Origin of the sequence: Achromobacter marplatensis, assembly GCF_002209535.1 — a bacterium.
GTDB classification, from domain to species: Bacteria; Pseudomonadota; Gammaproteobacteria; order Burkholderiales; family Burkholderiaceae_B; genus Achromobacter; species Achromobacter marplatensis.
The window spans coordinates 680,645-795,987 of record NZ_NJIG01000001.1 but is presented as its reverse complement, the minus strand read 5'-3'; the positions used below and the strand labels follow the sequence as shown (position 1 = coordinate 795,987).

Below are 115,343 nucleotides of genomic sequence, written 5' to 3'. Positions count from 1 at the left end.
GCACGTCGCGCACGCTGCCGCCTTCGACGATGTCGCCCGCGTACATGACGATGACGTGGTCCGCGATGCGCGCGACCAGCCCCATATCGTGGGAAATGAACACCATGCCCAGCCCGAATTCCGTCTGGATGTCACGCAGCAGGTCCAGCAGTTCAGCCTGCACCGTCACGTCCAGCGCGGTGGTCGGTTCGTCGGCGATCAGCAGTTCGGGGCCGCACATCAGCGCCATGGCGATCATCACGCGCTGGCGCAGGCCGCCCGACAGTTCGAACGGGTACTGCTTCATGCGGTCTTGCGGGTTCGTGATGCCGACCCGGCGCAACAGGTATTCGGCGCGTTCGATGGCTTGCCGGCGGCTGACGGGCTTGTGACGGCGCAGCACGTCGACCAGTTGCGTGCCGATCGGGAACACCGGGTTCAGCGACGTCATGGGATCCTGGAAGATCATCGCGATGCGCGCGCCGCGTAGCGCCGCCAGCTGCCGCGGTTTCAGCGTGGACAGGTCCTGGCCGGCGAATTCCAGCTTCGCTACGCGGCGGCGCGCGGCCGCGGGCAGCAGGTCCAGCAGCGCCAAGGCGGTCAAGGATTTCCCGCAGCCCGATTCGCCGACTATGCACAGCGTCTTGCCGCGTTCCAGGCTGAAGTCCACCGCGCGCACAACGTGCTTGGTGTGGGTGGGGGTGTGGATGTCGATGTGCAGGCCCTGGACCTGCAGCAAGGGGGAGCCGGTCGGCGTCATGGCGTCAGCCCTTCTTCATTTGGATGGCGCGCAGCGTCTCGCCCGCGCGGTTCACGCACAGGACCAGCACGAACAGCACGATGCTGGGGATCACCACCAGGGAGGGCTGGAACAGCATGTTTTCCTTGCCCTCGGCGATCATCAGGCCCAGCGAGGGCATCGGCGCCGGCACGCCCAGGCCCAGGAACGACAGCGAGGCTTCCAGCGTGATCGCCATGGCGGCGTCCACCGTGCCGATGATGAGCAGGTTGCCGACCAGGTTGGGCAGGATGTCGCGCCAGATGATCTGCAGGTGCGTGCAGCCCTGCAGCCGCGACGCGGTGACGAATTCGGCATTGCGCAAACCCGCGGCCATGGTGCGCGCGACCAGCGCATAGCGTTCCCACAGCAGCAGCCCCAGCACCAGCACCACCACGGTCAGGGATGCGCCCACCACCGACACCACGGCCAGCGCCACCAGGATGATGGGCAACGCCAGGCGCGCGGTGATCAGGAACGACACGACGCGGTCGACGGCGCCGCCGAAGTAGCCGGCCACGACGCCCAGCGTCGTGCCGATCAGCCCGCCCATCAGCGCGACGGACAGGCCGATCAGCGCCGAGACGCGTACGCCGTACAGGGCGCGGGCCAAGACGTCGCGGCCCAGTTGGTCGGTGCCCAGGATGTGGTTCCAGTCGCCGCCTTCGCCCCAGACGGGTTCCTGCAGCCGGGCCAGCAGGTCTTGCGAGTACGGATCATGCGGGATCAGGTAGGGGCCGATCAGGCCGGCCAGCACCAGCAGCGCCAGCACGATCAGGCCGAAGCGGCGGCCGGCACGCGCCAGGCGGTCGCCGCGCGGCGCGGCGGGCAGGGAAGAAGACACGACGGTGCTCATGAGGCGGCTCGCACGCGGGGGTCCAGCCAACCGTTGATCAGGTCGGCGGCCAGGGTCAGGACGATGTAGATCAGCGCAAAGATCAGAATCAGCGCCTGCATCGTGGGGAAGTCACCGCGCAGGATGGACGTCCAGGCCAGCAGCCCGGCGCCATTGATGGCGAAGACGGTTTCGATGACGACCGAGCCGGCCAGCAAGGTGCCCATCTGGGCGGCTGCCAGCGACACCAGCGGCCGCAAGGCGTTGCGCAGCGCGTACTTCAGCACCACGCTGGGGCCGGCCAGGCCCATGGCGCGGGCGGTGCGGATGTAGTCGGTGGCCAGCACCGTCTCCATCTCGGATTTCATCAGGCGCAGCATCGCGGGCATGGCGAACAGCCCCAACGCGACGACGGGCATTACGTAGTGCTTCCAGGTGTCGAACCCCGAGGCCGGCAGCCATTGGTTGCGCACGCTGAAGACGATGATCAGCAGGAACGCCAGGCAGAACGGCGGCATGGCTTGCGCGCAGGCCGACAGCAGCATGGTGGCGCGGTCGGCGAGCGAGCCCTTGCGCAACCCCGCCAGCACGCCCAGCGGTATCGCCAGCAGCAGCGCGAACGCCATCGCGGCCAGGCCCAGCTTGGCGGTGGCCGGGAAGTGCTGGCCCAGCAATTCGGCCACCGGGCGGCTGAAGTACAGGCTGTCGCCGAAATCACCGCGCACGACCCCGGCAAGCCACCGGCCGTACTGCACCAGGATCGGGTCGGAAAAGCCGTGCTGTGCCGACAGGCGGGCGGCATCCGCCGCGCTGCCTTCACCGGCCAGGCGCGCTGCCGGATTGCCCGAGGCGAATACCAGCGAGAAGCTGATCAGCGACACGAACACCACCAGCAAGGCGGCGACCAGCAAGCGGCGAAACAGGAATGCAATCATGGGTCAACCTTTGTCACGGTGCGCCGGCGCACCGGCGCGTGCCGCCCCGCCGGGACGCCGAAGCGGCCCGGCCGGACAGGCAATAAGCGCGGGGCGCCGGCCGCCCGGATCAGTTCCAGGTGGCCTTGTAGAAACGCGGGAACTCGTCTCCGTCGACCGAGAAGTTCAAGTCCTTGGCCTGCACGGCGTTCAGCGAGTGGTTCCACAGCGGTACCCAGTACGCCTGGTCGGCGACGATCTTCTGCGCGGCCGCGTAGTTCTTGGCGCGCAGGTCGCGGTCTACCGACGTGTCGGCCGCTTCCAGATACTTGATCACCTCGGGGTTGCGGGCCTGGTCGTCCGGGCCGCCGCGGAAGAAATTGCTGGTGGACAGCGCCGCGTCCGCGATGCCGTACGAGCCCCAGTTGGACGACAGCATGGCGATCTTGCCGTCGCGCCAGTTGGTCATCGCGGTGCCGTACTGCTGTTCGACCAGGTTCAGCTTGATGCCGGCTTGCGCCATCTGGGCAGCGGCCGCGTCCAGGATGCTGCGCGGCGGCGCCGAGATCACCAGGTCCAGCGTGATGCCGTTGGGGTAGCCGGCGGACGCCAGCAGTTGCTTGGCGCGGGCCGGGTCGAACTTGTAGGCCTGCACGTCGGCGGCGCAACCGAACTGGGCCGGGTTGCAGGCCGCGTTGATGACCTTGGACGCGCCGCCCACCAGCGCTTTGCGGATCGCTTCGCGGTCGATGGCGTAGTTGATGGCCTGGCGCACTTCCTGCTTGGCCAGCGGCGACTTGCCGTCGTCAAAACGCGGGTTCAGCGAGATATAGCTGATGCGCATGATGCTGCTGCTCTTGACCGTGACGGTGGGCGTCTTCTCCATGCGGCGGGCCACGTCCGGCGGCACGCGCCAGATCCAGTCCAGGCCGCCGGACAGCAGTTCGGCGTACTGGGTGTTGGCGTCGGGCAGCACGCGCACCACCAGCTTTTTCACGGCAGGCTTGGGGCCGAAGTAGTCATCGTAGCGTTCGTACACGTAGCGGCTGCCGGGCTGGCTTTCGGTCAGGCGGTAGGGGCCGGTGCCGATGGGCTTGGCGCCCATGTCGGACTGGTTGGCCTCGTAATACTTGCGCGGATAGATCGGCAGGTTTTCCGACAGCATTTCCAGCGCCAGCGGGTAGGGCGTCTTCATCTTGATGCGCACCGTGTCCTCGCCGGCTTTTTCCGCCTTGGCGATCCACGCGACCTGGTTCTGGAAGCGGGCCTTGTAGGCGTCGGAAGACACCAGGTTCAGCGTGTACAGCACGTCGTCGATGGTCAGCAGCGATCCGTCGTGGAACTTCACGTCGCGGCGGATGGGGAGTTCGATGGTGGTGTCGTCGACGAACTTGTAGCCCGTGGCGATGGCCGGGCCGAATTCGCCCGTGTCCTGGTTCTTTTGCAGCAACCCCGAGAAGACCATGCGCGCCAGCGCCAGGCCGGGACGGTCCGATTCCTTGTAGGCATCCAGCGTGGCGGGCGCCGCGTCGAAGGCGATGTTGAGGGAGTTGTCAGCCTTGTTGGCCTGGGCGGCGTGGGCGCCTAGCGCCAATAGCGCCGCGCTCACTAGCTTCACGGTACGGGTCAGCTGCATGTTTTCACCTTGATATGTTTTAAGTATTTGACGTACGGGTCTTGCGGGTCTTGCAGGGACTGCGGAACTGCAGGGTCTTGCGGAATCGCGGGCAAGCCGCTCCCCTTGCCGCAGGCGGCGCTTTTCGCGCCGGCGGTGCATGCACGGTCGGTAAGGGGAGGGGCCTGGAGCGCCAGGCCGGGTGCTTAGCGGGTCATCAAATCATCGAATCCCAACGTTGCCGAAGTCTTCCCGCAGACGCGCCAGGATGCCGACCAGATGGTCGTGCATGGCGTGACGCGCGCGGATGGGATCGCGGTCGACAATGGCCGCGAGGATGCGTTCGTGTTCTTTCTGCGCTTCGCTCCACACCTTGGTGGTCACGAAGTGCTCTTCCAGCCGGTGGAACACCGGGCTGAGCGTGCTGAGGTGCCAGATGTGCGAGATGGCCGCGGCCAGGGCCGCGTTGCCGCAGGCCGCGCCGATGGCGCTGTGGAAGGCGCGGTCGTGCACGCTGGGCGACTCGGTCAGCGACATGCCTTCGTGCGCGACGCGGATCGCCGCGATCTGCGCGGGCGACGCCTTCTGCGCAGCCAACGCGGCGCATTCCGGTTCGATCAGCAGGCGCGTTTCCAGAAGGTCGAAGGGGCCGATGTCGGTGGCTTCGACGCTGTCTGCCGCGGGGGCCTGGGGCGCGTCCTGATAGTTGCCGTCTTCGCGCGGCGGGCACACGAACACGCCGGTGCCCACGCGCACATCCACATAACCTTCGATTTCCAGCGCAATCAGGGCCTCGCGCACCGACGCCCGGCTGACTTGCAGTTGCTCGGCCAGCTCGCGCTCGGCGGGCAATCTGCCGCCCGCAGGGAAATCGCCCGCCTTGATGCGCGCGGCGATCTGGTCGGCAATCATGCGGTAGAGGCGGGTCGAAGCTACGGCCTGAAGGGAAGTCATTGTGGCGTGGGATGGAGTGTTCGGGGGGTAGAGCGTAATAGGTCTGGGGCGCTCGTGTCTTGCGCGGGGTCGAAGGGATGCAGAAAACTTGTTCAGGTGCCTGATGGTCCAGTGGTCAGGCCACTGGACGAAATGTACCGGACGGAATTCCGCTTGGGAATCGGGAACCGCCCGTTTTTGCCGGATTTGAGGGAAAACCACTAGGCATTGGGCCAACCGCGCTCCCGCTTGGATGAGCGGGAGCGCGGGGCTAGGTGGGCGAGGCCGCTAAGGCCCGGCGGGCAGTTCGATGCGCACCTGACGCACCTGCCCATCGTCGCGCAAGCGGACCATGCCGTCCTCCTGATTGACGCCGTCCAGGGTGACCCGCAACGGCCCCGCCGCAGCCGCTACCCGCGTGGCAGTGACGGCATAGGTCGCGCCGCCGAAGCGGTATTGCAGCGTGAAGCCGTTCCAGTCCGGGGGCAGGCAGGGGCGGAAGCTGAGCGTGTCGCCGCGCAGGCGCATGCCCAGCACCGACTCCAGGATCAGCCGGTACATCAGCCCGGACGATCCCGTGTACCAGGTCCAGCCGCCGCGCCCCAACTGGCCGGGCGTGGTGTAGATGTCGGCAGCCATGACATAGGGTTCCACCTTGTAGGTAGCGGCGCCCGCCGGCGTATCGGCATGGTTGATGGGATTCAGCATGGGAAGCAGGCGGCCGATGCGCGCCTCGTCCCGCAGTTCGCAGAAGGCCATCGCCGTCCAGATGGCGGCGTGGGTGTATTGGCCGCCGTTTTCGCGCACCCCCGGCACGTAGCCGCGGATGTACCCGGGGTTCATCGGCGCCTTGTCGAAGGGGGGCGTCAGCAGGCGGATCAGGCCAAGCTCGTCGTCCACCAGCCGGTCGTCCACGGCTTGCATCGCCGAGCGCGCGCGGTCCGGGCTGGCCACGCCGGACAGGACAGCCCAGCTTTGCGAAATGGAATCGATCTGGCATTCGAGATTTTCAGCGGACCCGAGCGGGGCGCCGTCGTCGAAATAGGCCCGGCGATACCAGTTGCCGTCCCAACCGGCCTGTTCAAGATCCTTCGCCAATTGCCGCGCCGTCGATTCGCAGAACGCGGCGAACGGCAGGTCCGCCCGCGCGCGGGCCAGCGGGGCGAAGCGGTTCAGGGTGTCATGCAGGAAGAAGCCCAGCCAGACACTGACGCCGCGGCCGGCATCGCCCACCTTGTCCATGCCATCGTTCCAGTCGCACGACCCGATGCGCGGCAGCCCGTGCGCGCCCAAGGCGTTCAACGCATGCGTGAGGGCGCGCGTGCAGTGCACGTAGAGGCTGGCGGATTCCCGGGACGGGGTGGGGTGGTCGTAGTTGGACGATTCGCCGGGATTCAGAGGGCGCCCTTCGATGAAGCCCACGTTTTCTTCCAATACGCCCACATCGCCGGTGACGTCCACGTAGTGGCTGGTGGCGAACGGCAGCCACAGATAATCGTCGGAACAACGGGTGCGGACGCCCCGGTTGGAAGGCGGGTGCCACCAATGCAGCACGTCGCCTTGCACGAATTGCTGGGCCGCGCTGCGCAGCAGGTGGGCGCGCGTCAACTCGGGGCGCGCGATCGCCAGCGCCATCACGTCCTGCAATTGGTCCCGGAAGCCGTACGCGCCGCCCGATTGGTAATGGCCGCTGCGTGCCCACAGCCGGCAGGCCAGCGTCTGGTAGAGCAGCCAGCCGTTGGCAAGCGTATTCACGGTGGCGTCCGGTGTGTCGATACGCACGACGTCCAGCGTGTCGCGCCAGTATTGCCGGACGGCCTGCGCTTCGTGGGCGGCGGCCCCCGTTTCCCGATACCGGCGCACCAAGTGCCGGGCGTGATCGGCGCCCTCGGACGACGCGCCCAGCTGAAACAGGATCTGGGTGTCTTGCCCGTCGTCCAAGGTGGCGGGCACCTGGATTGCGGCGCAAGGGTCCAGCGCGGCGCCGCATCGGCCCGACAAGCGACTGCGGCGCAGCGCTTGCGGGTGGCGCAGCGTGCCGTTCCTGCCGATGAATTCCTTGCGGTCGCCCGTCATGGTGCGGGTGGTGCTGTTGGTGTCGAAATAGGCCACGTGCCCGGAATAGTCGGCATTGAAGCTGTTGCGGGCGAAGAGGGCGCCGGTGTCGGCGTCGATCTCGGTGGTGACGTGCATCGCGGATTTCGCGCGCAGGTCGCCCAGCAGCCATTCCACATACCCGGTGGCCGACAGGCGACGGCGGCGCCCGGACCGGTTGCGTAGCGTCAGAACATAGAACTTGACGGGCGATTCGTGGGCAACGTGGACGCGCAATTCGGATTCGATGCCATCCTCCACGTGTTCGAAGACCGTGTAGCCGAATCCGTGGCGGGTGACGTAGGCCGTTTCCCCCCCGGCCGGGTAAGGCGCGGCCGACCAGTAATGACCGCTGATCTCGTCGCGCAGATAGAAGGCTTCGCCGCAGGCGTCGGTGACGCCGTCGTTGTGCCAGGGCGTCAGGCGGAAATCATGGGCGTTGCCCGCCCAGCTATAGGCCTGCCCGCTTTCCGAGACCACGGTGCCGATCGCGGCATTGGCAATGACGTTGACCCACGGCGCGGGCGTGCGCTGGTCGCGTGTGGTGGTGATGACGTATTCCTCGCCGTCGGCCGTGAAGCCGCCCAAGCCGTTGGCGTGCAGCAGCGGCGCGGGCGCGGCAGCCGGCGGGACGTCGACCGAGGCCGGCAAGGGCGCGGCCGATATCACGAGCGGCGCGACACGGGTTTCCGGCAGCGCCAGGCGGTTGACCTGGTTGGCCAGTGTGCCCTGGGCGTCGCTGAGCGACACGCGAGAGACGGCCAGCAACAGCGTGCGGTCTTCTTCCGAGATCTGGTCGCCAGGACGCACGAAGATGCCGCCCGGGCGGTCGATGATGTGTGATTCCACTCCGGCAGAAATCAGCCCCATCATGCGGTCCTGCAGGGCCTGGCGGTAGGTGCCGGTGTCTTCGTTCCAGATCACCAGGTCCACGATGACGCCTTTTTGCCGCCAGTAGGCGTGGGCCTGCACCAATTGGCGCACCAATTCGAAATTGGCCGGGTCCTTGATGCGCAGCAGCACGATGGGCAGGTCGCCCGAGATGGCGTAGCCCCACAGGCCGGACTGCCCGCGGCGGTTCTTGACGAGCGTGGCCGCGTCGGCCCGCAGCGTGGGGTTCTGGTAGACGATGGCGTTGGCCAAGCGCGCGTACAACTGGGCGTCGGCTTCGGTCGCGTTCAACTGGCGCACCAGCACCTGCGCATGGGTCCAGGCCAACTCCAGGGCGCGATCCGCCAGATGGCGGTCCTGGTACTTGCTGATCAGGTTCATGCAGGCGCTGCGGCTGTCGCCCACGCCCTGCACCAGATCGACGACGGCGGTTTCCTCGGGTTCCAGCGTGATGGTGCAGCGGATGGCCGACACCGGGTCCAGCACGGAACCCTGGCTGCCCGACAGGGGGGCTGCCGAGTCCATCGCCAGCGGATTGGCCACGGAGCGGCCGCGCCCCAGGAATTGCGCCCGGTCCGTTTCATAAGACGCGCGCCCCGGGTCGCCGCCGTGGATGGCCAGCAGCTGGAACATCCACGGCGGATTGTCTTCCGGACTGCGGCCGCGCCGCGTGCTGAGGATGGCGCGTTCCGACGGCACGATCTCGGTCTGGATGAACAGGTTGCTGAAGGCCGGATGCAATTCGTCGGCCATGGCCGGGGCGATGACAACCTCGGCATAGCAGGTGATCTCGAGCGTGCGGCGTTCGCGCCCGCGGTTGGTCAGGCGGCAGCGCCGCAATTCGATATCGTCTTCGGGCGACACGACGATTTCCGTATGCGTGTCGATCTGATTGTCGGTGCGCCGGAACTCTGCGCGGCCTTCCGAGAAGATCACTTCGTAGTGGTCGGGACGCTGCAGGGTCGGCTGATAGGAGGTGGACCAGACGTGGCCGCTGTCTGTGTCGCGCAGATAGCAGAACGTGCCCCAGTTGTCGCAGGTGCCGTCTTCGCGCCAGCGCGTGACGGCCAGGTCCCGCCAGCGGCTGGAGCCCGCGCCGCTATTGGTGACCATCACGTGGTAGCGGCCGTTGGACAGCAATTGGACTTCGGGGATGGGCGTGTCGGCGGTGTCCAGCACGCGCACGGACACCTCGGCCTGGCCCGGCGGCGTGCTGCGGATCACCGACAGTTCGGTGGCCTTGGCGTAGGCGGCCGCGGCGCGCGGAACGCGTTCCTGAAGCAGCAGCATGGTGGCCTGGAACGAGGGATCGGCCTCGAAGCGGGCCTGCATCGTTCGGCCCAGCAAGACGCTGGCAAGCGACAGGAAGCCCATGCCCTGATGATGGGCCATGTAGGCGTACACGATCGTGCCGTTCTTGCCGGGCGGTTGACGGCGCGGCGTGTAGTCGATGGCCTCGTACAGACCATAGCGCCCGATCAACTGGTCTTTGGCCAGCCGCTGCAGGTTGCGGCAGGCCTCGTCGGGCGCCACCATCAGCGCCAGCATCGACGCGTACGGGGCTACCACCACGTCATCGGCCAGGCCGCGTTTCAGTCCCAACCCAGGCACGCCGAACGCGCGGTACTGGTAGTTCATGCCGACATCGAACAGGTTGTAGGCGCTTTCGGACATGCCCCACGGAATGCCCAGCTTGTCGCCGTAGTCGATCTGCGTGCGCACCGCCGACAGGCAGGTCTGGTCCAGCAGGGTCTGGGGGTAGGAGGGCATGACGAGGCGGGGCATCAGGTATTCGAACATGGACCCGCTCCAGGAGAGCAGCACCGGCCCGCCCGGGGAATTGCTCAATTGCCGGCCCAGCGCGAACCAGGTCTCTTGCGGCAATTGCCCCTGCGCGATCGCCACGAAGCTGCCCAGGCGCGCCTCGGAAGCCAGCAGGTCGTACAGGCCTTCGTCGCGTCGGCGTTCGGTCAGGTTGTAGCCGATGGCCAACAGGCGGCTGCCCTTGTCGTACAAGAAGCCGTATTCCGCCACCGCCATGTCGGCCAGCGTGTCGGCCAGTTTTTCCAGCGCGGCGCATCGTTGGGTGGCACGGTCCGCCGCCAGGACGATGGCAAGCTCGGTTTGCAGCAACCACGCACGTTCGTCCGGCGTCGTGCCGGGCTCGGAGAGGCGGGACCGCAATGCGGCCAGCACGCCGCCGCCTTGATCGGCTACCTGCTGCAGCGTGGGCATGGCCTGCAACGCCGGGATGTCTTGCCAGGGAGCGTCGGCGGGCCGTTCGGGCCAGGGCGCCAGCAGGGCCAGTTCATCGCGCGCCTCTTCGCATTGTCGCAACATGGCCTGGCAATGCCATAGCGGTTCAGAGTACGCGGGCGCCTCGAAGGCTTCCAGCAGTCCATAACCCAGTTGGCGGATGTGCTCCAGGCGCTGCCGGATTTGCGCCAGCGTCTTGGGCGCGGCGCGGCCGGCCGGTTCCTGCGCCGTCAGCAGCGCGGCGTCCAGCACGTCCAGCGCGGAGAAGGCGTTGGCCGGCAGGCTGTCTCGCAACACGGCCGCGGCGTCGGCCAGGCCCGCAAAGGTGCGCGGATGCAGGATCGGAGCCTGGGCCAGCGCCAGCAGCCCGGGACGCAGCGTCAGCAGGTGGCCGGCCAGGTTGCCGCTGTCTACGGTCGAGATGTACAGCGGGTGCAAGGGGGCCAGCGTGAGGGTGTCGTACCAGTTATAGAAATGGCCCAGGTAGCGCTCGAGCTTGCCCATGGTGCTTAAAGTGGCTTGCGTGCGTTCCATCAAACGGCCCGCCTGCAAGTAGCCGAAGTCATGCGCGGCCAGGTTCGACAGCAGGGCCAGCCCCAGATTGGTGGGCGAGGTGCGGTGCGCGGTCGTGGGCGCAGGCCGGTCCTGCACGTTGTCCGGGATCAGCCAGTTGTCTTCGGCCCCGCCGTGCCCATCGAAGAACGACCAGGTCTTGCGCGCCAGCAAGCGCAGGAACTGGTCCTGGCTGGGCGACAGCGCGGTTTTCGCGACGACGGGCGGCCGGCTCAGGCGCCAGGCAATTGCCGGCATCAAGGCCCACAAGGCCAGCACCGGGAACGCCGCGGGCCAGGCCGACGGGTTCCAGCGCAGGACGCAGGCGCCGATCGCCAGCGCCAGCAGCGGCGACCCCCATACAGATAGCAGCCACGGGCCCGAGCGGGCCGCGCCGTCGCGGTTGGTGACGCTGGAGGGCTTCCATTCCAGCAGGCGGCGGTGCGATATCGTCAGGCGGTACAGTGTGCGGCCAATGGCGTCCAGGTTGTAAAGCGCCTCGTGCGCCATGGCGCTGAACGCAAATGCGGCCCGGCTGAACTGCTTGAGCGTTGACGGGACCCAGCCCAGCAGATGCTGCCCCAGCAAGACATCGTCGCCCTTCCTGACGGCGCCCAGAGCGGAGGCGAACAGCGCGGGCAGGAACACGACCATCACCCCGGCCCCCGTCCACAGCCAGGGATACGGCAGCAAGGTCCAGCCCAGCGCCATCAACAGCACCAGGCTGGGCGACACGAGGCTGCGCCGCAGATTGTCCAGGATCTTGCAACGCGCCAGCCAGGCAAGAGGCGGTCCGCCCGCCGTGCCGGGTGGGCGCGGCGGGTGGCCGAACAGCCAGCCCAGCAGTTGCCAGTCGCCCCGGATCCAGCGATGGCGGCGGCTGACATCGGCCGAATAGCGGGCGGGGTGGCCTTCGAACAACTGCACATCGCTCAGCAGGCCGGAACGGGCGTAGCAACCCTCCAGCAGGTCGTGGCTCAGCACGCGGTTGTCCGGGAAGCAGTCCTTCAGCGCGGCCTCGAACGCGTCGACGTCATAAATGCCTTTGCCGACGAAGGACCCTTCCTTGAAAGTGTCCTGATAGACGTCCGACACGGTGTTGGTGTACGGGTCGATGCCGGCGTCGCCGCCATTTACCCGCGCATAGGCGGAGGCGGCCAGGTCAGCCAGGTTGACCGCCACGCGCGGTTGCAGGATGCCGTAGCCCCGCGTCACGCGACGCCGGACGGGATCGAACTGGGCCTGGTTCAGCGGATGCGCCATGGCGCCGATCAGCTTCCAGGCGCTTTCCCGGGGCAACTCGGTATCGGTGTCCAGCGTGATGACGTACTTCACGGCGGCCAGCGCGTCCAGGTCGCCGACCACGCAGGAGAACGCACCCGTGCCTTGGCCGCGCAGCAGGCCGTTCAGATCGGCCAGTTTGCCGCGCTTTCTTTCCTGACCCATCCAGACCTGTTCGTGGGCATTCCAGCGGCGAGGGCGGTGCAATAGGTAAAAGGGGCTTCGGCCCAAACGCCGGTATTTGTGGTTCAGCGCCTGGACATGCGTCTTGGCGCGTTCCAGCAGCAACGCGTCCGCGGGCAGATGTTCCGCGGCCGCGTCCGCAAAATCCGTCAGCAGGCAGAAGCTCAGGTTGTCGCCCGGGTTCGCCAGAAACCGGATCTCCAACGACTCGGCCAGCTGTTCGCCGTCGTCAGCGTCGATCAGCATGGACGGTACCGCCACCAGGCAGCGGGCAGCGTCCGGAATGCGTTTGGCGTAGTCCATCCGCGGCAGGCGCTGTGGGCGCACCAGCCAGGTCAGGGACCAGTTGATGACGGCAACCGACAAATGGCTGGTGCCGATCAGTGACAGCACCGCCAGGGCGGCCAGCGGCCACGGCTGGGCGCCCGCCGAATGGGCCACGAACACCAGCAGCGCGGACAAAGCGCCCGTCATCAGCACGATCGCCGCCGCATAGCCGGCCAGCGCCGCGCCCGGCGACAGGCGCGCCAACCGGTCCGTCACGCTCAGCCGGACCTTGCCCAGCTTGACCAGTTCCGGCAGGCCTTCATCAATCAGATAGAAGCCCACGTGCCGCCGGCGCGGATCGGCGGGGGCGTCGGCATGGGCGTCTGGCGCCGCCGTGCGCGCCAGGTCGATCGCCATGGTGGCCAATTCGATCTCGGAACGATCGGAGTTCCGGGCCAGGCGCTCCACCCGATGGCGGTAGCGGTCCCGGGTCGGGAAGTCCATGTCGGCGTAGACCCCGGCGGGGTCCTGGCGCAATGTCTGCTCCACCAGGATGATGGCTTCGACGAATTCGTTCCAGTTCGTCTTCGACAGCGCGCGCAGGCTGCCGATGCTGTTGCTGATGGAGACCTGGTCGGCCGCTTGCTGCTGGTTTTCGGCCACGACCATCTGCTCGATGGTCAGGTTGGATTGGGCCAGGCGCTGCTCGAACCAGGTCAACGGCAATGCCAGCGCCGGACCATGGCCTTGCAGGCGGCGGGCCAGTTCGGCCACGAAGGCGCCGTCTATGGGCGGATTCGAGCGCGCCATGTTGGCGATGACGAGGATCAGGCTGGTGGGGTCGTCCTGCGCGGCCTTGCGCATGGCGTCCGCCCAGGTGTCCGCCAAGCCCCGGTTCATGTTGGCGTAGGCCAGGCGGATCGCCACGCGCCGCAGGTTCTCGATCAGGGCCAGGCGCATCATGATGGGGATCGCCCAAAGCTCGCCCAGCTGCAGGGGTTCGACGCGCTGATAAGCGGCTACGAACGCGCTGATCCCGTCCGCGTCAATCCGCGCATCGCTGTGCGAAATCATCTCCAGCGCGATGTCGTACACCCGGGGAAGGCCCTGCGAGGGACCCGCGGCCAGCTTGGGCAGGCTGCGGCTATACCCCTTGGGCAAATGCCGCTTGGCCAGCCGGATCTGCTCTTCGATCAGGTAGAAGTTGTCCAGCAACCACTCGTCCGCCGGCGTGATCTGGCGACTTTGCTGCATGGATTCGATCAGCAGCGCACAGGCCTGGGCCAGCAGCGTCTGGTTCTCCGTCAGCCGGGGCAGCAGGTTGTCCTGCGCGCGAAAGGCGCCCAGCGCATGCACATGCGCCAGCGCCTGGCCGTGCGCTTCCATCTGCTGGGAATTGAACAGTTCGGCGCGCAACGGCGGCTCGCTTTCGGCGGAGGTAAGCGAGGGCTTGCTGCGCGCGAACAGGTCGATCCATTCGGGGGCGGCCTCCAGGGAAGGCCAGGCTATGGGTTTCATCAATACTCGGTCGGACGTGATCCATCGGGGCAAAGGCGTCGCCAGGGTGACGACCTCCCGCCTATAGAGTGACCAAGCGCGGTCGCCGGCTCTGTGCGCTACCGCACGGACGCGGGGCGCGGCCTATGCCATAAACGACCCGAGCCCGACCGCATTGCAATGCACCGTGCGGCATCCATGTGCGGGCCGACGGACGGGCGGGAGGGGGAAGTCGATGGACATGCAGGAATCGGGGCCAGAGGCCACACCGCTACCCACGCCCGCCTGGCAGGCGCTGGCGGACCATCGGCAAGCAATGCGCCCGGTGACCCTGCGGCAACTCTTCATGGAAGACCCGGTGCGCGGGGCGCGTCTGACGCTGGAGGCGGCTGGCTGGTATCTGGACTATTCCAAGAACCGGGTCACCCCTAGAACCGTGGAGCTTCTGGTGCGACTGGCCAAGGAATGCAGGCTGCCGGCCCGGATCGACGCCATGTTCCATGGCGACGCCATCAATGCCAGTGAAGGGCGGGCGGCGCTGCATGTCGCGTTGCGCATGCCTGCCGGGGAAGCCGTGCAGGTAGACGGCCGCGATGTCGGGCCGAACGTGCAGAAGACCTTGCACCGCATGGCGGCGCTGGCCATGCAGTTGCGCAGCGGCGCCTGCCTGGGCGGCACGGGCATGCCCATCCGGAATGTGATCAACCTGGGCATCGGCGGGTCGGCGATCGGCGTGGAAATGGCTTGCGCGGCGCTTGAACACTACGTCCAGCCCGGCCTGCTTGTGCGCTTTGTGTCGAACGTGGACGGTGCGGATTTCGCGCAGGCCACGCGAGGCCTGGATCCGCGCGAAACGCTGTTCATTGTCTGTTCAAAAAGCTGGCAGACCTCGGAAACCCGCCACAATGCGGCGTCGGCGCGCGTCTGGTGCATGCAAGCCCTGCAGGACGAAGACGCGTTGCAGGCGCATTTCGTGGCGGTCACGGGCAATCGCGAGGCCGCGATCCAATCCGGCATCGCGCGGGACCGCGTATTGGAGATCTGGGACTGGGTCAACGGACGCTATTCGCTGTGTTCGGCCATGGGCTTGGCGCTGATGGTGGCGGTGGGGCCGGAGGCTTTCGGCGAGATGCTGGCCGGCTGCCACGACATGGATACGCATTTCCGCAACGCGCCCCTGGAGCGGAACCTGCCGGTCATGCACGGGTTGATGGCCATCTGGAACAACAACTGCCTGGGCGCGCGCACCGCGGCCGTCCTGCCCTACGACCACCATTTGCGGCGTTTTCCGTCTTACGTGCAGCAGTTGATGATGGAAAGCAACGGCAAGTCCGTGACGCAGGACGGCAAGCCCGTGGCGGGGCACACCGGCCCCGTGTACTGGGGCGCTTGCGGCACGAACGGCCAGCATTCCTTTCACCAGTTGCTGCACCAGGGCAGCCAGATGGTGCCCTGCGATTTCATCGGATTCCTGGTGCCGCTTGCGGCTTCGCCCCGTCAGCACGAAGAATTGCTGGCCAACATGTTCGCGCAGGCCGAGGCCTTGGCGTTCGGCCAGGCGTTGGCCGATGACGGCGCCGCGGCCGCGCCTCACCGGCATGTCGAAGGCAACCGGCCCAGCAATACGCTGCTCTCCACCCGGCTGACGCCGCGGACGCTGGGTGCGCTGGTGGCGGTGTATGAACACAGCGCCTTTACGCAAGGGGCGGCGTGGAACATCGATTCCTTTGACCAGTGGGGCGTGGAACTCGGCAAGACGCTGGCGCTGCGCATCGTTCATGAATTGGATGCCGGCACGACGGGCATGCAAAACCATGACAGTTCCACGCGAGCCCTGATGCAGAAATACCTGGACGCCAGGATGGGAAAGACAAACCGGGGGACGGAGCAATAGTGCGCTACCCTGGAGGCACTCTGTTCGGTAGCGCACCAAGCGCCTGCCGATTACCCTCGCCGAGCGGGTAAGGCTTGTCGGAGCGCCTTCGGATTGCGCCCGCCCGACTCGCGGGCCTGCATTGGGCTTGTTGCAGGGAGCCGCCATGCCTGACTCACACGATCCCACCCAGAACCACCTGCTGGCGGCATTGCCCCCGGACGAGCAGGCCCGCCTGTTTCCGCTGCTTGAACGCGTGCCGATGCCGCTGGGCAAAGCGTTGTACGAACCGGGCGGCCGCATGCGGCACGTCTGCTTTCCGGTCGACTGCATCGTGTCGCTCCTGTGCGTCATGGAAGACGGCGCATCCACCGAAATCGCCGTAGTGGGAAACGAGGGCATCGTCGGCGTCTCGCTCTTCATGGGCGGAGAAACCACGCCCAGCCGCGCCATCGTGCAAAGCGCCGGCTCGGCCTTCCAGTTGAAGGGCCAGGCGCTGAAAGACGAATTCGACCGGGGCGGCGCCATGCAGCATCTGTTGCTGCGATACACCCAGGCGCTGCTGACGCAGATGGCGCAGACGGCCGTGTGCAACCGGCACCACTCGCTGGACCAGCAGCTTTGCCGCTGGCTGTTGCTGAGCCTGGACCGGCTGCGGTCCAACGAGATCGTGATGACGCAGGAACTGATCGCCAACATGCTTGGCGTGCGGCGCGAAGGGGTGACGGAGGCGGCCGGGCATTTGCAGACGGCGGGGCTCATCCGCTACCGGCGCGGCCACATCCAGGTAACCGATCGCGTCGGGCTCGAGGCGCGCGTGTGCGAGTGCTACACCGTGGTCCGTGATGAATACGCGCGTCTGCTCAGCCGGCGCACCGAGGCTGTACGCCCCTGAACGGGCGAACCGGAAACTGATCGTGCCTTCTGTCCAATCCGTGCATGAAGACGTGCCCAATCGCTTGCTTGACGCATTGCCCGGGCGCGAACGGGACCGGCTGCTCGGGCGCTTCGAAGCGGTCGAGCTAGTCTTTGGCCAATGCTTGCTGCAACCCGGCGGGCGCATGGGCGACGTCTATTTCCCGACGCACAGCTATATTTCGCTAATCCTGCCCTTGGCGCGCGGCCCGTCGCTGGAGGTGGGGTTGATCGGCAACGAAGGCATGTGGAGCGTCGACGTGCCGTTGGGCACGGATACCTCGCAACTACGTGCGGTGGTGCAGGGCGGCGGGGTCGCCTTGCGTATGCCGGCCGAGCGCTTCCGGCAGGAACTGGGCGCCAGCCAGGCGCTGCGACAGTTGATCAACGGTTACACGGTGGTTGTCCTGCAGCAGCTGGCGCAGGCGGCGGCCTGCATGCATTCCCATCTGGTCGAGGGCCGTCTGGCGCGGTGGCTGTTGATGACCCAGGACCGCGCCCACGCCGACCATTTCCACCTGACCCATGAGTACCTGGCCCACATGCTGGGCGTGCGCCGGGTGGGCGTGACCGTGGCGGCGTCGGCGCTGCAACAGCGCAAGCTGATCGCCTATCACCGCGGCGACATCGCCGTGCTGGACCGGCGCGGCCTGGAATCGGCCGCCTGCGAATGCTATGCGGCCGACCTGCTTAGCTACGCCAGGATCAATGGGCCGTCCAAGTAGACCGGGTGGTTTGACACCCGTCCGTTTCCCTTAAACTGGGCGTCTTTGCCAGCCGCCTGGAATGCTTCAATGAGATCGACCCGCGCCAACGCCCCGCTGCCTGTTTCCGAGCCGCGTCCGCCCCGGACCAAGCCCGCGGAGGTGCGGCTTGAGGAATTGATGGCGGCCGCCGAAAAGCTGTTCCTGGCCAACGGCGTGGAAGCCACCACTATCAGCAGCATCGTGGAAGAGGCGAACGTTGCAAAAGGCACGTTCTATCACTACTTCGCCGCCAAGACCGACATGTTGGCCGCGCTGGCCGAACGGTACACCCGCCAATACCTGGAGGTGCTGGAAGGGGCCGTGAACGCCTGTGCGGGCGACGATTGGGTCGGCAAGCTGCAAGCCTGGATCCATGCCAGCATCCAGACCTACGTGGATACCTACCGCACGCACGACATCGTTTATGGCAATCACCACCATCACGACCGCCAAAACCGCGACAAGAACGCCATTCTTGACCAGTTGCTGGGGATTCTGGAAGGAGGCAAGACCGCCGCGTTGTGGGCATTGCCGCAGCCCAGGATCACCGCCTTGCTGATCTATTCCGGCGTGCATGGCGTGGCCGACGACGCCATCGCGGCCAAGCTGAAGGATTGCACCGATTTCGCACGCAGTGTTTCGGACGACTGCCTGCGTATGTTGGGGGCGCCGGTTGCCGGGGCAGCGGCGGTCAAGCGGACAGCGAAAGCGCGTTGACCGGCGACGCGCCGCAAGACGGCTGCCGCCCGCGCACTTCCAGCACCGACGCGAACAGGCGCTGTGTATAAGGGTGCTGGGGCGCGTCGAACACTTGGGCCGTGTTGCCGGCTTCCACGACCTGGCCCTGCTGCAGCACGTACAGCCGGTCGACCATATGGCCGACGACGCCCAGGTTGTGGCTGATCAACAGCAAGGCCAGGCCCAGTTCCTGGCGCAATTCCTGCAGCAGGTTCAGGATCTGCGCCTGCACGGACACGTCCAGCGCGGAGGTGGGTTCGTCGCAGATCAGCAGTTGTGGCTGCACCGCCAGTGCGCGGGCGATGGCCACGCGTTGACGCTGGCCGCCGGACAGCGCGTGCGGATAAGCGCCGCGCGTGCGGGCGGGCAGGCCCACCTGGTCCAGCAAACGGGTGGTTTCGGCCGCGATATCCACGGTGTCGCCCCGACCGGCACGCAATCGCAGCGGCAGCGCCAGCAGGCGTTCGACGGTGTAGCTGGGGTTCAGCGACCCGTATGGGTCCTGGAACACCGGCTGCACGATCCGGGCGATGCGTTTGCGGGGCAAGCCGGTGACAGGATGGCCGGCCAACAGCACCGAGCCCGCGCTGGGCGTGTCCAAGCCCAGCAACAACCTGGCCAGCGTGCTTTTTCCGGAGCCCGATTCGCCCACGATGCCTACGGCTTCGCCCGCGTCGACATGCAGCGACACGGCGTCCAGCGCGGTGTGCATGGTCGGCGGGCGCCAGAATGCCGCGCGGTGGGTATAGCGGCGGGTGAGGGCGTCGGCCTGCACCAGGCGGACGACAGCGGGAACGCTCATGGGCGGGCCTCGAATGGCGCGTGGCAGCGCCGCAGGCGCTGGTCTTGGTAAGCCGTCAGGGCGGGCGGCGGTCCGGCGCAGACCTCGGCGGCATGGCGGCACCGGGGTGCGAAGACGCAGGCTTCTGGCGCCTGCGTCAGCGCGGGCACCACGCCGGGAATGATGGGCAGGCGCTGCGCGCCAGAGCGCTGGGCAACTTGCGGGATGCTGTCCAGCAGGCCTTGGGTGTACGGATGGCCGGGGGCCGCCAGCACCTGCGACGTGGCGCCCGATTCGACGATCTGGCCGGCATACATCACGGACACGTGGTCGGTGTAGTGGGACACCACGCCCAGGTCATGCGTGATCAGCAGCACGGCCAGCCCCATTTCGCGTTGCAGCGTCTTCAGCAGCTCCAGGATCTGCTTCTGGATCGTGACGTCCAGCGCCGTGGTGGGCTCGTCGGCCACGATCAGCTCGGGGCCGCACATCAAGGCCATCGCGATCAGGACGCGCTGGCGCATGCCGCCGGACAGCTCGTGCGGATACTGGCCCAGGCGGGCCTGGGGCTGCGAAATGCCGACGCGGTCCAGCAAATGCAGCGCGCGTTCGCGGGCGCCGCCGTCATGGCGGTGGCTGCGGTAGACGGTCATCAACTGCTGGCCGATGGTGAACGTGGGGTTGAGCGCCGTCATGGGTTCCTGGAACACCATGGCGATGCGGTCGCCGCGCAGCGCATTCATCCGCCGGTCCGGGGCCGCCAGCAGGTCTTCGCCGTCGAATGCCAGGCGGTCGGCCTGCACGCGCGCGCCGCGCGGCAGCAGGCGCAGCAGGCTCAACGCCGTCAGCGATTTGCCGCAGCCGCTTTCGCCGACCAGGCCCAGGGTGGCCCCCCGCTCGATGCGCAGATCGATCCCGCGCACGGCTTGCAGGGTGCCCGCGCGGGTCGGCAAGGTGATGTGCAGGTTGCGCACGTCGAGCACCGGGGCGGCAGGAGTCGGGGACCGCTGCATCATGCCTCCCGGCGGGTGCGCAGGCCGTCGCCCGTCAGGTTGATGCCCAGCACCAGCAAGAGCAGCGCGGCGCCGGGCAACGCGATCAGCCACGGGCTGAAGAACATGAAGGATTTGGCTTCGGACAGCATCAGGCCCCAGGACGGATAGGGGGCCGGCACGCCCAGGCCCAGGAAAGACAGCGCGGCTTCGACCAGGATGGCATGCGCCATTTCCACGGTGGCGATCACCAGCAGCGGGCCGCGGATGTTGGGCAGGATCTCGCGCACGAGGATATGCAGGTGCGAACAGCCCATTGCGCGCGCGGCGGTGACATAGTCGGCGTTGCGCAGTTGCATGGCCGCACTGCGCGCCACCACCGCGAAGTGGTCCCACAGGAGCAGGCCCAGCACCAGCACCACCGTCGTCAGCGAATTGCCGGTAACGGATACGATCGCCAGCGCCGCCAGCACGATGGGCATGCTGATCCGCGTATTGATGATGAAGCTGATGACCGCATCGGCCACGCCGCCGGCGTAGCCGGCGATGAGGCCCAATGTGATGCCGATGAAACCCGAGACGATCACCACTGCAAAACCGATGGCCAGCGAAATACGTGCGCCGTAGACGAGCCGCGCCAGATAATCCCGGCCCAATTGGTCCGTGCCCAGCCAGTGCGCAGGCAGTGTCTTGTCGTGCCAGAACGGCTGCGCCAGGCGCTGGCCCAGTGACTGGGTGAACGGGTCGTTCGTCAGCAGGGACGGTCCGAACAGGGCGATGAACGCCAGCGCGGCGATGATGGCGATGCCGCAGTAGAACCCCAGACGGCGCGGCATCACGAGGCCGCTCGCTTCAGGCGGGGATCCAGAAGGGTGTTCAGCACGTCGGACAGGAAGGTCAACACGATGTAGGTCAGGGAGATCATCAGGACGACCGCCTGGATGACCGGCATGTCGGCGCGGATCATGGATTGCCAGGCCAGATACCCGATGCCATGGATGGCGAAGATGGATTCGATGACGATGGACCCGCCCAGCATGAAGCCGAACTGCACGGCGCCCAGCGACACCACCGGCAGCAGCGCGTTGCGCAGGGCGCTCTTGAACAGGATGACGCGCCCCGGCAACCCCATGGCGCGCGCCGTGCGGATGTAATCGGATTCCAGCGCCTGCACCATGCCGCTGCGGGTCAGGCGGGTCAGCGCAGGCAGCGCGTACAGGCTGAGGGCGATGGTGGGCATGACGTAGTGCGCCAACGTGCCGCTGCCGGATATCGGCAGCCAGCGCAGCTTGACGCCGAAGAAGATGATCAGCAGCAGGGCGGCCCAGAAGCTGGGCATGGCTTGCACCACGGCGGTGACGAAGGACACGACCCGGTCGGTCCAGCCGCCGCGATGGGCCGCCGCCATCACACCGGCGGGCACCGCCACCGCCAGCGCCAGCAGGATCGCCGTCAACGCCAGCAAGGCGGTCACCCCGACCCGGTCGGCCAGCATGCGGGAGACGGGTTCGCCCGTCAACTGCGAGGTACCCAGGTCGCCCGCCACGAGGCGCCCCAGGTAGGCCGCATAGCGCTCGGGCAAGGGGCGGTCCAGCGCATAACGTACCCGCAGGGCCTGCAGGTCCGCTTCCGTAGGGCTGTCGCCCGCCAGCGCCAGGGCAGGGTCGACAGCCACGTTGGACAAGACGAAGCACAGCAGGGAGACGGTAAGCGCGACCATCACCGCCAGGCCGGCACGCCGCAACAGCAAAGAAAGCATGGCGGGTTACTTGGCCGACCAGCCCAGCTGATAAAAGCGCGGGATTCCGTCCGGCGACGGCTGATAAGCCAGGCGTTTGTCGGTAGCGTAGCCCACTACGATGGTGTGCATGGGCACGAAATAGGCGCGTTCGGCGGCCAGCTTGATGGCGCGGGAATATTCCGTGCGGCGCGTGGCTTCGTCGATGGCGTTGTCGGCGCGCTGCAGGATGTCGCGCAGTTCGGCGTCGTGAAAACCGTCCTGCGGGCTGAAGTTGAAGAACGCGGAAAGCGATGCCGAGGTGTCGAACATCGACGACGAGCCCCAATCGCCATACCAAAGGTCGAGCTTGCCTTCGCGCCATTTGCTGAAACTGGCGCGGGACTGCAGCATTTCCAGGTTGGCGTCGATGCCGACCGCTGCCAGATATGCCTTGACGGCTTCGGCGCGCGGGCGGTCGCGGAAGGACGACAGGCTGACCTTGAAGCCCTTGGGGTAGCCGGCCTGGGCCAGCAGCTCGCGCGCCTTCGCAGGGTTGTAGTCATAGACGGGGGCCGCGGCCTCGTCGCAGCCGAACTGCAGCGGGTGGCACAGCGTGGCCAGTTGCTTGCCTTCGCCGCCCAGCAGCGTGTCGACGATCTTTTTCCTGTCGATGGCGTGGTTGATGGCCTGGCGCACGCGGACGTCCTTAAGCGGACTGTTCTCGCCGCTGGCGCGACCGCGCGCATCCAGCAAGATGGTCGCGATGGTCAGCGTGGAGCCGAATTGCGCCTGCAGGGTCGGCACGGCCTGCAGTTGCGGGATCTGGTCCGCGGACAGGTTCCAAGTCCAGTCCACGCTGCCGCCGATGACCTCGGCAATGCGGGTCGCCTCGTCGGGAATGATGCGCACGGTGATGCGGTCCAGCTTGGCCGCGCCTTTGGCACCGCCGAAGTAGGACTTGTTTTTCTCCAGCACGTACTCGTTGCCGCGCGTGGCGCCCAGCTTGAAGGGGCCCGTGCCCACCGGCTGCTTGCCGAAGGCCTGCTGCCCGACCTTTTCGAAGTAGGCCTTGGGGAAGATCGCCAGCGAACCCGATACAAACTCCAGTGCGGCCGGGAAGGGCGCCTTGGAAATGATGCGAACCTGATGGTCGCCGACCTTTTCAACCGACGCGATCCAGTCCAGCCAGTTGGCCGAGCGGGCGCCGGATTCGGGGCGCGCGTAGTACTGGAGCGTAAAGACCACGTCGTCGGCGGTGAAGGGGTCGCCGTTGTGGAACGTCACGCCGGGGCGCAGATCGAACTCCCAGGTCTTGTCGTCGAGGCGGCGCCAGGCGGTGGCCAGCGAGGGCTCGTACTGCCCGGTGGCCAGATTGCGTTCGATCAGCGTGTCGTACAGCTGGCGCGAGGCCACGATGCCTTCGCGGGCCGTGCTCAGATAGGCGTCGAAGCTGGGCATCTCTTCCGTCAACGCGACCACCGCCGTGTTGTCTTGGGGGCCTGCATAAGCGGGGTGACCGAGGAGGATTGCCGCCGCGAACGCGCAACGAACTACCGACTTGTCAAACGGGAGCATGAGACCGACCAGTTGAGGTTTTTCAGGACGAGCGATGCTACAGGAGCAAGCGCGCGGGCTTTAGCTGCATTGGCTATGTGGATATGGCGAATCGATCCTCTGGCGCGCGGGGCTTTCTTGCCATAATCCGCGTCTTGTTTTTTGGCCGGCCGCGCCGTGACGCGGCGTGCGCCGCGGATAAAGGATTCAGCATGGCCGAAGTGGCAGGAACGTTGGAAGGGATCGTCGGCGACGCCGGCGTGCTGGAGCAGGTCGCCGCCGAGGCGAGCGTGTGGCGCCGCCAATTCCACGCCGCGCCCGAGCTGCGCTATGAAGAACACGCCACGTCGGCCTTCATCGCCGAGAAGCTGCGCGCGTTCGGCTTTGACCGCGTCGAGACGGGCATCGGCAAGACCGGCGTGGTCGGCGTGCTTGCCGGTCGGCGCGCGGGCCCTGGCCGCAACGTGGGCCTGCGTGCGGATATGGACGCCTTGCCGATTCACGAAGCCAACGACGTCGCCCACAAGTCGCGCCACACCGGCATCATGCACGCCTGCGGCCACGACGGCCATAGCGCCACCTTGCTGGCCGCGGCCCGCTATCTGTCGGTGGACCGCGACTTCGCGGGCACGGCGGTCTTCATCTTCCAGCCGGCCGAGGAAGGCGGTGCGGGCGGCAAGGCCATGATCGAGGACGGCCTGTTCGAGCGGTTTGACGTGGACGAAGTGTATGGCCTGCACAACATGCCCAATCTGGCGCTGGGCAAGTTTTCGACGACCGTTGGCCCGGTCACCTCCGCGTCCGATCGCTTCACGATCGATATCGAGGGCCGCGGCAGCCATGCCTCGCGCCCGCAAGAGGGCGTGGACACCGTCATCGTCGGCACCCAGATTGTCAATGCCTTGCAGACGATCGTGTCGCGCAACGTGCATCCGCATGAAAGCGCGGTCGTATCGATCACCATGTTCCATGCCGGCGAGACGGACAACGTCATTCCGCAAAAGGCCCAGTTGCGTGGCACGGTGCGCACCTTCAATCCGGACATCCAGGACATGGTCGAGGCCCGCATGAAGGACGTGGTGGCAGGCATTGCCGGCACCTTCGGCGCCACGGCGAAGCTCCATTACCTGCGGGACTATCCCGTTACGCTGAATCACCCGGAAAACACGGCGCACGCGGTACGCATTGCGCGTAGCCTGGTAGGCCCTGACCGCGTGGTGGACAACATGAAACCGGTAATGGGGGGCGAAGACTTCTCGTTTATGCTTCAGAAAAAGCCCGGCGCGTTCGTCTTTTTCGGAAACGGCCCGTCGTTCGGGCTGCACACGCCCCAGTACGACTTCAATGACAAAGCCATCAGCCACGGCGCCGCATTCTGGATCCGCCTGGTCCAGGACCGCACCGTTCTTTAAGCGGTGCCGGCCTTGACCCGCACCCGCCACCCTTCGCTGGCGCATTGGGGCGCGTTCACCGCCGTGGTCGAAGACGGCCGGGTGGTCGACTGCGAACCGTTCGGCGCCGACCGCGCGCCCTCTGCCATGCTGGGTTCGATCGCGGAGATGCTGCATTCCCCCTTGCGCATCCAGCGGCCCTCCGTGCGCAAGGGCTGGCTGGCGGGCAACCGCGACCGCGAAGGCGACGAGTACGTGGAAGTGTCCTGGGACCACGCGCTGGACCTGGTGGCGGGTGAACTCGCGCGGGTGCGCGAGCAATCGGGCCCGGCCGGCATCTTCGGCGGCTCTTACGGCTGGTCCTCCGCTGGGCGCGTGCACCATGCACGCAGCCTGATCCGCCGCTTCCTGTTCCAGGGCGGCGGCTGCGTGGATCAGGTGGGCAACTACAGCTGGGGCGCGGCGCAGTTTCTGTTGCCGCACGTGATCGGCACGACCAGCCCGGTCAGCGGCGACGTCACCGATTGGGAAAGCGTGCTGGAGCACACCCGCATCATCGTGGCGTTTGGCGGCATACCGGTAAAGAACAGCCAAGTCACCTCCGGCGGCGCCGGCCTGCACAACCTGCCGGGCTGGCTCGCGCGCGCGCAGGCCGCCGGCATCCGGCTGGTCGTGGTCAGCCCGACGCGCGCCGATATCCCGGAAGGCGTCGCCGCGGATTGGATTCCCGTGCGGCCCAATACCGACACGGCGTTGATGCTGGGCATGGCCCACACGCTGCTTTCCGAAAACCGGTACGACAGGGCATTCCTGGACACGCATTGCGTGGGGTTCGACCCCTGGGCCGCGTACTTGACGGGCGCCACCGACGGCCAGCCCAAGGACGCATGCTGGGCGGCCGGCATTACGGGCGTGCCCGCCGAGACCATTGCCGCGCTGGCGCGCAGCAGCGCGAACCAGCGCAGCCTGCTGACGGCGGCGTGGTCGCTGCAACGCGCGCAGCATGGCGAACAACCCTATTGGGCGGTGATCGGCCTGGCGGCGTTGGCCGGCCAGATCGGACTGCCGGGCGGCGGCTTCGCCTTTGGCCACGCGTCGCTCAACGGCATCGGCCAGCCGCGCCGGCAAGTGCCGGGGCCGGAAGTGCCGGTGCCCAGGAACCCCGCGCAATTGGCGATTCCGGTCGCGCGCATCACCGACATGCTGCTGGCGCCGGGCGCCGAATATGAATTCAACGGCGCGCGGCATCACTATCCGGATGTGAAGCTGATCTATTGGGCGGGCGGCAATCCGTTCCACCATCACCAGGACCAGAACCGGTTCCGGCAGGCCTGGCGCAAGCCCGAAACGGTGATCGTGCATGAATCCTGGTGGACGCCGTTGGCGCGCCGGGCAGACATCGTGCTGCCGGCCACGACGTCGCTGGAACGCTGCGACGTCGGCGGGTCGACGCGCGACCCCTATGTGTTCGCCATGCATCGGGCCGTGGCCCCGCACGGCGAGGCCCGCAACGACTTCGACATCTTTGCCGACCTGGCCCGGCGCGCGGGCTTTCACGAGGCGTTCACGGCAGGGCGCGACGAAATGGGCTGGTGCCGCCACGTGTATGAAGGCATGCGCGCGGGTTGCGCGGACAAGGGGGTGACGCTGCCGCCCTTCGATGAATTCTGGGCGCGCGGCCATGCCGAGCTGCCGCCGCCCGAATCGCAGTACGTGTTGTTCGAGGCGTTCCGGCGCGATCCCGCGGCGCATCCGTTGCGCACGCCTTCGGGCAAGATCGAACTGCATTCGCAGGTGGTGGCGGGCTTCGGCTACGCGGACTGCCCGGGGTACCCGGTGTGGCTGGCGCCGTCGGAGTGGCTGGGCGCCAGGGCGGCGGACCAATGGCCGCTGCACCTGCTGACGAACCAGCCGCGCCACCGGCTGCACAGCCAGCTGGACCCTGCGGCCTTGTCGCGCGCTGGCAAGATCCAGGGCTGCGAACCCATTGCGATGCATCCCGATGATGCGGCCGCGCGACAGATCCGGGATGGAGACCGCGTGCGCGTCTTCAACGGGCGCGGCGCCTGCCTGGCCGGCGTGAAGCTGGACACGGGGCTGATGCCCGGCGTGGTGGTGATGGCCACCGGCGCCTGGTCGGACCCGGACGGCGATCTGGACCGGCACGGCAACCCGAACACGCTGACCGCCGACATCGGCACGTCGCGGCTGGCGCAAGGGCCCAGCGCCCAGACGGCGCTGGTGCAGGTCGAGCGCGACCTGGAACCGGCCGTCGCGCACCGCGCCTGGGAAAGCCCGGCCATCTCGCCCGGCGGCTTATGACTTTTCACGGCAGTAAAGGCCGAGTCAACGATTTCCCGCACATATGATTAGAACGGCACGTTCTGATTTCTAGCGGCAAACTCCGGATTCCTTATTTACCGACTGCGACATGGTGCCCCCGATGCGCATGTCCCTTTGATCCGGAGTGCGCAATGAGCCTCAAACGCTATCTAGGCCTGGTCCTGTCTGCGTCCGTTTTCACCGCCGCCCATGCGGCGGACATCACCTTGGCGCTGGGTACCGAACCGTCCACGCTGGATCCGCAGACGGCGCAGGACGGCTCCGAGCGCGCCGTGTCGCGCAACATCTTCGAAACGCTGCTGACCCGCACGCCCAAGGGCGAGTTGGTGCCGCAGCTGGCCACCGCGCTGCCGCGCCAGACCGGCGCCGATACGTGGGAAGTGACGTTGCGCCCGAACCTCAAGTTCAGCGATGGCCAGGCGCTTGACGCCGCGGCGGTGGCCGCCAGCATCAACCGGATCGTCGACCCGAAGACCGCGTCGCGCCAGCGTCCGTTCTTCCTCGGCATCAAGCGCGCCGAGGCCGTGGATGCCGTAACGGTGCGCGTGCACACCAACGGCGCGGATCCGGCATTGCCCGCGCGCCTGTCGTGGCTGACCATCGTGTCGCCGTCGGCCGCGGCCGATGGCAGCCTGGGCCAGAAACCGGTGGGCAGCGGCCCCTACGTGCTGACGGAATGGGCCAAGGGCAACCGCATCGTGTTGTCGCGCAACCCGAACTATTGGAATCCGTCGGCGGTGGGCAACGTGGACCGCGCCACCTACCGGTTCGTGGCCGAGCCCGGCACGCGCCTGTCGGGCCTGCGGGCGGGCGACTTCGACTTCATCACCAACGTGCTGCCCGAGGACACCAAGCGGGTCGCCAAGGCCGTGACCTTGCAAGGCACCGACTTGCCCTTCGTGTCGCTCAATGCCTTGAAGGGCCTGACGCGCGACGTGCGCGTGCGCCAGGCGCTGAACTACGCCGTGGACAAGGAATCGCTGGCCAAGGACCTGTATGGCGGCTACGCGACCGTGTCGCACGGCCAGTTGCTGGCGCCGGGCTGGTTCGGTTACGACGCCAGCATCCAGCCGTATCCGTATGACCCCGCACGCGCCACCGAACTGCTGAAGGCCGCCGGCGTCTATGGCAAGACCATCGATCTGTACGCGCCGTCGGGCCGCTGGCTCAAGGACAAGGAACTGGCCGAGACCATCGCCGCCTACTGGGAGGCGGCAGGCCTGAAGGTCAACTTCCGCGTGCTGGCCTGGGCCGAGTATCTGGAGGCCATCAACAAGAACCGCGTGCCGACCGAAGCGCAGATCAGCAGCAGCCATTCGAACCAGTTGCTGGATGCCGACCGCACGCTTAGCGCCTATTACGCCGAGGGCGGCGTGGCGGCGGCCAATGACAATGCCGAATTGAAGGGCCTGATCGACGAGGCGCGCCAGGAGGCCGACCCCGTCAAGCGCCAGGCGCTGTATTCCAAGGCACTGAAGATTGGCCGCGACGAGGCCTATCTGGTGTTCCTGCTGGAAGGCGGCGAGATCTTCGGCTTGTCCAAGCGCATTGACTTTTCGCCGCGCGTCGATGGCCTGATTCCGGTGAAGGACATCCGTGTCATCGAGTAATTCTGCCGGGCGCGGCTTGCCGCGCTTTTTGCTGGGCCGCCTGGCGCAGGGCCTGCTGGTCGTGCTGGGCGTGACCACCATCGTGTTCATCGTGACGCGCCTGGTGGGCGACCCCGTCCAGGCGATGCTGCCGGTGGACGCCTCCGCCGCCGACCGCGCGGTGCTGGCGCGGGCGCTGGGCATGGACGGCCCCATCTGGTCGCAGTACCTGCACTACCTGCGCGATATCGCCTTGTTCGATTTCGGCAATTCCATCTGGCAGCAACGGCCCGCGATGGACATCGTGCTGGAGCGATTGCCCAGCACGCTGACGCTGTGCGCCGGCGCGCTGGGCTTGGCGATCTTGGCGGGGGTGCCGTTGGGGATCGTCGCCGCGCTGCGCCCGGGGCAGTGGGCCGACCGTATCTCGGTGGTGCTGAGCCTGGCTGGGCTGTCGCTGCCGCAGTTCTGGCTGGGCCTGCTGTTGATCCTGCTGTTTGCGGTGACGCTGAACTGGCTGCCGTCCTCGGGCGCCGAGGCGGCGGGCAGCGGCGTGCTGCCGATGCTGACGCTGGCGCTGCCGGCGCTTGGCCGCATCGCCATGATGCTGCGCTCGGCGCTGATCGACGAACTGAATTCGCTGTACGTGCGCACCGCCCGGGCCAAGGGCCTGCGGTCGGGCCGCATCGTGTTGGTGCATGCCTTGCGCAACGCCGCCGTGCCCACGGTGGCGCTGCTGGGCTGGGAGTTTGCCGGCATGCTGGCCGGGCACACCGTTGTGGTGGAAACCGTATTCGCCTGGCCCGGCCTGGGCCAGACTGCGGTCCAGGCCATCGAGCGCCAGGACCTGGTGCTGTTGCAGGCCGTCGTGTTCTTCATTGCATTCCTGATCGTGATCATCAATTTCTGTCTGGACATTCTGTACCGGCTGCTGGATCGGAGGATCGCGGTATGAGCGCGGTTCCCGCATGGATGGGTGACGCTGCCGAGGCGTCCCCGCCGGTCGCGCCGCGAGGCTGGCGCGCGCTGTCCGACCGGCAGCGTGGCTGGATACTGGCCTTGTCTTTACTGTTGCTGCTGGCGGCGGTGGCGGTCGTGCTGCCCTGGCTGGCGCCTTACGATCCGGCGGCGATCAAACTGTCCGCCCGGCTGCGCCCCCCGGTCTGGGAGGCGCGTGGCACCTGGAGCAACGTGCTGGGCACCGACAACCTGGGCCGCGATGTGCTCAGCCGCATCCTGCATGGGGCGCGGCTGTCGATCCTGATCGGCGCGGCGGTGGTGGCGGTTTCGGCCACGTTCGGCGTGCTGGTGGGACTGGTCGCGGGTTTTGCCGGCGGGCGGGTGGATGCGGCGCTGATGCGCTGGGTCGACGTGCACGTGGCGTTTCCCGGCCTGCTGCTGTCGCTGGTGATCCTGGTGATCCTGGGGCCGGGCCCTGGCACCGTGATCCTGGCGCTGGCCTTGAATGGCTGGATGGTCTACGCGCGGCAGATCCGCAGCGTGGTGCTATCGGTGCGCCAGCTGCCCTATATCGAAAGCGCCGAAATGGCGGGCGCGCGCGCCGGCCGCATCCTGCTGCGGCACATCCTGCCCAACCTGGCGGCGCCGCTGATCACGCTGATGGTGCTGGAGTTCGCCCGCGTGGTGCTGGCCGAGGCTGCCTTGTCGTTCCTGGGCGTGGGCGTGCAGCCGCCGGCGGTGTCGTGGGGGCTGGATGTGGCCAATGGCCGCAACTATCTGACCAGCGCCTGGTGGCTGGCGACGTTCCCCGGCCTGTCGATCGCCCTGACCGTGCTGATCGTCAATGTGGCGGCCAGCCGGCTGCGGCTGGCGCTGGATCCGCGCGAGCGCGAAAAGGACTTCGCGCGGCGCTTGATTGCGAAGGTGCGTCGATGAGCGAAACCCCATTGCTGAGCGTGCGCGGCCTGAGCGTCGAGTTCCTGACCCGCCATGGCAACGTGTCCGCCGTCGATTCGGTGTCGTTCGACCTGCGGGCAGGCGAAACCCTGGCCCTGGTGGGCGAAAGCGGCTCCGGCAAAAGCGCCTGTGCGCTGGCCCTGATGGGCCTGACCACGCTGCCCGGCCGGGTGGCGGGCGGCCAGGTGCTGTTCGACGGGCAAGACCTGCTGGCGGCGCCGCCTCGCGTGCTGGAAGACTTGCGCGGCAATCGCATCGCCATGGTGTTTCAGGACCCCATGAGCGCGCTGAACCCGCTATTGGCCATCGGCACGCAGATCGACGAGGTACTGGTGCGCCACACGGCGCTTGACCGCGCCCAGCGTCGTGCCCGCATCATTGAACTGCTGGGCCAGGTCGGCATCCCCAAGCCGGCCGAGCGCCTGGACCGCCTGCCGCACGAGTTCTCCGGCGGCCAGCGCCAACGCATCCTGATCGCCATGGCGCTGGCCTGCGACCCGCAGATCCTGATCGCCGACGAACCCACGACCGCGTTGGACGTGACCATCCAGGCGCAGATCCTGGACTTGCTGGCCGAGCTGAAGCAGCGCTTGGGCCTGGCGATGCTGCTGGTGACGCACGATCTGGGCGTGGTGGCCAAGGTGGCGGACCGCGTGGCGGTCATGTACGCCGGCCGGCTGGTCGAACTGGCCGATGCGGACGCGCTGTTCGCCGAACCCGCGCACCCTTATACCGCGGGCTTGCTGCGCGCCACCCCGCGCCTGACCGATACGCGCCACCGCATGATCGCGATCGACGGCGTGCCGCCCGACCTGCGGTTGCGCCGCAGCCATTGCGATTTCGCGCCGCGTTGCCCCGGCGCCGATGCGGCGTGCGCACAACGCCCCGCGTTGCGCGACATCGGCCATGGCCGCCTGGCGGCCTGCGTGCGGCCGTCTGCGCCCGTCTGGATGCAGGACCATGACTGATTCCTCCCCTCTGTTGCAGGCGCGCGACCTTCGCGTGCATTACCCCGTGCGTTCGGCGGGCTGGTTCGGCAAGCCGGTGCTGGCGCGCGCCGTGGACGGTGTGTCGCTGGAGGTGGCGCGGGGCGAAACGCTGGGCCTGGTCGGCGAGTCCGGCTCGGGCAAGACGACGCTGGGTCGCGCGGTGCTGCGCCGCACGCCGCTGACGGCCGGCTCCATCCATTTCAAGGGCGAAGACATCACGCACGCGGGCAAGTCCCAACTGCGCGAGCTGCGCCGCCATATGCAGCTGGTCTTCCAGGACCCGTCCACCAGCCTGAACCCGCGCCACACCGTGTTCGAGGCCATCGCCGAGCCCTTGATCGTGCATGGCTGGAATGCCGGCCGTGATGCCTTGCGCCGGCGGGTCGCCGAACTGATCGACCAGGTCGGCCTGCCGGCCGACGCGGCCGAGCGCTATCCGCACGCCTTTTCCGGCGGGCAGCGCCAGCGCGTGGGCATTGCGCGGGCGCTGGCGATCCGCCCGGACCTGATCGTGGCGGACGAGCCCGTGTCGGCGCTGGATGTCTCGGTACGCGCGCAGATCATCAACCTGTTCCAGGACCTGCAGCAAGAGCTGGGCTTGTCGTTCCTGCTGATCGCGCATGATCTGGCGGTGGTGCGGCACGTCTCGCATCGCATTGCCATCATGTATGCGGGGCAGGTGGTCGAGACCGGGTCCCGCGACGATATCTACGAGCGTCCGCTGCACCCCTATACGCGCGGCTTGCTGGCGGCGGTGCCGGAACCCGAACGCGGCGCGTCCCGCCGCCAGGTCTTTGCCGTGGCCCCGGGCGAGCCGCCCAGCCCGATGTCGCCGCCCTCGGGCTGCCGCTACCACCCGCGTTGCCCGCAGGGGGCCGACCGCTGCCGCATGGCCGCGCCGCCGCTGGAAACGCGCGCCGCCGGGCATGCGGTGGCCTGCTGGTTCGCCGCCCCCATTCCTGCTACACCTTGATTCGTATCCTGAATTCACCACCCCTTAATGGAGAGATCTTCATGTCTGTGCAAGCCCTAGCTCCTGTTGATGCCGCTGACGCCGCCGCCGTGCGCGCCTGGTTCAAGGAACTGTCCGACCACGTGCAAGCCGTGGATTACGCCGCTGCCCGCCACCTGTTCGCCGACGACTTCGTTGCTTTCGGCACCTATACCAACTTCGTCAGCGGCCGCGAACACGCGGAAAAGACGCAGTGGCGCAATGTCTGGTTCACGATCGATGATTTCATCTGGCGCCTGGACGATGTCCAGAGCTTCGTCTCGCCGGACCGCCTGTTCGCCGTGGGCCTGGCGGTGTGGGATTCGACCGGCTATCACCCGGACGGCAAGCCGTTTGACCGCGTCGGCCGCGCCACCGTGTCGTTCGCGCGCGAAGCCGTGGGCGAGCCCTGGGTGGCCACGCACACGCATATGTCGCTGTTCCGCGATACGCCCAGCGTGTCGCATGGGAACAAGCCGGCCCGCAGCTGATCCGCTGCAGCGCCCCAAGAAAGAACGGCCCCACTGGGGCCGTTTTTTTACGCTGCCAGATTGCGCCGCAGCGCCTGGACGAGGTCCGTCCTGGCCTCTTGCGCTTGCGGCAGGATTCGCGTCATGCCGATGAAGCTGTGTGGCACGCCCGAATACACGATGAAGGTCGGCGCGGGGCCGGTGGCAAACAGCTTGTTGGCCAGATCCAGCGTGTCGTCCAGCAGCGGGTCCAGGGCGGCTGCCTGCAGGATCAGGGGCGGCAGGCCGGCCACGTCCGCATGCAAGGGCGCCACACCGGGATCGGTCAGCTGCGCGGCATCGCCGACGTACTGCTTCCAGAACCAGTCCAGCTTTTCCGTGGACAAGCCGAAGCGCCCGTCGCCAAAGGATTCGTGCGACGGCGTGTCGCGGCGCGCCGACAGCATGCCGTAGATCACCACGCCGGTCTTGATGAAGGCATCGCCTTCGTCACGCAGCCGTTGCAGGGCGGCCAGTGTCAGGTTGCCGCCGGCGGACTCGCCGCCGACCGACAGGCGTGTTGCGTCCAGCCCCAGCGAGGGCGCCTGGTCGCGCAGCCAGCGCAGGGCGCCCAGCACCTGTTCCAGCGCCACCGGGTAGCGGGCTTCGGGCGACAGCGCGTAGGACAGGCCGGCGGTGACGATGCCGGCTTCGGCGGCGATCTCGCGCTTCCAGCGGTCCAGCGTGTCCAGGTCGCCGTGCGCAAAGCCGCCCCCGTGCAGATGCAGGTACAGGGGCAGCGGGGCATCCGAGGCGCTTTCCGGGTAGTACAGGCGCAACGTCGCGGGCACGGCCAGATGGTCCAGCCGGTGTTCAACCACGCGGCCCACGGGCGGGGCGGGCTGGCTCAGCCATTCCTGATACGCGCGGCTTTTTTCGCGGGTATCGGCAAGCGGCGTGGTCAGCACGTTGGGCGTGCCCACGCCATGTTGCTTGGCCAGCGCTTGGGCGGCCAGCACGTCGGCTGCCAGGGTAGGGGTGGGGGAAGCGTCGCTCATGAGGATTCCAATGCTCGGAACCCGCCAGTATGACGCGCTTCGCGCTAGTGCGCTAAATAAGCGTTAGGCATATTGATCCAACCCGGCCAGGAAGCGGCGGATCGATCCGGTGTAGATATCGCCCCGATCCTCGCCTTTCCAGTCTTCCACCAGGGTTGCATTGGGCGCCAGACGGGCGATCTCGTGGGCGATTTCCGTCGGGTGAAGGACGTCGTTGCCCGCCAGGATCAGCAACGGGGTCTGCGTGGCGGCTACGGTCTGCCGGCTGACGCTATAGACGAAATCGCCGTCGAACAGGTTGGCGCGCAGGCCCTCCAGCGCCGCCTCGTCCACGCCCTCCGGGCGTTGGCGCAGACCGTCCGCCCAACTGTCGAAGGATTCCGCGCGGTTTGCGGCATTGGCGGCGGACAGGCCGATGGGTTGCTGCAGGATGGCCCCGGTGACACGGTCGGGCGCCAGCGCGCACAGTTTCAGCGCAAAGGAGGCGCCGATGCAGGACCCCAGCACGTGAAAGCGGTCCACGCCCAGGCTGTCCAGCAGCCGCAGGTGGTCTTCTGCGTAGGTCTGCCAGCCGTCGGAGGCCTGGATGGGCGCGCGGGAGCGGCCGGCGTTGCGCTGATCGATGGCGATGCAGCGGTACCGGGTCGACAACGCCGCGATGGGGTCCGGATAGTCGCGCGGCTTGCCGTCGCGCGTGACGCGCCACAGCTCGACGTGCGACAGCAGGCCGCCGGGCGCCAGCATCAGGAGCGGATGCCCCTGGCCATGGATTTCGTAATAGATGTCGGCGTTTGCCAGATGAGCGATGGGCATGGGCGGTGCGCGAGGGGTGCGCTTCAGTTGACGGATACGCCCGTCTGCTGGAGCAGGGCGGGGAACTTGACGGCGTCGCTGCGGATGCGGTCGGCGAAGTCAGCCGGCGTGCCGCCGATGGCTTCGAAGCCTTGGGCGCGCAGACGCTCGCGGAACGCCGGTTCGTCCAGCGCCGTCTTGACCGATTGGCCGATGCGCTGCACCACCTCGGGCGCGGTGCCGGCCGGCGCCAGCATGCCGAACCAGCCTGATCCGCTGTCCAGGTCCAGCCCGGCTTCGCGGGCCGTGGGTACGTCGGCAATGATGGGGCTACGTTCGGCCTGCAGCACGGCCAGTCCGCGCAGCTTGCCGGTGCGGATCAGATTGGCCGCCGCGGGCACCGCCACGATGGCCGCATCGGTTTCGCCCGCCAGCAGGGCCACGACCGCGGGGCCTGCGCCCTTGTACGGCACGTGCAGCAGCGTTTCGGGATACAAGCCCTGCAGGCGGGCCAAGGCCATGTGGTTGCTGTTGCCATACCCTGGCGTGCCGACGTTCACCAGCCGTTGGCTGCCCAGCCGCCGCAGCCCGGCGATGTCCTGGATGTCGGAGTCGGCCCGTACGACGATCACCGGCGGGGTGACGGCCACGATGCCTACGGGCGCGAAGCTGCGCTCGGCGTCGTAGTTGACGTTGTTCTTGAAGAGCGTTTGATTGGCCACCAGCATGTCGCCGGTCAGCAGCAGGGTGTAGCCGTCCGGTTGCGCGCGCGCCACCATTTCAGATGCGATGTTGCCGCCGGCGCCGGCACGGTTCTCGACGATGACCGGCACATTCCATTGGGCGCCCAGTTGTTCGGCCAGGCCTCGGCCCAGCGCGTCCATCGCGCCGCCGGGCGACAGCGGCAACACCAGGCGCACGGGCTTGTCGGGAAAGGCCGCCTCGGCGGCGGTACTGAAGGCAGCCGCGGCCAGGGCGGCGATCGTCAAGGCGCGGCGTAGCCGCGAAATTCGGGTCATGCGGAGTTCCTGTCTTTATCCGACCGGCGCCCGTCAAGGCGCCTAAACCTTGATCCTAGGGACTTCGGCCGTCCGGATGAACGACGCATTTCGCATTTGAATAGTTGGATTGCGGCGCGTAATCGCTGCCGCCGGCCAGCCAGGCGCTATGATGATTTCGTTTCCGGCTGCGCCCGGATCCCGTCGCCCTCCGGCGCCTTTCTTGGAATCGCCACGCATGAATGACCGTCTATCGCAGACGCTGCTCCGGTTCGACCACTACAACGGAACCGACCCCAACCTGTTTTCCTGGCAGGGCGAGACCTGTCCCCAGGAATTGTTCCTGGCGCAGAAGCTGCACGAATGGGTGATGAAGCTGGCACCGGATGCGTCCGAGCCGCTGGTCCTGGCGTCGCGCTGTCAGCATATCGGCCGGTGGGAGATCGCCAGAAAGCGTTATCCCGAAGGCCGCATCGGCTATCTGACCTGGCGCAAGGCGCTGGCGCGCCATCATGCGGAAATCGCGCAAGGCATCCTGCGCGACACCGGTTACCCGCAAGACGTGATCGACCGCGTGACGGCGATCGTCATGAAGCAGGGCATCAAGCAGGACGCCGACGTGCAGACGATGGAGAACGCCTTATGCCTGGTGTTCCTGCAATACCAGTATGAAGCCTTCCATCCCGCGCACGGCGAGAAGATCGTGGATATCTTGAAGAAGTCGCTGCTGAAGATGGATGCGGCCGGCCACAAGTGGGCATTGACGCTGCCGTATTCTCCGGCGGGCATGGCGCATATCGAAAAGGCGCTTGCGGCCTGACGCGGAGTTCGCGCGCGCAAGAACAAACCCGGCCTGCTGCGTGAGCGGCAGGCCGGGTTGTTTTTATCGCCGCGCGGTTGCTACCGCGGGTTTGCCACCACGCGTTTGCCACCATCTGGGCCGCCAGGCGGCCCGTATTACGTAGGCGTGTCGGTGCTGGACGAGTCGGCGGCCGGCGCGTCAGCCGACGTGTCGGCAGCTGCGTTGGCCGGCGCATCAGCCGCAGGGGCCGGGGCGACAGCAGGCGCCTCGGTGCCGGGCGCGGCGGAAGCCGGCAGATCGGCAACCGTGGCGTCGGCAACCGGCGCATCCGCGGCCGGCGCGCCAGCGGCGGCCGGAGTTCCGGCTGCGGCAGCGGCTTCCGCCTTCTTGGCCTTGTTGCGCGCGGCGGCGTTCTTGGAGGCGCTGCGCGAAGCCATGCGCTTGGCGTGCTTGGCTTCGTTGGCCGTCACGGCGCCCGAAGGTTCGCCGTTCAGGTCCACGCGCGGCGCATCTTCCACCATGCAGGTCCAGTAGCGGCGGCCATCACACCAGGTCTTGACCGCTTCCTTGATCTGCGCCTCGTCCAGCTGCAGGGCCTGGGCGTGCTGCACCAGGTCCGCCAGCACACCGAGCTTCAGCGGAAGCTTGGGAGCGGGGTTCTTGGGGAATGCCTTGGGGAACTGGCGTTGCAGGCGCGAAATCGCGACCACGACGGGATCCACGGGCGTCTCGCGGCGTTCTGCGCGTTGCGGCCGTTGGCCCTTGTCGCCGCCTTGGGGGCGTGCGCCTTTATCGCCGCCTTGCGGACGCGGGCCCTTGCCGGCGCCTTGCGACGAACGGGGTCCCTTGCCGCCGCCCTGCGGACGCGATTCCTTCTTGGGGGTCGGCTCTTCGGGCGCTTGCTTGGTAATCAATGCCCGGATAGCGGCTAACTGTTCTAGTCCCATGTGCTACACAAAAAAAAGGTTGAGGCCGTGAGCATCAGCGCTCCGGCGGCTATCCCGACACCACGACAAGCAGTGCCAGGGACAAAAGAATGCCGAACGCGGCCAAGGCGAACGGCAGTAGTAGAACATAGACGCTGCGTTCTTGCCCTTGGCCGTGAGCCAGACCGGCTGCAATCGACATTCTTACCGGTGAAAAAATGCCCATCGCCGTGCCCGATACGTGTAACAGCGCGGCCGCTGCCGGCACGTTCAGGCCCGCATGAACCGCCAATGATAGCTGGGATGGCATGAACAGACTGTTCGGCGCGTTGCCGCTGTTGGCCAGAATGCCGAAGGCGCCGGCCAGCACGGGGGTGATCAGGATGGTCCAGTCCTGCAGCGTGGCGAACAGGCCGTCCGCGTAGGCCTGCGAGATGCCGGCGCCCGCCAGCACTTCGGCCATCATGGCGAACAGGAAAACGGACATGACGGCATGGCGGCCGGTCTTCCATGAGGCGCGCGCCTGGGTGGCCAGCGCGCCCGGCTGGCGGTGCCAGGCGGCCATGGCAAACGCGCCCGCGATCAGCCAGCTGCCTGCGTGCAGGAACGGCATCCAGGCGGGCAGGTCCGCGAACGGGCGGATATCGGCCAGCGCCCCCAGGGCCCGATTGAGCCCGGGGATGAGGCGCGTGGCCACCAGACAGGCGATCACCAGGATGTAAGGCAGCGCGCGCTTGGCGGCGGCCACGGCCTGCGGCCGGCCAGGGCGGCGGTCCAGCAGGAAGCGCAGCACGATCAACGGGCCGTAGGCGGCCAGCAGCGCGGTTTCGGGTCCCAGCAAGGCCGTGGCGGCCGTCAGCAGCCCCAGGCTGGCAGTCATCCAGACAGCTTCCCGCCGGTGTTCGGCCGCATCCGCCCGAAGGCCTGCGTGGCGCGCGGTACGCCAGAACAGGATCATCCACACGACCATCAGGAGCGCCACCGCCACCATGCTGTACAACGCCAGCTGTGGGGCCGGCACCCGTGCATAGGCCGAGGCCAGCAGCGTGCCGCTGCCCATTGCCCCCCAGGGGATCAGGGTCTGGCTCAGCAAGGCGAACACCATGATGTCGCGCGGTTTCAAGCCCAGCGGACGGATCAGCAGCACGGTGCCCAGCATGCCCACGCCAAAGCCGGTGGCGGATTCGGCAAACGGTCCGATCAGGAAACAGGCGAAGAACAGGCGCCGGCGCCGCGCGAGCGGATCGTTCAGTTCGGCTTGGTCGGCGGCCGGGGCGGGCGCGTGGCCTTGCGAGGCCATCTGCCAGAACAGCAGGCCGCCCAGGATGTAAGGGGTGATGATCCAGCCGATCCACAGACCGCGTTCGAGCGTCACCGCCAGTTGGGCGCCGGTGAAGGGCGCGGGCGCTGCGTAAAGCGCGATGGGGATGGCGGCAAACAGCCCCAGCACGGCGGCGATCGTGGTGTTCACCCGGCCGCTGGCGATGGCGCCGATCACGGTCAGGGCGGGCAGGGACCACAGAAGATACGTCATGGGCGCGGCGGGGCTGGGTTGTAGTTTATTGCGGCGTGGCCTTGGCCGGCGAACGCAACACGATCTGGGTGATTTCCGAAGGACGCCCCAGGCGGATCGGGAAGCCGGGCCACAGCCCCGTGCCGTTGCTGACGTACAGCGTCATGCCGCCCACCTGGTACAGGCCCGAGACATAGCCTTCATTGGCCCATTGCGTCAGCAGGTGCGGGCCCAGGATCTGGCCGCCATGGGTATGGCCGGACAACTGCAGGCCCGCGCCCGCCTGGGCGTTGAGCGCCGCGCCGGTAGGGCGGTGGCTCAGCAAAATGACGGGGTCGGTCGGCGGAACGCCGGCCAGCGCCTGCTGCACGTCAGGCAAGGGCTGGGCGTAGGCGGCCGCCATCCGGTCGGTGACGCCGGCCAGCACCAGGCGCTGGCCATCCGGCGTCAGTGTCACGTGGTCGTTGAGCAACAGGCGAAGGCCCAGGTGCTCGAATGCCGGCAGCCAGCGCTGGTATTCCGCGTAGTACTCGTGGTTGCCGGGAATCGCATAGACGCCATAGCGGGCGCGTAGCGCCTGCAGGGGCTGCACGTCGGCGGCGCGGGCGGCGGTAGTGCCATCGACCAGGTCACCCGTGATGACGATCAGGTCTGGATTCAGGCCGTTGGTCTTCTTGACGACGGCGTCGATCCACGGCGCTTCCAGCAGCCGGCTGGCGTGCAGGTCGGTCAGTTGCACCAGGCGGAAACCGTCAAGCTCGGGCGGCAGCTTTGGCAACGCGATTTCCAGGGTCTTCACGTCGGGTTCGCGTACCGCCTGCCACACGCCGATGGCGGACAGCACCACAGCCAGCACGGCAGCGCCTTGGCTCCAGCGGCGAGCGGCCCACAGGCGCCGGCCCTGTTCGCGGGACACCGCGCAGGCCGCCAGCGCCGCCACGTCGCGCACCAGTAGCAGCATGGCCAGCAGGAGCAGGCTGCCAAACAGCCAACCCAGCGCCATCAGCAAGGTGGCGGGGATTTCGGGCGACGCCATGCTGCCGAAGAAGTTGCGCGTCACCAGATGGTGTTCGGCGATCGCCAGCAGCGCAACCGACAGCACGAGGCGGCCGGACTTGGAAATGGGCAGGGGCAGGACGAAACGCCAGATGACGTAGAGACTGATCAGTCCCGTGAAAACATGGAACACGCGGTAATTCCTACTGAAAGCGGCGGGGGACGGGGTGGCCGAAGCCAGCGACATTATGACGACCTGTCCCCGAGGGCGCACGGTAGGCCCTCGACCCGTAGGGACAAAGGGCGTCCGTCGTAAATGTGCAACAGCAAATAAAGATGCGAATCAGTTGCATTACACTTTTCCCCGAAACAGCACTCCGCTGTGGGAGAGGTAGTCAGCATGCACGTTTACCGGCCGGGTGGCCGACCATCCATTATTCGTCCTCGTTTCATCCTGCGTCGCACGTCCGCCCTAGCGGTTTTTGACGCCGGGCCTCCCCAAGCCGAGAAGTCTGTACCGGGCGCGCCGCAAGCGCGCACCGCTTGCGCGGCGTGGGGCCTGCTTTTTGCCCTGGCTTCCGGCGCTGCCGCCGCACAGGAAAGCGGCGTGGCCACCCTGCCAAGCGTGCAAGTCGTGGGCGACACCGACGCCACGACGACCGAAGGCACCGGTTCCTATACGCCGCGTGCCACCGCCGCCAGTACCGGTTTGCCGCTGACGCTGCGCGAGACGCCGCAATCGGTCACGGTCGTGACGCGCCAGCGCATGGATGACGAAGACATGCGCTCGCTGACCGATGTGATGGCCAGTACCCCCGGCATCTCGGTGCAAAACTTCGACAGCGAGCGGTATTCGTTCAATTCGCGCGGATTCAGCGTCAGCAACTACATGTATGACGGCATCCCGACAAGCTTCGATACGGGCTACGCCGCGGGGGAGTCGTCCGTCGACCCCATCATCTACGACCGCGTTGAGGTCGTGCGCGGCGCCACGGGCCTGCTGACCGGCGCCGGCAACCCGTCGGCGTCCATCAACCTGGTGCGCAAGCACGCCATCAGCCGCGAGTTCAAGGCTGACATCAGCGTCAGCGCCGGCACCTGGGACAACTACCGCAGCACGCTTGACCTGTCGACGCCGCTCAATTCAGACGGCAGCGTGCGCGGCCGCATTGTGTCGGCGTACCAGGACACCCATTCCTTTCTGGACGGCTACCAGAACAAGAAGAAAGTCTTCTACGGCGTCGTGGACGCCGACCTGACCTCGCGCACGACGGTGAGCGCAGGCTTCAACTATCAGGACAACGACCCGCAGCGCAGCAGCTGGGGCGGATTCCCGCTGTGGTACGCGGACGGTGGCCGGACCGATTGGAAGCGGTCGCTGAATACCGGGGCGGACTGGAGCTCATGGGCAAGCACGACGCAAGGTGCGTTCGCCAGCCTGGAACACCGTTTCGACAATGACTGGCGCGTGCAGGCGGTGGCATCGCATTCCAAGAACGAAATGGACGGCAAGCTGCTGTACCTGTATGGCTGGCCTGACCGCGAAACCGGCCTGGGCATGGGGGCGTCGCCGTCGTGGTACCTGGGCGACCGCAAGCAGAACAGCGTGGATCTGAAGGCCTCCGGTCCGTTCACGATGTTCGGCCGCCGCCATGAGGCGGTGGTCGGCGCTAGCTTCAGCCGCCAGTATGCAGACTTCGACTACCGCTCGTCCCTGTCGGCGGCGCCCGTCGGCAACTTCCTGGACTGGGACGGCTCGTATCCGGAACCCGACTGGAACAGCACGTCCGTCACGGCAAACCGCTACACGACCAAGCAGACGGGTTGGTACGGGGCGCTGCGCCTGGACCTGGCGGATCCGCTCAAGCTGATCGTGGGCGGCCGCTACAGCACCTGGAAGACGGACTCCGTCGGCTTCGGCGGCGGCGACCATACGGCCTTCGACAAGAACGCGTTCACGCCGTACGCCGGGCTGCTGTACGACATCAACGAGACGTACACCGCCTATGTGAGCTACACGGGGATCTTCAACCCCCAAAGCTATCAGGACCGCAACGGCGGCTGGCTGGATCCGCTTGAGGGCAAATCCTACGAAGCCGGCGTCAAGGGTGAATTCCTGGAGGGGCGCCTGAACGCCAGCGCCGCAGTGTTCCAGATCGATCAGGACAACGTGGCCCAGACCGATACGGGATACCTCGTGCCGGGCACGATCAACCAGGCCTATCGGGCCGCGCAAGGCACACGCAGCCGGGGCTTCGACCTGGAAGTGTCAGGCGAAGTGACGCCGGGCTGGAACCTGGCCGCGGGTTGGTCGCACTGGACCGCAAGCGATGGGGACGGCAATGCCATCCAGACCGACCAGCCGCGCAGCCTGGTCCGCGTGTTCACAACCTATCAACTGCCGGGCGACTGGAACAAGCTGACCGTCGGCGGTGGCGTCAATTGGCAAAGCCACGTCTATACGCTGGCCAGCGGCCCCAACGGCGACGAGCGCGTGGGACAAGGCAGCTACGCCATCACCAACCTGATGGCGCGCTACCGATTCAACCGCAACCTGTCGGCACAACTGAACGTGAACAACCTGTTCGACCGCAAGTACTACAGCCAGGTCGGGTTCTACAGCCAGGGCGCGTGGGGCGCGGGAAGAAGCGCGATGGTGACGATGCGCTACCAGTACTAAGCGGTGCGCGCGCCAGGCGGCCGCTATACGCTGTCAGCCCGCCACGCACAGCGCGACCGGGCAATCGCGCAGCAGATCAGCCACGTCGATGTCGCCGGCCGTGTCCACGCCTGGCTGCCGGCCGGATAGCGTATCGACAAGACCCGCCGCGGGCACGTCGGACGGCAGCCGGATTCGGCTGCCGTCCCAGAACCGATGCGCCTGGGCGGCCTGGCCCTGCGCGTAAGGGGCCAACGCCCGCGCGCACAGCCGGGGCACGACAACGAGCAGGCATCGCGTTTCGTGCCGGCGCAAGTAGGCCAGCACATGGGCGGCCTGCGGGCCGTGCACGGCAAGCGGTTCGCAGCGCCCGTCGCTGAACAGTGCCGGATCGCGGGCGCGCAGGGCCAGCGCCCGGCGGATCAACGCCTGCTTGATGGCGCCTCTGTGCCACGCCGCGGCGTTGGTGACGATGGGCTGGCCGGGATCGTCCAGGGCCAACAGGTCTGCCCGCGCGGGGTAGTCCACCGGGCGACGGTTATCGGGGTCGACCAAGCTGAAATCCCACAGATCCGCGCCCTGATACAGGTCGGGCACGCCCGGCAAGGTGCAGCGCAGCAAGGTCTGCGCCAGGCCGTTCACCAGGCCGGCGGGTGCAAGGCGTAGCGTGTAGTCCGCGATTTCACGCAGCAGCAGCCGGCCGTCGTCCGTATGCTTGAGCGCGTCGAGGCAGCGCGCTGCCGACTGTTCATAGGCGGCGTCCGGGTCCGTCCAGCTGGTGCGCAACTTGGCCTCGCGCAGCGCCTTTTCCTGCCATTGCGCGATGCGGGCCAGATAATCGGCCAACGCGTCGCCAGCAGGCTCGGGCGGCAGGGCCAGCGGCCACGCGCCAACCAGGCTTTGCAGCAGCAGATAGGCGTCGGCAGACGCGATGGGACCGGGCCGGGCCAGCCGCGGCACCCACGCCTGGGCAAGGGCGATCCATTCGTCCGGCGCTTCGCTCAGCACCGCCAGGCGGGCCCGCGTGTCTTCGCCGCGCTTGTGGTCATGGGTGGCCGTGGCCAGCATGGCATGGGGATGGGTGGCAGCGCGCTCGGCGCTTAACGCGTGGAAGGCGTCAGGCGACAGGGAGAACCGTTCCGCGCTGGACCCCACTTCATTGCGCGACAGCAGCGGGCCGCGGCGGTAGAACAGGGTGTCTTCCAGCGCCTTGGCCGCCAGCGGCGGCGTCAATTGCTGAAAGCGCCGCAGGGCGTGCGCCAGGGCTTCGGCCAGCGCGTGCGGCTCGGGGGCGCTGACGCCGTGCGAGGCAAGGCTCTCATCTACGGGCGCGCCGCTGAGCCAATGACCTATCTGGTCCAGCAGGCGGGCGTCTGCCGTGCCCGGACCCAGCGCCGTGCGCGCGCGGTCAAGCGCGGTGTGGAACCAGTCGGTATCCGCCGGGCTGCGCCCGCCGTCTTCCGCATAGGTGCGATACACCGGAAATACGGCAAGCAGGGCGGTCAGTACGCGGTCAATGGCGGTGGTGGTCCAGTCGCGGGTGCGCAGGTCCATGCGGGCGACGCGTGCCAGCGCCCTTGCAAGCGCCTGGCGTTCGGCCGGGAAATGGCGGGCCAGCATTCGTTGGCGGGCGTCCTGCAATTGGGCGGACGCACCGCGCGGGTCACCGGCAAGTCCGTTCCAATAGGCCTCCAACGGCGCTTGCGCGGCGGGCGCGTGCAGCAGCGCGCCAACCTGGTCCATGAAGTCGTAGCCGGTCGTGCCGTCGGTCGGCCAGCGGAAATCCAGGGTTTCTCCGTCGGCCAGGATCTTTTCCACGACGAGATAAGCGCTTGCGCGTTCGCCCCGTGCCTGCGTCAGGCGCTGGCGCAGGCGTCGCAGGTAGGCGCCCGGGCTGGCCAGGCCATCCACGTGGTCGATGCGCAAGCCGTCCAGCACGCCTTCCCGGTACAGGCGCAGCGCCATGCCGTGCACGGCGTCGAAGACGATGTCGTCTTCGACCCGCACGCCGACCAGTTCGCTGATCTCGAAGAAGCGCCGCCAGTTGATTTGTTCCGGCGCCGTCCGCCACCAGGCCAGGCGGTAGTGCTGGCGTTCCAGCAGGTCGTGCAGGCGGGCCCGCCCCTCGGCGGTCTGCGCGTTGTGTGCCGCGCAGGTCGCGTCTGGGCCGGCCGCGTCCATGGCGAATCCCGGCGCCAGGGGCAGCCGCAGCTCACTGACCGACACGAAGAAAGCGTCCGCGTCGTGAACAATCTGGATGGCGCCCGAGGCCAGGCAGACCCCGTAGGGATCCGGCAGCACGGGCAGCAGCACCTTGCCGCGCAACGCCGGGTCAGGCGCATCCCAATCGATGTCGAACACGCGCGCGTGCGGGCTGCGCTGGCCCAGGCGCAGCACATCGGCCCACCACGCGTTGGACGGGTGGGCTGCCATGTGGTTGGGCACGATGTCCGCAATGAGTCCCAGGCCCAGATCACGGGCGGCCGCGGCCAGGCGGCGCAGCGCGGCGTCTCCGCCCAACGCCGCGCTGACGCGCTGGTGGTCCGTGACGTCGTAGCCGTGGGTCGATCCGTCGCGTGCCTGCGTGATGGGCGACAGGTACAGATGGCTGACCCCCAGCGCCGCGTAGTAGGGAAGTTGCGCGCGGGCGTCATCCAGTGTGAACCCGGCGTGCAGTTGCAGGCGGGCGGTGGCACGGGGGGCGTTCATGAGCGGCCTCGCAAGGCGCGTACCGGTTGCAGGCGCGCCAAACTGGCCGGCGCATTCAGGCAGTCGGCAACGGAGAGCGGCACGCGCTGGCGCCAGTTGGGGTGGTCGGCGATGGTGCCGGGCAGATTGGGTTGATCCAGCTGCCCGGTCAGGTCTTCCAGCGCCACCAGCATCAGCGGGCAAGGCGTGGACGCGACAAAGCCCAGCAGTTCGGCGCCGGGCGGCTCGCGCGGCGTCGATTGCCTGGCGGCGGTGGACGAGTACGCCTGCACGGTCCGCCACAGCGCGGCGCGGTCTTCCAACCGCGCGGCGCGCATCGCGGGCTCGTCCTGGTCCGGGCCCAGCAGTTGCAGCCGTGAACGCCACAGGATGTCTTGCGCGTGCCACCAGCCCTCCAGCGTGGGCAGGTCGTGCGTGGTCGTCATGGCTACGGCGTGCGCCGGCCAGTCGTTCGGGGCCAGGAAGGCGGCGGGCGTGGCGGATTCGGGGAGGGCGTCTCCGGCCGAGTCCTTCGCTTGCGGCGGGGAATCGGCCGCGCGCATGAACCACAGCACATTCATGCCCAGCAGCCCGTGGTCTTCAAGCTGGGCGTCAAAGCCCTCCGGCACGGTGCCCAGGTTCTCGCCGATGACCAACGCGCCGTGCAGCCAGGCTTCCAGCGCCGTCAGCCGCAGCAACTGCGCCAGCGGATAGTGCAGGTAGGCGCCGTCCTGCGGCCGGGCGCCATCGGGGATCAGCCACATCCGCGCCATGCCCAGGATATGGTCGATGCGCACGCCGCCCGCGTTGGCCAGGCTGGCGCGCAGCATGGCAAGAAACGCCGAGTAGCCGGACTCCCGCAAGGCAGCGGGCGATAGCGCGGTCAAGCCCCAGCCCTGGCCCAGCGGGTTGTGCAGGTCTGGCGGCGCGCCCACGCTGGTGCGCGACATCAGGTCGGCCTGTCGGCTCCAGGCGTGGCTGCCTGACGGGCTGCCACCTACCGCCAGGTCCGCCAGCAGGCCGACGCGCATGCCGGCGTCCCGGGCGGCCTGCTGCGCCTGTGCCAGGCTGGCCGAGGCCAGCCATTGGCCGAACATATGCGCGTCGATGTCGTCGGCGTGTCCATCGGCGTAGCGCTGCGCGTCCGGGGATCGCGGGTCGCGCAGGCCGGCGGGCCAGTCGGTCCAGGAAAGCGGCGCGCCATGCGCCTGCGTCTGATCGGCATGCAGCGATTCGAATAGCGCATGGTCGCGCAGGTCGGGTCCCGCCGCGTCACGGTAGGCGTCATAGGCTTGCCGCTGCGCCGTCGTGGCGCCCGTCGGGAAACCGGCATGCAGGCGGCGCAGCAATTGGTGGCGCAAGGTGGCCACGGCCGGCCAATCGATCAGCGGGCGCGCATCGAGCGCGCGCAATTGTGCCTGATCCATGCCCGCCAGCGCCGCGCGCACAGCGTCATTGCCCAGCACGCCGGCGGGGTCGGCGTACAGCGTATTCAGGAAGAGCCGGCTGGACGGGGAGTAGGGGCTGCATTGCGCGGGGTCCGCCGCGAACATGGCGTGCACCGGGCTCATGGCAAGCGCATCCGCGCCGGCCGACCCCGCGGCAATGGCCAGATCGCGCAGCGCGCCGAAGTCACCGAAACCATGCGTGGCCTGCGCCAGGTCCGAGGAGGGACGCCGCAGGCTGTAGAGCTGGACGGCTAATCCCCAGGCGCGCGCATTTTTGACGCCGGATAGCTCGTCGATCGTGGGCGCGCTTCGGGGAGCAACGGCAAGCGTGGTGTCGCCGCCGGGCGTGCTCAGTGTGTAGTAGCCGGGGACGGCGGGCGCGCGCAGGGTTGGTGCGCCATCGGGGCCGGTGGCAGTGCGGGCGGTGATGAGCGGTTGCTCCGGCGCCTGCATCTGGCAAACTCCGGCGCAATCCACGGGGAGCGCCACCGCTTCGCCGGGTAGCGCGATCAGCAGCGCGGGCAGGTGGTTCTGCGCCGAGGCTGCAGACAGGCGCTGCCGGCTGTCGCGGATGTCCGCCTCGGAACCGGCGGGCAAGTCCATCGCGTCAAGCAAGGCGCGCAGCGTATCCGGCGCGACACGGCGGGGGCGGCGGTCGGCGCCGGTCCAGTCTTCGGCGATGCCGGCTTCGGCGGCCAGGGCGGACAACTCGGTTCGCGAGGCGGGGTTCATGCTGCGTCCTCCAGCAGCCAGACCGTGCTTTCTGAGCACATGCTGCCCAGCGACAACGCATCAAACGCGCCTGCGCGGGACTCGAACAGCAGCGACGAAAACAGGTGGCCTGCCGCTGAGAATTTGGGCGGCAATGCTTCTTGCACCGGGCCCAGGTTGGCGTAAAGCGTCAGCCGGGTGCCATCGCCCAGACGCCACTGCGCGTGGACGCCGTGTTTGCCCACAGCGCGGCCAAATACGCTGCGCGCGCCGGGCAGGCGTGGCGCAATCACCTGTTGGCGCATATGCAGCAGCGCCTCATAAAGCGTGCGCCACCCTTGCGCGTCGTCGTCATTGCCCGGTTGCCAGGGATCGCTTTGGCTGAAGGTGGTCGGGGCGTTGGGGTCCGGCACCGCTTGGGCAGCGCCGTCGTCAAAGCCGGGAAAGGCCGAAAACTCGCGCTGGCGTCCTTCCCGAACCGCTTGAGCCAGGTCCGGATCCGTGTGGCTGGTGAAATAGAGGAAGGGCGCGCGGCTGCCCGATTCCTCGCCCATGAAGATCAGCGGAATCTGCGGCGCAAGCAGTTGTAGCGCGACGGCGGCGCGCAGGCGCTCCGTGTTTTCGGCCAACACCGTCAAGCGCTCGCCCGCGGCCCGGTTGCCCGTCTGGTCGTGGTTCTGCAGGAACAGGACGAACGCGGTCGGCGGCAAATGGCCGCTGGGTTCGCCGCGCGGCGCCCCTTGCCGGAAGGGCGAAGGCTGGCCCTGATACAGCCAGCCCTGCGCCAGGCATCGCGCCAGGGCCTCGGCCGGGCGGTCCGCGTAGTCCGAGTAATAGCCGTGCGATTCGCCGGTCAAGAGGTGGTGCAGCACATGGTGCGCATCGTCGTTCCATTGGGCGTCGTACCCCTGGGCGAGCAGGCTGGCGCGGTTGTCGTCGTTTTCCAGCACCAGGTGGACGTGGCGCTGCGCGGGGATCTGTCCGCGGACGAATTGCGCCAGCTCGACCAGCCAATCCGGGTCGGATATCGCGTGCACCGCGTCCAGCCGCAGGCCGTCGAAACGGAATTCCGTCAGCCAGTACAGGGCGTTCTCTTCGAAATAGCGGCGCACCGCCGGCTGGCGGAAATCGATCGCGTTGCCCCAGGGCGTGGCCACGTCGTCGCGGAAGAACGGCGCAGCGTATTGGGGCAGAAAATTGCCGTCCGGGCCGAAATGGTTGTAGACCACGTCCAGCATCATGCTCATCCCCAGGCCATGCGCCGTGTCGACCAGATGCTTGAGCGCGTCCGGCGTTCCATAGGCCGCGTCCGGCGCATAGGGCAGCACGCCGTCATAACCCCAGTTGCGCGGGCCGGGAAAGTCCGCGACCGGCATCAGTTCGACGACGGTGACGCCCAGCGCCGCCAGGTCCGGCAGCCGTTCGGCCAGCCCCGCAAATCCGCCCGCCAGGCCCGCGTGCGCTTCATAGATGACGGATTCCGCCCAGGGCCGGCCATGCCAGGCGGGATGCTGCCAGGCATAGGTGTCTGGCCCCGCGACGATGCTGGCGCTGTGTACGTCGCCGTCTTGCTGGCGCGATGCCGGGTCCGGCACGGTCAAGCCGTCGCCGATGCGGTAGCGATAGCGGGTGCCCGGCGGGCAATCGACGTCGGTCTGCGCGTAACCGTCGGCATCGGGGTGCAGGGGGATCGGGTCGCGCCCGTCGATCAGCAAGGCCAGTCCTGTGGCCGCCGTGGGCGCCCACAGGCGAAAGCGCGTGCGGCCGTCGGGCAAAGGCAGCGCGCCATGAGTGTAGGGCTCGGGCCAGGCCGTCATGACGCCGCTCCGGGAATGCAAGTGGCCGACAGCAACACCAGGCTGTGCGCCTGCACGGTGATGTCGGCTTCCGAGACCGGCGCTGCCGGGACCTGCGTGGCGGAATCCAGTTCGCGGATCCACGGTTGAGCGGGCGGGGGCAGCGTGAACGTGGCGGGATCGGCGCCCGGATTCAGCAGTAGCAGCGTGATGTCCGCGCTGCCGTCTTCGCGCAACGCGGCGCGGCGTAGCGCCATGGTGAGCGCTTGCGGGGCGTCCCAGGCCTCCTGGGTGATCGTCCCGCCGGCCGTGTCGAACCAGCCAATTGCCGCGACGCCGGGGCAGATCTCCTGGGCGGCGTCGCCAAAGCGTGCGGCACGCAAGCTGGGATGGTCGCGGCGCAGCGCCACGGCGCGCGCCACGAAATGTGTCAGCGCGCGGCCGGCATCGCTCTGGGCCAAGGTCCAATCCAGCCATGACAGGGGGTTGTCCTGGCAGTACGCATTGTTGTTGCCGTCCTGGCTGTTGCCGAACTCGTCGCCGGCCAGCAGCATGGGCGTGCCGTCGGACAGGAACATCGTCGCCAGCAGCGCGCGCTGCACCTGACCACGACGTTCCAGGATGGCTTCGTCCTGCGTCGGCCCTTCCTCGCCCCAGTTGTGGCTGTAGTTCTCGCCGTGGCCGTCGTTGCCGCCTTCGCCATTGGCCTCGTTGTGGCTGCCGTCGTAGCTCACCAGGTCTTGCGTGGTGAAGCCATCGTGGGATGCCACGAAGTTGACGCTGGCCCAAGGCCGCCGATGGCGCCGGTCGAAGACGTCGCGCGAACCGCATAGCCTGGCCGCCATGTCGCCGCGCATGCCTTCATCGCCGCGCCAATAGCGCCGCACCGTGTCGCGGTAGCGGTCGTTCCATTCCGCCAGCCCGGGCGGGTGGTTGCCCAGCTGATAGCCATCCGGCCCGATGTCCCACGGTTCCGAGATCAGTTTCACGCCGGCCAGCACCGGGTCTTGCAACAGGGCGTCGAAGAAGCCCGACCCCGGGTCAAAGCCCGTGCCCTCGCGGCCGAGCGTCACGCCCAGGTCGAAGCGAAAGCCGTCCACGCCATAAGAATCGGTCCAATAGCGCAGGGAATCCATCACCATCTGCAGGACGCGCGGGTGCGACAGGTTTACCGTATTGCCGCAGCCGGTGTCGTTGATGTAGTAGCGCTCTTCGCCCGGCATCAGGCGGTAATAGCTGGCGTTGTCCAGCCCGCGCCATGACAGCGTGGGGCCCAGTTCGCTGCCTTCGCAAGTATGGTTGTAGACCACGTCCAGGATCACTTCCAGACCGGCGGCATGCAGGCGGCGGACCGCCTGGCGCAGGTCGTTGGGGCCGCGCTGCAGATACGCGGGTTCGGGCGCGAAGAACGACAGCGTGTTGTAGCCCCAGTAATTGCGCAGGCCGCGTTCCAGCAGGAACCGGTCCTGCAGGAAGGCGTGCACCGGCAGCAGCTCGACGGCGGTGACGCCCAGGCGCTGCAGGTGTTCGATGAAGCGCGGGTCGGCCAGCGCCGCGCACGTGCCGCGCAGCGGCTGGCGCAGGTCTTCGCGCTGCATCGAGACGCCGCGCAGATGCACTTCGTAGATTGTCGTGTCCACCCATGGCGTTTGCGGCGCCTTGCTGTTGCCCCAGTTGAACGGGACGTCTTCCGTCACGATGGCCTTGGGCATGGCCGGCGCGCTGTCACGGCGGTCCATCGACAAGTCGGCGCGCGCGTGGTTCAGCCGGTAGCCGAAGAGCGCGTCGCTCCAGCTCGCCGGGCCTGTCAGGTGGCGTGCGTAGGGGTCCAGCAGCAGCTTGTGCGGATTGAAACGGTGGCCGTTGCGGGGATCATAGGGCCCGTGCGCGCGGTAGCCATACACCAGACCGGGCTGGGCGTCCGGCAGGTAGCCGTGCCAGACCTCATCCGTGCATTCCGGCAGGTCGAAGCGCCGCAGTTCCTTGCGGCCGCGCGCGTCGAACACGCACAGCTCGATGCGCGTGGCGTTGGCCGAGAAGACGGCGAAGTTCACGCCCAGGCCGTCGCTGACCGCGCCCAACGGGTACGGCTGGCCGGTGGTAAGGCGGGTCAATTGTGAGGGGTCCATGGATCAGCCTTGTATCGTGAGGAAAAGGGTGGCAAGCGGCGGCAGCGTCAGGGGCAGCGATTGCGCGTGGCCGTGCGAGGGTTCTGCCTCGGTGAGCGCGGCGCCCTGGTTGCCCTGGCCCGAGCCGCCGTAGCAGCCTGCGTCGGTATTCAATGTTTCGGTCCAGCGCCCCGCCATCGGCACGCCGACGCGGTAGCCATGGCGCGCCACGGGCGTGAAATTCGACACGGCCAGCACCAGCGATCCGCCGGCCTGGCGCAAGAACGCGGCCACGCTGTTGTCGGCGTCGTCCATGACCACCCAGGCGAATCCCGCCGGGTCCGTGTCCAGTTCGTGCAACGCGGGGGTCTCCCGATAAAGCCGGTTCAGGTCGGCAACCAGGCGCTGCACGCCCTTGTGACCAGGGTCGTCCAGCAGGTTCCAATCCAGGGCGGCGTCGTGGTTCCATTCGGCCGGGCACGCCAGCTCGCCGCCCATGAACAGCAGTTTCTTGCCCGGATGCGCCCACATGAAGCCCAGATAGGCGCGCAAGTTCGCCAGCTTGGCCGCGCGGTCGCCGGGCATCTTGTTCAGCAGCGACCCCTTGCCGTGCACCACTTCGTCGTGCGAGAGGGGCAGGACAAAGCGCTCGGAATAGGCGTAGGCCATGCCGAAGGTGATGTCGTGATGATGATGCTTGCGGTGCACCGGGTCTTCATGCAGATAGCGCAGCGTGTCGTGCATCCAGCCCATGTTCCATTTGTAGTGAAAGCCCAGGCCGCCTTCAGGCACCGGGGCGGTGACGCCGGGCCAGGCGGTAGATTCCTCGGCCACGACGATGGTGTCCGGTTCCTCTTCGCGGATGGTGGCGTTCAACTCCTGCAGGAACTGGACGGCCTCCAGGTTCTCGCGTCCCCCATGGCGGTTCGGGATCCACTCGCCGGGCTGGCGGCTGTAGTCCCGATACAGCATGGACGCCACCGCATCCACGCGCAGGCCGTCGATATGGAAGCGCCGCAGCCAGTGCATGGCGCTGGCGATCATGAAGGCTTTGACTTCGGTGCGCCCCAGGTTGTAGACCAGCGTGTTCCAGTCGGGGTGATAGCCTTCGCGCGGGTCGGCGTATTCATACAGCGGCGAGCCGTCAAAGCGCGCCAACCCGTGGGGGTCATCGGGAAAATGCGCGGGAACCCAATCCAGGATGACGCCGATGCCGGCGGCGTGGCAGCGATCGATGAAACGCGCGAAGGCGTCGGGCGGCCCAAAGCGCGCGGACGGCGCGAACAGGCCCAGCGGCTGGTAGCCCCAGGAACCGCCGAACGGATACTCCATGATGGGCATCAACTCGACATGCGAGAACCCCATGGCGTGCGCGTAGGCGGGCAGCTTGGCGGCCAGTTGGTCCCAGACGCAGGGCGCGCCATCGGGCGCGAGCCAGGAGCCGGCGTGTACTTCGTAAATGGAAATGGGGGCTTGGCGCGCTTGGCGCGCGGCGCGGGATCGCATCCATGCGTCGTCCGTCCAGGGGTAGGGTGAGGGGTCATCCACGACGGACGCCGTGGCCGGCGCCGCCTGGGCGCGGCGCGCCATGGGATCGGCCTTGAGCGCGATGGCGCCGTCGGCGTCGGTGATCGCAAACTTGTAGCGCTCGCCGGCCTGGATACCCGGGACGAACAGTTCCCAGACGCCGGCAGCATGGCGCAAGCGCATCGGATGGCGGCGGCCGTCCCAGCTGTTGAAGTCGCCCACGACCGCCACGCGGCGCGCATTGGGCGCCCATACCGCGCAACGCAGGCCGGGAATGCCGTCCATGTCGGCAAGCCTGGCGCCCAGCAATTCCAGTGCGGCGCGCCAGTCTCCGCTGGCAAGCGCGTCCAGGTCCTGGGCCGATAGCAAGGGGCCAAACGCGTAAGGGTCAGGCGTGACCTGTTCTGCATCCGGCCATTCGATCGCCAATTGGTAGGAACCCGGTTGGCCGGGGCGGGCGCGGGGGGCGGCGCCGGTATACAGCCCGTGGGCCTGTTCTTGCAGCGCGACGCGCTGGCCATCCTGCGCAACGACCCAGACGGCGGCCGCGCCGGGCGCAAGTGTGCGGACCACGCCCTCGTGCGGGCCCAGCACCGCGAACGGGTCGGCGTGCAGGCCGGAAGCCAGCGCGGCAAGGGTGGCCGGGTCGACCTGACCGGCCGGCTTGGCGCGGGGCGGCAACGTGGCGTTGGCGGTGCTGTTCATTGTGCGTGTTCCTCGCTGCTGATCGCGGCAGCCTGCAGCAGTTCGCGGGCAAGCCCGGTCAACGCGCATAGGGGGATGGAGATCCAGTCGGGACGGTGCGCGGCTTCGTAGCTGACCTCATAGGCGGCCTTTTCCAGCACCGCCAGTTTCAGCAGCGGATCCTCCTGCGCGCCGGGCAAGGCGATCGCGGTGCTGGCGGCCTCCTGGTAGCCCTGCAAGAAGGCTTCCGCCGAGCGGGAGCCGAAGCGCGCAAGCAAGGTATCGCGCAGCTCGACAGGCGCGCCGGGTGCGGCGGCCGAATCGGCGGGCCCCGCGTTCGCGTCCGTGGGCGCGCCGCCCAGCGGATCGCCCCGTGCGATGGAGGCCGCGGCATAGTCGAACGAGCGCAGCATGCCGGCAACGTCCTTATATGGGGTGTTGACCTGCCGACGCGCCTGCAGGCTTTGGATCGGTTCACCCTCGAAATCGATCAGGTAGGCATCGGTCTGCGCCACCAGCACCTGGCCCAGATGGAAATCGCCGTGTACGCGGATCATCGGGGCGCCGGTCAGCGCCTTTGCCATGGCCTCGACCTGCTTGATCAGGCGCGCGTGGTGTTCGAAGAACCACTGCGCGCAGGCGTGGGACGGCGCCTCCAGGGTGTCCAGCACCGCGCGCAAGTCTTGCTCCGCGCGGTTCAGCTGGGCAATGATCCGGGCGGCGTGCGCCGCTGTGTCTTCTTCCGTCGCCGTGCGCAGCGCGAAAGCGGGGTCGTCCGAGGGTTGCGCCAGGGCGTTGTGCAGCTCGGCCAGGCGACGGCCGATCGTAGCTGCCATGACGGTGTATCCCTCCAGGGTGGCCTCGAATTCCTCCGGGCTGTCGCCGCCCAGCAGCGCGGCGCCCAAGGTGCGCTTCAGGAAGTCCAGCGTCCACGTCCAGGCGTCGCCCTCGTTGGTGACGAAAGCGTGCAGCACCGCAAGCGTATGCGGCACGCCGTCGGCATCCACCCGCAGCACCTCGCCCAGCAACGCGGGAATATTCGCGTAGCCGGCGCGGGTCAGGTGGCGGGTCAGTTCGACTTCCGGCGAGACGCCGGGCTGCACGTTGCGGATCAGTTTCAGGATGGCCTGTCCGCCGATGATGACCGAGCTGTTGGATTGTTCGCCGCTGATCCACTGCAGCGCGGGTTCTTCGCCGAAAGCCTGCGCCGCCAGGCCGGGTTCGGGCACATAGCGGATGATGCCGGGTTTGTCGCCCGGCTTGCCGCCTTCGCGGCCGTCCAATTCGCGGCTGGCGCGCAGGGCATCGACCACGCCCAGCACAAAGCCGGGTTGCAGGAAGGCATCGGCAAGCGTGCCGACTTCCGCGCCACGGCGCACCCGCGCAATCGGATACTGCACTTGCGCGGTTTCGTCCCAGACCAGGACGAAGGGCGCCTGGGCGCGCAAGCCTTCCACGCCGTCTTCCGGCTCGACTTCGGCCCAGTAGTATTCGCCGCCCGCGGCGGTGAAGGGCGTCGCGTAGGCCAGGCGGGCCCGGGCCGGTGCATGCGAGCCGGGGAACCAGCGCTGGCGCGCCAGGTATTCGGGCAGCACCTCGTTTTCCAGCGTGGCGCGCGACGAATCGGTCAGGGCGGCGCCGCCGCGGGACTTCAACACCAGCGTCGTCAGTTCGGGCATCTGGGCGGGGCCGCTGGCATGCCAGCCGGGCGGCGCGGCGTCCGCGCTCAGGTCCATCCAGTAAAAACCGTAGGGCGGCAGCGTCAGCAGATAAGGCAGTTCGCCGATGGCGGGGAACGGTGTGCCGCCCAGCATTTCGACGGGCACCCGGCCGTTGAAGGCCTGCAACTGCAGTTCGACCGGCTGCGCGGCATTGGACAGGTTCGCCACGCACAGGATGATGGTGTCGTTCCACTGGCGCAGGTAGGCGAGTATCTTGCGGTTGCCGGCCAGGATGAAGCGCAGCGTGCCGCGGCCGAACGCATGCGTCTGGCGGCGTTGCGCCAGCATGCGGCGGGTCCAGTTAAGCAGCGAATGCGGGTCGCGCTGCTGGGCTTCGACATTGACGGCTTCGTAGCCATACAGCGGCCCCATCAGCACCGGCAAGGGCAGCCGCTCGGGATCGGCCCGCGAGAAGCCGCCGTTGCGGTCGGGCGACCATTGCATCGGGGTGCGCACGCCGTCGCGGTCGCCCAGGTGCACGTTGTCGCCCATGCCCAGTTCGTCGCCGTAATACAGCACCGGCGTGCCGGGCATCGACAGCAGCAGGCTGTTCATCAGTTCCACCCGGCGGCGGTCGCGTTCCAGCAAGGGGGCCAGGCGGCGGCGGATGCCCAGGTTGATGCGGGCACGCGGGTCGGCGGCATACACGCTCCACAGATAGTCCCGTTCGCGGCTCGTCACCATTTCCAGCGTCAGCTCGTCGTGATTGCGCAGGAATATGGCCCATTGGCAGGTGGCCGGAATATCGGGCGTCTGGCGGATGATGTCGGTGATGGGGAAGCGGTCTTCCTGCGCGATCGCCATGTACATGCGCGGCATCAGCGGAAAGTGGAACGACATGTGGCATTCGTCGCCGCTGCCAAAGTACTCCTGCGCATCTTCCGGCCATTGGTTCGCCTCGGCCAGGAGCAGGCGGCCCGGGTATTCGGCGTCGATCACCGCGCGTATCTGCTTGAGCACCTGGTGCGTCTCGGGCAGGTTCTCGTTGTTGGTGCCTTCGCGTTCGACCAGATAGGGCACGGCGTCCAGGCGCAGCCCGTCCACGCCCATGTCCAGCCAGTACCGCATGACCGACAGCACTTCTTTGAGGACCTGGGGATTGTCGTAGTTCAGGTCGGGCTGGTGGGAGTAGAAGCGGTGCCAGAAGTAGGCGTTGGCCTCTGGGTCCCACGTCCAGTTGGATTTCTCCGTATCGCAGAAGATGATGCGGGTGCCGGCGTAGGCTTTGTCGTTATCCGACCAGACGTAGAAATTGCGGGCTGCCGACCCCGGTCGCGACGTGCGGGCGCGCTGGAACCACCGGTGCTGGTCCGACGTGTGGTTCACCACCAGCTCGGTGATCACGCGCAAGCCCCGCGTATGCGCCTCGCGGATGAGCTTGCGCACATCGGCCACGGTGCCGTAGTCGGGGTGCACGCCGCGGTAATCCGCGATGTCGTAGCCGTCGTCGCGCCGGGGCGACGGATAAAAGGGCAAGAGCCAGATCGTGTTCACGCCCAGGCTGGCGATGTAGTCCAGCTTCATGATCAGGCCGGGCACGTCTCCCACCCCATCGTCATTGGAGTCGAAGAACGACTTCACATGCAGCTGGTAGATGACCGCGTCCTTGTACCAAAGGCCGTCGTCCTTGATGGGCTGGGTTTCACTGGTCATTTGTTGGGCTCCGGGCGGCGTCAACCATTGAGGGACAGGCGCCAGATTCGATAGGGTTGATCGGGGGAAAGCGTCACGGCGCGGGTCGCGCCGCGCCAGGTGTCACGGCTGTCCGTCAGCAGGTTTTCGGCCGCCAACTGCTGTGCGCCGGAGTCGGCGAATAGCCACAGCGGCGGGTCAAGATGCGCGGTCTGCGGGTGGAAAGGGTCCAGGCTGACCACCGTCAGCACCACGTTGCCCAGCCCCGGCGTCGCCTTCACGAAGGCCAGCACGCGGTCGTTGCCGCTGGGGATCGCCGTCAGCCCACGATGCGTCTGCAAGGCGGGATTGGCCCGCCGGATCTGGTTCAGGCGCGTGATCTCGGCGCGGATGTTGCCGGGCTGGTGCCAGTCGCGCGGGCGCAGTTCGTACTTTTCGGAATCCAGGTATTCCTCTTTGCCGGGCACCGGCGCGGCTTCGCACAATTCGAATCCGCTATACATCCCCCACAGGCCGGACCCCATCGCGGCCAGCGCGGCGCGGATCAGGAAGCCGGCGCGGCCCGAGGTCTGCAGGAACAGGGGATTGATGTCCGGGGTGTTGACGAAGAAATGCGGGCGGAAGAAATCGGCTGGCGGCGGCCGCGAGATTTCTTCCAGGTAGGACTGCAGTTCGGCCCGGTCGTTGCGCCACGTGAAGTAGGTGTAGGACTGCGTGAACCCCACCTTCGCCAGTCGGTACATCATCTTCGGGCGGGTGAACGCTTCAGACAGGAACAGCACATCGGGATGCTGCCCGTGCACCTCGGCGATCAGCCATTGCCAGAATGGCAGCGGCTTGGTGTGGGGGTTGTCCACCCGGAAAATGCGTACGCCGTGCTCGACCCAGAACAGCACCACGTCGCGCAGCGCCCGCCACAGCGCAAGCTTGCGAGCCCGGCGCGGCGGCCCGCCGTAGAACGAAACATTCACGATGTCCTGGTATTTCTTCGGTGGGTTCTCGGCGTAGCGCAGCGACCCGTCGGGGCGCCACGAAAACCAGTCCGGATGCGCTTGTAGCCACGGGTGGTCGGGCGAGCACTGGATGGCGAAGTCCAGCGCCACTTCCATGCCGTGGCCTTGCGCCGCGCCCACCAGGCGCAGGAAGTCTTCAAGGGTGCCCAGCTTGGGCTCGATGGCGTCGTGCCCGCCATCGACCGAACCGATCGCGTAGGGGCTGCCGACATCGTCCGGCCCCGCGGTCAGGCTGTTGTTGGGGCCTTTGCGGTTGCGCAGTCCAATGGGGTGGATGGGCGGCAGGTACAGCACGTCGAACCCCATTTCGCGGATGTCGGGCAGCCGCTCGATGACGTCGTCGAAGGTGCCGTGGCGGCCCGGCTCTTGGGCCTGCGAACGCGGGAACAGTTCATACCACGCGCCGTGGGCCGCCTGGGGCCGGTCGACCCAGACGGGGTAGCGCACCGCGGTCACGGATTCAAACGGATGCGCGTCCAGCTCCTGCATGGCACGCGCCAGTTCGGGGCCAAGCAGCAGGGCGATCTGCTCGTCCGTCGGCGCGGCATCGGTCAAGGCGTCGGGCAAGGCTTTCAGGACGCGTTTGATCGTGGCGACGCTGTCGCCTGCAGACGTTTGCCGGCCTGCGCGCTTGTCGGCCTCGCGCAGCAACTGCGCGCCTTCGGCGACTTCCAGCCGCACGTCGAGACCTGCCCGGTGCTTGACGTCCAGATCATGGTGGTAGGTCTGCCAGACGTCGAACCACGCCGCCACCTGGAATTCGTGCGGCCCGATGCGGCGAGGCCGGAAGCTGGCCTGCCAGCGGTCGTTGGCCAGCAGACGCAACGGCGCTCGGCGCCACTCCGGCTCGTCGGCCGCGCGCCAGCGCAGTTCGGCGGCGATGCGGTCGTGGCCGTCCATCAGCAGGTCGGCCTGCACGGTAATGCGTTCGTGCACGACGCATTTGACGGGGTGCGCGCCGTCGTCGACGGCGGGCGAGATGCTTTCGATGGCAATGCGCAAGCCGGCTCCGCCTTCGGTGCGCGGCCCGGGATGGCGGGACGATTCGCGCACCGGCGGCATGGGCGCTACCGACAGCACGGCGCAACCCGCAGCGGGCAGCGCGTCGGCGTTCAGTGCCACCGCGTCGCCTTCCCGATGCGGCAGGATGTCACCCGCGGGCAAGCTGGACGCCACGGCATCCCAATCAAGCAGGGCGGGCGCGGCGTCGGCGGGGTTCAGGGCAAGGATGGCGGTGGCGTCGTCCGCCGCGTCGCGCAGCACCAGCGTTGCACGGCCATCGCGGCCGGCCAGCACATGGGGCGGGCCGGTCGGCAGGGGTTGGGCGCCGAGCCATTGGTTGACGTCCTCTGCGGGACCGGGCGGGTCAATGTCGGTTTCGTCTGCCACCCAGCCGCGGGCCGTGAAGGCAGCGGCCCAGGCGCCGCGGTGGTCAGTGCGCGGCCCGCCCCCCGTCGCGGCGTCCAGCGCAGACACGCTGGCCAGGATAGGGGCGACGCGCGCCAGCCGAGCGGCCTCTTCGGCCAGCCACGCGGATTTGTAGTCCCACCAGGGAAGGGACGAGAACACGCCGTCGAATCCCGCGTCGCGTAACGCCTCGAGTTGCTGCGGGTTCAGGCCGGGCGTCCAGGCCAGGCAGGCGGGCGGGACAGTGTGTTGCCGCAACGGGGCCAGCAATTCCTGCCAACTGTGGGCCGGCAGGCACTGTGGCGCGTCGAAGAGGAAGCCAGACACGCCCGCGTCGGTCCAGCGCGACAGCCGTGCCGCCCAGGAGGCCGCGAAGCCCGCCGGCGGATTGTCCTGCAGCGCCATGAGGCCCCAGTCGCTGACCGGCAGCCGGGGATCCCGAGCCGGATCTTCTGGGTGTGCGCGATACCAACCGGGCGGCGCGGTGCCGGCGCTGGCGTCCACCGACACCCGGTCGAACCGCACGCGGACTATCAGCTTCAGATCCTGGGCCGCCGCCGCTTCGGAAAGCCGTGATAGCCGCTGCGTGATGGGTTCCGTCCGGTTTCCGATCGCACTCAGATCCGCGTCGACAGGCGCCAGGGAATGCGCGCCCGCCGGCAGCAGCCACGGGGCGGGGATCAGCACGGCATCAAATCCCGCTTGCTTGATGCGGGTGAGCCGGGATTCCAGCGCGTCCGCGCCTGCCGCCGCCGGCGTGACGTCCGGCAGCCCGTGTGGCGCATGGCAGATGCGCAACGGCGTGTGGGGGGCTGGGACGGGTCGGTGGGTAGCGGCCATGGGTGTCCGCCTTAAACCGGCATCGGCATCGTGCCGCGCGCCTGGCGCGTGCGACGTTGTGCGGCGGTGACCGGCGCGGGCGCTGCGGCGGCCTCTTCGAGGACGGGATGGCCCGCCAGCGAGTGGAGCAATTCCTCGTAGGGGCCGACGGCGCGTTGCCAGCTGAAATCACTGGTCATCGCGTTGCGCTGCATGGCCCGCCACAAGGTCGGATGACGGCGCAGATGCATCGCGCGTGACAGCGCGTCGGCCATGGCGTCGGGTGCGTCGCCGTCGAACAGCAGACCGTTGGCGAACGCCATCGTCGTCAGCGGCGCATCGGCGCCCGGGTCGTTGATGGTGTCGGCCATGCCCCCCACGCGGGACCCGATCGGGACGGTGCCGTAGCGCATGGCGTACAGCGGGGTCAAGCCGAATGGCTCGAAACGGCTGCCGTGCAGCAGAATGTCTCCGCCGGCATGCAGCCGGTGCGCGCCGGTCTCGTTGTAGCCGATGCGGGTTGCGCAGCGTTCCGGGAAGCGCGCGGCCAGCGAGGTCAGCGCTGCTTCCAGCCGGCGGTCGCCCTGGCCCAGGATGGCCACCTGCATTTCGGGGTGCGCGTCCAGCGCGCGGGGCAAGGCCTCGGCGGCGACGTCCGCCATTTTCTGTTCGGTCAGGCGGCTGCCCAGCACGACAAGCGTGGCCTGCGGATCCGGCTGCAGGCCAAATTCCCGCTGCAAGACCGTTTTGCACAGCCGTTTGTTGGCGAGGTCGCCCGCGTGATAGCGCAGTTGCCCCAGTTGCTGATCGCGCGACGGGTCCCACAGCGCGGTATCGATGCCGTTGGGGATCGCCATCAAATCGGCGGCGCGTTCACGCAGCAGCCCGTCCAGCCCGCAACCGAAGGCAGGGGTCAGGATTTCGCGGGCATACGTGCGGCTGACGGTCGTTACGCGGTCGGCATGGCGGATGCCGGCCTTCATGAAGTTGAGCTTGTCCCACGCCACCATGGCGTCTTCGCTGCGGCAGGCGGGCGGGATGCCCAGGGCAGCGGCATCTTCCAGGGGGAACTGCCCCTGGAACGCCAGGTTATGGATGGTAAGTACGCTTTTCACATCCGGGATGCCGGCTTCACGCAGCAGCATCGGCGTCAGGGCCGCATGCCAATCGTGCGCGTGCACCACCGTGGGGCGGGGCAGGCCCGGCAGCCCGCGCGCGATCCGCACCGCCGCGTGGCACAGGGCGGCGTAGCGCACGCCGTTGTCGGCGTGTTCGCGGCCCTCGTCATCCATATACAGACCGCTGCGGTTGTAGAGCGCGTCATTCTCCAGCAGCAGGAAGGACAACTCGGATACGGGGCAGACGCCCGCAATCAGACGCGCATCGCCGCCCGGCAGGTCTTCAAGCCTGGCCACTTCATGCGGTCCTTCCAGGCGGCTGGCCACGCCGCGGTAGGCGGGAAGCAGGACGGTGGTGGTCAGGCCGCGTTCGGTCAATGCGCGTGCCATGCCGGTGATGGCGTCACCCAGCCCGCCAGTCTTGGCCAGAGGAAATGCTTCAGCAGCCACTATGAGTATCGTCGTCGCCATGCTTAGTGCTCCGGGGGAGAGTCGGAGGGCCACTGAAAAAGGGGGCCCGATTCCGTAAGGCCTTCAATGCGCAAGGCGCGTGCCCACGGCCCGGCAGTGACGCGGCGTTACGCGTTCGGAGCCTTCGGGTGTCGTTGTTGCTGACGTTTGTAAATCTGGGAGCGGCGCAGCATTTCGGGGACGAGGCCGGGCCGGGCATGGCGATTGCGGCGCGCTTCGCTTGCTGCAAACCATGCAAAGGAGCGTCAACTTGAAAACCGTTTCCGATTTTGTTCTGGCCCGGCTGGGCGAATGGGGGGTGCAACGCGTGTTCGGCTATCCCGGCGACGGAATTAACGGGCTGATCGGCGCGTTCGGAAGAAGCGAAGAACTGGAGTTCGTCCAGGCGCGCCACGAAGAAGGCGCGGCGTTCATGGCATGCGCCCATGCCAAGTTCACGGGCCAGGTTGGGGTGTGCCTGGCGACATCCGGGCCTGGCGCCATCCATCTGCTTAACGGCCTGTACGACGCCAAACTGGACCATCAGCCCGTGGTGGCGATCGTGGGGCAGCAGGCGCGCAGCGCCCTGGGCGGCGACTACCAGCAGGAGGTGGATCTGGTCAGCCTGTTCAAGGACGTGGCACACGACTTCGTCCATATGGTGACGTCGCCCCTGCAGGCGCGCCATATGGTGGACCGCGCCATGCGTATCGCCATGGAGCGGCGCGGCGTGACGTGCCTGATCTTTCCCAACGACGTGCAAGACCTGGAGGCCGTCGAAGCGCCGCCTCGCGAGCATGGCACGGTACACACCGGCATCGGCCTGACGTCGCACGCTGCCGTGCCCCCCGACGCGGCCCTGGATAATGCCGCCGCCATCCTGAACCGGGGGGAGCGCGTGGCGATGCTGGTAGGCGCGGGCGCGCTGGACGCCGGCGCCGAAGTGCAGGCGGTGGCGCAGCGCCTGGGGGCCGGCGTGGCCAAAGCCTTGCTGGGCAAGGCGGTGGTGCCCGACGAATTGCCTTACGTTACCGGCGCCATCGGCCTGTTGGGCACGCAGCCCAGCTGGGAAATGATGAACGACTGCGACACCTTGCTGATGGTGGGCACCTCGTTTCCCTATGCCGAATTCCTGCCCAAGGAGGGGCAGGCCCGGGCGGTGCAGATCGACGTGGACGGCCGCAAACTCAGCCTGCGCTATCCGGTCGAGGCCGGGTTGGTCGGCGATGCGCGTCTGACCTTGCAGGCCTTGTTGCCCCGGCTGGAGGAAAAAAAGTCCGACCGTTGGCTGAAAGGCATCGAAAAGCGCGTAGCGCGCTGGCGCGAGACGGTCGTGGACCGTGCGATGGTGAAAGCCAACGGGATCAATCCCCAACGGCCGTTCGTGGAGCTGTCGCGCCGCTTGCCGCCGCAATGCATCGTCACCTGCGATTCGGGTTCGGCCGCCAACTGGTATGCGCGCGACGTGCAACTGCGCGACGGCATGATGGGCTCGGTATCGGGCGGCCTGGCCAGCATGGGCTGCGGCGTGCCTTACGCGCTGGCGGCCAAGCTGGCGCATCCGGGCCGGCCGGTCGTGGCGCTGGTGGGCGATGGCGCTATGCAGATGCTGGGTATCAATGAACTGATCACGATCGCCCACCGCTGGAAGGACTGGGCCAACCCCACGCTGGTGGTGCTGGTGCTGAACAACGGCGATTTGAACCTCGTGACCTGGGAGCAACGCGTCATGGGCGGCGATCCGCGCTTTGGCGATTCCCAATGGCTGCCGCCGTTTTCCTATGCGGAATACGGTCGCATGCTGGGGCTGGAGGGGATACGCGTGACCGAGCCGGATGACGTCGGACCTGCCTGGGATCGCGCGCTTTCCGCCGGGCGGCCGGTCGTGCTGGAAATGGTTACTGACCCGGAAGTGCCGCCGATGCCGCCGCATATCTCGATGAAGCAGTTCGCAGCCTACATGGCCGCGTTGCGTAAAGAGGATGCCGCCACAGGCGCCGCCGCGCTGCGCGCCACCATCAAGCAATGGTGGGCAAGCTAGGGCAAGCGCGGCACGGCGCTTGCGGAGGAACAGGTTCCTACCACCACAACGCGGGGCGCATGCCCCGGCAAAGGAGATAGACCATGGAAACTCAGACCAACATCGTGGGCGGCCCCAAGAGCAACCCGACTGGCCCGGGCCCGCAGGTCATGGCGGCGGATACGCTGGAAGGCAATGACGTGTACAACTCGGCCGGCGAGGAACTGGGATCGATCAAGGACATCATGATCGACGTGCCCCGCGGCCGCGTGGCCTATGCGGTCCTGTCGCGCGGCGGCGTGCTGGGTATCGGCGACAAGCTGTTCGCGATCCCCTGGGGTGCGTTGACGCTGGACACCGACCGCAAGTGCTTCGTGCTGAACGTTGACAAGGAAACGCTGAAGAACGCGCCCGGCTTCGACAAGGACAATTGGCCCAGCATGGCGGACGAGACGTGGGCAAGAAGCCTGCACACCTATTACAAGCAAGACATCTATTGGTAGGCCATGATGCCCGGGGCCGATAGGCCCCGGCTTCACGGTACCGGCCGCGGGTCCGCGATCCGCGCGCCGGTCACCATTTCCGTCACCCAGTTGACCAGGATCGAGGTATAGGCGCGTTGCGCCGTTTTTTCCGTCAGCGCGTGGTCCGCGCCGTCGATGATGCGGTGCGTCAGCGAGTGCGACCGGCGGAACGCAGAGCGGTAGCTCATGATGGTGGAGTGGGGAATGAACGTATCGTGTTCCGCTTCCACGATCAGCACGTCCCCCGCGAAGTCGGCGCAGGCCTTCAAGGCGCGATTCGATTCCGGCGGGACATAACTGTTGCGGTAAGCGCGCAGCGTCTCGCGGTTCAACTGGTTCTTGGGCAACAGCCATTCGTCATCCAAATACAGGGCCGGCACGTGCAAGGCCAGCCACCGCACGCGGCGCAGGCTGCTGAGCAGGGCGGCCAGATAGCCGCCATAGCTGCTGCCCACCACGACGACCGACCCCGAGTCCAGTGACGGGTGCGCGGCCAGGCGGTCGTAAGCCGCCACCACGTCGCGCAAATTGTCTTCGCGGGTGACCTGCAACTGCTGCTCGCGGGTTGCCGCGTGGCCGCGCAGGTCGAAGGTCAGGCACACGCATCCCAGCGCGGCGATCCCCTTGGCGCGGTTCAGGTCAAAGGCCTGGCTGCCGCCCCATCCGTGAATGAAAAGCACGCCCGGTACTTTGTCTTCCGGCGTCAGGAACGTGCCGTCCAGGGTCTGGCCATCCACCGATAGCGCAATGGGATCGCTATGCGCCGCCATCGGCTTCCTCCAGGATGCCGCCAGACTTGCTGATGTGGCCGACGGCGGAATCCTCCCCGTGAAAGACCAGATGCTGCGGGATCGGTCGGGGCGCGTCCGGGCCGTAGCGTTCACGGGTGGCAGCGCGCACCGACGCCATGGACGGCGACAGCGCGAACGCCTGCATGGCGGCCAGTTCGGCCAGGCTGGCGCCGCCCGCGCGCCACGATTGTTCCAGTACGCCGCCCCGCGTTTCGCCAGCCGCGTTGCGGCCGAACGCCACGTCGTAGTTGCGGCGCGACGCGAACAGCTGGGGATACGCGGTCGATACCGCAGCGTCATAGTGGCAGGCCATGTCCACGGCCTGGCGTTCGCGGGGTTCCAGGTCCAATGCCCGCAATGCGTCGAAGCCGCCCCGGGCCAGCCGCAGTTCCGAGCCCCCGTATACCGGCACGCCCGTATTGTCCGGCGTCAGCGACTGGGTGCCGACGTAGGAGATCTCCATCTTGCCCACGCGCGCCCAACCGACGCTATAGGTGGTGACGTCTTCCAGGTCTTCCTCCAGCACCAGGCCGAGCCTGCGCATGGCCGTGGCGGATTGGTCGGCCAGCGCCGCGCGCAATTCGGCGGCGTTGCGTACGACGACCTGTCCGCGTCCGGCGGTGGCGTCCGCGGGCTTGATTCGCAGCCGTCCGTGCTTGAGCAGCCGCAGGCCGGCGGCCTCGGCGTCCGGCAGGGTGAAGGCGGTATATCCCGCCAGAACCACGTCCCGCAAGGTGTCGGCCAGGCTCGCAATCCAGGCTTTCGGGGCCTTGGCGTGGGGGCTGGCCAGCCCATGGGTAATGGATTTGCCCGCCACGAAGGAATGCGGGGCGACGCCCCCGTACAGGTCCGCCGCCCGGTTGATGCCCAGGCGCGCGGCGCGTACCACGCCGATCAGCGTGCGGTCGGGCACGTAATAGGGCGGGGGTTCGGCCCGATGGCGGCTGGGCCGGTAGTCCGGCTTGAAGCGGCGCCCCAGCAAGGCTGCCAATCGGGCCGCCATGGCTTCCTGGGACGCGATCTCGTGTTCAGACGCGTTGGCCCGGCGGGGATAGGCGACGACCAGGTCGGATTCTGGAGGGGACGGGTTTTTTTTCATGTTTGCGATGGCAGCAAGCGGCGTGCCCGGTCGGGCGTCGTGCGCCTACGGAGACGCCTTTTCGTGCCCGGACAATGCGGCCGGCGCCTGGCGCTTGCACCACGCGATGCGCGCTTCCACGATCGGAAAGGCGGCCAGCGCCAGGCACAGCGGCGCCAGGGCGTAGCAGGCGCGGTACGCCAGGGCCGCGCCCAACACTTCGGAATACGGCAACTTCGGCGCCAGCACGGCGACGAAGATCGCCTCTGTGGTGCCCAGGCCGCCCGGCACACGCGTCAGCACGGCCGCAAAGCTTGAGCACAGCAGAATGCCCAGCACCACCGGGTAGGGCGCCTTGCCTTGTAGCAGCACATAGGCCACGGCGCCCATGAACATCCACGACAGGCCGGCGAACAGGCATTGCAGCGCCGCCATGCGGGCCCGCGGCAAGGTCACGCGTTGCCCCAGCCAGGTGGCCGAGCGCCGGCGCGCGCGGGCGCTTGCCCAGACATAGCCGATGCCGGCTGCCAGCATCACCGCCCCCATCAGCCGGAGCACGCCGCTGCCCACATCCCAGCCGTCGGGCACCGGCAATGCGCCGCTCACGAACACCGCACCCGCCACCCACGCATAGCCGATCCAGTTCGAGGCCGCTGAAAACAGGGCCACGCGCGTGGCCACCGCTTTGCGGCAACCCAGCCTGGCGTACAGACGCAGCCGCGTGCCCAGACCGCCGAGCAGTACCCCCAGGTTCAGGTTCAAGGCATAACTCAGCATCGCCACGCCCATTACGGTCGGCCAAGGCAACTTGTGGCCCGTGTATCGGCGCCCCAACAGATCCAGCGTGGCATAGCTCAGATAGCCCAGCACGACCAGCCCGCCGGCCATCAGGATGGCGTCGCGGGGAATGCGGCGCATGGCCTGCCATACCTGCGGCCAATCCACCGACCGGCCGAAATAGAACAGCAGGGCCGCCACCACGGCCAGTATCAGCCAGGGCAGCACCTTCTTGATGCGAGGCCAGCGATGGCGCAGCGAGCGCATGAGGTTCGTGCGGAAGACCCTCATGCCGTCTCGCCTTCGCCCGGCGGGGCGGGCTTGATCGTCTGCAGCTTGGGCTTGTGGGCGGGCAGCGAGCCCGCCCAGGCCGGAAAGCGCCGCAGGAAATGAAACACCACCACGCCGACCCAGAAGCGCCGCAGCGCACGGGTGGGCTTGGCGCTCTTGGGAACCGGCTTGCAGTCCTGCGCGATCAGGCGCTCCAGGCTGTCACGCAAGGCCGCGTTCAGCGACGCGTCGCGGGCCACCACGTTGGCCTCCAGGTTCAGGGCCAGGCTCAGCGGATCCAGATTGCTGGACCCCACCGTGCACCAATCGTCGTCCATGCAGGCCACCTTGCCGTGCAGGGGACGCTTGCAGTATTCGTAGATCTCGACGCCCGCGCTCATCAGGTGGTCATAGAGCATCGTGGCCGCCAGGCGGGCCACCAGCATGTCGGGTTCGCCTTGCAGCAACAGGCGCACCCGGACACCGCGACGGGCCGCATTGGCCAGGTCGCGCAGCAGGCGGTAGCCGGGAAAGAAATAGGCGTTGGCGATTAGCACGTCGCGCTTGGCGGCCCGCAGGCCCGCACGGTAATAGCGTTCGATGTCAGTCGTGTGGCCCAGGTTGTCGCGCACCACCAGCCGCCCGCCGCCGTCGCCGTCAGGCACCGAGGCCACGGGCGGCCGTCGCCACCGCCGCGGCGGGCGCCGCTTCAGGGCCGCGCGGGCGTAGTCGGCGATATCGGCCGCCAAGGGGCCATCCACCTGCACCGCGTAATCCTGCTTGGCTTCCGGGCCGAAATCCGGCAGATGGTCCGCTGAAAAATTGATGCCGCCCACTAGCGCGCACTGGCTGTCCACCGCGACGATCTTGCGGTGCATGCGGCGGAATACGTTGGTGCGGATGCCAAGAAGCCTTGGCCGCGGGTCAAAAATATGGACGCGCACGCCGCTTTCCGTCATGGCGCCGATGAACTCCGGTGTCAACTCATCCGACCCGTAGCCGTCCACCAGCAAATCCACGCTGACGCCGCGCCCGGCGGCGGCGATCAGCGTCTGCTGCAACTCCTGTCCGACCTTGTCCTCGAACAGGATGAAGGTCTCGACCAGCACCTCATGCTTGGCCGATTCGATGGCGCGGCGCACGGCGGGGAAATAGACTTCGCCATTCTCCAGCAGCGTGTAGCGGTTGCCCTCCCGCCATCCCAGATCAACGGTCGTCATAGCGCGATCTCCGCTGAAATCGGCACGTGATCCGACAATCGCGACCACACCCGCGAGGCCAGCGGGACGGGGCGCCAGTCGCGCACGCTGCGTACATAGATCCTGTCCAGCCGCAGCAAGGGCCAGCGGGCGGGAAAGGTGCGGGCAGGGCGGCCCAGCCGGGTGGTGAACACCTCCTGCGTGCCGCAGCCGGCCATCAACCGGTCCGCGTTCAAGCGCCAATCGTTGAAGTCGCCCGCGATCAGAAGCGGTTCGCCTGCCGGTACGTCGCGGCTGACCAGCTTGCAAAGCCCGTTCAGTTGCTGGCCCCGATGCCGTTCCAGCAGGCCCAGGTGCACGCAGATCGCATGGACGGGCGCGCTGTCCGGCACGCGCAAAACGCAATGAAGCAGGCCGCGGCCTTCGTGCCCGTCCACGCTGACGTCATGGTTCTCGTACCGCTCGATCGGGTAGCGCGACAGGATCGCGTTGCCGTGATGGCCGGCCGGATAGACGGCGTTGCGGCCGTAGGCGAAGTCCGTCCACAGCGTATCGGCCAGGAATTCGTATTGGGACGACGCCGGCCACGCGGTGGGGTGGCGCTCGGCATGAGCCTGGTGCTCGCCCAGCACTTCCTGCAAGAACACCACATCCGGAGCGGCGGTCCGCAGGGCTGCGCGCAGGTCGTGCAGCATGAAGCGCCGGTTGAAGCTGGTGAACCCTTTATGGGTGTTGACGGTCAGCACCGTCAACCTCCGGGAGGCATCGTGGTTCGGGGCGGGCATGGACTCTCCGGGGTGGGAAACTTCCGCCTCTGCGCAATTAGCGTGCCTGGGCCGGCTTCCCGCCGCGTTCAGCAGGGGAAAATCGTCCGCCTCGCCGAGGGCCCGGGCCGGCTGGTGCGGAAAAACCGGTATGCCCGGCAGATTTTCCCGACGCCGGGCAGTGACATGACAATCGCTAATAAAAAGCATTATCATGCCGCTTCGCATCGATCCTGCCCCATGTCATCCTCCCGGTCTCGTCCACACGGCTTTCTTGCCTATTACGAAGAACTGCTCGCCGTCTGGACCCGCAAGCTGGGGTGCCGCGACGCCGCGCAGGACTTGACCCATGACGCCTTCGTGAAGTGCCTGGAGGCCGGTTCCGACCACGTTGAACAGCCGCGCGCCTATCTGCATCAGGCGGCGCGCAATACGGCTGTGGACGGCTTCCGCCGCGAAGGCGGGCACGAGTGGGTGACGCTTGATACCATAGCGGCCCATCCCAGCGAGCTGGGCGATCCCGTGGCCGAGGCGCGCACGCAGCAATTGGGGCAGGCGCTGGAAACCGCGCTGGCCGAATTGCCGCTCAAATGCCGGCAGGTCTTCATCTGGCAACGGCTGGAAGGCCTGACGCAGGCCGAGATCGCCGAGCGCATGGGCCTGAGCAAAAACATGGTCGAAAAATACATGATCCGCACCGCCTTGCACCTGCGCGAACGCCTGGGGGCCTATGCGCCCAGCTAGCGACGCGCCGCGGGCCGAGGCAGCCAAATGGTTCGCCCGCACGCGGTCCGGCGAACTGGACACCGCCGGGCAGGCCGAACTGCAAGCCTGGCTGGCCGCCGATCCGCGGCACGCCTACGAATACCGCGTGCTGGAATCCATCTGGCAGGCCGCGGCCGAGGTGCCCGCCGACCGTTTGCGGGCGCTCGCCCAGCCGCGCCGGCGCGCGTCGTCGTCTGGACGGCGCCAGGTTCTGGCGCTGAGCGTAACTGCGCTGGCGGTGGCGGCCGGCGTGCTGTTCTGGCAGCAGTATCAGCCCGCTTCCGTGCAGACCGCGGAGTACCGGACGGCGCCCGGTGAGCGCCGCGTCGTGGCATTGCCCGACGGGTCCAGCGCGGAATTGAACAGCCGTACCCACCTGAAAGTGCGGTTCGACGCGGCCGCAAGACAGGTCGAACTGCTGGAGGGCGAAGCGCTGTTTGCCGTCGACAAGGACACTGGCCGGCCGTTCGTCGTGGACGCCGGGCTGGGCACGGCCACCGTCACGGGCACGCGTTTCGACGTGCGCCGCGATGCCGAGGAAGTGCGTGTGATGGTCGAATCCGGCTCGGTGCGGGTGGCCGGGCGCCAGGATGAGCCGGGCCGCGCCGTGTCGGTAACGCCAGGACTCGGCGCCCGCGTCGGCGCGCAGGGCAAGGTCGAGCCGCCGCAAACGGTGCCTGTCGCCTCGGCCCTGGCCTGGCGGGCGGGGCAGATCGTCTTCAGCGACGCCGATCTGGCCAGCGCGGTGCGGGAAGTCTCGCGCTATCGCGCACAGCCGATCGTGCTGGCCGATAGCAAGGGGCTGGCGGACCTGCGTCTGACCAGCGTCTTCCGTATCGACGACACCGATGCCTTCCTGACGGCGCTGCCGCACATCCTGCCGGTGACGGTGCGCAAATTGCCCGACGGACGGGCCGAAGTCGTGGCCCGCTAAGGCCGCGAGGGGCCGGCAAAAATATTTCGCGCCGGTATTCAGGTTTTTTTCCGCTTTTGCGTCTTCTCTCTTATCGCGGGGCTATGCCGGCCAAGGGGGCCGGAGACTGTCCCAATCAGGAGAGGATGAAGTGGATCGCAATAAGAACAAGCGGGCGCGGCCGGTGGCCTGCCGGATCAGGGCCGTCAGCGCGGCGGTGTTGATCGCCTTGGGGGCGCCTGCCGCCTGGGCCGCGTCGCCGCCGGTCGCCATCGATATGCCCGTCCAGCCATTGGACGCTGCGCTCAAGCGGCTGGCGCAGCAGCATGGCTTGCAGATCTTCTACACGCCGCAAGCCGTGGCCGGCATGCAGGCGCAGGCGGTGTCGGGCACGATGACGCCCGAGCAGGCCCTGGACGCTTTGCTGCGCGACACGCCGTTGCGCGCCCGCCGCGAAGGCAGCGCCATCATTCTTGAGCCGGCCAGCGCCGCCGCGCCGACGGTGCTGGCGCCGATCGAGGTCAGCGCCTCGCGCATGGCCAGCAACCTGGTCAGCCCGGTGCAGCAGACCATCGTGCTGGAACGCGACAATCTGCAAGAACTGCGCACGGGCTCAGACAGCCTGGCGACGGTGCTGTCCAAGGTCGTGCCCGGCATGGCCGATTCCAGCCGCACCATCACTGATTACGGCCAGACGCTGCGCGGCCGCAGCATCCTGGTGCTGGTGGACGGCATCCCGCTGAATACCAACCGCGATTCGTCGCGCAACCTGGCCAACATCGATCCGGCCATCATCGAACGCGTCGAAGTGCTGCGCGGCAGCAGTTCGATCTATGGCGCAGGGGCCACGGGCGGGATCGTTTCAATCACGACGCGCCCGGCCGGGGGCGAACCCGTGTCCGAGACCACGCTGACCGCCGTCTCGCCGCTGAGCCGCTTGCGTGCCGATGGCCTGGGTGGTCAGCTGCAGCAGCATTTCGCGGGCAGCCAGGGCAAGCTTGATTACGCGTTGGACCTGGGCGCGCGCCACAACGGCGCCTCTTACGACGCGCAGGGCCGTCGCATTGCCTCCGAGCCCAGCCAGGGCGACCTGTTCGACTCCAACATCTACAGCGTGGGCGGCAAGCTCGGCTTGCGCATTGACGACGACCAGCGGGTGCAACTGTCGGCCAGCTATTACAACGCCGACCAGGACAGCAATTACGGCTCGGACCCTTCAGTGGCCCGCTTGCCGCCGTGCACGGCGCGCGCTTTGCCGCTGGGCGGACTGGAACTGGTCGACCAGAACCAGATCCGCAACACGCTGGTGAACCTGGAATACCAGCATCAGAACCTGTGGGGCAGCAAGCTGTCGGCCCAGGTCTATTACCGCGACTATTACACGCGCTTCACGCCGTTCGACGCCCGCGCCGTGGTCACGCGCGGCGGTAACGTGGACCAGGCCATGCAGAATTCGAAGGTGCTGGGCAGCCGGCTGACCATCGACACGCCGCTGGGCGCCTCCGACAAGACCCGCCTGCTGTGGGGCGTGGACTTCAACCAGGAACGCAGCGACATGCCGATCGACATCTTCGATCCGGCCGCGTTCGACAGCAGTGGCGGGCGCGTATTCCGCAAGACGGGCACGCTGACCTACATGCCGGAACTGACCACGCGCAGCACGGGCATCTTCGGCCAGCTGGAGCACCGCTTCAACGACCAGTGGTCGGGGCAGGGCGGTGTGCGCTACGAATATTCGTCGGCGCGCTTCAATGATTTCGTGCCGCTCTCGCAGTCGCGGGTGCCGTCGCCGGCCACGGTCCAAGGCGGCACGGTGAACTACGACGCCTTGCTGTTCAACTTGGGGCTGAGCTATGAGCCCGTGCGCGGCCAGGAGTTCTACACGTCGTTCAGCCAGGGCTTCCAGTTGCCCGACATCGGTGTGCAGATGCGCAACGCGCGGCCGGGCTTCGACATCGGCTCGTCGGACCTGGAACCCGTCAAGACCAACAACTACGAGCTGGGCTGGCGCGGCGGCCTGGGCAACACGACGGCGTCGCTGGCGGTGTTCTACACCACGTCCAAGCTGGGCGACGTGCAAAGCTTCAACAATGGCCTCATCCTGACCCGCACGAAGGAACGCGTGTACGGCGTGGAAGCCGCCGCGGACTACCTGACGGACGACGAGGTCTGGGGCGCGGGCGGGACTTTCACCTGGATGAAGGGGCAGGAACAGCCCGATGGCGGCGAATGGCGCAACATGACCGGGTACCGCATTCCGCCGGTGAAGTTGACCGGCTACGTGCAGTACCGGCCGAACGAGCGCTGGAGCAACCGCATCCAGGCCAACTACTACGCCAGCAAGGACTATCGGCTGGACGGCGTGGCCAGCTTCGGGCGGCGCGAGGTCAACAGCTATTTCACGGTGGACGTCATGAGCCGCTACCAATTCACCAAGAAGGACACGGTGACGGTCGGCATCGAAAACCTGTTCAACCGCGACTATTACCCGCTGTACAGCCAGCTGATGCGCAGCAGCACCAATACCAGCCGCCTGCCCGCGGCCGGTACCGTGCTGACGTTGACGTATCAGCACCGCTGGTAAGCCTGAGGGGCTGCGCGCCACAACGGCAAAACCGAAGACGCAGGTATAAAAAACGGATTCTGAATCTGCAAAAACCGTGTTGTGCTGCGTTTTGCGCAGGGTCACAATCGAAGTCCATTCAAGGAGAATCTGCATCATGACGATTGCAACTCAGCCTTTGGACGCCCGCGTCGTCCAGGCCTTGTCCGGCATCACCACCGCCACGCTGACCACCGTGCTGCTCAAAAAGGGGCTGCGCCGCGTGTGGCTGCGGGGCGCGCAGCCGTTGGCGCCGGGCGCCAAACGGATCGTGGGGCGCGCGTTCACGCTGCGCTTCGTGCCGGCCCGCGAAGACCTGGCCACGCCGGCCTCGTGGGCGTCGCCCATTTCGACGCGGGCGGCGATCGAGGACATGCCCGAGGGCTGCATTGCCGTAGTGGACGCGATGGGCGTGACGGATGCCGGCATCTTTGGCGACATCCTGTGCGCACGGATGCAAAAGCGCGGCGTGGCCGCGCTGGTGACGGACGGCGTGGTGCGGGATCTGGAAGGCGTCGAAGGCACCGGCCTGCCGGTGTGGTGCAGCGGTGCGGCCGCGCCGCCGTCCGTGGCCGGCCTGACTTTCGTGGGCTGGCAGGAACCCGTTGGCTGCGGCGGCGTCGCGGTGTTTCCGAATGACGTGATCGTGCTGGACCGCGATGGCGCCGTGCTGATTCCGGCCGCCTTGCTGGACGAGGTGGTCGAGATCGCCATCGAGCAGGAACGGCTGGAAGGCTGGATCATGCAGCAGGTGGAAGCGGGCGAGAAGTTGCCCGGCCTGTATCCGCCCAACCAGGAAAACCAGGCCAAGTACCAGGCCTGGCGCGCCAAGCAAAGCTAGGGTTTGGCTGGCAGAAAGGCGGACGGCGCGATGCGGCACAAGGGATAATGCGGCGCATGACGCCTATCTCCTTGATCGCCTTTCTCCAAAGCGGCGCCTTCGGCCCGTACGTTCCGGTTGCCGGCGCTTCACCTGAAGCGGTGTTTGCGGCGCTGGGGCCGGCCGACCAGGTCTACAACCCGAATGATCCCAATCGCCCGTACGTCCCGGGCGACGCCGATGGTTTTCCGCTGATCGTGGCCTACGGCGACGTTGAATTCCACTTTGAGCCACCGGCGTCGCTCGTCACCGTCTTCGTCGACAGCTTCAGCGGCCCGAACGGCGCAGCCTGCGGCGGCCCGCTGACGCTGACCGAGGCCGGCCTGCTGTGCGCGGAGACCCCCATGTCGCGCTTTCTGGATGCCGCACCGCAGCACGGAATCGCCATCCGGTCGGTGCGCCCGCATGCGCCGCCCTACGCCTTTCTGGTCACGACCGAAGGCGGGATTGAAGTGGGGTTTGAGCACGACGATCCCGATGAGCCGGGATCCGTCGCCGGGTTGAAATGGTTTTGCTGGACGCCCCGGGCGGCGGCCACGTAAGGGCCGCGCGCCGGGGCGGGAGGCGGGGTCAGTAGGATTTGCCGCCGCGGATATTGCCCGCGACGCCGCCTGCCACGCCGCCGATGGCGGCTCCCGTCCATGCGCTGCCGCCCGCGATGGCGGCAATGCCTGCGCCCGCGGCGGCGCCGATGGCGGCACCCGACACGGTGCCTTGCTGCTTGGGCGTCATGTTCGTGCAGGCCGCAAGCGTCCCTATCGCGACGCCGATGACAATCGATCGAATTAGCTTCATGACAGCTCCTTCAGGGTTTGCGCTTCGTGCCGGGGACGACGATCTCGAACCACAAGGTCTCGATCACAGGGCGGTCCAGCTTGGTGGGGTTCGCAGCGTACCAACTGTCCAGCCCGTCACGCACGGAGTCCAGGGTGTGCGCTTGCAGGCCATTGGCGAACCGCGGCACCAGGGTCTGGGTGTCGGTGAGCTTGCGCCGTTCCTGGTACGCGCGTTCCACTTGCAGCAGGTTGGCGATCCCCAGCAGGTAGGCTTTCTTCAGGCTGGCGTCTGATTCCGTCCATTGCTTCCCGGTGACGATGGGGGCTGGATCGGTGGTTTGGGCCACGCCAGGCGTGGTGAACAGCATGGACAGCGCAAGGGCTGCCGGGCCTAACAGGTGTTTCACTTTCATCGCAACGCTCCTCGCGGGCTTAAAAGATAAAAAACAACCTCTCGACGCCGTGTCGGGCTCAAGGGAATGCCTCGGGCCAAAAACGGGTTTGCTCAATTTATGCCCGAAACAGGGTGTCCGCAAGCAGAATGCGTCGCCCGGCTTGCCGTGGGGCGCGAGTAGAATTCTGCCGTGGCGCCGGAATCCGCCGGCGCGCTGGATGGGCGCATGCGCACCGGACTTTCCTGTCGATTCCCACGCACTGCCTCGGCCGCCGATTTCGGGCGGCTGTTGCTGCTGTTGTTGCTGGTGGCGCGGGCCTGGGTACCGGTGGGATATATGCCGGACGCCGACGCCCTGCGGCAGGGCCGGCTGGCCCTGGGCTTCTGCGCGGCAGGCGGCGGGTCGTTGTCGGCGTTGCGCATGCTGACGGCGCAGCACGATCCCCATCTCGGCCATCATGGACACGGCACGCCTGACGAGCGCGGCGGGGCAGGGCAGGAATGCCCCTTCGGCCTGAGCGCCCATCAGGTGCTGAACGTGCCGCCGATGCTGGCGGTGGCGCCGGTGCTGCTGCGGTGGTTGGCCCAGACGCCGTTCCAGGCAGACAGCCCGCGTCCGCCCATGCCGGCCGCCGGCCCGCCAGTGGGGCCACGCGCACCACCTTCGACCTTCGAATGACCGTAACCGGCGTGCGCGCACTGCGCGCATGAATGCCGCCCCGGCAGGGCGGCGTCGTTCGTATTCGAGGATCCCATGTCCACCCAAACCCTGGATTCCCCCGCGGCGCCCGCGCGCGAGCGGGCTGCGGGACGCAGCGCCGTGCTGGCGCTGATCACCCGACTGCATTTCTATATCGGCCTGTTCGTCGGCCCCTTCATCCTGGTGGCGGCCGTCACCGGCACCTTGTTCGTGCTGACGCCCCAGATCGAAAACCTGCTTTACGCGGACCAGCTGCGCACCAGCTCGACAGGCCCGGCCCAGTCCCTGGCCAGCCAGGTCCAGGCGGCGCAGGCGCGCATCGGCGCCGGCCCGCGGCTGTTCGCCGTGCGCCCGGCGCCCGGCGCGGGCGACACCACGCGCGTGATGTTCACGTACCCCGGCCTGGGTGATTCGGAAAGCCGGGCCTTGTTCGTGGACCCCGTCACGCTGGACATCAAGGGCGACATGATCGTCTACGGCACCAGCGGCACGCTGCCGTTCCGCACGGCGCTGGACTACCTTCACCGCAACCTGATGTTGGGCGAAGTGGGCCGCAACTACAGCGAGCTGGCCGCCTCATGGATGTGGCTGGCCACCTTGGGCGGGCTGGTGATGTGGCTGGCGGGCCGCCGCCGTAATCCGGCCGCGATGGCGCGCAGCCCGCGTCTGCGGACGCGCCGCTGGCACACGCTCTTGGGCTTGTGGCTGGCGGTGGGGTTGCTGTTCCTGTCCGCGACGGGCCTGACCTGGTCGAACTGGGCAGGGGGGCGCGTGGACCAGCTGCGGGCGCAATTGGGCTGGATCACGCCGTCGGTGTCCGTGAAGCTGCCGGGCGCAGGGATGGCGCCTGCGCAGGGCGAGGGCGAACACGCACATCATCATGGCGCCATGGCCGGCATGGCCATGACGCCCGTGGCAGCGCCTTCGGGAGATATCGATCGCATCTTGGACACCGCGCGCGCTGGCGGCATCGATAGCGACCAGCTGGAGATCCGGCCGCCACGCAGCGCTGATCAGGCCTGGACGGTGCGGGAAGTGGACCGTTCGTGGCCCACGCAGGTGGATACCATCGCCATCGATCCCGCCACCTACGCCATCACCAGCCGCGCCGACTTCGCCACGTTTCCGCTGATCGCCAAACTGATCCGTTGGGGCGTGGACATGCACATGGGCATTCTGTTTGGCTGGCCGAACCAGTTGCTCATGGCCGCCATCGGCGTGGCGCTGACCGTGATGATCGTCTTGGGCTACCGCATGTGGTGGTTGCGCCGTCCGGCGGCGGGTGTGTCCGGCCAGACGCTGACGCAGGCGTGGCGCGAACTGGCCTGGCCGGGCCGCATCCTGGCCGCCGTCGTGGCATTGGCGCTGGGGTGGTGCCTGCCCGTGATGGGCGTCAGCCTGCTGGTATTCCTGGCGGTGGATGTGTTGCGGACGTGGCGGGCTCAGCCGCCCGCGGCGCTGACGCGGCGCGCATAGCTCGCCAGCACGATGCGCTCTGATTGGGCCAGGTAGTCCTTGAGCGCATCGGCGGCATTCTGGAATTCGCCGGTTTCGACGAGTTCCAGGATCCGCTTGTTCATTTCGGCGTACGGCGCGTGCAGGAATTCCGGGTCCTGCAGCAGGCCGAAGACCAGGCGCAGCTCGGCCAGCAATAGCGAAAACATGGCGTTCAGCCGTGCGCTGTCGGCCAGTTCCACGATGGCCATGTGGAAGGCCATGTTCGCCGTTCCCACACCCGCCCAGTCCTGGTTTTGTCGGCGGGCCACGGCGTCATCCACTGCCTGGCGCATGCGCTGATGCGCGGGATGGTGGGGGTACGCCTGGGCCAGCGCCTGGCATTCGATCATGCGCCGCACGCGGTAAAGATCGATGATGGACGCCATGCTGGGCACCGCGACCGCCACGCCGCGGTTGGGCGAATGGGTCAGCAGGCCTTCCTTGGTCAGGTTGCGGAACGCTTCACGCAGCGTATTGCGCGATACATCCAGACTTTGCGTCAACGTCGCCTCGGACAGCCGTTGGCCGGGCGCGAATTCGCCGTTGATCAGCCGTCGGCGGATCTGTTCGGTGACTTTGTCGGTCAGGGTCTGGTGCGCGTTCGGATCGGTCATAGACGGGGGTGGCGCAGCCGAAAGAGCTGCTCGGTTCCGAGTGTATCTGAGCGTTGGCCGGATTGCCCTGCATATCAAGTGATTTTGTACTGGCTTGGGGCAATTACTGATAGGCAATTATCGGCTATCTGATCTACTATTAATAAAAATTGTAGAACAATTCTGTAACATACGTTCTACACTCTGGGCCTGACGGTAAATAGCGAACAAGCAATGACCACGATTGATCTGAACAGCGACCTGGGTGAAAGCCTGGGCGCCTGGACCATGGGCGACGACGCCGCAATGCTGGCGCTGGTCTCCAGCGCGAACGTGGCTTGCGGTTTCCATGCGGGCGACCCTGCCGGTATTTTGGCGACGCTGAAAGGCGCTGCAGCCAACGGCGTCGCGGTGGGCGCGCACGTGTCCTACCCGGACCTGACAGGTTTCGGCCGGCGCAACATGGACGTGGCCAGCGCCGATCTGGTGGCGGACGTCATCTATCAGATCGGTGCGCTCAAGGGCCTGGCGGCGGCCGCGAGCACGCAGGTCAGCTACGTCAAGCCGCATGGCGCGCTGTACAACACCATCGCGCATGACGCGCGCCAAGGCAACGACGTCATCACCGCCATCCTTGAAATCGACCCGGCACTGGCGCTGGTCTGCCTGGCCGGTTCGCCCCTGCTCACGCTGGCGCGAGAGCGCGGCCTGCGGGTGGTGTCCGAGGCGTTCGCCGACCGGGCCTATACCCCGCAAGGCGCATTGGTTTCCCGCCGCGAGAAGGGCGCCGTGCTGCATGACCCGGAAGCAGTGGCGCAGCGCATGGTGCGCCTGGTCGAGGAAGGCGTGGTCGAAGCCATCGACGGCTCGCTCACCCGGGTGCAGGCGGATTCCATCTGCGTGCACGGCGACAGCCCAGGCGCGGTGGACATGGCGCGCGAAGTGCGTCGCCGCCTGGAGCAGTCTGGCGTTACCATTCGCTCGTTTGCAGGCGTCGCCGCGTAACGCCATCTTGCCCCATAGACGTTGAACCCCCGGGAATTTCCCGCCTAGGAGAACACGTGCGCTTTCTGCCCGTGAATACCGATGCCCTGCTCGTTGAACTGGACGATCTGGAGCAGACCCTGGCGCTGTTTGATGCGCTGCAGGCCCGGCCGATTGACGGCGTCACCGAGCTGGTGCCGGCGGCGCGTACCGTGCTGGTGGTGTTCCGCCCGGACCGCGTGACGCGCGAGGCGCTGATCGCCGATATCGGCGGCCGCGACACATCGGGCCGCGTTGCGCGCGACGGCACGCTGATTGAAATTCCCGTCCATTACAACGGCGAAGACCTGGGCGAAGTCGCAACCCTGCTCGGCATCCCCCCCGACGAAGTGGTGCGCCGCCACACGGCCAGCACCTATAGCGTGGCGTTCACCGGCTTTGCGCCGGGCTTTGCGTATCTGAGCGGCGGCGACCCCAGCCTGGACGTGCCCCGGCGCAAGACGCCGCGAACGCGCATCCCGGCGGGCGCGGTGGCGCTGGCCGGCACATTCAGCGGCGTTTATCCGCAAGCCAGCCCCGGTGGATGGCAGATCCTTGGCGTGACGACGACCCCCATGTGGGACCTGTCTCGCGACACGCCCGCGTTGCTCCAGCCGGGCTATCGCGTCCGCTTCATCGACGCCGGTCCCGCGCCTGCCGCCAAGGCGCCGACGCCCGCCGCAGGCGTGGATCCCGCCGCGTCCCGCCGTGCTAGCACCGCCACGCCTTCGCTGGAAGTGGTGGCGCCCGGCCTGCAAGCGCTTTTCCAAGACCTGGGCCGCCCCGGGCAGGCCCGCCAGGGCGTGGCTGCGTCGGGCGCAATGGACCGGGGCGCGCTGCGCGCCGCTAACCGACTGGTCGGCAATCAGCCCGGCCAGGCCTGCTTCGAAATCGTGTACGGCGGCTTCCAGGTCCGCGCGCATGGCGCCTGCGTGGTGGCCGTGACAGGCGCGCGAGGCGAGCTGACCCTGCGTGATGCCAAGGGGGCCAGCTGGACCGTTCCCGGCCACGAGGCTCTTGCCTTGAACGACGGCGACACACTCACGCTGGGGCAGCCGGCCGCGGGCATCCGCTACTACCTGGCCGCGCGCGGCGGCTTCGCTGTGGAACCCGTGCTGGGCAGCCGTTCGACCGATACGCTCGCGCGCGTCGGCCCCGATGCGCTTGCCGCCGGAGACCACATCGGCATTCTGCCTGCCGGGCAGGGCGCCATCGTCGGCCCGCCGGAACTGCCGGCTGCGGACCTGCCCGTGCAGGACGTCGAGGTGGTGCTGGACGTCGTGTTGGGGCCGCGCACCGACTGGTGCGATGCTGACGCCGTGGCGCTGCTTGCCAGCCAGTCCTGGACCGTCACCCCGCAGTCCAATCGTGTCGGTATCCGCTTGAACGGCGACCGGCCGCTGCAACGCGCCAACCATGCCGAACTGCCCAGCGAGGGCACGCGCAAGGGGTCGATCCAGGTGCCTGCCAGCGGCCAGCCGGTGCTGTTCCTGGCCGACCACCCGCTGACGGGCGGCTACCCGGTCATCGGCTCCGTGGCGCCCTGGCACCTGGACCGCGCGGCGCAGATCCCGATCGGCGCGCGCGTGCGCTTCAACCCCGTTTCCGACTTTGTCCCGGTTGACGTTCCCGCCGCGCAAGTCACAACGCAATAACCTGAATATGCCAGCCATGAAGAAAGTCCTCATCGCCAACCGTGGCGAAATCGCGGTGCGCATCATCCGCGCTTGCGCCGATTACGGCGTGAAGTCCGTCGCGGTCTACGCCGACGCCGATTTCGACGCGCTGCACGCGCGCATGGCCGACGAGGCGTTCGGCTTGGAGGGCGACCGCCCGGCCGACACCTACCTCAATATCGACAAGCTGCTGGCGGTGGCGCGCCGCAGCGGCGCCGACGCCGTGCATCCGGGCTACGGATTCCTGTCCGAAAGCGCCGGCTTCGCGCGCGCCGTGATCGACGCCGGCCTGACCTGGATCGGCCCGTCGCCGGAAACCATCGAACGGCTGGGCGACAAGGTGCAGGCGCGCAAGATCGCCCTGGAAGTGGGCGCGCCGCTGGTGGCGGGCACGCCCGGTCCGGTCGGCGGCGCTGAAGAGGTGCTGGCCTTTGCGCACGAACACGGTTTGCCGATTGCCATCAAGGCGGCGTTCGGCGGCGGCGGGCGTGGCCTGAAGGTCGTCTGGCGCATGGAAGACGTGGCCGACCTGTACGAGTCCGCCGTGCGCGAAGCCGTTACGGCGTTTGGCCGCGGCGAATGCTATGTCGAGCAGTTCCTGGACCACCCGCGCCACGTCGAAGCGCAGGTGCTGGCCGACAAGCATGGCAAGGTGGTGGTGCTGGGCACGCGCGATTGCTCACTGCAGCGCCGCAACCAGAAGCTGGTGGAAGAGGCGCCCGCGCCGTTCCTCAGCGACGAGCAGCGCCAGCGCATCCACGCGTCGGCGCGCGACATTTGCGCGCACGCCGGCTACGTTGGCGCCGGCACGGTGGAATTCCTGCTGAGCGCATCGGGTGCCATCTCGTTCCTGGAAGTGAATACCCGTTTGCAGGTGGAGCACCCCGTCACCGAAGAAACCTGCGGCCTGGACCTGGTGGTCGAGCAACTGCGCATCGCCGACGGCCTGCCGCTGGCCATCGACACCGCGCCCGCGCCGCGCGGCCATGCCATCGAATTCCGCATCAACGCCGAAGACGTGGGCCGCGGCTTCCTGCCGTCGCCGGGCCTCATCACGACCTTCGCCGCGCCGTCCGGCCCGGGCGTGCGCGTGGACAGCGGCGTGCAATCCGGTTCCACCATTCCAGGCACCTTCGATTCGCTGCTGGCCAAGCTGATCGTCACCGGCGCCACGCGCGAACAGGCGATCGCGCGCGCCCGCCGTGCGCTGGCCGAATTCCGCATTGAAGGCGTGGCCTCGGTGCTGCCGTTCCACCGCGCCGTGCTGGACCATGCCGATTTCATCGGCGACGGCCAAGGCTTCAAGGTGCACACGCGCTGGATCGAGACCGACTTCGCCACGGATCTGGAAGCCGCCGTGCGTCCGGCCCCGCTGGGCGCGGTGAGCCTGCACCGTACTGCGGTGGAAATCGATGGCCGGCGCGTGTCGCTGGGCCTGCCCGCCGAATTGCTGCGCGGCTTGCAATCCGCCGGCGCGGCGGCAGGAGGGGAGGCAACTGCCGCCCCGGCGCAAGCCAGCGCGCAAAGCGTGGCCGCGCCGATTGCGGGCACCATCCAGTCATGGAACGCCGAAGACGGCGCCACCGTCAAGCAAGGCGAACTGATCGCCACGATGGAAGCCATGAAGATGGAAATGCAAGTGCTGGCGCATCGCGACGGCGTGCTCACGCATCAGGCAGCCGCAGGCAAGGCGGTGACGGCGGGCGTCGAGATCGGGCGGATCGAGTAAAGGGTGGGCCGGCCGGCGGCACGGCCCACAAACCAGCCGGGGAGTTGGGATCAGGTCCGCTGGGAGTCCAGCAGTTCCTGGTTCTTCTCGACTTCCTGGGCCTTCGCATAGCTTTCGGCCAGCAGCTGATAGGACGGGAAGATCGCGCCGTAGAGTTCGGCCCATTGCGCGGCATCGTCGCGGTGCCACGTGCGTTGCAGTTCAGACGCGACGGCGGCGGTATCCATCGGCACCACGCCGGCCTGGACGACGCGGGCCAGCGTGATCTCTTGCGCCATCTTCGAATACGTGCCCGACGCGTCGATCACGGCGAACACCTGAAAGCCCCCGTTCACCGCGGCAATGCTCGGGAAGGCCATGCAGACGCTGGTGATGGTGCCGGCGATGATCAACTGCTTGCGGCCGGTGGCCTTCACGGCCGCCACGAATTCGGGGTTGTCCCACGCGTTGATTTCGCCGCGGCGGGCCACGTATTTGGCGTGCGGCGCGTTCTTGTGGATTTCCGGGATCAGCGGGCCGTTGGGACCTTGCGGCACGGACGCCGTCGTGATGACGGGCATCTTGGTCAGCGTGGCCATCTTCGCCAAGGCGCCAGCATGCGACCGCACAGTCGTGAAGGGCATGTCGCCGATGGTCTGGAACAGTCCGCTCTGGTGGTCGATCAACAGCATCGCGGCGTTGTCGGGGTCGATGACCGGGCGGGCGCCGTTGAAGTTTGCGGGGGTGCTCATGGATAGTCTCCTGGGGAATCGATAGCGGGCAACTGCCCTGCAGTGGCAGGCATTCGTCGCCTGTCATGTCGGGAACTGGACTGCCATTAACGATATAAAAAGAACAACATATCCGCTAGTAGCGGAATTTTGCCATGAGTGTTCTATATTCAGGACGACTGATTAAACGATGGGCGGTTCGCGCCCATGACGACGCGGCGTCGTTCGCAGACAGCGGTTTACGCGCTGTGATCGGCCAATAGCGGTTGGGCCGACAACGCGCCCCGCAACGAGTCCAGCAGAACACGCTTGTTTTCGCGGCTGCGGTAGGCGTGTTCACGCATCAGGTTCTCGGCCCGCACGGCTTCGCGCCGGGTGATGGCGCGCAGCAGATCTTCGTGGTCTGCCTGCGCGCGCAGGACAAAGGGCGTTTCCAACAACGACGGGGTGGACGGCAGCGTCAGCGCGGCCGGGCCGGCCAGCGGCGTCTTGTTGTTGTGCTCCAGCGCCGATAACAAGGCGCGATTGCCGGCGGCTTCGCACAGGATCTCGTGGAAACGGCGGTTGATCTGGCCCCAGGCCCGGGCATCCACGGTGGTGTTCGGGTCGCGGCGGGCGGGCGCCAGCAGGTTGCGGCCTTCCTCGACCGCTTGCGACAGTTGCTCCAGCACTTCCTTCGAGGCGCCGCGCTCGGCCAACAGGCGCGCGGCCATGCCCTCGAGCACCCCGCGCACGTCCACAGCGTCGCCGATCTCATCGACGGTGAATGAGCGCACCCGGAAGCCCCGGGACGGCAAGCGCTCCAGCAGGCCTTCCTTCTCAAGCTCGGTCAAGGCGATGCGCAACGGCGTGCGCGAGACGCCCAGGCGGGCAGAGAACTGCAACTCCACGATCCGTTCGCCCGGCTGCAGGGCGCCGGAAAGCACCATGTCCCGGAGTTCGGAAATAACTTTGTCGATCTGAGCGGCCATAGCGAAGCGTCGGCGGAATAAGGGGCGGTTAGGGCCTCCAGTGTACCTACAAAATTGCATGCAATAGGCCATAAAAAATCGATCCGCATCTTGCGATTCATCAAAATTGCATGCAATAATCCACAAAAAACAGTGGTAGAAGTGGGTATTAGCTCACGATTGCATGCAAAGAAATACACCAATGCATGCGAAAGCACCGCAGGCACAGGAGACAACATGAAGCTTGTCAGCTTCGATCAAGCAGGCCGCAACGCCTGGGGCGTGCTGCGCGGCGCCGACGTCGTGGTCCTGACGCAGGTCTGGCCCGACGTGACCGCTGCGCTTGAGGCGGGCGCGGAACAGATCGCCCAGGCGGCGCAGACGGTCGGCATGCCCTGTAGGACCTTGGCCGGGCTGCGGCTGCTGCCGCCGGTGCCCGCGCCGCGCAAGATCCTGTGTGTCGGCCTGAACTACGGCCGCCACGTGGCCGAGGCCGGCCGCGAACTGCCCGCCCATCCATCGATGTTCGCCCGGTTCGCAGACAGCTTCGTCGGGCACGAAGCGCCGGTGTGGAAGCCCCGCCTTTCCGACAAGTTCGACTACGAGGGCGAACTGGCGGTCGTCATCGGCCGGGCAGGGCGCCACATCGCCGCGCGCGACGCCCTGTCGCATGTGGCGGGCTACACCTGCATGGCCGAGAACTCGGTGCGCGATTTTCAGAAGCACAACGCCCAGGTCACGCCGGGCAAGAACTTCGAGCGCAGCGGGGCGATCGGGCCGTGGCTGGTTACCGCGGACGAGGTCGGCGACCCGGCGCGCCTGCAAGTCATTACCCGCCTGAACGGCACGGTCATGCAACAGGGCGACGTGTCCGACCTGATCTTTCCGATTCCCGAACTGATTGCCTATATCAGCGCCTTTACGCCGCTGTCGCCGGGCGACGTCATCGCTACCGGGACGCCTGAAGGCGTGGGTTCCAGCCGCAAGCCGCCGCGTTTTCTCGCTGTGGGCGACACGCTGGAAGTGGAGATTCCCGGCATCGGGACCCTGGTCAACACGGTGGCGGACGAACCCGCCCCGGAACAAGGAGACGCGCATGACTGATGCGCTGCGGTATCTGACGGAGCGGGACGTGGTCTCGGTGCTGGGCATCCACCGGGCCATCGATGCGCTGCACGCCATGCTGGTCGCGCAAGGCAAGGACCAGGCGCGCAATTTGCCCAAGGCGCTGGCCACCTGGGGCGACGGCAGCTCAATGCATGCATTGGGGTCCGTGCAGACGGACGGGGGCGGATATGCGGGTTTCAAGACCTGGGTCCACACCAAGGCGGGCGGCGGGTCGTTGTTCAGCCTGTTCGATGCGGGCACCGGTATTCTGCGCGCCATCATTGAAGCGCGGGCGCTGGGCATGCTGCGCACGGCGGCGATCAGCGGTGTCGCCACCCGGGCGCTGGCGCCGGAAGACGCGACCCAGGCCGCGCTGATCGGCACCGGGCCGCAGGCCGTTACGCAACTTGCGGCGTTGGCTGCGGTGCGCAAGCTGCGGCGCGTGCGGGTCTATAGCCCCACGCCCGAGAAGCGCCGCGCCTTTGTGGCCAGTGTGGCGGGCAAGTACGCGTTCGACGTCGAGGAATCGGCCAGCCTGGAACACGCGCTGGCCGGCGCCCAGATCGTCACCTTGATCACGCGCGCCGTCGAACCCTTTGTCGACGCCGCCATGCTGGCCGACTGCCGGCACTTGAATGCGGTGGGGGCGATCTTGCCGTCCAAGGCGGAATTTGCCCAGGATGTGTTCGACCGCGCGGACCAAGTGGTGGTGGACGACCTGGAAAACGCCCGCCGGGGCTCGCGCGAACTGCGCGAACGCTACGGCGCAGACGGGACGCCGTGGCAAGGCGTATCGGTACTGAGCGACCTGCTTGCCTCAGGGCAGGCGCGGCCGGAGGGCGCCCGCCTGACGATCTTCAAAGGCATGGGCATGGGCTTGTCCGACCTGGCGATGGCGCGCGAGGTGTACGAGCACGCCCGCGACCACGGCCTGGGCGTGGCGCTGCCTGCCCAAACCCGGGAAAACCTGCTGCTTGCGCAGCCTTGAACTGAATCCAATCAACGAGACAGCCGGCCGCAGCGCCGGCGGCAACAGGAGACAAGCATGTTCGTCGACGTCAGCGGGGCCAGCCCCCGCGAGCAGAACAAATGGCCGTCGATCGTGGTCCCGAAAGAGGACATCGATCTGGAAATCGCCCGGCTGATCGATGCGCCCCGGCCGGACAACGGCCGCCGCGCCTCGCTGATCGTGCATCCCGAGGCGACCGCGCCCGGCCTGGGCCTGGCCCCCGGCACGGACGTGACCATCAACGTGGTGAACCCCGGCGAACGCACGTTCAATCTGCGCAAGAACTCCAACATGCTGGAGATCTGTATCAGCGGCGAGGGCGTGGCCACTGTGGCGGGCCGCGACATCCGCGTTGGCCACTGGGATGTCTGGAATACGCCGGCCATGCAGGTGCATTCCTACCGCAACGAGGGCAAGACGCCCTGGGTGCGGCTGTCGTACTCGAACGCGCCCTTGCTGGAAAAGCTGGAGATCCACTACGTCGAGGAGTTCGAGGGCGATGTCCCGCCGGCGGATGCCAACACGAAGCCTGTGCCGGCCCGCGCTGCGGACGGCCCGCGGTCTCGTGACCTGGCCTTGCGCGAACAGATCACACCAGATGGCGCCTGGCTGATGGGCTACGAGTGGCTGATCGATATCGACGTGCTGGAATCCAAGGCGTTGCACTGGCCGTGGGCGGACGTGTCGCGCTACCTGCCTACCGTCGAAGACATGGCGCGCGGCTACAACGGCCGCCGGCTCTTCGTGCTGTACAACCCGGCCACCGAACGCCGCATCGGCACCACGCATAGTTTCTTTGCAACGATTTCCTCGTCGCCGCCGGACAACCACCACGTGCCGCACCGGCACAGCTCGTCTGCCATCAACTACTACCTGCGCGGCAACGGCTACAGCAAGGTCAGCGGCACGCGGCTGGACTGGAAGGCCGGCGACCTGATCCTGTCCGCGCCGGGCTGGGCAATGCACTCGCACCATTCGGGCACCGAGACCACGTCGGCGCTGACCGTGCAGGATCACCCCCTGCAAATTGCGATGGAGTCGTTGATCTGGCAGGAGCGCATGCAGGAACCCATCCTGGCGCTGGGCAGCCAGAGCGGCTTTGAAAGCAACCGCGCGCAGTTGGCCGCGGCCTCGTAAGCGGACGCGCTTCCCATGAACCGATTCCCGGATCCTTCCATGACCTTGACCGACTATTCCGGCGTGTTGTCGTTGCGTGCCCGCCTGCGGGACTTCTATGACGACTACGCCTTTTGCCTGGACGAAAACCGGCTTGAAGCATGGCCCGACTTCTTCACCGAAGACTGCCACTACCGCGTGCTGTCCCGTGAAAACCACGACGCCGGCCTGCCGCTGGGCCTGATCTACTGCATGAACAAGAACATGCTGCGCGACCGCGTCACGGCGCTGCGCGAAACCACCATGTTCGAGCCGCGCTCGCTGCGCCATTTCGTGAGCGGCGTGCGCGTGATGGAAGTGCAGGGCGACCACATCGTGGCGCAGGCCAACTTCGCGGTGATGGAGTCGCTGTCCGACCGCGAGCCCACCTTGAACATGGTGGGCCGGTACCTGGACGTGCTGCGCGACGGGCCGGACGGCCTGGCGTTCACCCGCCGCGACTGCGTCTACGACAACTACCGCGTGCGCACGTCGCTGATCGTGCCTCTCTGAATCCGCTGCAAGGAAACCTGCCATGACCTGTTCCGACTCCGCCGTGCTGGACGCGCCTGCCGAGGCTCCCATTCATATCGAGCGCCGCTGGCCCAAAGAGGGCTATACGCGCATCCCCAACTGGGTCTATACGGACCCGGCCATTTTCCAGAAGGAAATGGACATCTTCTTTGCCGGGCAGACCTGGAATTACGTCGGCCTGGAATGCGAAGTGCCGGAGGTCGGTTGCTACAAGCGCAACTGGATCGGCAACCGGCCGGTCATCATGGTCCGCACCGAAACCGGCGAAGTGACCGTGCTGGAGAACCGCTGCGCTCATCGCGGTGCGCAGATCTGCTGGCACAACACCGGCCGTGTGACGGACTTCACGTGCCCGTACCACCAGTGGAACTACGACTTGAACGGCAACCTGCAAGGCGTGCCGTTCCGTCGCGGCGCCATGGGAAAAGGCGGTATGCCGAAGGACTTCGACCCCAAGCAGAACGGCATCCGCAAGCTGCGCAGCGTGAACCGGGGCGGCTCGATCTGGGCCACGTTCTCTGACGAGGCGCCCAGCTTCGAGGACTACTGCGGGCCGGAAGTGCTGGCCGAGATCGACCACATGCTGCCGGGCAAGCCGCTCAAGCTGCTGGGCTACAGCCGCCAGTTGATCCCCAGCAATTGGAAGATGTACCTGGAAAACCTGAAGGACCCGTACCACGCCACCTTGCTGCATACCTTCTACATCACCTTCGGCCTGTGGCGGGCCGACTCCAAGTCGGAATGCATCCCCACGGGCGGCGGCGCGCACAGCGTCATGGTGTCGCACAACGAAGGCAAGAAGAAGACGGCGGCCACGACCGAAATGAGCCGCTTCCGCGATGACCTGGAACTGCTCGACCTGGAAACCGTGACGCCGCGCGCTGAATTCAACCGGGGCCGCGTGGGCGGCGCCTGGGTGTTCCCGGCCGCGCAGTTCGGCATCCAGGCCAATTCCCTGAAGACGCGCCACGTGATTCCGCGCAGCCCCACCGAGCACGAACTGGTGTTCACCTATTACGGGTATGAGGACGACGACGAGGAAATGACGCGGCTGCGTTTAAAGCACGCCAACCTGCTGGGTCCGGCGGGATTCGTGTCCATGGACGACAGCGAAATGCTGAACCAGGTGCAGATCGGCGTGACGGGGTATCCCGAGGCGCGGGGAATCGTCGAAATGGGCGGGCGCGATACCGAGCCCGCCGATTACATGGTGACCGAAGTGCTGATCCGGTCGTTCTACGACTACTACCGCAAGGCAATGGGGCTGTAAGCATGGAAACCTGGAAACCCGTCGCCCAGGTCGGCGACATCTCGCCCGATACTGGCACCTTGCGCGTCGTGCACGATGGAGAAGGCGTCTGCCTGTATGACTTGCAGGGAGAGATCTGCGCCACGCAGGACCGCTGCCCGCATGGCAACGCCAGCCTGGCGGACGGTTATGTAGAAGACGGCACCATTGAATGCCCGCTGCATCAGGGCGTCTTCGATATCCGCACCGGCAAGCCGCAATGCCCGCCCGTTACGACGGACCTGCGCCGCTACGAGGTGCGGGTCGAGGCGAACACGATCTACCTGAAGGCGGAGGCCGCGTGAACACGGGCGCCATCGTCATCGTGGGTGCGGGGCAGGCTGGCGGCTGGGCCGCCGCCACGCTGCGCGACCGCGGCTACGCCGGCCGGGTCGTGCTGCTGGGCGACGAGCCGCATGCGCCCTATGAACGTCCGCCCTTGAGCAAGGCCGTGCTGGGCGGGCAAGCGCCGCCCGAAAGCACAGAGCTGTTCTCGGCCCAGCGGCTGGCACAGCTGGACATCGAATTTCAGCCAGGCGTGTCGGCGACGCGCCTGCGGTTGCGGGAACGCCAGGTGGACACGTCCGGTGGCGGTGCGCTGGGTTACGACAAGCTGATCCTCTGCATGGGCGGCAGGCCGCTAGTGCCGGCGCTGCCCGGTGTCGACAGCGCCGGCGTGCATGTGCTGCGTACGCGGGACGATGCCCTGCGCCTGCGCGCGAGTCTGGGGCCGGGTAAGCATCTGGTCATCGTCGGCGGGGGATGGATCGGGCTGGAAGTCGCGGCCACCGCGCGGCAGACGGGCAGCACGGTCACGGTGCTGGAACAGGCGCCGCGGCTGTGCGCCCGCAGCGTGCAGCCGGGCGTGTCGGCCCACCTCGCTGCGCTGCATGCCGCGCACGGCGTGGATATCCGAGTCAATGCCGGGCTGCGCGCCGTGCAGGCGCAGGCGGACGGGAAAGCCGTTGCCGAACTGGCCGACGGCACCCGCATTGCCGCCGACGCGGTGGTGCTTGGAGTGGGCTTGCAGCCCAATGATGCGTTGGCGCGCGATGCGGGCATCGCCTGTGAGCGCGGCGTGCTGGTGGATGAATATTGCCGCACGTCGGCAGAGGACGTCTACGCTGCGGGCGACGTGGCGGTCTCCGCGCACGCCGCGGCCGGCGGCCGGATCCGTCTGGAATCCTGGCAGAACGCGCAAGACCAGGGCACGGCGGCCGCGTTGTCGGCGCTGGGCGAGACGGCGCCCTATGTACCGACCGGTGCCGTTTGGTCGGAGCAATACGACGCCATGGTGCAGATCGTCGGCTTCCCGGCGCTGGCGGCCTGCGAGGTATTGCGGCCGCAGGCCGATGGCCGGGCGCTGCTGTCCATGGCGCTGGATGCCGGCGGCCGCCTCGTGGCCGCGGTGGCGGTGGACGCAGCGCGGGATCTCCGTCAACTGCGCAAGTGGATCGCGCAAGGCGCGGTCCTGGACCCGGCGTTGTTGCAGCGGCCAGACGTGCCGCTGGCCAGCGCCCAGATCGGATGAGGACGCCTTTGGAACATTCCACCCACACCCTGCAAGTCCAGGCCGCTTGCGTAGCGGTCGTCCTGGACTTCTTCCATGCGTTGGACACCCGCCGCCACGAGGACGCAGCCGCGCTGATGGCGCAAGACGGCGTGTGGCTGCGGCAGGGCAAGCGGCTGTTCGGCCCGCAGGAAGTCCTGGCCGCGTTGAACGCCCGAGCGCCGGAACGCACCACTTGCCACGTCATCACCAACCTGCGCCTGACCGCGCTGGAAGGCGCGCACGCCACCGTCGCATATTTCCTGACCGCTTACGAAAGCGTGCCGCACGAGCAGGGCGGGGCGCCCAGGCTCGTCGCCATCCGGGATTGCCAGGACGCGTTGGTGGACACCGGCGCCGGTTGGCGCCTGGCCGACAAGCGTAGCCGACGTCATCTGCCGCCTGAACCCAAACCCGAATAAAAGCCCGAGCCCGACGCGGGATAAGCAAAAAAAGCCAAGGAGACAACATGGATACCCCCACCATCCAGGCGCTGGCGCGCCGGCTGGACGAAGCGGAACAGACGCGAACCCAGGTGCGTGCGCTGTCGCTGGACCATCCGGACATCACCATTGCCGACGCCTATGCGATCCAGCGCGAATGGGTCGCTCAGAAGATCGCGGCCGGCCGCCGGCTGGTCGGTCATAAGATCGGGCTGACCTCGCGTGCGATGCAGCTGTCCTCGCAGATCGACGAACCCGATTACGGCGCGTTGCTGGACGACATGCTGTTCGCCGACGGCGCAGAGATCCCCCGCGACCGCTTCATCGTGCCGCGCGTCGAGGTTGAACTGGCCTTCATCCTGGACCGGCGCCTGCAAGGGCCGGGCGTGACCTTGTTCGACGTGCTGGACGCCGTGCGCTACGTGATTCCGGCACTGGAGATCATCGACGCGCGGTCGCACCAGATCGATCCCGAGACCAAACGGCCGCGCAAGGTGTTCGACACCATTGCCGACAACGCGGCGAACGCCGGCGTGGTGATGGGAGGCCGGCCCGTGCGCGTGGGCGACATGGACTTGCGCTGGGTGGGCGCCATGATGTCGCGCAACGCGGTCATCGAGGAAACCGGATTGGCGGCGGGCGTGTTGAACCATCCGGCCAACGGAGTGGTGTGGTTGGCCAACAAACTGGCCGAGCATGACGTCACGCTGGAAGCCGGCCAGATCATCCTGAGCGGATCGTTCACGCGGCCCGTCTTTGCCCAGGCAGGCGACACCTTCCATGTGGATTACGGGCCGCTGGGCTCGGTGAGCTGCCGCTTCGTGTAACGCAACCGCCAGGAGACGCCTGACCCATTTCCGAATCCAACCACGCGCCCGACATACCTACAACGCCGCGGGCGCGCGTTAACGCATCCCCCAGGAGACAACAGTGAACCCTTCAAAGACTCTCATTCACATGGCGGCTGCCGCCTGCGTGTCGCTGACAGCAGGCGCCGCACTGGCGCAGCAGGCCGACTGGCCCGCCCACGCCATCACGCTGGTCGTGCCCTTTGCCGCAGGAGGCGGCGGCGACACGCTGGCCCGCCTGGTGGCCGAACCGCTGTCGCGCGAACTGGGTCAATCCATCATCGTGGAAAACCGGCCGGGCGCGGGCGGCAATATCGGCGCGTCCATCGCCGCGCGGGCCAAGCCGGACGGCTATACGCTGTCCTATGGCACCAACGGCACGCAGGCCATCAACCATTGGCTCTACAAGTCGCCCGGCTATGCCCCCAGCGACTTCGAGCCGATCTCGCGCTTTACCGTCATCGCCGCCGCGCTGGTGGTCAACGGCACCGACGACCGTTTCAAGACGCTGGCCCAGCTGCTCGACTACGCCAAATCCCATCCTGGCGAACTGACCTGTGGGTCGGCCGGCAACGGCACCTCGTCGCACCTGGCCTGTGAACTTTTGAACCAGATGGCCGGCATCCGTGTCATGCACATTCCGTACAAGGGCGGCGGCGCAGCCATGACGGACCTCTTGGGCGGACGCATTTCGTTCCTGATCGATGTGATGCCCAATGTGTCGGGCCAGATCGCCGCGGGCAAGCTGCGGGCGCTGGGCGTGACCACGCCTGAAAGGGTGGGTTCCAACCCGGACATCCCCACGATCAGCGAGGCGGGCGTCAAGGGCTACGAGTTCTTCGCCTGGGATGGGCTGTACGCGCCCAAGGGCACCCCGGTTGCCGTCCTGGACAAGCTGAACGCCGCGGTGAACCAGGCGCTGCAGCGTCCTGAAGTGCGCAAGGCGCTGGAGTCCCGCGGCGCGGTTCCGTCGCCCACGACCCGCCAATCGCTGGCGGACTTCGGCGCCGAAGAGTACACGCGGCTGGGCAAGGTGGTGAAGACCGCAGGCGCGGCGATCGATTGATCGCCACGGGGACTTGCAACGCAAGCTGACAGCGACGGCCGCCCGCTGTGGCGGCCGTCCTGTCCTGTCGCCGCCAATTGATAAACGTGCTTACGTCCGGTTGCCGGTGCGGGCGGTCTGGGGCAGGTAATGTCTTTGTAGTTCTCCTGTGCAGCGCAGCAATCATGCATGGGGGTCCTGGAACCGGAGACAAAGGCACCCATGCATTCCTCGTCGTCATATAAGACCGCCGCGCGGCACAAGCATCCGTCCCAGTGGCGGATGACCTGGCTGCAAGAGCGCAAGCAGTTCGTCAAGGCGCTGTTGTCCAACCCCGCGGCCATCGGCGCCGTGTCGCCTTCCGGGGCGGCGCTGGCGGCGGCGATCACCGCAGCGGTGCCGCCCATGGCAGGAAAAGTGCTGGAACTGGGTTGCGGCACCGGCGTGTTCACCCGCGAGCTGCTGCGCAAAGGCGTACATCCCTCGCGGCTGGTCCTGGTTGAGCAGGATTCGGGCATGAGCTCAAGCCTGCGCACGCAGTTCCCGGAAGCCGCCGTGCTGCAGGTGTCGGCGCAAGACCTGTCGCGGCACCTACACCCCGAACTGGACGGCATCGATGCGACGATTTGCGGGCTGCCATTGCGCAACATGAGCGGGGTGCACCATCACCAGCTGCTGACCGCTGTGTTCGAGGCCATGCGGCCAGGCGGCGCCATGCACTTTTTCACCTATGGCGTGCGCTGCCCGATTTCCCGCTCCGTGCTGGACGCGTGTGGGCTGTCGGCGCGCAGAGAGCGTTTCGTGCCGCTCAATCTGCCGCCTGCGTCGGTATACCGCCTGACCCGGCAATAGCCCCGGCGTTCAGGTCGCTGCGGTGGTCGCCGACCGATGCCGTCGGCGCGCCGCTTGCCGGGCAATGCACCGCTACACAACTGGCGGTTCTTAATTTCCGACTTTTAATTCATTTGGATTTCACGGCTTAGGGCCTAGATTGTGGGTTCTGTCGCGCCTGGCGCGACGAATCGCCAGGAGGCCCTTGCGCCATGAGCTACGACACCACCGAAGCCCCGATATCCGAACGGGTCCTGCCGGCCGCGCTGGAACGGGCGCGCGCCGAAGCGCGGGACCGCCATCTTCCCTATGCGGGCGGCGTGACACCGATTGAGGCCTGGACGCTGGCGCAGAACGGCGATGCCGTGCTGGTGGACGTGCGCTCGGCGGAAGAGCGTACGTTCGTGGGCCACATTCCGGGCACGGTCCACGTGCCATGGGCCACCGGCACGAGCCTGACGCGCAACCCGCGCTTCGTGCGGGAACTTGAAGCAAAGGTGGCCAGCGCCGGCGGCAAAGCGGCCGTCGTGCTGCTGCTGTGCCGCAGCGGCAAGCGATCTGCCCTGGCCGCCGAAGCCGCGGCCAAGGCCGGATTCTCGTCGGTCTTCAACGTGTTCGAGGGCTTCGAGGGTGAGCTCGACGCCAATCAGCATCGCGGCTTGAACGACGGCTGGCGGTATCGCGGGCTGCCCTGGATCCAGGACTGATATGGCCGTCTTCGATCTGGAAGGCGTCGTCCGTGCGCTAGAAGGCATCCGCGCCGATTGGCGGACCTCTCAGCAGCGCACACGCGAGCCGGGCGAACGCGAATTCCCCTCGCGCGAAGCGCTGGCCGACATCTTCGACAAACTCAAGCGCGCGCTTTTCCCCATGCGCCTGGGGCCCGTGGACATGCGCCACGAGAGCGAGAACTTCTACGTGGGTTATACGCTGGACGCAGCCCTGCGCAGCCTGTTGGAGCAGGCGCGGCTGGAATTGCGGCGCCACGCGCCCGACCATCCCGCGGTGGACGATCACGCGGCGTCGATCGTACGCCGCTTTGCGGCCGCGCTGCCGGATGTGCGCCGGCTGCTGGACAGCGACGTGCTTGCCGCCTATCAAGGCGACCCCGCGGCGCGCAGCGTCGACGAGGTGCTGCTTTGCTATCCCGGTATCCACGCGCTGATCCATCACCGGCTGGCGCACCAGTTGTACTTGCTGGACCTGCCACTGCTGGCGCGTATCGCGGCAGAAATTGCCCATGGCGAGACGGGTATCGACATTCATCCCGGCGCGCAGATCGGCCCTGGCTGCTTCATCGACCATGGCACCGGCGTCGTCATCGGCGAAACGGCCCGCATCGGGCGGGGCGTGCGCATCTATCAAGCCGTGACGCTGGGCGCCAAGCGCTTTGTGACCGATGCCGACGGCAACCTGGAAAAAGGGGTGGCTCGCCATCCGATCGTGGAAGACGACGTGGTGATCTACGCCGGCGCCACGATCCTGGGCCGCGTCACCTTGGGGCAGGGCGCCGTCATCGGCGGCAATGTCTGGATTACGGACGACGTGGCCCCGGGCGCCACGGTCACGCAGGCGGGGCCGCGCAGTACGCAGCGCCCGCGCAGCCTTCCGGGCCCGGAGCAGGAGCGGGCCGCCTGATTCAACAGTGGGCAGTACCTCATGAGGGCTTCGGCCCTTTCATTTTGCTTGTCTGAGTCGTTTTGCTTGTTTGTTCACTTCGGAGATTTCAATGAGTGCCACCGTAGGCGGGACCGTCGCATTGGGCGACAACGGCGCAAGGCAGTTGGCCAATGCGACCAAGACCGTACCCCAACTTGCCACCATCAGCCCGCGTTGGCTGACGCATTTGCTGCAATGGGTGCCGGTCGAAGCCGGCATCTACCGCCTGAACAAGGTCAAGAATCCCGAAAACATCAAAGTCACGTGCACCGCGCGCGAAGACGAGAACCAGTTGCCGCGCACCTTCGTGGATTATGAAGAGCACCCGCGCGAGTATTTCCTGAATGCGGTCAGCACTGTGCTGGACGTGCACACGCGTATTTCCGATCTGTACAGCAGCCCGCACGACCAGATCAAGGAACAGTTGCGCCTGACGATCGAAACCATCAAGGAGAACCAGGAAAGCGAACTGATCAACAACCCCGACTATGGCTTGTTGTCCCAGGTGACGGACGAGCAGCGCATTTTCCCGCTGACCGGCGCGCCCACGCCCGACGACCTGGACGAACTGCTGACCAAAGTCTGGAAGGAACCCGCCTTTTTCCTGACGCATCCGCTGGCGATTGCCGCCTTCGGCCGCGAAGCCACCCGGCGCGGCACGCCGCCGCCTACCGTCAGCCTGTTCGGTTCCCAGTTCATTACCTGGCGCGGCATCCCGCTGATTCCGTCCAACAAGGTGCCGGTGGCCGACGGCAAGACCAAGATCCTGCTGCTGCGCGTGGGCGACAAGCGGCAGGGCGTGGTCGGCCTGTACCAGCCTGGCTTGCCCGGCGAGCAAAGCCCCGGCCTGTCGGTGCGCTTCATGGGCATCAACAATCACGCCATCGCGTCGTATCTGATCTCGTTGTATTGCTCGCTGGCGATATTGGCGGATGATGCGCTGGCGGTGCTGGATGACGTCGAGATCGGCAAATATCACGACTATCCCGACACCTACAAGTAGGCCGCACGATGCCTATTGCCGATTCCTCTCCAAGTTTCGCCGCCCTGGGCGGCGGAGTGCCCGGCGCGCCTGAAGCGCCCATCGATCCTCGCGAACTTGCCCGATTGGCCAATGCCTTCTTCACGGCGTTGCCCGGGCAGGCTGTCGGGATCACCCCGCCGGCGCCCGTGCCGCCGGGCGTGCAGGCCCCGCTGAACGTCGCGCCGCCGGGATCGCCGCTGGCCAGCCCGGCGGGGGTGGGGCCAGGCGTGCCTGGTACGCCAATTCCGCAGGGCCATGCGCCGGGCGTCAACCTGGTGCCGGCATCGCCCGCGCAGTTGCCTTCGCTGGCGCATCGCGCGCCTGCGCTGCTGCCGCATGCGCAGGCGGGCAACGGCGTTCCGGACAACGTCGTGACGGCGGTACCGGCGTATGAACCGCGCTTCGGTTCGGGTGTCACGGGCGTGGCGCCCCTGGCCGGACGCGCCGCCCCGGGGCAGGCCGCTACCGTGCGCGAGGCGGCTTCCTACTATTTCCTGGATGCCGCGCATGGCCAACCCGCGGGGGACCCGGCGGGGCAGGAGAACGTGCTGGGCGGCACGCGGGGCAGTGACGAACTGGCCGGACTGTCCTTGCCGGGGTTGGGCGCTGCCGGACCCGGCCCGGCCCCAGCCAGACCCCCATCGCCGGCTGGGGAGCCCAGCTATTACTTCGTGGATGCGGTGGTGTTGCCCAGCGGTTATGTCACGCCGGCGCATCCCACGGCGCGCACGGCGCCCAGCGCGGGGGCCGATGCGCATCCGCCTTTCGACGTGCACGCGGTGCGGCGTGATTTCCCGGTGCTGCAGGAGCGCGTCAACGGCCGCCCGCTGGTGTGGTTCGACAACGCCGCCACCACGCACAAGCCGCAAAGCGTCATCGACCGTATCGCGTACTTCTACGCCCACGAAAACTCCAACATCCACCGGGCGGCGCATGAACTGGCGGCGCGCGCCACCGACGCCTACGAAGGCGCGCGCGAGCGGGCCCGCCGCTTCATCAACGCGCCCGACGTGAACGAGGTGATCTTCGTGCGCGGCACGACCGAGGCGATCAACCTGGTGGCCAAGAGCTGGGGCGCGCAACATGTGGGCGAGGGCGACGAAATCATCGTGTCGAACCTTGAGCACCACGCCAACATCGTGCCCTGGCAGCAGTTGGCAGCCGCCAAAGGCGCACGCCTGCGTGTGATCCCGGTGGACGATTCCGGGCAGATCCTGCTGGATGAATACCAAAAGCTGCTCAATGACCGTACCCGCATCGTCTCGGTCACCCAGGTGTCGAATGCGCTGGGCACGGTAACGCCCGTCAAGGAGATCGTGGACCTGGCGCATCGCGCGGGCGCGCGCGTGCTGGTCGATGGCGCGCAGTCGGTGTCGCATATGCGGGTGGACGTGCAGGCGCTGGGCGCGGACTTCTTCGTATTCTCCGGCCACAAGATCTTCGGCCCGACGGGCATTGGCGTCGTCTGGGGCAAGCGCGAGGTGCTGGAAGACATGCCGCCCTGGCAAGGTGGCGGCAACATGATCGCCGACGTGACCTTCGAGAAGACGGTGTTCCAGCCGATTCCCAACAAGTTCGAGGCGGGCACGGGCAATATCGCGGATGCCGTCGGGCTAGGCGCGGCGCTGGACTACGTGACGCGACTGGGCATCGAGAACATCGGGCGCTACGAACATGACTTGCTGGTCTACGGCATGCGGGGGCTGGGCGACATCAAGGGCGTGCGCCTGATCGGCACGGCGGCAGAGAAGGCCAGCGTCATGTCCTTCGTGCTGGACGGCTACAGCACCGAAGAGGTGGGGCATGCGCTGAACGAGGAGGGCATCGCCGTGCGCACGGGCCACCATTGCGCGCAGCCGATCCTGCGCCGGTTCGGCGTGGAAACGACCGTGCGCCCGTCGCTGGCGTTCTACAACACGTACGACGAAATCGATCGCCTGCTGGATGTGGTGCAGCGGCTGTCCTCGGTCAGGCGAAAGGCATAAAGGGGGCAAGCATGAGCGTGCAACGTCAACTCAAGCTGGGCGCGTTCATGCGCCCCGTCAGCATCCACACGGGCGCCTGGCGCTATCCGGGCGCGCATCGCGACGCCAACTTCAACTTCGAGCACCTGAAGCGCTACGCCCAAACCCTGGAGCGGGCGCGCTTCGACGCCTTCTTCATGGCGGATCATCTGGCGCTGTTGAACATGCCGATCGATGCCTTGAAGCGCAGCCACACCGCGACGTCGTTCGAGCCCTTCACGCTGTTGTCGGCGCTTAGCCAGGCGACGCAGCATCTGGGGCTGGTGGCCACGGCGTCCACCACCTTCGACGAGCCTTTTCACGTGGCGCGGCGCTTCGCGTCGCTGGACCATCTGAGCCAGGGCCGGGCTGGGTGGAACATCGTCACCACCTCTAACCCCGACGCTGCGCTGAACTTTGGCCGTACCCGTCAGCCCGACCACGCGGCCCGCTACGCCCGGGCCCGGGAGTTCTACGATGTGGTGACCGGTTTGTGGGACAGTTGGGCCGACGACGCCTTCATCCGCGACGCCGACAGCGCCGTGTATTTCGACCCCACCCGGCTGCGGGCCTTGAATCACCAGGGTGAGCACCTGTCGGTGAAGGGGCCGCTGCACATCGCCCGTCCGGTGCAAGGCTGGCCGGTCATCGTGCAGGCGGGCGCGTCGGAACCCGGCAGGCAACTGGCCGCAGAGACGGCGGAAGTCGTGTTCGCGGCGCAGTCCACGCTGGAGGAGGGCAGGCGGTTCTACGCCGACGTCAAAGGCCGGATGGACAGGCTGGGGCGCCATCGCGATCACCTGAAGATCTTGCCAGGCGTGCTCGTCGTGGTGGGTGAAACGGACCGCCAGGCGCGAGATATCCGCGCGCATCTGGACAGCCTTGTCCACTATGAAAGTGCCATCGCTTCGCTGTCCATTGCCTTGGGCTGCGATGCCTCGGCCTTTGACCCCGACGCGCGCTTGCCCCCGGTTCCCGAGACCAACGCCAGCAAGAGCGGTCGCGAGCGGGTGATCGCCCTGGCCGAACGCGAAGGGTTCACGGTGCGGCAATTGGCCCAGCGCCTGGGCGGCTACGGCGGGCTGGCCATGGTGGGAACGGCGCGCCACATCGCAGACCAAATGCAGGAATGGCTGGAGGCGGAAGGGGCTGACGGCTTCAATGTGATGTTTCCGTGGCTACCCGGTGGCCTGGACGCGTTTACCGAGCAGGTCGTGCCCGAGCTCCAGCGGCGCGGCATTTTCCGTCGCGAATACGAAGGCCGCACGCTGCGCGAGAACCTGGGCTTGCCACGCCCGGAAAATCGGCATTTTCCGCGCTGACCGTCACCACGCCCATGATGCTTATGGGCATTAGTTTCTGCCGGATTTCGAAATCCGAAGAATGTATTTAGGCGCGGCCGCGCCCTTGTTTAGAGTGGATCGCTTCACTTCGAATACAAGGATGCAGGGTAATGCAGCGCAGCGTAGCCAGTGTGATGAATCAGACCCGGGGCGCGCATGCGCCGCGGCGGGCCGCCGGCATCGGCTCGGCGCTCTGCGCGGCGGCATTTGCGCTGCTGGGCACCGCGGCGCACGGCGCCCAACCGCAATACGGCGGCATTCTCAAGGTTGCGCTGGAAGGGGACCCGCTTTGCGTTGACCCGCAGCAGCCCGGCAACAACACCGCGTTGAACATCGGCCGGCAGATCACGGACTCGTTGACGGATCAGGATCCCGAAACGGGCAACATCGTGCCGTGGCTGGCCACCAGCTGGAAATCCGAAGACGACAACCGCCGCTTCACCTTCGTGCTGCGCGACGGCGCGACCTTCGCCGATGGCAGTCCGCTGGACGCCGATGCGGTCAAGGCCAACTTCGACGGCATCGTGAAGATGGGCGCGCGCGCCTCGCTGGCGTCGACCTACCTGGCCGGGCTGGACCGTATCGACACACCCGACCCGCGCACGGTCGTCATCGTCTTCAAGCAGCCCAACGCCCAGTTCCTGCAGGCCACCTCGACGATGAGCATGGGCCTGCTGTCCAAGGCCACGCTGGCCAAGTCCTATGAGGAACGGTGCCAGGGGCAGGTGGTGGGATCCGGTCCGTTCACCTTGACGTCGTTCGTGCATAACCAGGCCGCCAAGCTGCAGCGCCGGGACGACTACGGCTGGCCGTCGTCGCTGGCCGCCCACAAAGACAAGGCATACCTGGAAGGCATCGAGTTCCGCATCATCCCGGAATCCGGGGTGCGCAACGGGAGCCTGCTGTCACGCCAGGTGGACGTCAGCACCAGCGTGCAGCCGCAGGATGAAAAGGTGCTGCTGGCCCAAGGTTTCCCGATCCTGGCGCGCAGCAATCCGGGGCTGGTCTACAGCTTCTTCCCGAATGAATCGCTGCCGTTGTGGGCGTCGCCGGCGGTGCGCCGCGCCATCGTCAAGGGCATCAACCGCCCCGAATTGCAGGCGATCCTGTCGCGCTATCAGCGCGCCGCCACGTCGGTGCTGGCCAAGACCACGCCGTCCTATGTCGACCAGTCGCAGGCCCTGGCCTATGACCCGAAAGGCGCGGCGAAGCTGCTGGAGGACGACGGCTGGGTGCTGGGCAAGGACGGCATCCGGGAAAAGAACGGCGAACGTCTGACCGTGCGGCTGGAATATTGGCAGGCGGTGACCTTCCTGGAACTGGTGCAGCAGCAACTGCGTGAGATCGGGGTGGACCTGCAACTGAAGAAGAGCGTGATCGGCCAAGTCAACGCCCAACGCGACACGGGCAAGATGCCGCTTCAGTTCTACAACCTGACCCGCGCCGACCCGGACATTCTGCGCACCGTGTTCCTGGCCAGCGGCCGCAACGTCAACTTTCGCCAGCCGGCCGAGGTGGACGAGGTGCTGGCCAAGTCGGCAGCCGCGCAGGACCCGGCAGAACGCCGCGCCCTGATCGCCCGCGCCGCCGAACTGCTGGTGGCCGACGGGCATGCGATTCCGCTGGTGGAACTGGCAACGGTTGGCGCCACTGGCAAGCACGTGCACGGCCTGCACTACGACGCCTCGTCGCGTCTGCAGTTCTACGACACCTGGTTGCAGAAATAAGGGGATCGCATGACCAAGACCGCGGCGCGTAGCGGCTGGCGCGACGGCAACGACGCCTGGCGCTACGCCTTCAGCCGGATCGTCCAATCGGCTTTCGTGCTGTGGGCCGCCTATACAGTGTCATTCGTGATCCTGTATATCCTGCCCAGCGATCCCGTCAGCATCATGTTGAACCAGGGCGACCAGAGCATGGTCGATCCCGCCCAGGTGGCGGCGCTTCGCGCGCAGTACCACCTGGACGAACCACTGCTGGTGCAGTACGGCATCGCGCTCTGGCAGGCGCTTCGCCTGGATCTGGGCGTGTCGATCCAGACGGGGCAGCCGGTGGCCGCCATGCTGGCGCAGGCGGCGCCCGCCACAGCGGCCCTTGCCCTGTGCGCGCTGGCAGCCGCGCTCGTCCTCGGCCTGGGGCTGGCCTTGGCGGCCAGTTCAGCACGCAATGCGCGCCTGCGGTCGGCGCTGCAGGCGGCGCCCTCGCTGGGCGTCTGCCTGCCGACCTTCTGGGTGGGGTTGCTGTTGCTGCAGTGGTTGTCGTTCACCTTTCCGGTGTTTCCGGCGATGGGCAATGACGGCTGGCAGTCGTTGGTGCTGCCGGCCGCGACGCTGGCGCTGCCCACCGCCGCCACCGTGGCCCAAGTACTGTCGCGGTCGCTGTCTGCCGTGTGGGGGCAGCCGTTCGTCGGCGCATTGCGCGCCAAGGGCCTGTCGCGCAGGCGCCTGCTGTTCACGCACGTGCTGCCCAACGCCACGATTCCCGTGTTGACGATGACGGGCGTGCTGATGGGCAACCTTCTGGCGGGGTCCGTCGTGACCGAAACGGTGTTTTCGCGCGAAGGCATCGGCCGGCTTGCGCAGGGTGCGGTAGCCGTCAAGGACATTCCCGTGGTGCAAGGCGTTGTGGTGTTGGCGGCCGCGGTTTTCGTCGCCGTCAATCTGGTGGTGGACCTGGCGTATCCCTTGCTGGACCCCCGCATCACCCGCAACCGGGCGAGGGCGCTGGCATGAATACGCAAGCCATTTCTAGAGAGTCGCTCGCCCGGCCGGGCAGGCTGCTGGCGGCGGCCTCGGCCCTGCGAGCCCGGCCCGTGCTGGCAGTAAGCGTCGCGGTGGTCCTGCTGGTGCTGGGCTGGGCCTTGTTTCCGCAGGCGTTCACGTCTGCCGACCCCTTGCGCGGCGTGCCTCAGGACGCATTGCTGCCGCCATCCGCCGCGCATTGGTTCGGTACCGATCATCTGGGGCGCGACATCTATGCGCGCACCGTCCATGGAACGTCCACCTCCCTGCAGGCGACGTCGCTGGCGGTGTTGATCGCGTTGTTTCTGGGCGGCGCGATCGGGCTGCTGGCGGGATTCCTGGGCGGGAAGGTGGATGCCGTGCTGATGCGCGCCACCGATATCCTGATGGCCATTCCCACCTTGCTGCTGTCCATGGCGATTGTGACGGTGCTGGGATTCGGCACGGTGCACATCGCCATTGCCGTCGGCCTGTCCTATGTGGCGACTTTTGGCCGGCTGATGCGCGGCGAAGTGCTGCGCTGGCGCAGCGCTGTGTTCGTTGAAGCTGCGGTGGCCTCTGGCGTGGGCATCCGCGGCATTCTGTTGCGCCACATCGCGCCGCATGCAGCGGGGCCTGTCCTGGCCCTGGCCGCGCTGGAGTTCGGCGCGGCCGTGCTGGCCGTGTCATCGCTCAGCTTCCTGGGGTTTGGCGCGCCGCCGCCCGCTCCCGAATGGGGGCTGCTGATTGCAGAGGGCCGCAACTATATCGCGGCGGCCTGGTGGTACACGACGATGCCGGGGCTGGTGGTGGCCACGGTGGTGTTGTCGGCCAACCAGATCGCCCGGTACGCCCAAGACCTGGGAGAATCGAAATGAGCGCGCAACCCCTCAAAGACGTGCCCGACGTGCTCGCGTTACGCGAATTGAATGTCGCCTACCAGGATGGCGCCACCGGTGCCTGGCGCAATGCCGTCACCGATGTGTCCCTGGCCATCCAGCCCGGCGAAATCGTGGCGCTGGTCGGCGAGTCCGGCTCCGGAAAGTCGACGACCGCGGCGGCGTTGATCGGCCTGCTGCCCGACAACGCCCGCCGGCTGGGCGGCAGCATTGCGCTGGAAGGGCACGAACTGGCAGACGCACCCGAGTCGGTCTGGCAGGGCCTGCGCGGACGGCGAATCGGATTTGTCCCACAGGACCCGGGCCTGTCGCTGGATCCGGTCAGACGGATCGACAAGCAACTGGAAGAAGCGCTGACCGTCCACGGCGTGCCGCTCGCCGAGGCGAGGCGCCGGGTGCCCGGCATCCTGGCCGATGTGGGGCTGAGCGACGTGGAGCGGGTGGCGCGCAGCTTCCCGCACGAACTGTCGGGCGGCATGCGCCAGCGCGTGCTGATCGGCATGGCCGTGGCGCACGAACCCGCGCTGATCATCGCCGACGAACCGACCAGCGCGCTGGACGTGACCGTGCAGCGGCAAGTGCTGGACCATCTGGAAGCGCTGGTGCGGCGCAAGGGCATCGCGGTCCTGTTGATCACGCACGACCTGGGCGTGGCGTTCGACCGTGCGGACCGGGTGGTGGTGATGCAAGGCGGGCGCATCGTCGAAGCCGGCGCCGCGCGTCAATTACGCGACCATCCCCGGCACACCTACACGCGCACGTTGCTGGCGGCGGCGCCCGGGCTGAAGCGTGACGGATTCCACTTTCAAGGAGCGCGTCCCCCCGTGCAGGCGCCGTTATTGGTCGTGGAAGGCTTGCAGAAGCGCTTCGGCGACGTGCTGGCGGTCGACGGCGTGTCGTTTCATGTGCCCCGTCATGGCACGACCAGCCTGGTGGGCGAATCCGGTTCCGGCAAGTCGACCACGTCGCGGATGGCGTTGTGCCTGGAACGGCCCACGGCCGGCCGCGTCTTGTTCGACGGCCGCGACGTGACCCGGTTGACGCGCAGCCAGTTGCAGGATTTCCGCCGGCGCGTGCAGGTGGTCTATCAGAACCCGTATGCGTCGCTGAACCCGCGGTTCACGCTGGAAGCGATCATCACCGAACCCTTGCGCGCCTTCGGACTGGGCAATGGAGCCTCGCGCCGCGCGCGCGCCGCCGAACTGCTCCAGGCCGTGGAGCTTAGCCCCGATCTGCTGGACAGCCGGCCGGCGCGTTTGTCCGGTGGCCAGCGCCAGCGCGTGGCGATCGCCCGCGCGCTCGCCATCGAGCCCGAGCTGCTGGTGCTGGACGAGCCCGTGTCGGCGCTGGACGTGTCGGTGCAGGCGCGCATCCTGGCGCTGCTGCAGCGTTTGCAAGCGGAGTTGGGCGTCAGCTATCTGTTCGTATCCCATGACCTGGCGGTCGTCAGGCAGATTTCGGATCACGTGGTCGTGCTGCGGCGCGGCCAGGTGGCCGAACAGGGGCCGGTCGAGCAGGTTTTCGAAGCCCCGCGCCATCCCTATACGCAGGCCTTGCTTGGCGATACCCCGGGCGGACGCCATGCGCGGTCCGCCGCCGCGCCTGCGCCCTTGACCCTAGACCTGGCGGCATAAGGCCGCGACACCATGACCGACCCCTTACTGTTTCCCATTGGATTGGCCCTGAACGGCATTGCGCATACGCCGCAGGACGACGCATCCGCTCGCCGCACGGAGGCGCGCTGGCTGGACGCGCTGCGGCGCGCCGATGATGCGGGCCTGGATTTCGCCACCTTCGAAGACCGCTGGGCACGCGGTAGCGCCTCCGGACAGAGTCCCTTGGATGCCACCTTGCTGCTGTCGCGCGCCGGCCCCGCCACGCGCCGCATCGGCCTGATCCCATCGGTGGCCGTCAGCACCAACGAACCCTTCCACATCTCGACAGCCATCGCCACGCTGGATTACGTAACGCGGGGCCGCGCGGGATTGTTGCCGCAAGTACCGGCCGAATCCGATGTCGAGGCGGCGCTGGCGCACGCGGGCAGCCGCATCTACGGCCTGCCTGACGAACGCGACGGCCTCTACCGCGACTCGGCCGACGCCCTGGATGCCGTGCGCCGCCTGTGGGATAGCTGGGAAGAGGGCGCCATCATCCGCGACGTGGACACCGGCCGCTTTGTGGACCGCGACAAGCTGCACTATGTGGATGTGGATGCCGCGACCTTTTCCATCAAGGGACCTTCCATCGTGCCCCGCCCGCCCCAGGGGCAGCCGCCCGTAGCCGTGGCCTGGCGCGAAGCGCGCGATCTGGAATGGGCGGCGGCCCATGCCGATATCGTCTTCGTGCCGCCTCCCCAAGGTGAAGCGGACTGGGCGCCCGTGCGCCAGATCCTCGCCGCCGCGCAAGAACAGGGCGGTCGCAGCCTGGCGCCGCTGCGCTACTACGCAGACGTGGCCGTGGCGTTCGGTGGCGATGGCCCTCTGGCCGATGCTCAGGGCGTGGCGGCCCATACGGGCACGGCGCAAGCGTTGGCCGAACGCATCAAGCACTGGCGCGCATTGGGCTTTTCTGGGGTGCGCCTGCATCCACAAGACCTGGACCGGGACCTGGATGGGGTGATCCGCGAGCTGCTCCCTCTGTTACGCGGGTCGCGTTCGCCCGCGGCACCCACGCCCGAAGCCGGGCAGCAACCCCTTTCCTTGCGTAGCCGCCTGGGGCTGGCGGAAGCAAGCAACCGTTATGCAGCCCTGGCAGGGCACGGAGGCCGTTAACCATGGCACAGAAGCAAGTGATCCTGGGCGCGCATTTTCCCGGCGTCAACAACATGACGGTCTGGAGCGACCCGCAGGCGGGCAGCCAGATCGAATTCGCCTCCTTTGAACGCTTTGCGCGTGCCGCCGAACGCGGCAAACTGGACTTCGTGTTCCTGGCGGAAGGCCTGCGCCTGCGCGAGCAGCGCGGCAAGCTGCACGACCTGGACGTGGTCGGGCGCCCGAACACGCTGGTCGTGCTGGCGGCGCTGGCCGCCGTGACCGAACGGATCGGCCTGGCCGGCACGCTCAACGCCACCTTCAATGAACCCTACAACCTGGCGCGCCAGCTGGCCACGCTGGACCATGTGTCGGGCGGCCGGTCCGCCTGGAACGTGGTGACGTCGCCCGGCGCCTTTACGGGCGAGAACTTCCGGCGCGGCGCCTACCTGCCGCATGACCAGCGCTACGAGCGCGCCCGGGAATTCGTCGAACTGGCCCGGCATTTGTGGAGCGGCGGCGACGACGGCCAAGGCAGCTTCGATTACCAGGGCCGGCAGTTCACGGTCCGCGGCCGCCTGGACGTGCCGCCGCTACCCCAAGGGCACCCGATCATCATCCAGGCCGGCGATTCGACGCAGGGCAGGGAGTTCGCCGCCCGCAGCGCGGATGCGATCTTCACCCGCCACGGATCGCTTGCCGAGGGGCAGGCGTTCTATGCCGACGTCAAAGCGCGGCTGCCCAAGTACGGCCGCGCCGAGCACGACCTGAAGATCCTGCCCGGCGTGGGGTTCGTGCTGGGCGATACGCCGGAAGAGGCCGCCGAACGCCATGCCGAGGTTCGACGCCAGCAGGTCAGCCCGCAAACCGCCATCGTGTTGCTGGAACAGTTGTGGAACCGCGACCTGTCCGGTTTCGACCCCGACGGCCCATTGCCGGAATTCGACCCCGACGTCTCGGCCACGACCGTGGCAAAGGGCCGCACCCGCCAGCACGACGACACGCTGGCCACGGCACGCCAATGGCGCGAACTGTCCCGCCGTGAAAACCTGGGCATCCGCGACCTGATCATCAAAGTCACGGGGCGCCAACAGTTCGTTGGAACGCCCGCCCAGGTGGCCGAAGACATGAACCGCTATGTGCAGCAGAACGCGTCGGACGGCTTTATCCTGGTGCCCCACCTGATTCCCAGCGGCATCGAGGAATTCGTGGACCGGGTCGTGCCGCTGCTGCAGGAGCGCGGCGTCTTCCGCCAGGAGTATGCCGGCAGCACGCTGCGCGAGCACCTGGGCCTGTCGGCTGCACGCCATGAACCGGTTACCGAGCGCGACGTGGCGGCAGCCGCCGCCGAGGCGGTCGCATCATGAGCCGCCATCCCCGCGTACCCCTGTCGGTGTTGGACCTGGCGCCGATTTCCACGGGGTCCGATGTTCGCCAGGCCCTGGCCAACACCGTGGATTTGGCGCGCCGTGCCGAACAGGCTGGCTACCGCCGCTATTGGCTGGCCGAACATCATCTGTCTGACGGGCTGGCCAGTTCGGCCACGCCCGTGCTGATCGGCCAGGTCGCGGCGGCGACCTCGCGCTTACGCGTCGGGTCGGGCGCCACGCTGCTCGGCTACCACACGCCGCTGGCGGTGGCCGAGGCTTACGGCACATTGGATGCGCTGCACCCCGGGCGCATCGACCTGGGCTTGGGCCGCGGATTGGCGGCGGGCCGGCGGGCGGCATCCGCAAGTGCCGCGGCGCCCCAGCCGTCGCCTGGATCCCGGACGGTGAAGGGTCTGCTGATTCCTGCGCCGCCGGTGTCGCGGCCGCAACGCTCGGCGCGCGGCGTCGCGCGTGAGGAGATTCTCTTGCAGCCGCACGCGCAGCCCTTGCCGTTCGAGCAAGCCGTGGACGCCTTATTCGGGCTGCTGTCCGGCACTTACACGCTGGACGACGGCAGCCGCGTCCACGCGACGCCGGGCGCTGGCGCCGCGCTGGAAACCTGGGTGCTGGGGTCGTCGGCCGGTGAAAGCGCGCAGTTGGCAGGCAGGCTCGGGTTGCCGTTCGCCGTGAATTACCACGTCAGCCCGGCTACGGCGCTGGATGCCGTGGACGCCTACCGCCGCGCGTTCGTGCCGTCGGCCACGCTTGCCCGGCCGTACCTGATGATCTCGGCCGATGTGGTTGTGGGACGCGACCTGGCCGATGCGCAACGCATCGCCCGGCCTTATGGCGCCTGGGTGCAGGGCATCCGGCGGGGCGAGGGCGCCACGCGCTACCTGTCGCCGGAGGAGGCCGAGGCCATCGTGCTGGAGGACGACCTGGTGCAGGACCGGGTCAGCACGCAGTTTGTCGGCGATGCGAATGCGGTCGTCAAGGGCTTGGAGACGCTGGTCCGGGCCACCGAAGCCGATGAGTTGATCGTCACCACCAATGCGCACCGGCACGAAGACCGCGTGCAGTCGCACGAATGGCTGGCGCAGGCGTGGTTGGCAGCCTAGTGCGCCGCCTGCGCCACGATCTGGACGGTGACCGGCGCACCGCGCGATACGGACCCATAGATCGGGCAGATGCGCAGGTACTCGCCCACCAGCGCGTTCGCCTGCGCGTCGTCCACGCCGGTCAGCGTGAATGCCAAATGCACGTGGCCATAGTGGCCGGGCTGCGCCTCGTCCGCCTCGGAGTCGCCCGTGACGACCACGCGCGATAAGGTCAAGCCCTGTTCCCGCGCGCTGGATTCGATCACGGCGTGTGCGCAGGTCGCCAAGGCGGCCAGCAGCAGTTCGCCGGCCAGCCAGGCTTCGCCGGGTCCGCCGCGCGAGGCGGTGGCGTCGGCGATCAGATGCTGATCGCGTGCGGACAGCAGGTAACGGCCATTCTGGCCGATGGTGGTGCTGGTGATGCTGGGCATGATTGGGGCCGCCTTGATGAGTCGGGTAGGGGAGGGTCAGGCCGCCGGGCGCGACAGGTTCAGATGGTCGCGCAGGGTCGTGCCGCCGTATTCGGTGCGGAACAGCCCGCGCCGCTGCAATTCGGGAATGGCCAGACGGACGAAGTCTTCGATGCTGCCGGGCACATAGGGCGCCTGGATCATGAAGCCGTCGCACGCGTCGGCGCGGAACCATTGCTCCATACGGTCGGTGACCGTCTCCGCGTCACCGATGAAGTCGCGCAAGGTGCCCACGCCATAACGATGACCCAGTTGCGACAGGCTGAGGTTCTGCTTGCGCGTCAGTTCCGCCACTTCCTTGTAGTGCCCTTGCACGCCCGGCACGTCCATGTCGGGCAGCACCTCGTCCTGCGGGAACTGCGCCAGGTCGATGTCCAGGTGATACGACAGCGTCGACAGTCCGGCTTGCGGGGTGGCCAGGCCGTTCAGCAGCGCATCGGTCGCCTCCGCCGCCGCGGCGGTTTCGCCCACGATGGGTACGATGCCCGGCAGGATCTTCAGCGTAGCGGGGTCGCGGCCATGGGACGCGGCGCGTCCCTTCATCTCTTGATAGAACGCCTGGGCCGACTCCAGCGACGAATGGTTGACGAAGATCACGTCGGCCCATTTGGCGGCGAAGTCGCGGCCGCGGCCCGAGGCGCCCGCCTGGATGAACACCGGGCGGCCCTGCGGCGGCCGGCTGACATTCAACGGCCCCTGGACGCGGAAGTAGCGTCCTTCGTGGTTGATCGCCTGCACCTTGGTCGGGTCGGCGAAGAGCGGTGCGTCTTTGTCGCGCACCACGGCGCCGTCCTGCCAGCTGTCCCACAGGCGGCAGGCGATCTCGACGAACTCGTCCGCGCGGTCATAGCGTTCTTCGCGCGACAACTGGTCGTCGCGTCCGAAATTGGCGGCCTCTGCCTGCTGGAACGACGTGACGATGTTCCAGGCCGTGCGGCCCGCGCTCATGTGATCCAGCGTGGCCAGCGAACGGGCCACCGCGAACGGCTCGAAGCACGACGTGGAAATGGTGCTGGCCAGGCCCAGGTGCCGTGTGGCGGCGGCCACCGTGGCCAGCACGATCTGGGGTTCCAGCCGCAAGGCGCCCAGCGCGCCGTAGCGCAACTGGCTGTCCATGCTGCCTTCGTGGCGTTGCGGCACGGCCAGGATGTCGGCCAGGAACAGCAGGTCGAACTTGCCGGCTTCCAGCAGGCGGCCCAGATTGGCGTAGTACTGCGGCGACAGGATGTCGGTGTCGGCTTGCGGGTGGCGCCAGCCGCCATGGTTGCCCGAAACCGGGCCGGCCTGGACGAAGGCGGCCAGATGCATCTGGCCTTGTGATTGGTATTGGGACATGACGGGGGACGGCGCTTGTCGCGCGAGGGATAGGAAGAGGGTTCAGCCCAAAAATTATAGGGATGAAAGCTATGCCGCACGGCTATTAGCGAATAACGCACGAGTCTTTGCGCAGGCCTGCGCCAGCGGCCACAATTCCCGGTTCCGCAGCGGTTTCTCGTTGCGCCATGTCATGATCAAGCAGACTTCCATGTTCAAATTTCTACGCCATGCGCTGGCCGCCAGCCTGGTGCTGTGCGCCGCCTCGGCCCACGGCGAAACCATCAAGCTGGGCACCATTCTTTCCACCACCGGCCCTGCGGCGTTCCTTGGCGAGGACATGAAGGACGGGATGCGGATCGCCATTGACGAAATCAACGCCGGCGGCGGCATCAACGGCAAGCAGATCGATTGGGTGTTCTACGACGCCGAAAGCCAGACTGCCAAGGCACTGGCGGCCACGCGCCGGCTGCTGTCGCAAGACAAGGTCGACATCCTGGTGGGCGGCGGCAACATGAGCGGCATCGCCCAGGCCATGGTGCCGCTGGCGCAGCAGGCGCGCACGCCGTTCATCTCGACCGAAGGCGCGGCCACCATCGCCAGTCCGGCCAAGGAACGCGAATGGGTCTTCAAGAGCACGGTGGACGACAGCCAGGTCTTCGCCCGCCTGGCCGACTACTTCAAGAAGAACGGCATCACGCGCATCACGTTGCTGCATGACACCAGCGGCTTTGGCCAAGCCGCCGCCGATGCGCTGCGCGCGTTCGCGCCGGGCCAGAACCTGCAGGTCAACTACGAGGCCTTTGCGCCGTCCGACACCGATCTGACGCCGCAGCTCACGCGCATCCGCGCAAGCGACACCCAAGCCATCGTCTGCTGGACGGTGACGCCCGCCGGCGTGATCTTCATGCGGCAGGCCAAGCAACTGGGCCTGGGCGACCGCAAGTTGATCCATAGCTACGGCTTCGTGTCGCAGCGCTATATGGAACTGGCCGGCGCCGACGCCGACGACGTGCTGCTGGTGTCCGTGAAGTTCCCCGTGGGCGCAGACCTGCCGGATGACGACCCCTTGAAAGCCCGCATCGCCGCGCTGACCGAGAAATTCCAGGCGAAGTTCAAGCGCGCGCCCAACCAGTTCGTGGCGCAGACCTATGACGCCGTCTGGCTGGCCGCGGGCGCGCTGGCCAAAGGCCCCGAGAAAGACCGCGTGCGCGCCGCGTTGGAAGGCACGCGCCAGTACGAAGGCGTGGGTGGCGTGTTCAACTTTTCGCCCGACAGCCATTCGGGCCTGGCCAAGAGCGACATCGTGCTGATCAACTGGAAGGACGGGCGCTTCCGCTTGGCCGACTACCGGTAAGCGGGCGGCATGCTGGACGCTCAATTCATACAGCTGCTGCTGGCGGGCCTGGGCACGGGCGGCATCTACGCGATGATCGCGGTGGGCTTCAACATCATCTTCAAGAGCACCGGCGCGCTGAACTTCGCGCAGGGCGAATGGGTGATGATGGGCGGGCTGTTCGCCGCCGTGGCCGTGTCAGAGATGCCGGTGTGGCAAGCCTGCCTGCTGGCCACCGCCGCCGTGACGCTGGTGGGATGGCTGTCGGACCGCGTCGTCATCCGGCCCTTGCGCAACCATGCGCCGCTGACGCTCACGCTGGTGTCGGTAGGCTTGGCCATCGCCAGCAAGAGCCTGGTGATGCTGACCTTGGGCAAGAATCCGCAGGGCTATCCCGGCCTGTCGGGGGCCCGCAAGTTCGAGGTCCTGGGCGCGCACGTGGACGCACAGACCCTGTGGATCCTGGCCATCACGGTCGTGCTCATGCTTCTGACGCATGTGTTTTTCGCGCACACGCGGTATGGCACGGCCCTGCGCGCCGCCTGCGCCAACCCCGAGGCGGCCGCCTTGGTCGGCATCAGCCACCGGGGCGCGATCGCCGCGTCCTTTGCGTTGGCAGCGCTGTATGGCGGCCTGGCTGGCGCCATCATCACGCCCATGACGCTGATGTCCTATGACAGCGGCGCGATGCTGGGCTTCAAGGCCTTCAGCGCCGCCATGCTGGGCGGGCTGGGGAACCTTTATGGCGCCTTGTTGGGCGGCCTGTTGCTGGGCGTGCTGGAAACGTCCATCGGCGGCTACCTGACCACGCAATTCAAGGATGGCGTGGCCTTCCTGGTGCTGCTCCTGATTCTGACCGTACGCCCGCAAGGGATATTGGGCCGTCCCGATGTTGTCAAAGTTTAAGGGGCGTCCCAAGACGCCCGCAGTGGCGCGGTCCGCGGGCGCCAGCCTGCGCGTGCTGGGGTTGACCTGGCTGATCCTGGCGGTGTGGCCGCTGGTGGCGCCCAACGATTACCTGGTCAGCCTGGGCGGCACGTTCTTCATCAACCTGCTGCTTGTCCTGAGCCTGAACCTGCTGGTGGGTTATGCGGGCCAGGTGTCGTTGGCACACGCCGGATTCTTCGGCCTGGGCGCCTACACAAGCGGCGTGCTGTCGGCCAGCCTGGGTTGGAGCCCCTGGGCCGGGCTGGCGGCGGCCCCCGTGCTGTGCGCCTTGGTGGCCTTGTTTGTCGGCATTCCGACCTTGCGCCTGCGCGGCCATTACCTGGCAATGGCCACCTTGGGCCTGAACGCCATCCTTTCCGTGCTGTTCGTGGGGCTGGTCGGCATCACCGGCGGGCCCAACGGCCTGATCGGCGTTCCGTCGTTCACGCTGGCCGGCTGGGACCTTGGCGTGCCCGCCGCCTTCTTCTTCCTGGCGTGGACCGTGGCGGGGCTGGCGATGCTGGGCTTGCGCAACCTGGTCCAGGCACGGGCGGGCCGCGGCCTGCGCGCGCTGGCTGCCAGCGACATCGCGGCCGCGTGCATGGGCGTGCCCGTGCTGCGCTACAAGCTGACGGTGTTTGCGCTGAGCGCGGCGCTGGCCGGTGTGGCGGGCTCGCTGTACGTGCACCAGAACAACTACGCTTCCCCCGAAACGTTCTCTTTCTTCAATTCGGTGCTGCTGCTGGTCATGGCCGCTATTGGCGGGCTGGGCCGCTACTGGGGCGGATTCCTGGGCGCCTTGCTGTTTACGGCGCTGCCCGAACTCATGCGCAGCATCCACGACGCCGAACTGCTGGTCTTTGGCGTGGCGATGATCGTGGTCGTCGGTTATCTGCCGGCCGGCTTGGCCGGGCTGCTGGACAACCGGATCAAGCGGCGGGGAGGGCAGCCATGAACGTCTTGCTGCATGCCCAAGGGATCAACCTGGCGTTTGGCGGCTTGCAGGCCCTGGACGACGTTGCGCTATCCGTCCTGCCCGGAGAGATCCATTCCGTGATCGGCCCCAACGGCGCCGGCAAGTCCACGCTCTTCAACGTGCTGACCGGGGTGGCGCGGCCGGACGCCGGCGCCATCACGTTCGACGGTGAACGCATCGAACGCCTGCCGCCGCACCTGCGGGTGTTGCGCGGTATGGCCCGGACGTTCCAGAACCTGCAGATCTTTCCGGAACTGTCGGTGCTTGAGAACGTGTTGGTCGGTCGCCATGCCCGCACGCGTAGCGGCTTTTTGCAAGGGATACTGGGTACCGCGGCCGTGCGGCGTGAACGCGAATCCGATATCGATATTGCCCACGCCAGACTGGCCGAGCTGGGCCTGGATAAGCGCGCGGCCCAATTGGCGGGCAGCCTCAGCTACGGCGACGCCAAACTGATGGAAATCGCGCGCGCCATGGCGTCGGAACCCCGCCTGCTGTTGCTGGACGAGCCCATGGCCGGCTTGCCGGCGGAAGCCGTCGCCCGGGTTGTCGAGGCCACGCGCGCCTTGAACCGCCAGGGCGTTGCCGTGTTGCTGGTGGAACATAACGTGCGAGTCGTGATGGAACTGTCGCACCGGATCCTGGTGCTGAACAACGGCCGCCGCATCAGCGCCGGCACGCCTGCCGAGGTCCGTCAGGACCCCGCGGTGATCGAAGCCTATTTGGGGGTGGCGACCGATGCCGCTTGAAGTACGAGGCCTGACGGCCGACATCGGCGCCGTGCGGATTCTGCAAGGCCTGGACCTGGACGTGGCCGAGGGCGAGGCGGTTGCGCTGATCGGTAGCAACGGCGCGGGCAAATCCACGCTGATGCGTTCGGTGGCCGGCCTCTTGCGCCCCATCGGCGGGTCGGTCCGCTACGGTGGCGCCGACCTTGGCCGCCTGAGTGCCGACAAAGTGGTGCGCCTGGGGCTGGCGCTGGTGCCCGAAGGGCGCCAGATATTCGCCCCGCTGACCGTGCGCGAGAACCTGCTGATGGGCGCCTACGCCAAACGCGAAGGCCCGCGTGAACTGGAGCGCGTGCTG

General features: G+C 67.4%; 91 protein-coding genes (2 of these 91 running past the window's edge). 54 read left to right on the top strand and 37 right to left on the bottom strand.

Annotated features, from left to right (window positions below; translation table 11 throughout):
• The 6 genes from CEY09_RS03410 to CEY09_RS03385 form a co-directional block, all read right to left on the bottom strand.
• A protein-coding gene (locus CEY09_RS03410) for an ABC transporter ATP-binding protein (protein ID WP_088587544.1) crosses the window boundary here: on the bottom strand, window positions 1-739 show its 5' portion. 260 nt of this gene lie to the left of the window's left edge; only the first 739 of its 999 coding nucleotides appear in the window; it begins with the start codon at window positions 737-739; the stop codon falls past the left edge of the window.
• 4 nt (window positions 740-743) lie between these two features.
• On the bottom strand, window positions 744-1,613 hold the full coding sequence (locus CEY09_RS03405) for an ABC transporter permease (RefSeq protein ID WP_088587543.1): 870 nt from the start codon (window positions 1,611-1,613) through the stop codon (window positions 744-746).
• The gene (locus CEY09_RS03400) at window positions 1,610-2,527 is read right to left on the bottom strand and encodes an ABC transporter permease (protein ID WP_006225895.1); all 918 of its coding nucleotides are present in this window, start codon (window positions 2,525-2,527) and stop codon (window positions 1,610-1,612) included. The genes CEY09_RS03405 and CEY09_RS03400 overlap by 4 nt, the downstream gene beginning before the upstream one ends.
• A gap of 109 nt (window positions 2,528-2,636) precedes the next feature.
• The gene (locus tag CEY09_RS03395) at window positions 2,637-4,142 is read right to left on the bottom strand and encodes an ABC transporter substrate-binding protein (RefSeq protein ID WP_088587542.1); all 1,506 of its coding nucleotides are present in this window, start codon (window positions 4,140-4,142) and stop codon (window positions 2,637-2,639) included.
• A gap of 201 nt (window positions 4,143-4,343) precedes the next feature.
• Window positions 4,344-5,075, bottom strand: a complete 732-nt coding sequence (locus CEY09_RS03390; protein ID WP_006225893.1) for a FadR/GntR family transcriptional regulator — start codon at window positions 5,073-5,075, stop codon at window positions 4,344-4,346.
• 267 nt (window positions 5,076-5,342) lie between these two features.
• A complete protein-coding gene (locus CEY09_RS03385; protein WP_088587541.1) occupies window positions 5,343-14,096 on the bottom strand; it encodes a GH36-type glycosyl hydrolase domain-containing protein in 8,754 nt (2,917 codons plus the stop codon).
• A 214-nt stretch (window positions 14,097-14,310) separates the two neighbouring features.
• On the opposite strand from CEY09_RS03385, the gene pgi reads away from it, so the two are divergent.
• From pgi to CEY09_RS03365, 4 genes are all read left to right on the top strand, one after another.
• The gene (pgi, locus tag CEY09_RS03380) at window positions 14,311-15,969 is read left to right on the top strand and encodes a glucose-6-phosphate isomerase (protein ID WP_088587540.1); all 1,659 of its coding nucleotides are present in this window, start codon (window positions 14,311-14,313) and stop codon (window positions 15,967-15,969) included.
• A 145-nt stretch (window positions 15,970-16,114) separates the two neighbouring features.
• On the top strand, window positions 16,115-16,843 hold the full coding sequence (locus CEY09_RS03375; protein ID WP_006225890.1) for a Crp/Fnr family transcriptional regulator: 729 nt from the start codon (window positions 16,115-16,117) through the stop codon (window positions 16,841-16,843).
• A 22-nt stretch (window positions 16,844-16,865) separates the two neighbouring features.
• Window positions 16,866-17,588 (top strand): Crp/Fnr family transcriptional regulator, encoded by a 723-nt coding sequence (locus CEY09_RS03370; RefSeq protein WP_088587539.1) that lies wholly within the window; start codon window positions 16,866-16,868, stop codon window positions 17,586-17,588.
• Window positions 17,589-17,747: 159 nt separating this feature from the next.
• Window positions 17,748-18,326, top strand: a complete 579-nt coding sequence (locus tag CEY09_RS03365; protein ID WP_088587611.1) for a TetR/AcrR family transcriptional regulator — start codon at window positions 17,748-17,750, stop codon at window positions 18,324-18,326.
• On the opposite strand, the gene CEY09_RS03360 is transcribed toward CEY09_RS03365, so the two are convergent.
• Genes CEY09_RS03360 through CEY09_RS03340 form a run of 5 tightly spaced genes read right to left on the bottom strand, consistent with a single transcriptional unit; the run spans window position 18,301 to window position 23,415 of the window.
• Window positions 18,301-19,149, bottom strand: a complete 849-nt coding sequence (locus tag CEY09_RS03360; RefSeq protein WP_088587538.1) for an ABC transporter ATP-binding protein — start codon at window positions 19,147-19,149, stop codon at window positions 18,301-18,303. The two genes, CEY09_RS03365 and CEY09_RS03360, sit on opposite strands and share 26 nt — an antisense overlap.
• The gene (locus tag CEY09_RS03355; RefSeq protein WP_234818217.1) at window positions 19,146-20,144 is read right to left on the bottom strand and encodes an ABC transporter ATP-binding protein; all 999 of its coding nucleotides are present in this window, start codon (window positions 20,142-20,144) and stop codon (window positions 19,146-19,148) included. The genes CEY09_RS03360 and CEY09_RS03355 overlap by 4 nt, the downstream gene beginning before the upstream one ends.
• On the bottom strand, window positions 20,141-20,956 hold the full coding sequence (locus CEY09_RS03350; RefSeq protein WP_088587536.1) for an ABC transporter permease: 816 nt from the start codon (window positions 20,954-20,956) through the stop codon (window positions 20,141-20,143). The genes CEY09_RS03355 and CEY09_RS03350 overlap by 4 nt, the downstream gene beginning before the upstream one ends.
• Window positions 20,956-21,879 carry an ABC transporter permease gene (locus CEY09_RS03345; protein WP_088587535.1) on the bottom strand — a complete coding sequence of 308 codons (924 nt, stop codon included), beginning with the start codon at window positions 21,877-21,879 and terminating at the stop codon, window positions 20,956-20,958. The genes CEY09_RS03350 and CEY09_RS03345 overlap by 1 nt, the downstream gene beginning before the upstream one ends.
• Before the next feature lie 6 nt (window positions 21,880-21,885).
• Complete coding sequence (locus CEY09_RS03340; RefSeq protein WP_088587534.1) at window positions 21,886-23,415, bottom strand: ABC transporter substrate-binding protein; 1,530 nt, start codon at window positions 23,413-23,415, stop codon at window positions 21,886-21,888.
• 191 nt (window positions 23,416-23,606) lie between these two features.
• On the opposite strand from CEY09_RS03340, the gene CEY09_RS03335 reads away from it, so the two are divergent.
• From CEY09_RS03335 to CEY09_RS03300, 8 genes are all read left to right on the top strand, one after another.
• Window positions 23,607-24,806 carry a M20 aminoacylase family protein gene (locus CEY09_RS03335; protein WP_088587533.1) on the top strand — a complete coding sequence of 400 codons (1,200 nt, stop codon included), beginning with the start codon at window positions 23,607-23,609 and terminating at the stop codon, window positions 24,804-24,806.
• Window positions 24,807-24,809: 3 nt separating this feature from the next.
• Window positions 24,810-27,107, top strand: a complete 2,298-nt coding sequence (locus CEY09_RS03330; RefSeq protein WP_234818216.1) for a molybdopterin-dependent oxidoreductase — start codon at window positions 24,810-24,812, stop codon at window positions 27,105-27,107.
• A gap of 152 nt (window positions 27,108-27,259) precedes the next feature.
• Entirely contained in the window at window positions 27,260-28,738 is a 1,479-nt protein-coding gene (locus CEY09_RS03325; protein ID WP_088587532.1) for an ABC transporter substrate-binding protein, read from the top strand.
• A complete protein-coding gene (locus CEY09_RS03320; RefSeq protein ID WP_234818215.1) occupies window positions 28,725-29,672 on the top strand; it encodes an ABC transporter permease in 948 nt (315 codons plus the stop codon). Before CEY09_RS03325 ends, CEY09_RS03320 begins: the two co-directional genes overlap by 14 nt.
• The gene (locus tag CEY09_RS03315) at window positions 29,669-30,613 is read left to right on the top strand and encodes an ABC transporter permease (RefSeq protein ID WP_234818214.1); all 945 of its coding nucleotides are present in this window, start codon (window positions 29,669-29,671) and stop codon (window positions 30,611-30,613) included. The genes CEY09_RS03320 and CEY09_RS03315 overlap by 4 nt, the downstream gene beginning before the upstream one ends.
• Window positions 30,610-31,602, top strand: a complete 993-nt coding sequence (locus CEY09_RS32375; RefSeq protein WP_088587530.1) for an ABC transporter ATP-binding protein — start codon at window positions 30,610-30,612, stop codon at window positions 31,600-31,602. The genes CEY09_RS03315 and CEY09_RS32375 overlap by 4 nt, the downstream gene beginning before the upstream one ends.
• The gene (locus CEY09_RS32370) at window positions 31,595-32,596 is read left to right on the top strand and encodes an ABC transporter ATP-binding protein (RefSeq protein WP_234818213.1); all 1,002 of its coding nucleotides are present in this window, start codon (window positions 31,595-31,597) and stop codon (window positions 32,594-32,596) included. Before CEY09_RS32375 ends, CEY09_RS32370 begins: the two co-directional genes overlap by 8 nt.
• A 41-nt stretch (window positions 32,597-32,637) precedes the next feature.
• A complete protein-coding gene (locus CEY09_RS03300) occupies window positions 32,638-33,105 on the top strand; it encodes a YybH family protein (protein ID WP_006225881.1) in 468 nt (155 codons plus the stop codon).
• Between the two features lie 47 nt (window positions 33,106-33,152).
• Here CEY09_RS03300 and CEY09_RS03295 read toward each other — a convergent pair whose 3' ends face one another.
• The 3 genes from CEY09_RS03295 to CEY09_RS03285 all read right to left on the bottom strand — a co-directional run bounded on the left by CEY09_RS03295 (window position 33,153) and on the right by CEY09_RS03285 (window position 35,932).
• Complete coding sequence (locus CEY09_RS03295) at window positions 33,153-34,121, bottom strand: alpha/beta hydrolase (RefSeq protein WP_088587529.1); 969 nt, start codon at window positions 34,119-34,121, stop codon at window positions 33,153-33,155.
• A gap of 63 nt (window positions 34,122-34,184) precedes the next feature.
• Window positions 34,185-34,934 (bottom strand): alpha/beta fold hydrolase, encoded by a 750-nt coding sequence (locus CEY09_RS03290; protein ID WP_088587528.1) that lies wholly within the window; start codon window positions 34,932-34,934, stop codon window positions 34,185-34,187.
• Window positions 34,935-34,957: 23 nt separating this feature from the next.
• Window positions 34,958-35,932 carry a tripartite tricarboxylate transporter substrate binding protein gene (locus tag CEY09_RS03285; RefSeq protein ID WP_088587527.1) on the bottom strand — a complete coding sequence of 325 codons (975 nt, stop codon included), beginning with the start codon at window positions 35,930-35,932 and terminating at the stop codon, window positions 34,958-34,960.
• 217 nt (window positions 35,933-36,149) lie between these two features.
• Between CEY09_RS03285 and CEY09_RS03280 the strand changes: the two genes are divergently transcribed.
• Window positions 36,150-36,731 (top strand): DUF4202 domain-containing protein, encoded by a 582-nt coding sequence (locus tag CEY09_RS03280; RefSeq protein WP_088587526.1) that lies wholly within the window; start codon window positions 36,150-36,152, stop codon window positions 36,729-36,731.
• A gap of 137 nt (window positions 36,732-36,868) precedes the next feature.
• Here CEY09_RS03280 and CEY09_RS03275 read toward each other — a convergent pair whose 3' ends face one another.
• The 3 genes from CEY09_RS03275 to CEY09_RS03265 all read right to left on the bottom strand — a co-directional run bounded on the left by CEY09_RS03275 (window position 36,869) and on the right by CEY09_RS03265 (window position 40,341).
• Window positions 36,869-37,627 carry a ProQ/FinO family protein gene (locus CEY09_RS03275; RefSeq protein WP_006225876.1) on the bottom strand — a complete coding sequence of 253 codons (759 nt, stop codon included), beginning with the start codon at window positions 37,625-37,627 and terminating at the stop codon, window positions 36,869-36,871.
• Between the two features lie 82 nt (window positions 37,628-37,709).
• The gene (locus tag CEY09_RS03270) at window positions 37,710-39,173 is read right to left on the bottom strand and encodes a hypothetical protein (protein ID WP_088587525.1); all 1,464 of its coding nucleotides are present in this window, start codon (window positions 39,171-39,173) and stop codon (window positions 37,710-37,712) included.
• Between the two features lie 25 nt (window positions 39,174-39,198).
• Entirely contained in the window at window positions 39,199-40,341 is a 1,143-nt protein-coding gene (locus tag CEY09_RS03265) for a metallophosphoesterase (RefSeq protein WP_088587524.1), read from the bottom strand.
• Between the two features lie 207 nt (window positions 40,342-40,548).
• On the opposite strand from CEY09_RS03265, the gene fhuE reads away from it, so the two are divergent.
• The gene (gene fhuE / locus CEY09_RS03260; protein WP_377785511.1) at window positions 40,549-42,828 is read left to right on the top strand and encodes a ferric-rhodotorulic acid/ferric-coprogen receptor FhuE; all 2,280 of its coding nucleotides are present in this window, start codon (window positions 40,549-40,551) and stop codon (window positions 42,826-42,828) included.
• Window positions 42,829-42,861: 33 nt separating this feature from the next.
• Here the strand turns inward: fhuE and treY are convergent, their stop codons facing one another.
• Genes treY through glgA form a run of 8 tightly spaced genes read right to left on the bottom strand, consistent with a single transcriptional unit; the run spans window position 42,862 to window position 61,950 of the window.
• On the bottom strand, window positions 42,862-45,516 hold the full coding sequence (gene treY, locus CEY09_RS03255; RefSeq protein ID WP_088587523.1) for a malto-oligosyltrehalose synthase: 2,655 nt from the start codon (window positions 45,514-45,516) through the stop codon (window positions 42,862-42,864).
• Window positions 45,513-47,675, bottom strand: coding sequence for a 4-alpha-glucanotransferase (gene malQ / locus CEY09_RS03250; RefSeq protein WP_088587522.1), 2,163 nt, complete (start codon window positions 47,673-47,675; stop codon window positions 45,513-45,515). Before malQ ends, treY begins: the two co-directional genes overlap by 4 nt.
• The gene (gene treZ / locus CEY09_RS03245; protein ID WP_088587521.1) at window positions 47,672-49,471 is read right to left on the bottom strand and encodes a malto-oligosyltrehalose trehalohydrolase; all 1,800 of its coding nucleotides are present in this window, start codon (window positions 49,469-49,471) and stop codon (window positions 47,672-47,674) included. Before treZ ends, malQ begins: the two co-directional genes overlap by 4 nt.
• Window positions 49,468-51,579 (bottom strand): glycogen debranching protein GlgX, encoded by a 2,112-nt coding sequence (gene glgX / locus CEY09_RS03240; protein ID WP_088587520.1) that lies wholly within the window; start codon window positions 51,577-51,579, stop codon window positions 49,468-49,470. Before glgX ends, treZ begins: the two co-directional genes overlap by 4 nt.
• A 3-nt stretch (window positions 51,580-51,582) precedes the next feature.
• The gene (gene glgB, locus CEY09_RS03235) at window positions 51,583-53,790 is read right to left on the bottom strand and encodes a 1,4-alpha-glucan branching protein GlgB (protein ID WP_088587519.1); all 2,208 of its coding nucleotides are present in this window, start codon (window positions 53,788-53,790) and stop codon (window positions 51,583-51,585) included.
• A complete protein-coding gene (treS, locus tag CEY09_RS03230; RefSeq protein ID WP_088587518.1) occupies window positions 53,787-57,143 on the bottom strand; it encodes a maltose alpha-D-glucosyltransferase in 3,357 nt (1,118 codons plus the stop codon). The genes glgB and treS overlap by 4 nt, the downstream gene beginning before the upstream one ends.
• Window positions 57,144-57,163: 20 nt before the next feature.
• Window positions 57,164-60,382 (bottom strand): alpha-1,4-glucan--maltose-1-phosphate maltosyltransferase, encoded by a 3,219-nt coding sequence (locus CEY09_RS03225; protein ID WP_167389999.1) that lies wholly within the window; start codon window positions 60,380-60,382, stop codon window positions 57,164-57,166.
• Between the two features lie 11 nt (window positions 60,383-60,393).
• Window positions 60,394-61,950, bottom strand: a complete 1,557-nt coding sequence (gene glgA, locus CEY09_RS03220; protein WP_088587516.1) for a glycogen synthase GlgA — start codon at window positions 61,948-61,950, stop codon at window positions 60,394-60,396.
• A 250-nt stretch (window positions 61,951-62,200) separates the two neighbouring features.
• Here glgA and CEY09_RS03215 point away from each other — a divergent pair, with 250 nt between their 5' ends.
• Together CEY09_RS03215 and CEY09_RS03210 are read left to right on the top strand one after the other, a co-directional pair.
• Window positions 62,201-63,970, top strand: a complete 1,770-nt coding sequence (locus tag CEY09_RS03215) for a thiamine pyrophosphate-requiring protein (protein WP_088587515.1) — start codon at window positions 62,201-62,203, stop codon at window positions 63,968-63,970.
• Between the two features lie 83 nt (window positions 63,971-64,053).
• Window positions 64,054-64,452 (top strand): PRC-barrel domain-containing protein, encoded by a 399-nt coding sequence (locus CEY09_RS03210; RefSeq protein WP_006225852.1) that lies wholly within the window; start codon window positions 64,054-64,056, stop codon window positions 64,450-64,452.
• A gap of 32 nt (window positions 64,453-64,484) precedes the next feature.
• Here CEY09_RS03210 and CEY09_RS03205 read toward each other — a convergent pair whose 3' ends face one another.
• The 5 genes from CEY09_RS03205 to CEY09_RS03185 are packed head-to-tail and all read right to left on the bottom strand — an operon-like array spanning window position 64,485 to window position 69,373.
• The gene (locus CEY09_RS03205) at window positions 64,485-65,243 is read right to left on the bottom strand and encodes an alpha/beta hydrolase family protein (protein WP_006225851.1); all 759 of its coding nucleotides are present in this window, start codon (window positions 65,241-65,243) and stop codon (window positions 64,485-64,487) included.
• Window positions 65,230-66,363 carry a DUF3182 family protein gene (locus tag CEY09_RS03200; RefSeq protein WP_088587514.1) on the bottom strand — a complete coding sequence of 378 codons (1,134 nt, stop codon included), beginning with the start codon at window positions 66,361-66,363 and terminating at the stop codon, window positions 65,230-65,232. The genes CEY09_RS03205 and CEY09_RS03200 overlap by 14 nt, the downstream gene beginning before the upstream one ends.
• A gap of 45 nt (window positions 66,364-66,408) precedes the next feature.
• On the bottom strand, window positions 66,409-67,410 hold the full coding sequence (locus CEY09_RS03195) for a lysylphosphatidylglycerol synthase domain-containing protein (RefSeq protein WP_088587513.1): 1,002 nt from the start codon (window positions 67,408-67,410) through the stop codon (window positions 66,409-66,411).
• Window positions 67,407-68,609 (bottom strand): cardiolipin synthase ClsB, encoded by a 1,203-nt coding sequence (clsB, locus tag CEY09_RS03190; RefSeq protein ID WP_088587512.1) that lies wholly within the window; start codon window positions 68,607-68,609, stop codon window positions 67,407-67,409. Before clsB ends, CEY09_RS03195 begins: the two co-directional genes overlap by 4 nt.
• Window positions 68,606-69,373 carry an endonuclease/exonuclease/phosphatase family protein gene (locus CEY09_RS03185; RefSeq protein ID WP_088587511.1) on the bottom strand — a complete coding sequence of 256 codons (768 nt, stop codon included), beginning with the start codon at window positions 69,371-69,373 and terminating at the stop codon, window positions 68,606-68,608. Before CEY09_RS03185 ends, clsB begins: the two co-directional genes overlap by 4 nt.
• A gap of 219 nt (window positions 69,374-69,592) precedes the next feature.
• On the opposite strand from CEY09_RS03185, the gene CEY09_RS03180 reads away from it, so the two are divergent.
• The 5 genes from CEY09_RS03180 (at window position 69,593) to CEY09_RS03160 (ending at window position 75,054) form a co-directional block, all read left to right on the top strand.
• Window positions 69,593-70,096 (top strand): RNA polymerase sigma factor, encoded by a 504-nt coding sequence (locus CEY09_RS03180; protein ID WP_088587510.1) that lies wholly within the window; start codon window positions 69,593-69,595, stop codon window positions 70,094-70,096.
• Complete coding sequence (locus CEY09_RS03175) at window positions 70,083-71,051, top strand: FecR family protein (RefSeq protein WP_088587509.1); 969 nt, start codon at window positions 70,083-70,085, stop codon at window positions 71,049-71,051. The genes CEY09_RS03180 and CEY09_RS03175 overlap by 14 nt, the downstream gene beginning before the upstream one ends.
• Before the next feature lie 130 nt (window positions 71,052-71,181).
• Window positions 71,182-73,614 (top strand): TonB-dependent receptor, encoded by a 2,433-nt coding sequence (locus CEY09_RS03170; RefSeq protein WP_234818211.1) that lies wholly within the window; start codon window positions 71,182-71,184, stop codon window positions 73,612-73,614.
• 136 nt (window positions 73,615-73,750) lie between these two features.
• Window positions 73,751-74,473: a ribonuclease activity regulator RraA gene (locus CEY09_RS03165; RefSeq protein WP_088587508.1), complete on the top strand. Its 723-nt coding sequence runs from the start codon at window positions 73,751-73,753 to the stop codon at window positions 74,471-74,473.
• Window positions 74,474-74,529: 56 nt separating this feature from the next.
• Window positions 74,530-75,054 (top strand): hypothetical protein, encoded by a 525-nt coding sequence (locus CEY09_RS03160; RefSeq protein ID WP_234818210.1) that lies wholly within the window; start codon window positions 74,530-74,532, stop codon window positions 75,052-75,054.
• Window positions 75,055-75,082: 28 nt separating this feature from the next.
• Here the strand turns inward: CEY09_RS03160 and CEY09_RS03155 are convergent, their stop codons facing one another.
• Together CEY09_RS03155 and CEY09_RS03150 are read right to left on the bottom strand one after the other, a co-directional pair.
• Window positions 75,083-75,307 (bottom strand): YMGG-like glycine zipper-containing protein, encoded by a 225-nt coding sequence (locus CEY09_RS03155; protein ID WP_006225841.1) that lies wholly within the window; start codon window positions 75,305-75,307, stop codon window positions 75,083-75,085.
• A gap of 10 nt (window positions 75,308-75,317) precedes the next feature.
• The gene (locus CEY09_RS03150) at window positions 75,318-75,701 is read right to left on the bottom strand and encodes a hypothetical protein (RefSeq protein WP_088587506.1); all 384 of its coding nucleotides are present in this window, start codon (window positions 75,699-75,701) and stop codon (window positions 75,318-75,320) included.
• 207 nt (window positions 75,702-75,908) lie between these two features.
• Between CEY09_RS03150 and CEY09_RS03145 the strand changes: the two genes are divergently transcribed.
• Both CEY09_RS03145 and CEY09_RS03140 read left to right on the top strand, forming a co-directional pair.
• Window positions 75,909-76,361, top strand: a complete 453-nt coding sequence (locus tag CEY09_RS03145) for a DUF2946 family protein (RefSeq protein ID WP_234818209.1) — start codon at window positions 75,909-75,911, stop codon at window positions 76,359-76,361.
• Between the two features lie 75 nt (window positions 76,362-76,436).
• Entirely contained in the window at window positions 76,437-77,858 is a 1,422-nt protein-coding gene (locus CEY09_RS03140) for a PepSY-associated TM helix domain-containing protein (RefSeq protein WP_088587504.1), read from the top strand.
• Here the strand turns inward: CEY09_RS03140 and CEY09_RS03135 are convergent.
• The gene (locus tag CEY09_RS03135) at window positions 77,825-78,493 is read right to left on the bottom strand and encodes a GntR family transcriptional regulator (RefSeq protein ID WP_088587503.1); all 669 of its coding nucleotides are present in this window, start codon (window positions 78,491-78,493) and stop codon (window positions 77,825-77,827) included. The two genes, CEY09_RS03140 and CEY09_RS03135, sit on opposite strands and share 34 nt — an antisense overlap.
• Window positions 78,494-78,706: 213 nt before the next feature.
• Here CEY09_RS03135 and CEY09_RS03130 point away from each other — a divergent pair, with 213 nt between their 5' ends.
• From CEY09_RS03130 to CEY09_RS03120, 3 genes are read left to right on the top strand one after another with little or no spacing between them, the layout of a single operon-like run.
• Entirely contained in the window at window positions 78,707-79,477 is a 771-nt protein-coding gene (locus tag CEY09_RS03130; protein WP_088587502.1) for a LamB/YcsF family protein, read from the top strand.
• Window positions 79,478-79,533: 56 nt separating this feature from the next.
• A complete protein-coding gene (locus CEY09_RS03125) occupies window positions 79,534-81,150 on the top strand; it encodes a 5-oxoprolinase subunit B/C family protein (RefSeq protein WP_088587501.1) in 1,617 nt (538 codons plus the stop codon).
• A 16-nt stretch (window positions 81,151-81,166) separates the two neighbouring features.
• A complete protein-coding gene (locus CEY09_RS03120; RefSeq protein WP_088587500.1) occupies window positions 81,167-82,900 on the top strand; it encodes an acetyl/propionyl/methylcrotonyl-CoA carboxylase subunit alpha in 1,734 nt (577 codons plus the stop codon).
• Between the two features lie 50 nt (window positions 82,901-82,950).
• On the opposite strand, the gene CEY09_RS03115 is transcribed toward CEY09_RS03120, so the two are convergent.
• Both CEY09_RS03115 and CEY09_RS03110 read right to left on the bottom strand, forming a co-directional pair.
• Complete coding sequence (locus tag CEY09_RS03115; protein WP_088587499.1) at window positions 82,951-83,631, bottom strand: isochorismatase family protein; 681 nt, start codon at window positions 83,629-83,631, stop codon at window positions 82,951-82,953.
• 218 nt (window positions 83,632-83,849) lie between these two features.
• Complete coding sequence (locus tag CEY09_RS03110) at window positions 83,850-84,581, bottom strand: GntR family transcriptional regulator (RefSeq protein WP_006225825.1); 732 nt, start codon at window positions 84,579-84,581, stop codon at window positions 83,850-83,852.
• A 216-nt stretch (window positions 84,582-84,797) separates the two neighbouring features.
• Here CEY09_RS03110 and CEY09_RS03105 point away from each other — a divergent pair, with 216 nt between their 5' ends.
• The 23 genes from CEY09_RS03105 (at window position 84,798) to CEY09_RS02995 (ending at window position 109,255) form a co-directional block, all read left to right on the top strand.
• A complete protein-coding gene (locus tag CEY09_RS03105) occupies window positions 84,798-85,664 on the top strand; it encodes a fumarylacetoacetate hydrolase family protein (protein WP_088587498.1) in 867 nt (288 codons plus the stop codon).
• Window positions 85,657-86,655, top strand: a complete 999-nt coding sequence (locus CEY09_RS03100) for an ornithine cyclodeaminase family protein (protein WP_088587497.1) — start codon at window positions 85,657-85,659, stop codon at window positions 86,653-86,655. The genes CEY09_RS03105 and CEY09_RS03100 overlap by 8 nt, the downstream gene beginning before the upstream one ends.
• A 57-nt stretch (window positions 86,656-86,712) precedes the next feature.
• The gene (locus CEY09_RS03095) at window positions 86,713-87,813 is read left to right on the top strand and encodes a cupin domain-containing protein (RefSeq protein WP_088587496.1); all 1,101 of its coding nucleotides are present in this window, start codon (window positions 86,713-86,715) and stop codon (window positions 87,811-87,813) included.
• 39 nt (window positions 87,814-87,852) lie between these two features.
• A complete protein-coding gene (locus CEY09_RS03090; protein WP_088587495.1) occupies window positions 87,853-88,344 on the top strand; it encodes an aromatic-ring-hydroxylating dioxygenase subunit beta in 492 nt (163 codons plus the stop codon).
• A 22-nt stretch (window positions 88,345-88,366) separates the two neighbouring features.
• The gene (locus CEY09_RS03085; protein ID WP_006225820.1) at window positions 88,367-89,635 is read left to right on the top strand and encodes an aromatic ring-hydroxylating dioxygenase subunit alpha; all 1,269 of its coding nucleotides are present in this window, start codon (window positions 88,367-88,369) and stop codon (window positions 89,633-89,635) included.
• 2 nt (window positions 89,636-89,637) lie between these two features.
• Entirely contained in the window at window positions 89,638-89,958 is a 321-nt protein-coding gene (locus tag CEY09_RS03080) for a non-heme iron oxygenase ferredoxin subunit (protein WP_006225819.1), read from the top strand.
• Entirely contained in the window at window positions 89,955-91,184 is a 1,230-nt protein-coding gene (locus tag CEY09_RS03075; protein ID WP_088587494.1) for an NAD(P)/FAD-dependent oxidoreductase, read from the top strand. The genes CEY09_RS03080 and CEY09_RS03075 overlap by 4 nt, the downstream gene beginning before the upstream one ends.
• Window positions 91,185-91,192: 8 nt before the next feature.
• Window positions 91,193-91,624: a nuclear transport factor 2 family protein gene (locus CEY09_RS03070; protein WP_088587493.1), complete on the top strand. Its 432-nt coding sequence runs from the start codon at window positions 91,193-91,195 to the stop codon at window positions 91,622-91,624.
• Window positions 91,625-91,671: 47 nt separating this feature from the next.
• Window positions 91,672-92,472: a 2-oxo-hept-4-ene-1,7-dioate hydratase gene (gene hpaH / locus CEY09_RS03065; RefSeq protein WP_088587492.1), complete on the top strand. Its 801-nt coding sequence runs from the start codon at window positions 91,672-91,674 to the stop codon at window positions 92,470-92,472.
• Between the two features lie 103 nt (window positions 92,473-92,575).
• Window positions 92,576-93,559: a Bug family tripartite tricarboxylate transporter substrate binding protein gene (locus CEY09_RS03060; protein ID WP_100220424.1), complete on the top strand. Its 984-nt coding sequence runs from the start codon at window positions 92,576-92,578 to the stop codon at window positions 93,557-93,559.
• A 201-nt stretch (window positions 93,560-93,760) separates the two neighbouring features.
• On the top strand, window positions 93,761-94,390 hold the full coding sequence (locus CEY09_RS03055; protein ID WP_088587491.1) for a class I SAM-dependent methyltransferase: 630 nt from the start codon (window positions 93,761-93,763) through the stop codon (window positions 94,388-94,390).
• Between the two features lie 191 nt (window positions 94,391-94,581).
• Window positions 94,582-95,076 carry a rhodanese-like domain-containing protein gene (locus CEY09_RS03050; RefSeq protein WP_088587490.1) on the top strand — a complete coding sequence of 165 codons (495 nt, stop codon included), beginning with the start codon at window positions 94,582-94,584 and terminating at the stop codon, window positions 95,074-95,076.
• 1 nt (window position 95,077) lies between these two features.
• Entirely contained in the window at window positions 95,078-96,007 is a 930-nt protein-coding gene (gene epsC / locus CEY09_RS03045; protein ID WP_088587489.1) for a serine O-acetyltransferase EpsC, read from the top strand.
• A 91-nt stretch (window positions 96,008-96,098) separates the two neighbouring features.
• Window positions 96,099-97,031, top strand: a complete 933-nt coding sequence (locus CEY09_RS03040; protein ID WP_088587488.1) for a family 2A encapsulin nanocompartment shell protein — start codon at window positions 96,099-96,101, stop codon at window positions 97,029-97,031.
• Between the two features lie 8 nt (window positions 97,032-97,039).
• Complete coding sequence (locus CEY09_RS03035; protein ID WP_088587487.1) at window positions 97,040-99,037, top strand: family 2A encapsulin nanocompartment cargo protein cysteine desulfurase; 1,998 nt, start codon at window positions 97,040-97,042, stop codon at window positions 99,035-99,037.
• A gap of 11 nt (window positions 99,038-99,048) precedes the next feature.
• Window positions 99,049-100,377, top strand: a complete 1,329-nt coding sequence (locus CEY09_RS03030; RefSeq protein ID WP_088587486.1) for an LLM class flavin-dependent oxidoreductase — start codon at window positions 99,049-99,051, stop codon at window positions 100,375-100,377.
• A gap of 131 nt (window positions 100,378-100,508) precedes the next feature.
• Window positions 100,509-102,125, top strand: coding sequence for an ABC transporter substrate-binding protein (locus CEY09_RS03025; RefSeq protein WP_234818208.1), 1,617 nt, complete (start codon window positions 100,509-100,511; stop codon window positions 102,123-102,125).
• 9 nt (window positions 102,126-102,134) lie between these two features.
• Window positions 102,135-103,130: an ABC transporter permease gene (locus tag CEY09_RS03020; RefSeq protein WP_088587485.1), complete on the top strand. Its 996-nt coding sequence runs from the start codon at window positions 102,135-102,137 to the stop codon at window positions 103,128-103,130.
• Window positions 103,127-103,996 (top strand): ABC transporter permease, encoded by an 870-nt coding sequence (locus tag CEY09_RS03015; protein ID WP_088587484.1) that lies wholly within the window; start codon window positions 103,127-103,129, stop codon window positions 103,994-103,996. Before CEY09_RS03020 ends, CEY09_RS03015 begins: the two co-directional genes overlap by 4 nt.
• On the top strand, window positions 103,993-105,651 hold the full coding sequence (locus CEY09_RS03010) for a dipeptide ABC transporter ATP-binding protein (RefSeq protein ID WP_088587483.1): 1,659 nt from the start codon (window positions 103,993-103,995) through the stop codon (window positions 105,649-105,651). The genes CEY09_RS03015 and CEY09_RS03010 overlap by 4 nt, the downstream gene beginning before the upstream one ends.
• 12 nt (window positions 105,652-105,663) lie before the next feature.
• Window positions 105,664-106,788 (top strand): LLM class flavin-dependent oxidoreductase, encoded by a 1,125-nt coding sequence (locus CEY09_RS03005; protein ID WP_088587482.1) that lies wholly within the window; start codon window positions 105,664-105,666, stop codon window positions 106,786-106,788.
• A 2-nt stretch (window positions 106,789-106,790) separates the two neighbouring features.
• Window positions 106,791-108,134 carry an LLM class flavin-dependent oxidoreductase gene (locus tag CEY09_RS03000; RefSeq protein ID WP_088587481.1) on the top strand — a complete coding sequence of 448 codons (1,344 nt, stop codon included), beginning with the start codon at window positions 106,791-106,793 and terminating at the stop codon, window positions 108,132-108,134.
• A complete protein-coding gene (locus CEY09_RS02995; protein ID WP_088587480.1) occupies window positions 108,131-109,255 on the top strand; it encodes an MsnO8 family LLM class oxidoreductase in 1,125 nt (374 codons plus the stop codon). Before CEY09_RS03000 ends, CEY09_RS02995 begins: the two co-directional genes overlap by 4 nt.
• Here CEY09_RS02995 and CEY09_RS02990 read toward each other — a convergent pair.
• Both CEY09_RS02990 and CEY09_RS02985 read right to left on the bottom strand, forming a co-directional pair.
• Window positions 109,252-109,665, bottom strand: coding sequence for an OsmC family protein (locus CEY09_RS02990; protein ID WP_088587479.1), 414 nt, complete (start codon window positions 109,663-109,665; stop codon window positions 109,252-109,254). The two genes, CEY09_RS02995 and CEY09_RS02990, sit on opposite strands and share 4 nt — an antisense overlap.
• Window positions 109,666-109,701: 36 nt before the next feature.
• Window positions 109,702-111,039: an LLM class flavin-dependent oxidoreductase gene (locus tag CEY09_RS02985; protein ID WP_208625036.1), complete on the bottom strand. Its 1,338-nt coding sequence runs from the start codon at window positions 111,037-111,039 to the stop codon at window positions 109,702-109,704.
• Between the two features lie 190 nt (window positions 111,040-111,229).
• On the opposite strand from CEY09_RS02985, the gene CEY09_RS02980 reads away from it, so the two are divergent.
• The 5 genes in view from CEY09_RS02980 to CEY09_RS02960 are tightly spaced (at most 9 nt apart) and all read left to right on the top strand, a layout consistent with a single transcriptional unit that may run on beyond the window.
• Window positions 111,230-112,375 (top strand): ABC transporter substrate-binding protein, encoded by a 1,146-nt coding sequence (locus CEY09_RS02980; protein ID WP_158218645.1) that lies wholly within the window; start codon window positions 111,230-111,232, stop codon window positions 112,373-112,375.
• A 9-nt stretch (window positions 112,376-112,384) separates the two neighbouring features.
• Window positions 112,385-113,260, top strand: a complete 876-nt coding sequence (locus tag CEY09_RS02975; protein ID WP_088587477.1) for a branched-chain amino acid ABC transporter permease — start codon at window positions 112,385-112,387, stop codon at window positions 113,258-113,260.
• A complete protein-coding gene (locus CEY09_RS02970) occupies window positions 113,244-114,236 on the top strand; it encodes a branched-chain amino acid ABC transporter permease (protein ID WP_088587476.1) in 993 nt (330 codons plus the stop codon). The genes CEY09_RS02975 and CEY09_RS02970 overlap by 17 nt, the downstream gene beginning before the upstream one ends.
• Window positions 114,233-115,006, top strand: a complete 774-nt coding sequence (locus CEY09_RS02965; RefSeq protein WP_088587475.1) for an ABC transporter ATP-binding protein — start codon at window positions 114,233-114,235, stop codon at window positions 115,004-115,006. The genes CEY09_RS02970 and CEY09_RS02965 overlap by 4 nt, the downstream gene beginning before the upstream one ends.
• Window positions 114,996-115,343: the 5' end (the start) of an ABC transporter ATP-binding protein gene (locus CEY09_RS02960; protein WP_088587474.1), read on the top strand. It continues 351 nt past the right edge of the window; 348 of the gene's 699 nt are visible here — the first part of the coding sequence; the start codon lies at window positions 114,996-114,998; its stop codon lies off the right edge, out of view. The genes CEY09_RS02965 and CEY09_RS02960 overlap by 11 nt, the downstream gene beginning before the upstream one ends.

Bases quoted from the DNA above. Each gene is read 5' to 3' on its own strand.
- CEY09_RS03160 (WP_234818210.1), top strand. From the start codon at position 74,530: ATGACGCCTATCTCCTTGATCGCCTTTCTCCAAAGCGGCGCCTTCGGC.
- CEY09_RS03200 (WP_088587514.1), bottom strand. From the start codon at position 66,363: ATGAAAAAAAACCCGTCCCCTCCAGAATCCGACCTGGTCGTCGCCTAT.
- CEY09_RS03375 (WP_006225890.1), top strand. From the start codon at position 16,115: ATGCCTGACTCACACGATCCCACCCAGAACCACCTGCTGGCGGCATTG.
- CEY09_RS03155 (WP_006225841.1), bottom strand. From the start codon at position 75,307: ATGAAGCTAATTCGATCGATTGTCATCGGCGTCGCGATAGGGACGCTT.
- CEY09_RS03340 (WP_088587534.1), bottom strand. From the start codon at position 23,415: ATGCTCCCGTTTGACAAGTCGGTAGTTCGTTGCGCGTTCGCGGCGGCA.
- CEY09_RS03020 (WP_088587485.1), top strand. From the start codon at position 102,135: ATGACCAAGACCGCGGCGCGTAGCGGCTGGCGCGACGGCAACGACGCC.
- CEY09_RS03355 (WP_234818217.1), bottom strand. From the start codon at position 20,144: ATGATGCAGCGGTCCCCGACTCCTGCCGCCCCGGTGCTCGACGTGCGC.
- CEY09_RS03040 (WP_088587488.1), top strand. From the start codon at position 96,099: ATGAGTGCCACCGTAGGCGGGACCGTCGCATTGGGCGACAACGGCGCA.
- CEY09_RS03100 (WP_088587497.1), top strand. From the start codon at position 85,657: ATGACTGATGCGCTGCGGTATCTGACGGAGCGGGACGTGGTCTCGGTG.
- CEY09_RS03090 (WP_088587495.1), top strand. From the start codon at position 87,853: ATGACCTTGACCGACTATTCCGGCGTGTTGTCGTTGCGTGCCCGCCTG.
- CEY09_RS03290 (WP_088587528.1), bottom strand. From the start codon at position 34,934: ATGCCCATCGCTCATCTGGCAAACGCCGACATCTATTACGAAATCCAT.
- CEY09_RS03140 (WP_088587504.1), top strand. From the start codon at position 76,437: ATGTCCACCCAAACCCTGGATTCCCCCGCGGCGCCCGCGCGCGAGCGG.
- CEY09_RS03135 (WP_088587503.1), bottom strand. From the start codon at position 78,493: ATGACCGATCCGAACGCGCACCAGACCCTGACCGACAAAGTCACCGAA.
- CEY09_RS03000 (WP_088587481.1), top strand. From the start codon at position 106,791: ATGGCACAGAAGCAAGTGATCCTGGGCGCGCATTTTCCCGGCGTCAAC.
- CEY09_RS03130 (WP_088587502.1), top strand. From the start codon at position 78,707: ATGACCACGATTGATCTGAACAGCGACCTGGGTGAAAGCCTGGGCGCC.
- CEY09_RS03030 (WP_088587486.1), top strand. From the start codon at position 99,049: ATGAGCGTGCAACGTCAACTCAAGCTGGGCGCGTTCATGCGCCCCGTC.
- CEY09_RS03385 (WP_088587541.1), bottom strand. From the start codon at position 14,096: ATGAAACCCATAGCCTGGCCTTCCCTGGAGGCCGCCCCCGAATGGATC.
- CEY09_RS03080 (WP_006225819.1), top strand. From the start codon at position 89,638: ATGGAAACCTGGAAACCCGTCGCCCAGGTCGGCGACATCTCGCCCGAT.
- pgi (WP_088587540.1), top strand. From the start codon at position 14,311: ATGGACATGCAGGAATCGGGGCCAGAGGCCACACCGCTACCCACGCCC.
- CEY09_RS03015 (WP_088587484.1), top strand. From the start codon at position 103,127: ATGAATACGCAAGCCATTTCTAGAGAGTCGCTCGCCCGGCCGGGCAGG.
- CEY09_RS03315 (WP_234818214.1), top strand. From the start codon at position 29,669: ATGAGCGCGGTTCCCGCATGGATGGGTGACGCTGCCGAGGCGTCCCCG.
- CEY09_RS03210 (WP_006225852.1), top strand. From the start codon at position 64,054: ATGGAAACTCAGACCAACATCGTGGGCGGCCCCAAGAGCAACCCGACT.
- CEY09_RS03345 (WP_088587535.1), bottom strand. From the start codon at position 21,879: ATGCTTTCTTTGCTGTTGCGGCGTGCCGGCCTGGCGGTGATGGTCGCG.
- CEY09_RS03195 (WP_088587513.1), bottom strand. From the start codon at position 67,410: ATGAGGGTCTTCCGCACGAACCTCATGCGCTCGCTGCGCCATCGCTGG.
- CEY09_RS02990 (WP_088587479.1), bottom strand. From the start codon at position 109,665: ATGCCCAGCATCACCAGCACCACCATCGGCCAGAATGGCCGTTACCTG.
- CEY09_RS03025 (WP_234818208.1), top strand. From the start codon at position 100,509: ATGCAGCGCAGCGTAGCCAGTGTGATGAATCAGACCCGGGGCGCGCAT.
- CEY09_RS02975 (WP_088587477.1), top strand. From the start codon at position 112,385: ATGCTGGACGCTCAATTCATACAGCTGCTGCTGGCGGGCCTGGGCACG.
- CEY09_RS03400 (WP_006225895.1), bottom strand. From the start codon at position 2,527: ATGATTGCATTCCTGTTTCGCCGCTTGCTGGTCGCCGCCTTGCTGGTG.
- CEY09_RS03185 (WP_088587511.1), bottom strand. From the start codon at position 69,373: ATGCCCGCCCCGAACCACGATGCCTCCCGGAGGTTGACGGTGCTGACC.
- CEY09_RS03165 (WP_088587508.1), top strand. From the start codon at position 73,751: ATGACGATTGCAACTCAGCCTTTGGACGCCCGCGTCGTCCAGGCCTTG.
- CEY09_RS03365 (WP_088587611.1), top strand. From the start codon at position 17,748: ATGGCGGCCGCCGAAAAGCTGTTCCTGGCCAACGGCGTGGAAGCCACC.
- treZ (WP_088587521.1), bottom strand. From the start codon at position 49,471: ATGACGGCCTGGCCCGAGCCCTACACTCATGGCGCGCTGCCTTTGCCC.
- CEY09_RS03095 (WP_088587496.1), top strand. From the start codon at position 86,713: ATGTTCGTCGACGTCAGCGGGGCCAGCCCCCGCGAGCAGAACAAATGG.
- CEY09_RS32370 (WP_234818213.1), top strand. From the start codon at position 31,595: ATGACTGATTCCTCCCCTCTGTTGCAGGCGCGCGACCTTCGCGTGCAT.
- CEY09_RS03150 (WP_088587506.1), bottom strand. From the start codon at position 75,701: ATGAAAGTGAAACACCTGTTAGGCCCGGCAGCCCTTGCGCTGTCCATG.
- CEY09_RS03110 (WP_006225825.1), bottom strand. From the start codon at position 84,581: ATGGCCGCTCAGATCGACAAAGTTATTTCCGAACTCCGGGACATGGTG.
- CEY09_RS03390 (WP_006225893.1), bottom strand. From the start codon at position 5,075: ATGACTTCCCTTCAGGCCGTAGCTTCGACCCGCCTCTACCGCATGATT.
- glgA (WP_088587516.1), bottom strand. From the start codon at position 61,950: ATGGCGACGACGATACTCATAGTGGCTGCTGAAGCATTTCCTCTGGCC.
- CEY09_RS02995 (WP_088587480.1), top strand. From the start codon at position 108,131: ATGAGCCGCCATCCCCGCGTACCCCTGTCGGTGTTGGACCTGGCGCCG.
- CEY09_RS32375 (WP_088587530.1), top strand. From the start codon at position 30,610: ATGAGCGAAACCCCATTGCTGAGCGTGCGCGGCCTGAGCGTCGAGTTC.
- hpaH (WP_088587492.1), top strand. From the start codon at position 91,672: ATGGATACCCCCACCATCCAGGCGCTGGCGCGCCGGCTGGACGAAGCG.
- CEY09_RS03005 (WP_088587482.1), top strand. From the start codon at position 105,664: ATGACCGACCCCTTACTGTTTCCCATTGGATTGGCCCTGAACGGCATT.
- CEY09_RS03145 (WP_234818209.1), top strand. From the start codon at position 75,909: ATGCGCACCGGACTTTCCTGTCGATTCCCACGCACTGCCTCGGCCGCC.
- CEY09_RS03335 (WP_088587533.1), top strand. From the start codon at position 23,607: ATGGCCGAAGTGGCAGGAACGTTGGAAGGGATCGTCGGCGACGCCGGC.
- CEY09_RS03115 (WP_088587499.1), bottom strand. From the start codon at position 83,631: ATGAGCACCCCCGCAAACTTCAACGGCGCCCGCCCGGTCATCGACCCC.
- treY (WP_088587523.1), bottom strand. From the start codon at position 45,516: ATGAACGCCCCCCGTGCCACCGCCCGCCTGCAACTGCACGCCGGGTTC.
- CEY09_RS03085 (WP_006225820.1), top strand. From the start codon at position 88,367: ATGACCTGTTCCGACTCCGCCGTGCTGGACGCGCCTGCCGAGGCTCCC.
- CEY09_RS03270 (WP_088587525.1), bottom strand. From the start codon at position 39,173: ATGACGTATCTTCTGTGGTCCCTGCCCGCCCTGACCGTGATCGGCGCC.
- CEY09_RS03050 (WP_088587490.1), top strand. From the start codon at position 94,582: ATGAGCTACGACACCACCGAAGCCCCGATATCCGAACGGGTCCTGCCG.
- CEY09_RS03120 (WP_088587500.1), top strand. From the start codon at position 81,167: ATGAAGAAAGTCCTCATCGCCAACCGTGGCGAAATCGCGGTGCGCATC.
- CEY09_RS03360 (WP_088587538.1), bottom strand. From the start codon at position 19,149: ATGAGCGTTCCCGCTGTCGTCCGCCTGGTGCAGGCCGACGCCCTCACC.
- CEY09_RS03180 (WP_088587510.1), top strand. From the start codon at position 69,593: ATGTCATCCTCCCGGTCTCGTCCACACGGCTTTCTTGCCTATTACGAA.
- CEY09_RS03225 (WP_167389999.1), bottom strand. From the start codon at position 60,382: ATGGCCGCTACCCACCGACCCGTCCCAGCCCCCCACACGCCGTTGCGC.
- glgB (WP_088587519.1), bottom strand. From the start codon at position 53,790: ATGAACAGCACCGCCAACGCCACGTTGCCGCCCCGCGCCAAGCCGGCC.
- CEY09_RS03295 (WP_088587529.1), bottom strand. From the start codon at position 34,121: ATGAGCGACGCTTCCCCCACCCCTACCCTGGCAGCCGACGTGCTGGCC.
- clsB (WP_088587512.1), bottom strand. From the start codon at position 68,609: ATGACGACCGTTGATCTGGGATGGCGGGAGGGCAACCGCTACACGCTG.
- CEY09_RS03300 (WP_006225881.1), top strand. From the start codon at position 32,638: ATGTCTGTGCAAGCCCTAGCTCCTGTTGATGCCGCTGACGCCGCCGCC.
- glgX (WP_088587520.1), bottom strand. From the start codon at position 51,579: ATGGACCCCTCACAATTGACCCGCCTTACCACCGGCCAGCCGTACCCG.
- CEY09_RS03285 (WP_088587527.1), bottom strand. From the start codon at position 35,932: ATGACCCGAATTTCGCGGCTACGCCGCGCCTTGACGATCGCCGCCCTG.
- CEY09_RS03175 (WP_088587509.1), top strand. From the start codon at position 70,083: ATGCGCCCAGCTAGCGACGCGCCGCGGGCCGAGGCAGCCAAATGGTTC.
- CEY09_RS03350 (WP_088587536.1), bottom strand. From the start codon at position 20,956: ATGCCGCGCCGTCTGGGGTTCTACTGCGGCATCGCCATCATCGCCGCG.
- CEY09_RS03035 (WP_088587487.1), top strand. From the start codon at position 97,040: ATGCCTATTGCCGATTCCTCTCCAAGTTTCGCCGCCCTGGGCGGCGGA.
- CEY09_RS03395 (WP_088587542.1), bottom strand. From the start codon at position 4,142: ATGCAGCTGACCCGTACCGTGAAGCTAGTGAGCGCGGCGCTATTGGCG.
- fhuE (WP_377785511.1), top strand. From the start codon at position 40,549: ATGCACGTTTACCGGCCGGGTGGCCGACCATCCATTATTCGTCCTCGT.
- CEY09_RS03405 (WP_088587543.1), bottom strand. From the start codon at position 1,613: ATGAGCACCGTCGTGTCTTCTTCCCTGCCCGCCGCGCCGCGCGGCGAC.
- epsC (WP_088587489.1), top strand. From the start codon at position 95,078: ATGGCCGTCTTCGATCTGGAAGGCGTCGTCCGTGCGCTAGAAGGCATC.
- CEY09_RS02980 (WP_158218645.1), top strand. From the start codon at position 111,230: ATGTTCAAATTTCTACGCCATGCGCTGGCCGCCAGCCTGGTGCTGTGC.
- CEY09_RS02965 (WP_088587475.1), top strand. From the start codon at position 114,233: ATGAACGTCTTGCTGCATGCCCAAGGGATCAACCTGGCGTTTGGCGGC.
- treS (WP_088587518.1), bottom strand. From the start codon at position 57,143: ATGACCAGTGAAACCCAGCCCATCAAGGACGACGGCCTTTGGTACAAG.
- CEY09_RS02970 (WP_088587476.1), top strand. From the start codon at position 113,244: ATGTTGTCAAAGTTTAAGGGGCGTCCCAAGACGCCCGCAGTGGCGCGG.
- CEY09_RS03325 (WP_088587532.1), top strand. From the start codon at position 27,260: ATGAGCCTCAAACGCTATCTAGGCCTGGTCCTGTCTGCGTCCGTTTTC.
- CEY09_RS03055 (WP_088587491.1), top strand. From the start codon at position 93,761: ATGCATTCCTCGTCGTCATATAAGACCGCCGCGCGGCACAAGCATCCG.
- CEY09_RS03205 (WP_006225851.1), bottom strand. From the start codon at position 65,243: ATGGCGGCGCATAGCGATCCCATTGCGCTATCGGTGGATGGCCAGACC.
- CEY09_RS02985 (WP_208625036.1), bottom strand. From the start codon at position 111,039: ATGTCCCAATACCAATCACAAGGCCAGATGCATCTGGCCGCCTTCGTC.
- CEY09_RS03010 (WP_088587483.1), top strand. From the start codon at position 103,993: ATGAGCGCGCAACCCCTCAAAGACGTGCCCGACGTGCTCGCGTTACGC.
- CEY09_RS03280 (WP_088587526.1), top strand. From the start codon at position 36,150: ATGAATGACCGTCTATCGCAGACGCTGCTCCGGTTCGACCACTACAAC.
- malQ (WP_088587522.1), bottom strand. From the start codon at position 47,675: ATGAACCCCGCCTCGCGAACCGAGTTGTCCGCCCTGGCCGCCGAAGCC.
- CEY09_RS03105 (WP_088587498.1), top strand. From the start codon at position 84,798: ATGAAGCTTGTCAGCTTCGATCAAGCAGGCCGCAACGCCTGGGGCGTG.